The organism is Pseudoalteromonas sp. NZS11 (assembly GCF_015864765.1).
Classification (GTDB): domain Bacteria; phylum Pseudomonadota; class Gammaproteobacteria; order Enterobacterales; family Alteromonadaceae; genus Pseudoalteromonas; species Pseudoalteromonas arctica.
Window position 1 is genome coordinate 346,029 of record NZ_JADYWP010000003.1, and the last position, 115,343, is coordinate 461,371.

97 protein-coding genes, 2 tRNA genes and 5 pseudogenes (2 of these 104 cut by a window edge) are annotated in these 115,343 nt (G+C 39.4%); 62 read left to right on the plus strand and 42 right to left on the minus strand.

Going from position 1 to position 115,343, the window contains the following annotated elements; all coding sequences use genetic code 11:
- A protein-coding gene (locus I6E82_RS08590) for an SMP-30/gluconolactonase/LRE family protein (protein WP_197117563.1) crosses the window boundary here: on the minus strand, positions 1 to 537 show its 5' portion. It extends 438 nt beyond the left edge of the window; 537 of the gene's 975 nt are visible here — the first part of the coding sequence; the start codon lies at positions 535 to 537; the stop codon falls past the left edge of the window.
- 115 nt (positions 538 to 652) lie between these two features.
- On the opposite strand from I6E82_RS08590, the gene I6E82_RS08595 reads away from it, so the two are divergent.
- From I6E82_RS08595 to I6E82_RS08605, 3 genes are all read left to right on the plus strand, one after another.
- Positions 653 to 1,798 carry an endo-1,4-beta-xylanase gene (locus tag I6E82_RS08595; RefSeq protein WP_197117565.1) on the plus strand — a complete coding sequence of 382 codons (1,146 nt, stop codon included), beginning with the start codon at positions 653 to 655 and terminating at the stop codon, positions 1,796 to 1,798.
- Between the two features lie 583 nt (positions 1,799 to 2,381).
- A complete protein-coding gene (locus I6E82_RS08600) occupies positions 2,382 to 4,604 on the plus strand; it encodes an endo-1,4-beta-xylanase (RefSeq protein ID WP_197117566.1) in 2,223 nt (740 codons plus the stop codon).
- A 426-nt stretch (positions 4,605 to 5,030) separates the two neighbouring features.
- Positions 5,031 to 5,345: a hypothetical protein gene (locus tag I6E82_RS08605; RefSeq protein WP_197117567.1), complete on the plus strand. Its 315-nt coding sequence runs from the start codon at positions 5,031 to 5,033 to the stop codon at positions 5,343 to 5,345.
- 387 nt (positions 5,346 to 5,732) lie between these two features.
- Here I6E82_RS08605 and I6E82_RS08610 read toward each other — a convergent pair whose 3' ends face one another.
- The gene (locus I6E82_RS08610; protein ID WP_165721796.1) at positions 5,733 to 6,170 is read right to left on the minus strand and encodes a cupin domain-containing protein; all 438 of its coding nucleotides are present in this window, start codon (positions 6,168 to 6,170) and stop codon (positions 5,733 to 5,735) included.
- 14 nt (positions 6,171 to 6,184) lie between these two features.
- A complete protein-coding gene (locus tag I6E82_RS08615; protein WP_197117569.1) occupies positions 6,185 to 8,032 on the minus strand; it encodes a DUF5060 domain-containing protein in 1,848 nt (615 codons plus the stop codon).
- Between the two features lie 157 nt (positions 8,033 to 8,189).
- Here I6E82_RS08615 and I6E82_RS08620 point away from each other — a divergent pair, with 157 nt between their 5' ends.
- A complete protein-coding gene (locus tag I6E82_RS08620; RefSeq protein WP_197117571.1) occupies positions 8,190 to 9,338 on the plus strand; it encodes an endo-1,4-beta-xylanase in 1,149 nt (382 codons plus the stop codon).
- A gap of 57 nt (positions 9,339 to 9,395) precedes the next feature.
- Here the strand turns inward: I6E82_RS08620 and I6E82_RS08625 are convergent, their stop codons facing one another.
- From I6E82_RS08625 to xylB, 6 genes are all read right to left on the minus strand, one after another.
- Positions 9,396 to 10,364 carry an aldose epimerase family protein gene (locus tag I6E82_RS08625; RefSeq protein WP_197117574.1) on the minus strand — a complete coding sequence of 323 codons (969 nt, stop codon included), beginning with the start codon at positions 10,362 to 10,364 and terminating at the stop codon, positions 9,396 to 9,398.
- A 13-nt stretch (positions 10,365 to 10,377) separates the two neighbouring features.
- Complete coding sequence (locus tag I6E82_RS08630; RefSeq protein ID WP_024593043.1) at positions 10,378 to 10,761, minus strand: hypothetical protein; 384 nt, start codon at positions 10,759 to 10,761, stop codon at positions 10,378 to 10,380.
- Between the two features lie 107 nt (positions 10,762 to 10,868).
- Positions 10,869 to 12,887, minus strand: coding sequence for a transketolase (gene tkt, locus I6E82_RS08635; protein ID WP_197117576.1), 2,019 nt, complete (start codon positions 12,885 to 12,887; stop codon positions 10,869 to 10,871).
- Positions 12,888 to 12,945: 58 nt separating this feature from the next.
- On the minus strand, positions 12,946 to 13,884 hold the full coding sequence (tal, locus tag I6E82_RS08640; RefSeq protein ID WP_029750724.1) for a transaldolase: 939 nt from the start codon (positions 13,882 to 13,884) through the stop codon (positions 12,946 to 12,948).
- A 39-nt stretch (positions 13,885 to 13,923) separates the two neighbouring features.
- Entirely contained in the window at positions 13,924 to 15,243 is a 1,320-nt protein-coding gene (gene xylA / locus I6E82_RS08645) for a xylose isomerase (RefSeq protein ID WP_024599023.1), read from the minus strand.
- 30 nt (positions 15,244 to 15,273) lie between these two features.
- Positions 15,274 to 16,731 carry a xylulokinase gene (xylB, locus tag I6E82_RS08650; RefSeq protein ID WP_197117578.1) on the minus strand — a complete coding sequence of 486 codons (1,458 nt, stop codon included), beginning with the start codon at positions 16,729 to 16,731 and terminating at the stop codon, positions 15,274 to 15,276.
- Between the two features lie 162 nt (positions 16,732 to 16,893).
- Between xylB and I6E82_RS08655 the strand changes: the two genes are divergently transcribed.
- Positions 16,894 to 17,850, plus strand: coding sequence for a Gfo/Idh/MocA family protein (locus I6E82_RS08655; RefSeq protein ID WP_197117580.1), 957 nt, complete (start codon positions 16,894 to 16,896; stop codon positions 17,848 to 17,850).
- 116 nt (positions 17,851 to 17,966) lie between these two features.
- Here I6E82_RS08655 and I6E82_RS08660 read toward each other — a convergent pair whose 3' ends face one another.
- Positions 17,967 to 19,577: a glycoside hydrolase family 43 protein gene (locus I6E82_RS08660; protein ID WP_197117581.1), complete on the minus strand. Its 1,611-nt coding sequence runs from the start codon at positions 19,575 to 19,577 to the stop codon at positions 17,967 to 17,969.
- A gap of 211 nt (positions 19,578 to 19,788) precedes the next feature.
- On the opposite strand from I6E82_RS08660, the gene I6E82_RS08665 reads away from it, so the two are divergent.
- The 10 genes from I6E82_RS08665 to I6E82_RS08710 all read left to right on the plus strand — a co-directional run bounded on the left by I6E82_RS08665 (position 19,789) and on the right by I6E82_RS08710 (position 32,321).
- Positions 19,789 to 20,829, plus strand: a complete 1,041-nt coding sequence (locus tag I6E82_RS08665) for a LacI family DNA-binding transcriptional regulator (RefSeq protein ID WP_007585144.1) — start codon at positions 19,789 to 19,791, stop codon at positions 20,827 to 20,829.
- Positions 20,830 to 20,888: 59 nt separating this feature from the next.
- On the plus strand, positions 20,889 to 22,292 hold the full coding sequence (locus I6E82_RS08670; protein ID WP_331459158.1) for a sugar porter family MFS transporter: 1,404 nt from the start codon (positions 20,889 to 20,891) through the stop codon (positions 22,290 to 22,292).
- A gap of 186 nt (positions 22,293 to 22,478) precedes the next feature.
- A complete protein-coding gene (locus I6E82_RS08675; protein ID WP_007585140.1) occupies positions 22,479 to 22,907 on the plus strand; it encodes a DUF7832 domain-containing protein in 429 nt (142 codons plus the stop codon).
- Positions 22,908 to 22,984: 77 nt separating this feature from the next.
- The gene (locus I6E82_RS08680; RefSeq protein WP_197117584.1) at positions 22,985 to 23,296 is read left to right on the plus strand and encodes a DUF6984 family protein; all 312 of its coding nucleotides are present in this window, start codon (positions 22,985 to 22,987) and stop codon (positions 23,294 to 23,296) included.
- A 384-nt stretch (positions 23,297 to 23,680) separates the two neighbouring features.
- Entirely contained in the window at positions 23,681 to 24,829 is a 1,149-nt protein-coding gene (locus I6E82_RS08685) for a N(5)-(carboxyethyl)ornithine synthase (RefSeq protein WP_197117586.1), read from the plus strand.
- Positions 24,830 to 24,997: 168 nt separating this feature from the next.
- Entirely contained in the window at positions 24,998 to 26,362 is a 1,365-nt protein-coding gene (gene nhaA / locus I6E82_RS08690; protein WP_101162943.1) for a Na+/H+ antiporter NhaA, read from the plus strand.
- A 511-nt stretch (positions 26,363 to 26,873) separates the two neighbouring features.
- On the plus strand, positions 26,874 to 27,815 hold the full coding sequence (hflK, locus tag I6E82_RS08695) for an FtsH protease activity modulator HflK (protein WP_002962612.1): 942 nt from the start codon (positions 26,874 to 26,876) through the stop codon (positions 27,813 to 27,815).
- Positions 27,812 to 28,795: a protease modulator HflC gene (gene hflC, locus I6E82_RS08700; RefSeq protein WP_197117588.1), complete on the plus strand. Its 984-nt coding sequence runs from the start codon at positions 27,812 to 27,814 to the stop codon at positions 28,793 to 28,795. Before hflK ends, hflC begins: the two co-directional genes overlap by 4 nt.
- A gap of 52 nt (positions 28,796 to 28,847) precedes the next feature.
- On the plus strand, positions 28,848 to 29,306 hold the full coding sequence (locus I6E82_RS08705; RefSeq protein WP_197117590.1) for an ATPase: 459 nt from the start codon (positions 28,848 to 28,850) through the stop codon (positions 29,304 to 29,306).
- Positions 29,307 to 29,762: 456 nt separating this feature from the next.
- The gene (locus I6E82_RS08710) at positions 29,763 to 32,321 is read left to right on the plus strand and encodes a putative bifunctional diguanylate cyclase/phosphodiesterase (protein WP_197117592.1); all 2,559 of its coding nucleotides are present in this window, start codon (positions 29,763 to 29,765) and stop codon (positions 32,319 to 32,321) included.
- A 76-nt stretch (positions 32,322 to 32,397) separates the two neighbouring features.
- On the opposite strand, the gene I6E82_RS08715 is transcribed toward I6E82_RS08710, so the two are convergent.
- The 3 genes from I6E82_RS08715 to I6E82_RS08725 form a co-directional block, all read right to left on the minus strand.
- Positions 32,398 to 32,601, minus strand: a complete 204-nt coding sequence (locus tag I6E82_RS08715; RefSeq protein WP_024590352.1) for a hypothetical protein — start codon at positions 32,599 to 32,601, stop codon at positions 32,398 to 32,400.
- Between the two features lie 170 nt (positions 32,602 to 32,771).
- Positions 32,772 to 34,259 carry a bifunctional 2-methylcitrate dehydratase/aconitate hydratase gene (locus I6E82_RS08720; protein ID WP_197117594.1) on the minus strand — a complete coding sequence of 496 codons (1,488 nt, stop codon included), beginning with the start codon at positions 34,257 to 34,259 and terminating at the stop codon, positions 32,772 to 32,774.
- A 22-nt stretch (positions 34,260 to 34,281) separates the two neighbouring features.
- Positions 34,282 to 43,110 carry a GH36-type glycosyl hydrolase domain-containing protein gene (locus I6E82_RS08725; RefSeq protein ID WP_197117596.1) on the minus strand — a complete coding sequence of 2,943 codons (8,829 nt, stop codon included), beginning with the start codon at positions 43,108 to 43,110 and terminating at the stop codon, positions 34,282 to 34,284.
- A gap of 648 nt (positions 43,111 to 43,758) precedes the next feature.
- On the opposite strand from I6E82_RS08725, the gene I6E82_RS08730 reads away from it, so the two are divergent.
- A complete protein-coding gene (locus I6E82_RS08730; RefSeq protein WP_024590349.1) occupies positions 43,759 to 44,496 on the plus strand; it encodes a Crp/Fnr family transcriptional regulator in 738 nt (245 codons plus the stop codon).
- Positions 44,497 to 44,636: 140 nt separating this feature from the next.
- Here I6E82_RS08730 and I6E82_RS08735 read toward each other — a convergent pair whose 3' ends face one another.
- The gene (locus I6E82_RS08735) at positions 44,637 to 44,828 is read right to left on the minus strand and encodes a DUF2934 domain-containing protein (protein WP_010552595.1); all 192 of its coding nucleotides are present in this window, start codon (positions 44,826 to 44,828) and stop codon (positions 44,637 to 44,639) included.
- Positions 44,829 to 45,368: 540 nt separating this feature from the next.
- On the opposite strand from I6E82_RS08735, the gene I6E82_RS08740 reads away from it, so the two are divergent.
- On the plus strand, positions 45,369 to 46,094 hold the full coding sequence (locus I6E82_RS08740; RefSeq protein ID WP_024590347.1) for an HAD family hydrolase: 726 nt from the start codon (positions 45,369 to 45,371) through the stop codon (positions 46,092 to 46,094).
- 184 nt (positions 46,095 to 46,278) lie between these two features.
- On the opposite strand, the gene I6E82_RS08745 is transcribed toward I6E82_RS08740, so the two are convergent.
- Positions 46,279 to 47,103 (minus strand): PRC-barrel domain-containing protein, encoded by an 825-nt coding sequence (locus tag I6E82_RS08745; RefSeq protein ID WP_197117598.1) that lies wholly within the window; start codon positions 47,101 to 47,103, stop codon positions 46,279 to 46,281.
- Between the two features lie 666 nt (positions 47,104 to 47,769).
- On the opposite strand from I6E82_RS08745, the gene corA reads away from it, so the two are divergent.
- From corA to I6E82_RS08805, 12 genes are all read left to right on the plus strand, one after another.
- Positions 47,770 to 48,867: a magnesium/cobalt transporter CorA gene (gene corA / locus I6E82_RS08750; protein ID WP_331459157.1), complete on the plus strand. Its 1,098-nt coding sequence runs from the start codon at positions 47,770 to 47,772 to the stop codon at positions 48,865 to 48,867.
- A gap of 180 nt (positions 48,868 to 49,047) precedes the next feature.
- Positions 49,048 to 49,287, plus strand: a complete 240-nt coding sequence (locus I6E82_RS08755; RefSeq protein ID WP_008168384.1) for an SHOCT domain-containing protein — start codon at positions 49,048 to 49,050, stop codon at positions 49,285 to 49,287.
- A 70-nt stretch (positions 49,288 to 49,357) separates the two neighbouring features.
- The gene (locus I6E82_RS08760) at positions 49,358 to 51,742 is read left to right on the plus strand and encodes a phosphoketolase family protein (RefSeq protein WP_197117600.1); all 2,385 of its coding nucleotides are present in this window, start codon (positions 49,358 to 49,360) and stop codon (positions 51,740 to 51,742) included.
- A complete protein-coding gene (gene atpD / locus I6E82_RS08765) occupies positions 51,739 to 53,196 on the plus strand; it encodes a F0F1 ATP synthase subunit beta (protein WP_101163439.1) in 1,458 nt (485 codons plus the stop codon). The genes I6E82_RS08760 and atpD overlap by 4 nt, the downstream gene beginning before the upstream one ends.
- Entirely contained in the window at positions 53,171 to 53,563 is a 393-nt protein-coding gene (locus I6E82_RS08770) for a F0F1 ATP synthase subunit epsilon (RefSeq protein WP_024590342.1), read from the plus strand. Before atpD ends, I6E82_RS08770 begins: the two co-directional genes overlap by 26 nt.
- A 20-nt stretch (positions 53,564 to 53,583) precedes the next feature.
- Positions 53,584 to 53,937, plus strand: coding sequence for an AtpZ/AtpI family protein (locus I6E82_RS08775; protein ID WP_024607604.1), 354 nt, complete (start codon positions 53,584 to 53,586; stop codon positions 53,935 to 53,937).
- The gene (locus tag I6E82_RS08780) at positions 53,930 to 54,259 is read left to right on the plus strand and encodes an ATP synthase subunit I (RefSeq protein WP_197117602.1); all 330 of its coding nucleotides are present in this window, start codon (positions 53,930 to 53,932) and stop codon (positions 54,257 to 54,259) included. The genes I6E82_RS08775 and I6E82_RS08780 overlap by 8 nt, the downstream gene beginning before the upstream one ends.
- The gene (locus tag I6E82_RS08785) at positions 54,243 to 54,932 is read left to right on the plus strand and encodes a F0F1 ATP synthase subunit A (RefSeq protein ID WP_010552605.1); all 690 of its coding nucleotides are present in this window, start codon (positions 54,243 to 54,245) and stop codon (positions 54,930 to 54,932) included. Before I6E82_RS08780 ends, I6E82_RS08785 begins: the two co-directional genes overlap by 17 nt.
- Before the next feature lie 34 nt (positions 54,933 to 54,966).
- On the plus strand, positions 54,967 to 55,248 hold the full coding sequence (locus I6E82_RS08790) for a F0F1 ATP synthase subunit C (protein ID WP_010552606.1): 282 nt from the start codon (positions 54,967 to 54,969) through the stop codon (positions 55,246 to 55,248).
- 3 nt (positions 55,249 to 55,251) lie between these two features.
- The gene (locus tag I6E82_RS08795) at positions 55,252 to 56,052 is read left to right on the plus strand and encodes a F0F1 ATP synthase subunit delta (protein WP_197102241.1); all 801 of its coding nucleotides are present in this window, start codon (positions 55,252 to 55,254) and stop codon (positions 56,050 to 56,052) included.
- On the plus strand, positions 56,052 to 57,632 hold the full coding sequence (locus I6E82_RS08800) for an alternate F1F0 ATPase, F1 subunit alpha (protein WP_197117604.1): 1,581 nt from the start codon (positions 56,052 to 56,054) through the stop codon (positions 57,630 to 57,632). Before I6E82_RS08795 ends, I6E82_RS08800 begins: the two co-directional genes overlap by 1 nt.
- Positions 57,629 to 58,516: a F0F1 ATP synthase subunit gamma gene (locus I6E82_RS08805; protein ID WP_197117606.1), complete on the plus strand. Its 888-nt coding sequence runs from the start codon at positions 57,629 to 57,631 to the stop codon at positions 58,514 to 58,516. Before I6E82_RS08800 ends, I6E82_RS08805 begins: the two co-directional genes overlap by 4 nt.
- A 645-nt stretch (positions 58,517 to 59,161) precedes the next feature.
- On the opposite strand, the gene I6E82_RS08810 is transcribed toward I6E82_RS08805, so the two are convergent.
- From I6E82_RS08810 to I6E82_RS08825, 4 genes are all read right to left on the minus strand, one after another.
- A tRNA-Val gene (locus I6E82_RS08810) sits at positions 59,162 to 59,238 on the minus strand.
- A gap of 248 nt (positions 59,239 to 59,486) precedes the next feature.
- Positions 59,487 to 59,563 (minus strand) — tRNA-Val (locus I6E82_RS08815).
- A gap of 113 nt (positions 59,564 to 59,676) precedes the next feature.
- Positions 59,677 to 60,723, minus strand: coding sequence for a DUF3080 family protein (locus tag I6E82_RS08820; protein WP_101217814.1), 1,047 nt, complete (start codon positions 60,721 to 60,723; stop codon positions 59,677 to 59,679).
- Positions 60,704 to 62,074: an MATE family efflux transporter gene (locus I6E82_RS08825; RefSeq protein ID WP_007585131.1), complete on the minus strand. Its 1,371-nt coding sequence runs from the start codon at positions 62,072 to 62,074 to the stop codon at positions 60,704 to 60,706. The genes I6E82_RS08820 and I6E82_RS08825 overlap by 20 nt, the downstream gene beginning before the upstream one ends.
- Positions 62,075 to 62,202: 128 nt before the next feature.
- On the opposite strand from I6E82_RS08825, the gene I6E82_RS08830 reads away from it, so the two are divergent.
- Positions 62,203 to 62,829 (plus strand): riboflavin synthase subunit alpha, encoded by a 627-nt coding sequence (locus tag I6E82_RS08830; RefSeq protein ID WP_182197010.1) that lies wholly within the window; start codon positions 62,203 to 62,205, stop codon positions 62,827 to 62,829.
- 1 nt (position 62,830) lies between these two features.
- On the opposite strand, the gene I6E82_RS08835 is transcribed toward I6E82_RS08830, so the two are convergent.
- The gene (locus tag I6E82_RS08835) at positions 62,831 to 63,034 is read right to left on the minus strand and encodes a CPXCG motif-containing cysteine-rich protein (RefSeq protein ID WP_008166246.1); all 204 of its coding nucleotides are present in this window, start codon (positions 63,032 to 63,034) and stop codon (positions 62,831 to 62,833) included.
- Between the two features lie 103 nt (positions 63,035 to 63,137).
- Entirely contained in the window at positions 63,138 to 64,010 is an 873-nt protein-coding gene (locus tag I6E82_RS08840; protein ID WP_197117608.1) for a fructosamine kinase family protein, read from the minus strand.
- Between the two features lie 125 nt (positions 64,011 to 64,135).
- On the opposite strand from I6E82_RS08840, the gene I6E82_RS08845 reads away from it, so the two are divergent.
- From I6E82_RS08845 to I6E82_RS08860, 4 genes are all read left to right on the plus strand, one after another.
- The gene (locus tag I6E82_RS08845; RefSeq protein WP_197117609.1) at positions 64,136 to 64,828 is read left to right on the plus strand and encodes a DUF445 domain-containing protein; all 693 of its coding nucleotides are present in this window, start codon (positions 64,136 to 64,138) and stop codon (positions 64,826 to 64,828) included.
- Positions 64,829 to 65,106: 278 nt separating this feature from the next.
- Entirely contained in the window at positions 65,107 to 65,892 is a 786-nt protein-coding gene (locus I6E82_RS08850; protein ID WP_007585117.1) for a hypothetical protein, read from the plus strand.
- Positions 65,893 to 65,992: 100 nt separating this feature from the next.
- Positions 65,993 to 67,375: an amidohydrolase gene (locus I6E82_RS08855; protein WP_197117611.1), complete on the plus strand. Its 1,383-nt coding sequence runs from the start codon at positions 65,993 to 65,995 to the stop codon at positions 67,373 to 67,375.
- Between the two features lie 12 nt (positions 67,376 to 67,387).
- Positions 67,388 to 68,629, plus strand: coding sequence for an amidohydrolase family protein (locus I6E82_RS08860; protein WP_197117613.1), 1,242 nt, complete (start codon positions 67,388 to 67,390; stop codon positions 68,627 to 68,629).
- Between the two features lie 131 nt (positions 68,630 to 68,760).
- Here I6E82_RS08860 and I6E82_RS08865 read toward each other — a convergent pair whose 3' ends face one another.
- Positions 68,761 to 70,983 carry an NADP-dependent isocitrate dehydrogenase gene (locus tag I6E82_RS08865; protein ID WP_197117615.1) on the minus strand — a complete coding sequence of 741 codons (2,223 nt, stop codon included), beginning with the start codon at positions 70,981 to 70,983 and terminating at the stop codon, positions 68,761 to 68,763.
- Positions 70,984 to 71,508: 525 nt separating this feature from the next.
- A complete protein-coding gene (cspD, locus tag I6E82_RS08870) occupies positions 71,509 to 71,727 on the minus strand; it encodes a cold shock domain-containing protein CspD (protein ID WP_002962500.1) in 219 nt (72 codons plus the stop codon).
- 209 nt (positions 71,728 to 71,936) lie between these two features.
- Here cspD and clpS point away from each other — a divergent pair, with 209 nt between their 5' ends.
- Positions 71,937 to 72,245, plus strand: a complete 309-nt coding sequence (gene clpS, locus I6E82_RS08875; protein WP_007585109.1) for an ATP-dependent Clp protease adapter ClpS — start codon at positions 71,937 to 71,939, stop codon at positions 72,243 to 72,245.
- A gap of 94 nt (positions 72,246 to 72,339) precedes the next feature.
- Positions 72,340 to 74,601 carry an ATP-dependent Clp protease ATP-binding subunit ClpA gene (clpA, locus tag I6E82_RS08880; protein ID WP_007585108.1) on the plus strand — a complete coding sequence of 754 codons (2,262 nt, stop codon included), beginning with the start codon at positions 72,340 to 72,342 and terminating at the stop codon, positions 74,599 to 74,601.
- 213 nt (positions 74,602 to 74,814) lie between these two features.
- On the opposite strand, the gene infA is transcribed toward clpA, so the two are convergent.
- The 4 genes from infA to trxB form a co-directional block, all read right to left on the minus strand.
- A complete protein-coding gene (gene infA / locus I6E82_RS08885) occupies positions 74,815 to 75,033 on the minus strand; it encodes a translation initiation factor IF-1 (protein WP_002962494.1) in 219 nt (72 codons plus the stop codon).
- A 90-nt stretch (positions 75,034 to 75,123) separates the two neighbouring features.
- Positions 75,124 to 75,828, minus strand: a complete 705-nt coding sequence (locus I6E82_RS08890; protein ID WP_010552618.1) for an arginyltransferase — start codon at positions 75,826 to 75,828, stop codon at positions 75,124 to 75,126.
- Positions 75,821 to 76,537 carry a leucyl/phenylalanyl-tRNA--protein transferase gene (aat, locus tag I6E82_RS08895; protein WP_197117616.1) on the minus strand — a complete coding sequence of 239 codons (717 nt, stop codon included), beginning with the start codon at positions 76,535 to 76,537 and terminating at the stop codon, positions 75,821 to 75,823. Before aat ends, I6E82_RS08890 begins: the two co-directional genes overlap by 8 nt.
- A gap of 97 nt (positions 76,538 to 76,634) precedes the next feature.
- Positions 76,635 to 77,585 carry a thioredoxin-disulfide reductase gene (gene trxB, locus I6E82_RS08900; RefSeq protein ID WP_008168643.1) on the minus strand — a complete coding sequence of 317 codons (951 nt, stop codon included), beginning with the start codon at positions 77,583 to 77,585 and terminating at the stop codon, positions 76,635 to 76,637.
- Between the two features lie 287 nt (positions 77,586 to 77,872).
- Between trxB and pssA the strand changes: the two genes are divergently transcribed.
- Complete coding sequence (gene pssA, locus I6E82_RS08905; protein WP_024590327.1) at positions 77,873 to 79,198, plus strand: CDP-diacylglycerol--serine O-phosphatidyltransferase; 1,326 nt, start codon at positions 77,873 to 77,875, stop codon at positions 79,196 to 79,198.
- 119 nt (positions 79,199 to 79,317) lie between these two features.
- On the opposite strand, the gene ald is transcribed toward pssA, so the two are convergent.
- Positions 79,318 to 80,439, minus strand: coding sequence for an alanine dehydrogenase (gene ald / locus I6E82_RS08910; protein ID WP_010552621.1), 1,122 nt, complete (start codon positions 80,437 to 80,439; stop codon positions 79,318 to 79,320).
- A 142-nt stretch (positions 80,440 to 80,581) separates the two neighbouring features.
- Between ald and lrp the strand changes: the two genes are divergently transcribed.
- The 9 genes from lrp (at position 80,582) to I6E82_RS08955 (ending at position 88,993) form a co-directional block, all read left to right on the plus strand.
- Positions 80,582 to 81,061 (plus strand): leucine-responsive transcriptional regulator Lrp, encoded by a 480-nt coding sequence (gene lrp, locus I6E82_RS08915; RefSeq protein WP_007582985.1) that lies wholly within the window; start codon positions 80,582 to 80,584, stop codon positions 81,059 to 81,061.
- Between the two features lie 173 nt (positions 81,062 to 81,234).
- Positions 81,235 to 83,730 carry a DNA translocase FtsK gene (locus I6E82_RS08920; RefSeq protein WP_197117618.1) on the plus strand — a complete coding sequence of 832 codons (2,496 nt, stop codon included), beginning with the start codon at positions 81,235 to 81,237 and terminating at the stop codon, positions 83,728 to 83,730.
- Positions 83,730 to 84,356: an outer membrane lipoprotein chaperone LolA gene (gene lolA, locus I6E82_RS08925; RefSeq protein ID WP_007582981.1), complete on the plus strand. Its 627-nt coding sequence runs from the start codon at positions 83,730 to 83,732 to the stop codon at positions 84,354 to 84,356. The genes I6E82_RS08920 and lolA overlap by 1 nt, the downstream gene beginning before the upstream one ends.
- Positions 84,349 to 85,692: a replication-associated recombination protein A gene (locus I6E82_RS08930; protein ID WP_197117620.1), complete on the plus strand. Its 1,344-nt coding sequence runs from the start codon at positions 84,349 to 84,351 to the stop codon at positions 85,690 to 85,692. Before lolA ends, I6E82_RS08930 begins: the two co-directional genes overlap by 8 nt.
- Positions 85,685 to 86,065, plus strand: a complete 381-nt coding sequence (gene crcB, locus I6E82_RS08935) for a fluoride efflux transporter CrcB (protein WP_021032117.1) — start codon at positions 85,685 to 85,687, stop codon at positions 86,063 to 86,065. Before I6E82_RS08930 ends, crcB begins: the two co-directional genes overlap by 8 nt.
- Before the next feature lie 9 nt (positions 86,066 to 86,074).
- A complete protein-coding gene (gene serS, locus I6E82_RS08940) occupies positions 86,075 to 87,379 on the plus strand; it encodes a serine--tRNA ligase (protein WP_002962971.1) in 1,305 nt (434 codons plus the stop codon).
- A gap of 363 nt (positions 87,380 to 87,742) precedes the next feature.
- Positions 87,743 to 88,282, plus strand: a complete 540-nt coding sequence (locus I6E82_RS08945) for a hypothetical protein (RefSeq protein WP_197117622.1) — start codon at positions 87,743 to 87,745, stop codon at positions 88,280 to 88,282.
- A gap of 117 nt (positions 88,283 to 88,399) precedes the next feature.
- Entirely contained in the window at positions 88,400 to 88,636 is a 237-nt protein-coding gene (locus I6E82_RS08950; protein ID WP_197117623.1) for a hypothetical protein, read from the plus strand.
- Positions 88,637 to 88,741: 105 nt separating this feature from the next.
- Positions 88,742 to 88,993 carry a hypothetical protein gene (locus I6E82_RS08955; RefSeq protein ID WP_197117624.1) on the plus strand — a complete coding sequence of 84 codons (252 nt, stop codon included), beginning with the start codon at positions 88,742 to 88,744 and terminating at the stop codon, positions 88,991 to 88,993.
- Positions 88,994 to 89,037: 44 nt separating this feature from the next.
- On the opposite strand, the pseudogene I6E82_RS19845 reads toward I6E82_RS08955, so the two are convergent.
- A pseudogene (locus I6E82_RS19845) lies at positions 89,038 to 89,232 on the minus strand (IS110 family transposase); the annotation flags it as partial.
- 28 nt (positions 89,233 to 89,260) lie between these two features.
- On the opposite strand from I6E82_RS19845, the pseudogene I6E82_RS19970 reads away from it, so the two are divergent.
- From I6E82_RS19970 to I6E82_RS08965, 3 genes and pseudogenes are all read left to right on the plus strand, one after another.
- Positions 89,261 to 89,391: pseudogene (locus I6E82_RS19970) on the plus strand (transposase); the annotation flags it as partial.
- A 218-nt stretch (positions 89,392 to 89,609) separates the two neighbouring features.
- On the plus strand, positions 89,610 to 89,990 hold the full coding sequence (locus tag I6E82_RS08960) for a hypothetical protein (RefSeq protein WP_007580161.1): 381 nt from the start codon (positions 89,610 to 89,612) through the stop codon (positions 89,988 to 89,990).
- Positions 89,991 to 90,191: 201 nt separating this feature from the next.
- On the plus strand, positions 90,192 to 90,374 hold the full coding sequence (locus I6E82_RS08965; RefSeq protein WP_010552629.1) for a hypothetical protein: 183 nt from the start codon (positions 90,192 to 90,194) through the stop codon (positions 90,372 to 90,374).
- A 39-nt stretch (positions 90,375 to 90,413) separates the two neighbouring features.
- Here the strand turns inward: I6E82_RS08965 and I6E82_RS19975 are convergent.
- Positions 90,414 to 90,758: pseudogene (locus I6E82_RS19975) on the minus strand (transposase); the annotation flags it as partial.
- A 31-nt stretch (positions 90,759 to 90,789) separates the two neighbouring features.
- Here I6E82_RS19975 and I6E82_RS19980 point away from each other — a divergent pair.
- From I6E82_RS19980 to I6E82_RS08975, 3 genes and pseudogenes are all read left to right on the plus strand, one after another.
- Positions 90,790 to 90,920 (plus strand): annotated as a pseudogene (locus I6E82_RS19980) (transposase); the annotation flags it as partial.
- 219 nt (positions 90,921 to 91,139) lie between these two features.
- Positions 91,140 to 91,571, plus strand: a complete 432-nt coding sequence (locus I6E82_RS08970; RefSeq protein ID WP_197112923.1) for a hypothetical protein — start codon at positions 91,140 to 91,142, stop codon at positions 91,569 to 91,571.
- Between the two features lie 108 nt (positions 91,572 to 91,679).
- Positions 91,680 to 92,210 (plus strand): hypothetical protein, encoded by a 531-nt coding sequence (locus I6E82_RS08975; RefSeq protein WP_197117625.1) that lies wholly within the window; start codon positions 91,680 to 91,682, stop codon positions 92,208 to 92,210.
- A gap of 68 nt (positions 92,211 to 92,278) precedes the next feature.
- Here the strand turns inward: I6E82_RS08975 and I6E82_RS19850 are convergent.
- Positions 92,279 to 92,416: pseudogene (locus I6E82_RS19850) on the minus strand (PQQ-dependent sugar dehydrogenase); the annotation flags it as partial.
- 179 nt (positions 92,417 to 92,595) lie between these two features.
- Between I6E82_RS19850 and I6E82_RS08980 the strand changes: the two are divergent.
- Together I6E82_RS08980 and I6E82_RS08985 are read left to right on the plus strand one after the other, a co-directional pair.
- On the plus strand, positions 92,596 to 93,015 hold the full coding sequence (locus I6E82_RS08980) for a hypothetical protein (protein WP_197112921.1): 420 nt from the start codon (positions 92,596 to 92,598) through the stop codon (positions 93,013 to 93,015).
- A 117-nt stretch (positions 93,016 to 93,132) separates the two neighbouring features.
- Positions 93,133 to 93,564, plus strand: a complete 432-nt coding sequence (locus tag I6E82_RS08985) for a hypothetical protein (RefSeq protein ID WP_197112920.1) — start codon at positions 93,133 to 93,135, stop codon at positions 93,562 to 93,564.
- A gap of 196 nt (positions 93,565 to 93,760) precedes the next feature.
- Here I6E82_RS08985 and I6E82_RS08990 read toward each other — a convergent pair whose 3' ends face one another.
- A complete protein-coding gene (locus tag I6E82_RS08990; protein WP_197117626.1) occupies positions 93,761 to 94,951 on the minus strand; it encodes a PQQ-dependent sugar dehydrogenase in 1,191 nt (396 codons plus the stop codon).
- Between I6E82_RS08990 and I6E82_RS08995 the strand changes: the two genes are divergently transcribed.
- Positions 94,936 to 95,388, plus strand: coding sequence for a hypothetical protein (locus tag I6E82_RS08995; protein WP_197117627.1), 453 nt, complete (start codon positions 94,936 to 94,938; stop codon positions 95,386 to 95,388). The genes I6E82_RS08990 and I6E82_RS08995 overlap by 16 nt on opposite strands.
- Positions 95,389 to 95,491: 103 nt before the next feature.
- Here I6E82_RS08995 and I6E82_RS09000 read toward each other — a convergent pair whose 3' ends face one another.
- The 4 genes from I6E82_RS09000 to I6E82_RS09015 form a co-directional block, all read right to left on the minus strand.
- Positions 95,492 to 96,691: an Nramp family divalent metal transporter gene (locus tag I6E82_RS09000; protein ID WP_197117628.1), complete on the minus strand. Its 1,200-nt coding sequence runs from the start codon at positions 96,689 to 96,691 to the stop codon at positions 95,492 to 95,494.
- Between the two features lie 497 nt (positions 96,692 to 97,188).
- Positions 97,189 to 98,451, minus strand: coding sequence for a valine--pyruvate transaminase (locus tag I6E82_RS09005; RefSeq protein ID WP_197117629.1), 1,263 nt, complete (start codon positions 98,449 to 98,451; stop codon positions 97,189 to 97,191).
- Positions 98,452 to 98,586: 135 nt separating this feature from the next.
- Positions 98,587 to 99,246 carry a glutathione S-transferase gene (locus I6E82_RS09010; protein ID WP_197117631.1) on the minus strand — a complete coding sequence of 220 codons (660 nt, stop codon included), beginning with the start codon at positions 99,244 to 99,246 and terminating at the stop codon, positions 98,587 to 98,589.
- A gap of 13 nt (positions 99,247 to 99,259) precedes the next feature.
- The gene (locus I6E82_RS09015; protein ID WP_197117633.1) at positions 99,260 to 101,554 is read right to left on the minus strand and encodes a peptidase U32 family protein; all 2,295 of its coding nucleotides are present in this window, start codon (positions 101,552 to 101,554) and stop codon (positions 99,260 to 99,262) included.
- A gap of 296 nt (positions 101,555 to 101,850) precedes the next feature.
- On the opposite strand from I6E82_RS09015, the gene I6E82_RS09020 reads away from it, so the two are divergent.
- From I6E82_RS09020 to I6E82_RS09030, 3 genes are all read left to right on the plus strand, one after another.
- Positions 101,851 to 102,960, plus strand: a complete 1,110-nt coding sequence (locus I6E82_RS09020) for an endonuclease/exonuclease/phosphatase family protein (protein ID WP_197117730.1) — start codon at positions 101,851 to 101,853, stop codon at positions 102,958 to 102,960.
- 412 nt (positions 102,961 to 103,372) lie between these two features.
- A complete protein-coding gene (locus I6E82_RS09025; RefSeq protein ID WP_231616909.1) occupies positions 103,373 to 105,577 on the plus strand; it encodes a tetratricopeptide repeat-containing diguanylate cyclase in 2,205 nt (734 codons plus the stop codon).
- A 189-nt stretch (positions 105,578 to 105,766) separates the two neighbouring features.
- Positions 105,767 to 106,186, plus strand: coding sequence for an MAPEG family protein (locus tag I6E82_RS09030; protein WP_169060872.1), 420 nt, complete (start codon positions 105,767 to 105,769; stop codon positions 106,184 to 106,186).
- A gap of 130 nt (positions 106,187 to 106,316) precedes the next feature.
- On the opposite strand, the gene I6E82_RS09035 is transcribed toward I6E82_RS09030, so the two are convergent.
- The gene (locus I6E82_RS09035; RefSeq protein WP_197117637.1) at positions 106,317 to 108,164 is read right to left on the minus strand and encodes an ABC transporter ATP-binding protein; all 1,848 of its coding nucleotides are present in this window, start codon (positions 108,162 to 108,164) and stop codon (positions 106,317 to 106,319) included.
- A gap of 140 nt (positions 108,165 to 108,304) precedes the next feature.
- A complete protein-coding gene (locus I6E82_RS09040) occupies positions 108,305 to 109,141 on the minus strand; it encodes a hypothetical protein (protein WP_197117639.1) in 837 nt (278 codons plus the stop codon).
- Positions 109,142 to 109,389: 248 nt separating this feature from the next.
- On the opposite strand from I6E82_RS09040, the gene I6E82_RS09045 reads away from it, so the two are divergent.
- Entirely contained in the window at positions 109,390 to 109,794 is a 405-nt protein-coding gene (locus I6E82_RS09045; protein WP_007580188.1) for a GFA family protein, read from the plus strand.
- Between the two features lie 6 nt (positions 109,795 to 109,800).
- Here I6E82_RS09045 and I6E82_RS09050 read toward each other — a convergent pair whose 3' ends face one another.
- Positions 109,801 to 110,598 carry a hypothetical protein gene (locus I6E82_RS09050; RefSeq protein ID WP_197117641.1) on the minus strand — a complete coding sequence of 266 codons (798 nt, stop codon included), beginning with the start codon at positions 110,596 to 110,598 and terminating at the stop codon, positions 109,801 to 109,803.
- A gap of 149 nt (positions 110,599 to 110,747) precedes the next feature.
- On the opposite strand from I6E82_RS09050, the gene I6E82_RS09055 reads away from it, so the two are divergent.
- The 3 genes from I6E82_RS09055 to I6E82_RS09065 all read left to right on the plus strand — a co-directional run bounded on the left by I6E82_RS09055 (position 110,748) and on the right by I6E82_RS09065 (position 113,302).
- A complete protein-coding gene (locus I6E82_RS09055; protein WP_024600444.1) occupies positions 110,748 to 111,161 on the plus strand; it encodes a hypothetical protein in 414 nt (137 codons plus the stop codon).
- A gap of 173 nt (positions 111,162 to 111,334) precedes the next feature.
- Entirely contained in the window at positions 111,335 to 112,738 is a 1,404-nt protein-coding gene (locus tag I6E82_RS09060; RefSeq protein WP_197117643.1) for a M28 family peptidase, read from the plus strand.
- A 117-nt stretch (positions 112,739 to 112,855) separates the two neighbouring features.
- Positions 112,856 to 113,302: a DUF4826 family protein gene (locus tag I6E82_RS09065; RefSeq protein WP_007580192.1), complete on the plus strand. Its 447-nt coding sequence runs from the start codon at positions 112,856 to 112,858 to the stop codon at positions 113,300 to 113,302.
- Between the two features lie 62 nt (positions 113,303 to 113,364).
- Here I6E82_RS09065 and I6E82_RS09070 read toward each other — a convergent pair whose 3' ends face one another.
- From I6E82_RS09070 to purB, 3 genes are all read right to left on the minus strand, one after another.
- Complete coding sequence (locus I6E82_RS09070; protein ID WP_197117645.1) at positions 113,365 to 113,823, minus strand: GNAT family N-acetyltransferase; 459 nt, start codon at positions 113,821 to 113,823, stop codon at positions 113,365 to 113,367.
- Positions 113,824 to 113,976: 153 nt separating this feature from the next.
- On the minus strand, positions 113,977 to 115,134 hold the full coding sequence (locus tag I6E82_RS09075; protein ID WP_197117647.1) for a ribosomal protein uL16 3-hydroxylase: 1,158 nt from the start codon (positions 115,132 to 115,134) through the stop codon (positions 113,977 to 113,979).
- A gap of 88 nt (positions 115,135 to 115,222) precedes the next feature.
- A protein-coding gene (purB, locus tag I6E82_RS09080; RefSeq protein ID WP_024589170.1) for an adenylosuccinate lyase crosses the window boundary here: on the minus strand, positions 115,223 to 115,343 show its 3' end. The gene runs 1,250 nt beyond the window's last position; only the last 121 of its 1,371 coding nucleotides appear in the window; the start codon falls outside the window, past its right edge — the gene reads right to left on this strand; its stop codon occupies positions 115,223 to 115,225.

Here is a 115,343-nt window from a genome sequence, read left to right on the forward strand (position 1 = left end):
GCGTTCGCCTAGTTGCCAGTTAGGATCAGTAAAAAATATATCGCCATTTTTATGCATAGTCATATCGTTTGGCGAGCTAAAGCTTAGCCCATCAAATTTATTGACTATTACGGTATTGGTCTTACTTTTTATATTAATTTTAGAAAGCGACTGAGTTTTATGGTTAAGCGTATAGAGGCTCTCTCCTTTGGCATACAAGCCGTTTGTACCACTGTGTTTTAAATAAGTGGTAAGGGTATTGGGCAGCACTAATTTATAAATGGTCGAATCAGGGCCAAGTGCTTGCGAGCTAGCAAAGTTCATTTCTGAAAAATAAAACGCATTGTCTTGGTTTGACCACGTTGGGCCTTCTAAAAATAAAAGATCGTCACTAACAAGTGTGGGTTTTACGCCCTTTATTAATGGCGACTGCTCATTGCTTGGGTTGTTTACAGCGTTTAACAAAGGCGGGTTTTGAGGTTGTTGTGCCAGCGCTGCTTTATTAAAACAGAGCATTAATACAACTAAGCTTAGTATTTTTTTGTGTGTTTTTAGCATGGACGTTTACTCAGGTTTGTTTAATTTATAATTAATGGTCATTTTGACTATATCATTTATTTTTTTCGTTGTATGATATTTATCGAAAATAATAACGATTCAACGGAGCACACACATGCATAAAACACACACACTCGGCCTGCTTTTACTTGCAGGGTCATTAAGCGTAAACGCTGCACAAGGGCAAGACCCAGCCCCAGCCCTTAAAAACACCTTTGCAGACTCATTTAAAATAGGGGTTGCTGTAAACCAAGATATAGTGACAGGAAAAAACGCAGCCGCGCAGTCAATTATTGCTAAGCAATTTAATACAGTCACCCTAGAAAACGCCATGAAAGCAGAAGTAATTTACCCACAGCAAGGTAAGGTCGATTTTAGTGGTGCAGATGCGTTTATAGATTTTGCCAAGCAAAATAATATGTTTACCGTAGCCCACACCTTAGTGTGGCATAACCAAACGCCCGACTGGTTTTTTACAAATAGCAAAAATGAGCCAAATACCCCAGCACAGCAGCTTGAGCAAATGCGCAAACACATAGAGCTTGTAGCAGGGCGCTATAAAAACAAAGTAGATGCGTGGGATGTAGTTAACGAAGTGATTGCTGATGACGGCTCTTATCGCCCAACTGTGTGGGTTAACCGCGTAGGTGATGGCGATACCATGGTAAAAGCCGCATTTAAATACGCCCAGCAGTATTCACCTAATACCGAGCTTTACTACAATGACTTTAATGCATGGCGACCAGAAAAAAGAGACGGCATTATACGTATGATCAAAATGCTGCAAAAAGAAGGTATCCGCATTGATGGCATTGGCATACAAGCGCACTGGGGGCTTAACTTTCCTGAAATGCAATATATTGAACAAGCCATTGACACCTACGCCGCGCTGGGTATAAAAGTGATGATCACTGAGCTTGATATAGACGTGCTGCCTTTAACAAAAGAAGGGCAGATTACCGGCACCGATATGATGAAACCGCAGTTTCAGCTAGAAGAGTTTGAAACCTACCTCGACCCATACAAAAATGGCTTGCCAAGCGACGTAGAGGCGCAATTAAACGCCCGTTATAAAGCCTTGTTTGAACTGTTTTACGCAAAGCGCGACAAGATAGACCGCGTAACCTTTTGGGGATTACACGATGGTATGTCGTGGAAAAACGACTACCCAATCCCAAACAGAACAAACTACCCATTACTATGGGATCGTAATTTAAACCCTAAGCCAGTTATTAAAACAATTGCTGATGTAGTTAAGTAAATCGCATTGTGTAGTCAAAGCCGAGTATTTTTAAATACTCGGCTTTTTTTGTTTGCAAATTTTTATATGGAGGCAAATAAAAGTCATTTTACTAAGCGATTAGCTGGTAAACCTTGATCTTACCTAAGTAATACAAGCACAAGTATCACTTACACCTTCTCTTTAATTATTTTTATCAGACTCAAATCAAACTCAAAGCATACTCAATATTAAACGGGTCAAATTTTAGCCTTGATCCTTATTGTTAAATAGACTATAACAATGTTGGTTTTAGGTTAATTTTATGATTGCATATTCACACACACGATATAAAACAATAAATTTTAATTTAAACCTTAACTATAACTTTATGATTTTAAATTTATATTTGTACCTTTGTACAAAGTAAATATTAACGTTTGAAGAGATATTAAAATAATAAATATAAATGACTGTTTGTTTTTCTAATTAGTTGTAGTCATATTGAATAATAGATTTTGATAATGCAGTAGAAATACTCTTATCATATTTTATTCACTCAAATGGCTTTACTGCACCTAGTTTAAAAACGACTCATTTATTGCTTTAGTCTAAGGAATAAAAAATGAATAAATCGATTTTTCGTAACACCGGATTAGTGACCTTAGTATCACTATTAATGGCGTGCGGGGGGGATAATAAAGATACACCGGTGCCTGAATCTATACCGGAAGTAGTAGCCCCTGATACTCCAGCGCCTGAAGCGCCAATAGCAGCTGAAATAGCAAATGGTGGGTTTGAAGAAGACACTACAGGGCAAACAACGCCCGTCGGAAATTGGGTATTTAGACCAGATCAAGAATCAAGCGCTACTTCTACTATAGAGATAATTGAATCGCAAGAAGGCGTTAATACTTACAAAGGCACCAAAGCAGCTGAGGTTATTGTTAATACATTGGGTGACAACCCTTGGGGAATTGAAATAGCTTATGAAGACCTTCCTATCACTGGAGGTAAAAATTACGAGTTTAGTGTTTGGGCCAAAGGTGAAGAGGGAACCAGTGCCGATTTTTGGATTCAAACACCTGCGCCAGATTATGGCCAACTTAGCCTAGTAAAAGAAACACTCACAGGCGAGTGGCAAAAAATAACATTAACAGCCGCAACAGCTGAAGCTGACTCCTTAGTTAGGCTGGCAATTCACTTTTCAAAAGAAGAGAACATTAACAAGTCTATATACTTAGACGAATTTTCAGGCTTTATTTTAGACGATGTACCAGCAGAAGAAATACCCGATGTTCAATACAGCGAAGTGACAGCACAAAGTTTAAAAGCATTAGCACCTAATTTTAATATTGGTGTAGCTGTTCCTGCGGGTGGATTTGGTAACAGCATAATAGACAGACCAGAGATTAAAACGATTATTGAACAACACTTTAATCAGCTCTCTGCTGAAAACATTATGAAGCCTACCTATTTACAACCAACTCAAGGTGAATTTTTTTACGATGATTCTGATGAGCTAGTTAACTACGCCAAAGACAACTCACTTACTATACATGGCCATGTTTTTGTTTGGCACTCGCAAATTGCGCCTTGGATGCAGAGTTTTCAAGGTGATAAAGCCGCATGGATAACCATGATGGAAAATCACATCACTCAAGTTGCCACTCACTTTGAAGAAGAAGGCGATAACGATACCGTCGTTAGCTGGGATGTAGTTAACGAAGCGTTTATGGAAAATGGCAAATACCGTGGTGAAAAAACTACAAACGACAGTGCCGACGAATCTGTATGGTTTGAAAATATAGGTGCTGAATTTTTACCGTTATCATATAAAGCAGCAAGAGCAGCCGATCCTGATGCCGACTTATACTATAACGATTACAACCTGATTTGGAATGCAGATAAATTAGATGCTGTTATCAATATGGTTAACGATTTTCACAACAATGGCGTGCCTATTGATGGTATAGGGTTTCAATCTCATATTTCACTTAACAGCCCTGATATTTCAACCATTCAGGCACACCTTCAAAAAGTGGTCGATATTCGCCCTAAAATCAAAGTAAAAATTACCGAGCTAGATGTTCGTATGAACAACGAAGGCGGCATTCCTCTAACTTACCTAACCAGTGAAAGAGCGGACGAACAAAAGCAGTACTACTACGATATTGTTAAAACATACTTAGAAACGGTACCTGAAGATCAACGCGGTGGCATTACTATTTGGGGCGTAATTGACGAGGATAGTTGGTTACAAAACTGGCCAGAGCCAACAACAGAATGGCCACTGTTATTTTTTAATGACTTTACTGCAAAGCCTGCCTTGCAAGGATTTGCTAATGCATTAAAAGAGCTAATTGAAGTAGCTGAACCAGCACCTTCATCAGAGCTGCTAATTAATGGCGACTTTGAAGCTGGGCTTGATTCATGGCAAGCCCGTGGTAGTGTAAGTATAACTCTTGAAACAACCCAAGCCCACAATGGCAATAATAGCGCTTTAGTACAAGGGCGAACTGAAACGTGGAATGGGTTACAAAAGGATGTAAAAGGCTTATTTACAGCAGATAAAACCTATAACGTATCTGCATGGGTTAAGTTATTTGACGACAGCACAACAGTGTCGCCAGGAATAAAACTCACACTACAAATAGAGCACACTAGCACCGAGTACCTTGAGCTTACACCCGTTACTACCGTTAACGCGGGTGACTGGGTACAGCTTTCGGGCACTTACACACATTCAATTACAACGCAGGAAAGCGCCGCTTTACTTTATGTTGAGTCAAGTGAACTCACCGCTGACTTTTATGTGGATGATGTATCGGTAACCTTGGTTGAATAATAAACCTAACTAAAAGTAATTAACCCCGGATTAAATAGTCTGTATTTTTATACAGACTATTTTTTTGCGCGGACTTTAATTATTTTATGCAAAGCGCAGTAGGGTAGCCAACGTTACTTTTTGGGGTTGTGTGATAGCGCTTAAATAAAACGATTACAGATGAAGTTAAGTAAACCGCATTGTGTAGTCAAAGCCGAATATTTTTTGTTTTTGGGAATTTTCACAAAGAGAAAAGAATGAGAAGAAAATGAGAAGTGCCCCATGACTTTTAAGCATCATGATAAGCAAAAAGAGCTTAAAGTTTATAACTAGCAATAGGTTATAGTATTTGGTACTAATGTAGTTAAAGAGCATGCTGTAATCATAAAGTGAAAAAGAATTTTTGATTGAGCTTTTATTTGAATCTCTAATTGGGAATTTTATTGAATGATTAATATTTTAGGAAATTTTGCTAGATTAGAAGAGCTTTTTTTGATGCTTGATGCAAAATTATCCGAAATAGATTTAGCGATTCAAAGTTCAGCAGACCCTGATTCAGATGGCTTATTTGATCAGTCAGAATATTATGTTGGTCTTGGTTTTGTTGCTGCGCAGCAATGCTTAGTCGAAACAGTTATTTTTTCAGGTTTAGGTAAAAATAAAAAAGCATATAAATTAGGTCCTCGTCACCGTTGTGGAATTGCTTATGTAGCAGCAATAAACTCTGCCGCTGATTGGTGGAAACATGAAGCAGAATGGTAGGTTGATTTGGGTATAATTAAAAATTCAAATGCTACAACTGTAAATAACGTTCTAGTCATTTCAAATAGTAATAGTTATCAACTATCGAACCTTTTATTCGCATTATCAAATAATAAGGAAATAAAGCTAAAGTGTTTGTTGCCAATAATTACAGAATGGGAACATGCGTTAACTAATTGGAAGAACAAATAAGAAGTTGCCAAGACACATTTATTCTTTGAGGGGGCTTATATAACCTTATTTAGGAATGGTTATTTTTTCTCTTACTCAAAATAGCCTGTGTTCTGATCCAACATCAGGCTGTTTTGTTTTCCTCTAAAAGCGAAGTGCCTCTTAACCTCTTTGTGCATAATTCACTTAGTCTATTTCACTAAAAAGCCACTAAACCTACTTAGCCTGATACCTCACGACTACAAACTTAAGTGGCACATCGCCATTGTTATAAATGCCATGTACGTCATTAGGCGCTGCAAATAAAATATCCCCAGTATGAGCAGGCTGGCTTTTGCCATTAAGCGTCCACGTGCCAGAGCCTTCAAGAATCATTAGGTATTCTTCATCAGGATGCTGGTGGGCAGGATGTATTTCGTTATTAGGTTTAATAACCGCAACGCCTGTAATAGCACCTTTAGTGAGTGGTGTATCGCCATAAAAATAAGTATGAAAATCACCGCCTTCGTAGTGAGTAATGTGCGCGTCTTTTTGACTCACAATAGCTGATGTAAGTTGTGTGGGTTTATCTGCTGCGTTTACAGGCAATGCTATGGTGGCTGCGGCTGTAAGTAATACGCCGGTTACACAATGTTTAACTGTTAAATGGTTCATGGTTGTAATCCTTATTATTTAACGCTTAGGTTAATTAAATAAACCCAGTCGTTGTTAGGTGTGTTGGGTGGTGTTGCCAGTTGTGTACTCGTTGCGGTATTTACACAAAAGCGTTTGCCGTTTATGTAGTTGTTAGTTCGTGGGTTAAACCAGTCGAGGGTGTAACACGCATTTGGTAATGTGACCTGAGCTTGGCTTGCGTTACTAAAATAAAATAAGTAAAACACTGAGTTATCACTTAACGTCCAGCCTGTTTTTGTAAGCTCTGGGGTGGGTGTAAGCTTTGTAAATGGCACGTATTTTTGAAAAAACGCAACAGCGTTGGTCATCGCTAAATAGTAATTTTTGTAAGGCGTTAAATCTTGTTCAACAAGGTCGCCGCCACCGCCTAAATAAAACTCAATACCTGCGCCACCTGCCATAAATGAGGCCCACACGTTACTTTTACGCCACGTATCTACATTGTTTGCATACTCATAAATATAGGCTTCGTCCATGGTGATCACCCACGGGTGAGGAATATTTTGAGTAAGCTGGCGGTACTTTAAAACATCGCCGTAAGTGGTGTTTGTTTTAAGTTCACCTTGTAAGCTTGCCCCTGTGTAGGCGGGGTAGCCCAAAATGTTGTCGTTTGGTTTATCGTAAATGTGGTAGTCGAGCGACGGGCCGTTATGGACCACTATATGCTCAGGGTAGTAGGTGAGTGATTGAAAGTAATCGGCAAATTGCTTTCTTTGTTTTGTGGTATTAGCTTTTTGTTGTTTATCGTCGCCGCTTGGATCTTGCCAGCCGTTTTCTTCGCCTATATTCCACGTGGTTGCTAAATGATAGCCAAAGCGGGCAAATAACTCGCGATAGTAAATTTTGCGACTAACAGCAAAGTCGTTTTTAAGCTGGCTTTCGTTCCATTCATACAGTGATTCGTTTTCGGTTTCGCTCATTACAAAGTGAGTCATTATGCCTTTTTGCTGCATGTGGCTAAATACAATATCCCACTGAGCTAATTTAGATACATCGTAGCGTGTGGTTTGGGTTTTGCTAAGCCATGGCCAAACTTGGTCGCCATCGCCGTAGGCGTTCATGGTTAAAAAGTAATACGCGTTAATGTTAAGCGACGCTAAATAATTAATTAGCCCAATAATGCCTTTAGAAGATTGATGAATACTGTTATCAGTCTCTGTATTGATTGTTTGCCATGTAGGGTCGCTATTTTGCCAATGCTTTATGTGCGCTTGGTAGTTACGCTTTGTGGGAGTGGCATCAAACCCTGAAAAGCCAAGCAGCACTTCTGGACTGTTAGCACCTGCTTTTAAAAAGTACTCTTTTGAGCCATTAAACTGCAAATAAGGTTTATTAACGTATTCAAGCTTACCTTTGCTTTTAAAGTCTTTACTGCTGGATGACTTAGTGGCGGCGGTAACATTAAACTCGCCTGTTTGTTTATCAAAAAATCCGGCTGATTGCTCGTTTGTAACAGTATTTAATGGCACGCTTGCGATATTACTGCCTTTAACAAATGAGAGTGTATAGCGCCATTTGCCAAGTTCGTTGGGCGAAAACAAAACTTGCCATTTGTTGCCTGCTGTTGCATGTGTTTGAGCTGTGTTTGCATCGGCTGCATAATATCCAGGTACTGTATATTGCCTGTTAGTGGGGCTGATAAATGTTGCATCTAAGCGGTAGTCGGTAAAGGGGTTAGGCGTGGCAAGCTCGCTGGTGTGCGGGCCTTCAAGGGTTAAGCTTAATTTATGCCAAATGGGCACGTGAGTGCAGGTTTGCTCCGCGCGAATTAGGGCGCTGAATATAAATGAGGCGAAAAATACGCTAATTAACAGAAGCCGTTTTATTGTTATTTTTTTCATGTGTATCCTTGCTAATTTTGTTGCTAGTAAAGTGTGTGATTAAGGAATGTATGCTGTGTTATTTTTGTTCAGTCTATTTTAATAAAACGTTGTTGTCAAAAGGACTATATGGTGTTAAGTTTACGTTGCACACTAAAAAACACACAACAGGTACATCATGCATAAAAATAAATTTACGATTGCTATTTTATTAGGAATGTCGAGCCTTGCACTTGGCTGTAATGGTGCAGCAGAGCAAAGTAAACCGACATTAAAATCGCAAAAAGCGCCGGAGCAATTAACGCTTAAAGCGCAATTTAAAGACCACTTTAAAATAGGTACAGCGATTAGCCGCGACCAAATATTAGGGGCTTTGCCTGAAGATTTAAATGTGGCTAAAGCGCAATTTAATACCTTTACGCCAGAAAACTCAATGAAGTGGGAGCGTATACACCCAGAGCTAGAAACGTATGACTTTGAAGCTGCTGATGCGCTAGTTGAGTACGCACAAGAGAGCAACCAAGAGTTAGTTGGGCACACATTAGTGTGGCATTCGCAAACCCCTGACTGGGTTTTTGAAGACGACCAAGGCGAACCACTTACTCGTGACGCATTACTTAAGCGTATGCAAAACCATATTAATGCTGTTGCAGGGCGCTATAAAAATCGCATTTTTGCATGGGACGTGGTAAACGAAGCACTTAACGAAGACGGCACACTGCGTGAATCTAAATGGGGCACCATTATTGGTGACGACTTTATAGAATACGCGTTTAAATACGCTAAACAGGCAGCACCTAATGCCAAGTTATATTACAACGATTACAACTTGTATAAGCCAGAAAAAAGAGCCGGTGCAATTGCGCTTATTAAAAATTTGCAAAGCAAAAGTATTCAAATTGATGGTATTGGTATGCAAGCGCATTACTCGCTTGATAACCCAGAGCTTTCGTTAATGGAAGACTCTATTGTGGCATACGCAGCCACTGGCATTGATGTGATGATAACCGAGCTTGATATTTCGGTATTACCGTTCCCTGAAGGTGAAGAACAAGGGGCTGATATTTCGTTAGATATTGCGCTACAAGAGCGATTTAATCCATACCCAGATGGTTTACCTAGTGAAGTAAACACCCAGTTAGGTGAGCGCTATAAAGCCGTGTTTAACATACTTAAAAAGCATGACGATAAAGTAAGCCGCGTTACATTTTGGGGCATAAGCGATGCACGCACTTGGCGAAACGATTGGCCAATGCAAGGGCGCACCGATTACCCATTATTAATTGACCGTGAGCTTAAACTTAAAAGCTTTGTAAGCGATTTATAATCGCACTAAGTATTTAACCTCCCGCAAAGGATCGCTTAATAGCGATCCTTTTTTGGTTTACATAGTAGTTAAACAATAACTTATGTGTGTTTGTAAAGGTACTTGTGGTGTTAAATAGCTAAATGGGAAGTGTGGGTTATTAGGGCTGTCGGGGAAAAATTGGGGTTCTAGGCATATACCGTCGTATGCATTAAACGGAGTTTTTAAATGCTGCCCTGTATAAACCTGAATGGCAGGGTAGTTAGAAAATACACTCAACATTACCTTTTCATCGGCGCTTGTAAGCTCTGCGTGTTGCTTATTGGTTTGCAGGTTAAGTGTTTGTTCGGTTACAAAGTTATGATCGAGCTTATCGGTTTTATTAAGCACCCGCGCATTTGTGTAGTCAAAAGTGGTATTTGCTACAGGCGTTATTAAACCTGTGGGAATGGCGTTTGTATCTACGGGGGTATAATACGCGCCGGCCAGTTTTAATGCATGCCCTTGTGCGCTGTTAGTAATGCCATTTAAATTAAAGTACGGGTGTGCTGTTGGCCCTGCAATGGTTTTTTTATTACTGGTAATTGTAAATTTAATATCAAGATTACTGTGGCTTTTACTGTTAGTGGTAAAGGTATACAGCACGTTAAATGTAGTTTTACCTGGGTAGCCGTTGTATCCATCGGGTAGGGTAATACTTAAACTTAATGCATTTTTGTGATGATAATCGATCTGCCAAAACAAGTCGCTTAATGCTTTTTGGCCGCCGTGAAGTTGGTTTACTCCTTCGTTTTTATTAAGTGCATAGGCTTTATCATCAATGTTTATTCGGGCGTTACTTAGCCTGTTTGCATAAGGACCGGCTATAGCGCCTAAGTAAAACGTGTCGTTTAAATAATCATTAATATTAGAATAGCCAAGTACAATATTTCGTTTTTTATTATCAATATGGGTAACCCAGCTGGTAAGCCGGGCACCGTAGTTAATAATAGAAATAGTGTCGTTTACCTCATTACTTAGTGTGTATTGAATAAGTGAAGTTGTCATTGTGGTTACTCTTTTAATTGTTCGTTCTAGCTTTTTTAATTTCTTCTTTTACGATTGGGTACAGATCGTAAGTTGGGTAAAACTCAGTGCTGTAAGCTTTCCAACCATAACGTTCAATCGATAAGTTTACTTTTGGTAACAGCGCTGCCGGAAAGCGCAAAGTGACTACTTGCCCTATGCCCATCATTACTTTCCAAGATTCTACCGTTGCGCCCTCTGGCGGAAAATGTTTGTAAAAGTTAGCGTTGTTGAGTATTTCTTTTATTTCAGAGAGATTTTTTGATTGGTCGTGCTTTAAAAAAATCGTTAGCATTAGTTCATCATTTTGCTCGTCATTTGCCCATGCGTTAAAACTAGTACTTGCACTAAAAAGCATAATTAATAGTAAGTATTTCATAGTTCACCTTTGTTAGTTAATTATAAAAATGCGCCGAGCTTTGTGAGGCTTAGCGCATTAATTGGATAAAGTTTGAATTATTTAGCGCATTACGCGTACTAAATATATTAAGCGTTGGCTTTAATTAACGCCTGCGCGGTGCTAACTACATTTTTGGTGGTAAAGCCAAAATGCTCTAATAACACATTACCTGGCGCCGACTCACCAAAAGTGCTCATACCAATTACTTTGCCTTGTAAGCCTACATATTTTAGCCAGTAATCTTGGTGTGATGTTTCAATTGCAATACGGTTTGCTACCGAGTTTGGCAATACACTTTGCTTGTAATCGTCTGATTGCAGGTCAAACAATGTGGTGCTTGGCATTGATACCACACGCACTGCAACACCTTGTACTGTAAGCTCTTTTGCGGCTTGCATTGCTAAATCAACTTCAGAACCCGTTGCAATTAAAATAAGCTCAGGCGTTTTACTGCTATCGCTAAGAATATAGCCGCCTTTTTCTATATCGCTAATTTGCTGTGCGCTGCGTGGCTGGTGGTTGAGCCCTTGGCGACTAAAAATAAGCGCGGTAGGTTGCTGCTGATTTTGTATCGCGTTTTTCCACGATACTGCAGTTTCTACTGCGTCACATGGGCGCCATGTGACTAGGTTTGGCGTCATACGTAGGTTGGCTAGTTGCTCAATAGGTTGGTGAGTTGGACCGTCTTCACCTTGGCCTATAGAGTCGTGGGTATACACAAATATATTTTGAATACCCATAAGTGCCGACATTCTTACTGCGTTACGGGCATATTCCATAAACATTAAAAACGTTGCGCCGTAATTAATAAAACCACTGTGCAGTGATATGCCATTCATAATGCCGCTCATACCAAACTCGCGCACGCCATAAAACAGGTAATTACCGCTGGCGTCATCTGCGCTTATGCCTTTAGAGCCAGACCACAGCGTTAAGTTAGAACCGGCTAAATCGGCAGAGCCACCCAGTAACTCTGGTAAATGCGGGGCAAAGGCTTCAATGGTATTTTGCGAGGCTTTTCGGCTGGCAATGTTGGCAGCGTCTTTGTTGCACTGTGCAATGTAGTCGTTTGCAATAGCTTCAAAACTTTCAGGAAGGGTGCGTTTAATTACGCGACGTTCAAATTCTTTGGCAAGCCCAGGGTGGCTTTTGGTGTAGTCACTAAACAGTTGTTGCCATTGTTTTTGTTTTTTGTCACCGCTTTGTTTAGCGTCCCAATGGGCGTAAATATTATCACTGATACTAAATGCTTCATTTGGTAGGTTTAAAAATTTGCGCGCCGCAGTTATTTCGTCATCACCTAATGGCGAACCGTGGCAATCGTGCGAGCCTGATTTATTTGGCGAGCCAAAACCAATCACGGTTTTACAACAAAGTAGAGTAGGTTTATCGCTCACTTGTTTTGCTTGTGCAATGGCGCTGGCAATTTGTTCTGGGTCGTGGCCGTCTATATCTTTTATTACATGCCAGCCGTAAGCGTCAAAGCGTTTAGCGGTGTCGTCGGTAAACCAGCCCTCAACGTGTCCGTCGATAGATATACCGTTATCGTCCCAAAAAGCAATAAGTTTACCCAAGCCTAGTGTGCCGGCAAGCGAACATGCTTCGTGCGATATGCCTTCCATTAAACAACCATCACCCATAAAACAGTAAGTGTAATGATCTACAATATCAAAACTCTCTTTGTTAAATTGCGCGGCGAGGGCTTTTTCGGCAATGGCCATACCTACAGCGTTTGATAAACCTGCGCCAAGCGGGCCTGTTGTTGTTTCAACACCTGGGGTATAACCGTATTCAGGGTGTCCTGGGGTTTTTGAATGCATTTGTCTAAATTGTTTAAGCTCGCTAAGTGGTAGTTCGTACCCGCTTAAATGCAATAAAGAATAAATAAGCATAGATCCGTGACCGTTACTGAGTACAAAGCGGTCTCGGTTTGCCCAATTTGGATCGTTTGGATTATGGTTTAAAAAATCGTTCCACAGTACTTCGGCTATATCGGCCATACCCATAGGTGCGCCCGGATGCCCTGAATTTGCTTGCTGTACCGCATCCATACTGAGTGCGCGAATAGCATTAGCAAAAGGCGCACGAGAAGAAAGCTGAGTCATGTATTACCTCAAATAAAATTAAAAAAGCCTGCACGTTATGTGGCAGGCTTGAGGGAAATTAGTTTAGTAAGTCTTCAACCAATTTAGCCAAAATACGCTGATCTTTGGCAAAGTTACGAATACCTTCACCGAGCTTTTCGCTGGCCATTGCATCTTCGTTGTGCTGCCATAAAAATTGCTCGTGGGTGAGTGGGGTTATGTCACTTTGCGGTGCTTTGGCAATATTTGCAGCGTCAAGCTTAGTAACCAGAGTACCTTCTTGACTTTGTAAATCATTGAGTAATGATGGCGAGATAGTCAGTAAATCGCAGCCAGCAAGTTCGATTATTTCTTCAGTGTTTCTAAAGCTTGCGCCCATTACCACGGTTTTATAATCGTACTTTTTGTAGTACTGATAAATACCTGTAACCGACTGCACACCAGGATCTTCGCTTGGAGTGTATTCTTTATTATCGCGGGCTTTGTACCAATCAAGAATACGCCCAACAAACGGAGATATAAGCGTTACATTAGCTTGTGCGCATGCAATGGCTTGAGCCATCGAAAAAAGTAGTGTTAAGTTACACTTAATACCTTCTTTTTCTAACTGCTCAGCGGCTTTAATGCCTTCCCATGTTGAAGCAAGTTTAATAAGTACGCGGTCTTTTGAAATACCCGCTTGCTCGTAAAGCGAAATAAGCTTACGCCCTTTGGCTATACTTGCTTTGGTGTCAAACGATAAACGCGCATCTACTTCGCTTGATATACGCCCAGGTATTACCTTTAGTATTTCACAGCCAAAGTTAACAATAAGTTGGTCGCAAATAGCGTCAACATCGTTGCCAGCTTTGCTTATAGCATCACTAATTAAATGTTTATACTGAGGTAATTTTGCAGCTTGTAAAATTAACGAAGGGTTGGTTGTTGCATCAACCGGTTGTAGAGCTTTGATTGACTCTACATCGCCACTGTCGGCAACGACCGTGGTTACTTTTTTGAGTTGTTCTAACAAGTTCATAATGATGTACGCCTCGGCCTTATAACCGAGGCTATGTCCTTATACGTAGCGGTTAACAATATTCTCAAGCAGTTCTTGGCGACCAGAAACTTGCTTAGGATCGATGTTGTTCTCGTGTACTAAGGCTGAAAGGCTCTCAAGTGATTGCTCACCATTTAGAATGCTTTGACCTAGGTCTTCTTTCCAGCCTGCGTAACGTTTTTCAACAAAGTCAGACAGCTCGCCACCTTCAATCATTGCTGCTGCATTGAGTAATGCTTTAGCCATCGTATCCATACCGCCAATGTGACCAATGAATAAGTCATCGCGTTCACACGATTGACGACGAAGTTTAGTGTCAAAGTTAAAGCCGCCCGTTGTAAAGCCACCCATTTTTAAAATTTCGTAAACAACAAGTGTGCACTCAGCTACATCGTTAGGAAATTGGTCTGTATCCCAACCGTTTTGCATGTCGCCACGGTTAGCATCAATACTACCCATAATGCCTTCTGCGCAAGCAACTGCAATTTCGTGATGGAAACTATGACCCGCAAGTGTTGCGTGGTTTGCTTCAATGTTTACTTTAATTTCGTCTTGTAAGCCGTGCTTGTATAAAAAGCCTGCAACCGTTGCTGTATCGTAATCGTACTGGTGCTTAGTTGGCTCTTGTGGTTTTGGCTCAATTAATAATGTGCCTTTAAAACCAATTTTTTTCTTGTGTTCTACAACCATTTTCAAAAAGCGTGCGTACTGTTCGCTTTCTTGCGCAAGGTCTGTATTTAGTAGTGTGTCGTAACCTTCACGACCACCCCACAGTACGTAGTTTTCGCCGCCTAAACGATGCGTAATTTCCATTGCATGTTTAACTTGTGCTGCTGCATATGCATACGTATTAGGGTTAGGGTTTGTTGCACCACCGGCACAAAAACGCTGATTTGAGAATAAGTTAGCAGTACCCCACAGTAGTTTTACACCTGTGCGCTGCATTTCTTTTTCGATAATGTTAGCGATATGCGTTACGTTATCGTGGCTTTCTTGTAGTGTTTTGCCTTCAGGTGCAATATCAACATCATGAAAACAAAAGTAAGGAACGCCTAATTTTTCATAAAATTCAAAGGCTACTTTTACTTTTTGTTCAGCAAGTTCTAATTGGTTGCCCACAGGTTGGATCCAAGGACGGTCAAACGTACCTTCACCAAAAATATCAAACCCTGTAGAACAAAAGTTATGCCAGTAACAAGCTGCAAAACGAAGGTGCTCTTTCATTGTTTTGCCAAGCACTACTTGGTTTTCGTCGTAGTAACGAAATGCAAATGGGTTTTTAGAGTTTTCACCCTCAAATTTAATTTTTTCAACGTTTGTAAAAAATTGCTCGCTCATATTGTGCTCCATTAATTTTATAATAGTGTATTAAAAGTATGTTTTTACACTTTGATAAAGTGCTTTGTATGTTGTGTATTGCTGTGCGTAAAAGTCTTGCATGATTGGGTCTGGCTCAATGGTTTGCGTTACTTTGCCGTTAACACACACTTGTTGTGCAGAGAGTTGTGTTACTGCTATTCGGGCAAGTCTTGCAGCGCCAAATGCGGGACCAACTTCTGAGCCTTCTCGGTAAATTAGGGGGCGGTTAAGTACACTTGCGATGATTTTTCCCCACAGTGGGCTTTTAGCGCCACCACCAATAACGGTTACATCGTCAATTTGTGCGCCGGCATCAAGCAGTACTTGTTGGCCATCGGCAAAGGCAAAAGCAACGCCCTCGAGTACTGCGCGGCCAAGGGCTGCTGCATCGGTATCACTGTCTAAACCAAAAAACACGCCTTTGGCATCGGGGTTATTATGCGGCGTACGTTCGCCAGTTAAATAAGGCAAAAATATCACTGAGCTTGGTTTGCTAAAGTCGCATTTACTTACTTGTTCAAGCAATGCACTTTCGTTTTCAAAACCAGTTAATTTAGTGACCCAGGTTAAACAGCTTGCTGCGCTTAACACCACTGACATTTGGTGCCAGGTGTTTTCAATGCAATGACAAAAAGTATGTACAGCACCTTCTGGGTTAGGCAGGTATTTTTCGTTGGCAACAAAGTAAACGCCCGAAGTACCTAATGATAAAAACGCTTGTTTTGGCTTTACTACGCCTACACCGGCAGCGCCTGCGGCATTATCGCCACCGCCTGCAACAACAGGTACTTGCTCCATTCCCCATTTAGCAGCAACTTGGGCTGTTAATTTACCTGTAATTTGTGTGCCTTCAAAAAGAGTAGGCATGTGTTGCCCTGTTAAGTCGCAAGCACTAAGCATTTTTTGCGACCATGCTCTTTTTTCTACGTCTAGCCATAATGTGCCTGCAGAGTCAGACATATCTGATGCAAAATCGCCGGTCATTAAAAAGCGTAGGTAGTCTTTTGGTAATAATACTTTGGCTACTTTTGCAAAATTTTCTGGCTCAAACTCTTTTAACCACACCAATTTAGGTGCAGTAAAACCAGGCATTGCTATGTTGCCGGTAATATTACGAGAATTTGGTTCGCGTTTTTCAAGCTCTACACATTGTGCAGCACTACGCCCGTCGTTCCATAAAATGGCTGGGCGAATAATATTATTGTTTTTATCAAGCAGCGTAGCGCCATGCATTTGCCCAGAAAGGCCCACAGCCTTCACCGATTTTAGTAATGCAGGGTGAGTATTTTTAAGATCCTCGATTGCACTACATGTAGCAAGCCACCAGTCTGTAGGGTTTTGCTCAGAAAAAAGTGGTGCTGGGCGTGAAACGCTTAAAGATCCACTTGCTTGAGCAAGCAATTGGTCTTTCTCGTCTAAAATAATTACTTTTACACCTGAAGTGCCTAAATCGATACCAAGGAACATAAATGTGATGCTTAATGTTGTTTTAGTGTTAGCGCTAACATTAATGATTTGATATTGTTAAGTCAAGCTAGTTTTAAACTATGTTTAACAATTAATTTGCAAGTTTATTGCTTGGTTGTTGGAGTTCACTTAAATTTCTTTTTAAGATCATAAGGAAACACTATGAAAAAAATAAACTGGGGTATTGTTGGTTGTGGCCGAATTGCTGCACAATTTTGTGAAGACTTAGCACATACCAATAATGGTGTTGCGTACGCGGTTGCAGCAAGAAGTGGGGAAGATGCAAGCGCTTTTGCGAGCAAGTATGGCGCGGCAAATGCCTACGAAGGGTATCAAGCATTATTTGACGATAAAAACGTTGATGTAGTTTACATTGCGACCCCGCATAACTTTCACTTTAAAAATGCCAGTGATGCTATTAAAGCAGGCAAACATGTATTGTGCGAAAAGCCTATTACGGTCTCGGCTGAAGAGTGTAAGCAGTTGTCTTTACTGGCTGAAAAGCATGACGTATTTTTAATGGAAGCCATGTGGACGTACTTTTTACCTGCAATACAAAAAGCAAAAAAATGGGTAGAGCAAGGGCGAATTGGCACTATTAAACATGTTAAAGCTGACTTTGGCTATCCTGTGCCTTTTAACCCCGACGGGCGCGAATACAACCCAGATTTAGCGGGCGGTTGTTTACTTGATATGGGAATTTATCCGCTTGCCATTGCCAATTACTTTTTAAATAACGACCTTGAAAACTTACACGTAAGAGCAAATATTCGCTACAAAGGCGTGGAAGACGATGTACTCATTACTGCTAATTGTGGCGATGTAATGGTGAGCTTAGCAACGTCATTTCAATGCCGGTTAGGGAATGGTGCGTATATTATTGGTGACAAAGGCTATATAAAAATACCCGATGCATTTAGGGCTTACGAGTGCTCTTTGTATGAGCTTGATGATTTAATTGAGCGTTTTGAAGATGGCAGGCAGTCACAAGGTTACAGTTTTGAAGCGCAAGAAGTAGGGCGCTTACTGAGCGAAAATAAACGAGAGAGTGACATTATGAGCCACTCTCAAAGTTTACTTTTACAATCGCAAATGGAGCGTATTAAAGCCCTGTTTTAAAATGGTTTTAAGAGAACTTTAAAAGAGCTTTAAATGAGTCTTAAGTGAGTCTTTAAAAGCTTTGGAATGGTTTTATATCATCTTTAAATCAACTAATAAACTTAACTAGCGGCGATTTATTCGCCGCTAGGTTCGTCATAATTAAAAAATGAAAAGTGAGCTTCTTTATTTTGCCCTGATAAATCTTGGCACGCCATACCAACAAAAGCACCGGTAAAACACGGTCGATACCCTTGCGGTGATTGCTGCACGTAATCATCAGATAAAATGCTGCCATCGAGCACTGGGCCAAACTCTATCCAGCGGTTTTTTTCGGTGGCGTAGTAAAACTGCAGCTGAGCGCCATTAAAATCAGCTTTTAAGTAAACAGGCTTGTTTGTTTTAAGCAAAAGCGGTGCAACAGGCGTGCTTGTTTGGTATTTATCGCAGCTTATTACATTTAAATAACGTGGTGTGGTTTCATCGCCTACATTGCCGCCGCTTATATGTAAATAGTAGTAATGCGCGGTGTTGTAATAACATACAAGCCCCGCCATTTGCTGAAAACTGCTCGGCGCAAAATCAACGCATGTGCTGCTAACAGTATGATGAGCTTGTACACGCCTGGCAATAAAACTTTGCTGATGCAATGAGCTTAAAGACTCTTTACCTACTAGGGTGAGCGATGATTTTTGGGTGTTCTTATACACCCAATTTTTGCACATAGGTATGCGCAATGACTGAAAATCAACAGTAAGCCCATCGTTACTAAAATCAATATGTGTTGAGGGTTGAGGCTGTGGATTTGGCATTAAGCCCTCAACGGGTACGTGTATTCTCGGGACTTTATTTGCGTGTTTTGCATAAGGCCAGCCATCGTCTTTCCAGATTATTTGCTCAACCCCTGTTTCACGCCCTGTAATGCAGCGGCCACGCTCAGATAGTGGTCTTGATGTTAAAAATACAGTGTACCAATCACCGGTTTGTGTTTGAAAAAAATCTCCATGGCCACATTTTTGTAGCGCATTACTCGGCTCGTGGGCTGCTGTAATAACGGGGTTGTACGGGTGTACTTGGTAAGGGCCAAATACGTTTTTAGAGCGCGCAACACTAATGCAGTGTTCATACCCAGTGCCACCTTCAGCGGTAATTAAATAGTAGTAATCGCCGCGTTTTAAAATATGCGGGCCTTCAGTGCAACCAAGCTCTGTGCCTGCAAATATAGGTTTAACATCGCCTATTAACTTATTGGTTTTTAGGCAAAGCTCTTGCATTACTATGCCACCAAAGAGTGTGTTGTCGCGGTGATCAACCAGCATGTTTAGCAAATAACTTTTACCGTCATCATCGTGAAAAATAGAGGGATCAAAACCGCTAGAATTTAAGTAAGTCGCTTGTGACCAGTTGCCGGTAATATCAGTGGTTGATACAAAATAGTTTGGTGTGTCTTTCCATGGGCCATCAAAGCTTTTTACATTGGTATACACCAAATAAAAACGCCCATTATTGTAACTAAGTTGCGCAGCCCATACGCCGCAAGAATCAGGCACTCCTCGCATATCGAGTTGCTCTACGGTGTTAAGTGCTTGGCCTATAACTCGCCAATTTACTAAATCGGTAGAGTGGTGAATTTGCACACCTCCAAACCATTCAAATGTTGAAGTGGCTATGTAGTAGTCGTTATTAACTCTGACAATGTTTGGGTCTGGGTTAAAGCCTCTTAGAATTGGGTTTTGCAGCATGCTCATAATATAGGCCTTTTTAAGTTTTTTATATTATTGGGTGTGAATATTATAAATTTGTTGTTAGCGCTAACATTTTCAGTGTAGTATAAGACTTTGTCAATAAGTAATCATTTAAAACGCGCTGTAAACAATATCAAGCTTTACAATTATGTATAATGAAAACTAAGAAAGTTAATTATAACAATCCACTGATTGTGAGTAGGTAATAACAGTAATGGCCGATCCTAAAAGAGCAAGAATACAAGATGTAGCCGAGCAGGCTGGTGTATCAATGATGACAGTTTCGCGCGTGCTCAACCAAGACAAAAAAGTAAGCGACAAAACCCGCGAAAAAGTAATGGCTGTTGTTGAGCAATTAAATTACAGGCCAAATGTGTCTGCTAGGCGCCTTGCTAGTACTAAGTCATTCTTTTTAGGGCTTTTATACGATAACCCAAGTGACTCTTACATAAGCCAATTTTTATTGGCAGCGCTTAAAAAATGCCGCGCATTGGGCTACCACCTTGTTGTTGACGAAGCGCATACCGATATTGACAAAACAATTGAATCGGTAAAGCAACTTATTGATGTTACACAGGTTGATGGCATGATTTTACTGCCACCTATGTGCGACAACGAACAGGTTTTAGATGTTCTTACTAAAGCACAAGTGCCATTTGTCAGAATAACGCCAGATACAAAATTAAATCGCTCCCCTTATATATGCATGGACGATTATCAAGCGGCGTTTGATGTTACAGAGCATTTAATAAATCAAGGGCATAGCAAAATTGCACATATTATTGGCGACACTAAACAAGGTGTTAGCCGTTTGCGTTACCAAGGCTATTTAGATGCACTGCGCTCTAATAAAATAATAACGCCACCTGAGTATATAGAGCAGGGCAGTTTTACTTATCAATCGGGCATGGAAGCGGCAATAAAATTACTTTCGCTTGATGATAAACCAACAGCTATTTTTGCAGCTAACGATGATATGGCGGCCGCTGTAATCTCAATAGCTCAAAAACAAGGTATTAATATTCCAAGCGAACTGTCGGTTGTTGGCTTTGATGACACGCAACTTGCAACTATAGTTTGGCCAAATATTTCTACGGTAAAACAGCCCATTAATGAAATGGCTGAGCTTGCGATTACTTTACTTGCATCGGGTCAGTACAACGATTTAAGCAATGTAAAAAGCTTAGACTTAAGACATATTTTAGATTTTGAATTAATAGAAAGAGAATCAAGCTCAACCAATAAAAACAACTAAATAAGCACACCTTTTTGAGCTTCAAAATCTATATAAAATAACAACAACACACAATATGGATACTTATGAACGAGAAAGAAAATGTACTTTTAATAGTACTGGTTTGCTTTGTTGCGACCATTGGCGGTTTTTTATTTGGTTTTGACAGCGGCGTAATTAACGGCACTGTTGATGGATTACAAACGGCGTTTGGCTCCAGTAGTGCGGGTACGGGATTTAACGTATCGAGCATGCTAATTGGTTGTGCCATTGGTGCGTTTTGCGCAGGTCGATTGGCTGATAAATTTGGTCGGCGTCCAATTTTACTTTTTGCCGCTGCTTTATTTATTATAAGTGCTTGGGGCTCGGGTGTGTCAGTCACATCGTTTGAATTTGTGATTTATCGCATTTTAGGCGGCTTAGCTGTAGGGGCTGCATCGGTTATGACCCCAGCTTATATTAGCGAAATTGCCCCCGCACGATACAGAGGCACGCTCTCTACACTGCAACAAGTGGCTATTATATTTGGTTTATTTAGCGCATTTGTGAGTAACTATTTTTTAGCAAATACGGCTGGCGGCTCTACGGCTATATTTTGGCTCGACTTTGAAACATGGCGTTGGATGTTTTGGGTTGAGTTATTACCTGCATGCTTGTTTTTAATCGCTTTATTTTTTATCCCTGAAAGCCCTCGATACTTAATTATGGCTGGTAAAAAAGAGGCCGCCGCGCGTGTTTTATCTAAATTATATGGTGCTGAAACTGCCGCTCTTAAATTAAATGAAATAGCAGAGTCTCTTGCTGGCGATAAACACCAACCTAAATTATCTGATCTCATTGATAAACCTAAAAAACGTTTACGCCCCATTGTTTGGATAGGAATTGGCTTAGCTACATTTCAGCAATTAGTCGGCATTAACGTTGTTTTTTACTACGGCGCGGTACTTTGGCAAGCAGCCGGTTTTACTGAATCTGACGCGTTACTTATTAATATAATAAGCGGCTTTGTAAGTATTTTAGCGGTGTTTATTACCATGTATTTTATAGACAAAATTGGCAGAAAGCCTTTTTTGTTAACCGGATCAATTGGTATGACGGTGACGCTTTCGGTTATTGTTTATGCCTTTTTAAATGCAGACATTGGCTCAACAGGCAACTTAGAATTAGGAGAGCAGGGCATAGTTGCTTTAATAGCCGCTAATGCTTATGTATTCTTTTTTAATTTATCGTGGGGCCCTGTAATGTGGGTTATGTTAGGCGAAATGTTCCCTAACCAAATTCGCGGCTCTGGCCTTGCAGTTACCGGCTTTGCCCAGTGGATAGCTAACTTTTTAATTACCTGGTCGTTCCCTGTCATGCTCACAGGCATTGGTTTAGCTGGGGCTTATGGTTTTTACGCATTTTGTGCGTTTGTTTCAGTCATATTTGTATTTAAGTTTTTACACGAAACCAAAGGTAAAGAGCTTGAACAAATGAAAGGGTAAATATTACCCCTTTAATAAGCGCCAAAACTAAAGCAATAGTTTTGTCTCAAGATAACAAGCTGTGGTTTTTAGCTGTTTACAAAGGTAATTATTAGTGAAATTATTAGGGATGTAATATACGCCGTTTAGGTGTGTTATCCCCCCCAAATGGGGCTGAGTAAGTTGTTATCCTTCAAGGAAACTGTAATGAAATATGATGATGCATCTTGGCACTACGGCGGCGACTTTCCAAAGGGTTTGCCCTGTGAAAAAGGTGCAACGCACATGGCGATGTTTGTTTCGTGGTGTTTATTGAATAATCTTGCAGGCTCAATTCATGCCGAAGAGTTTCCAGAATCTCTTACTCAGCTAAAAACCAGAAAGGTATCTCCAACGACATGGTTCATTGACAATTGCGACGAAAAATTTACTGATGAAGACCTTAACGTTATTGGTAATAGGTTTGCTGAATATTACTATGAATCCAAAGACGGTATGTTTTATGAAGATTACGAGTCGACCTCTGACGAGGATCTAGAAACTTTGTACCATTTCGAGGACAGTTGGAGTGCTTTCGATAAATTATCACCGATTTTGAAAAAAAGATTTGACGAGTGGTCAGCAACTGAAGGATAAAAAAATTAAGGTGGATTTGCCACAAAGTGCTGTCAAACCGCTTATTGTAAATGTTAGGTATATCTTTTATGCGGAATTTGAACTCAACTGAAATTGAAATAATGACTAAGTTGTTGAAAATAGATATCTCTCTATTACTTGTCAATCCAATTAATGATGGTGGAATGGAGAGCTTAGCTATCGGTGATAACTATGAGAATCGTCAACTTGGTCAAGAGGTAGCTGAATATATATTCAAGGACCTTGATGGTACTCCTGTATCTGCATCGTTAAATATAGATAAGCAAGGCAATTTATACGAATTGGATATTTGGAAAGTAGATTTTTCTCGAACGCAAATGTACACATACAAGAGAATAAGGTTCCCACCGTCCATTTATGACACATAGCCGGAGTTGATATAAAAGCCAAACGTTCAGCTAGCCCAATACAAAGCTCATTAAATCTGTTCTACAAAGTAAATCATTAAGTTAAAACCTCAGTAATTAGCGAGTACTCCCTTTATTTCAGTTTGAGATACCCAAGTTAGTAATACTTATTTCTGATATACTCAGCCAGCACTTTTACTCAAAAGGTAATAGTCTTCAGCTTGCAACTCAATGCAAGTTAACTCACTGCTCTTCATTATTTATTGTCAAAATTACACCTTTGTAAAATAGAGTTGGTTCATCCGAGCCAAAAACGTACAGAAAAAACACCGCCTAAGTTTATTGGCGAAGTATGATGATTCGTTGATGAACTCAAGCGTACTTACTTTATAAACAGGACTTAGCATGAGTGAATTAACTATCGGCGTTATCGGAACATCCCGCAAGACAGATGAAAGACGGTATCCTATTCACCCAGAGCACTTATTACGAATTCCCGAAAATCTTAGAAAACAAATGGTGTTTGAACAAGGCTATGGCACCGCTTTTAATGTTAGCGATGAATATATTGCAACATTAACGGGTGGCATTGCATCTCGCAGCGAAATACTTACCCATATTGGCACGGCCATTATCGCAAAGCCTGTACTGGCTGACTTAGAAGAAATGCGCGAAGGAGGCACTATTTGGGGCTATGCCCACTGCGTTCAACAGCATGAAATAACACAAGCGGCGATAGAACGTAAACTTACCTTAATTGCTTTTGAAGATATGTATGTGTGGTCACCACAAGGAAATGCAGGGCGCCATACTTTTTATAAAAACAATGAAATGGCAGGGTATTGCGCTGTAATACATGCTTTGCAACTTAAGGGTATTGATGGTCATTATGGCGATCAACGTAAAACGATTATATTTAGTTTTGGTGCAGTGAGTAGAGGCGCAATTTACGCTCTTAAAGCGCATGGTTTTAGAGATATTACAATTTGTATTCAGCGTCCTGATCACGAAGTGCGTGAAGAAATATTAGATTGTCATTATGTTAAGGTACGAGAAGGTCTTGAAGGAGAGGCTCGCATGATGGTTGTTGAGCATGATGGGACTAATCGACCTCTTGGTGATCTTATTAGAGAAGCCGATATTATCGTGAACGGGACTTATCAAGAAACAGCTCATCCGGTTAACTTTGTCATTGAATCAGAAGCCGACTGCTTAAAACCAAACAGCTTAATTATTGATGTTAGCTGTGATGAGGGGATGGGATTCTTTTTTGCAAAGCCGACAACGTTTAAAAATCCTTTATTTCGATATAACAACACGGATTATTATGGCGTTGATCATACACCGAGTTATTTATGGGAAAGCGCGACGCGTTCAATCTCTGCGGCGCTCATTGTATATTTACAAACGATACTTAAAGGTGCTTTGCAGTGGCAAAAAGATGAAACCATTCGCCGTGCAATAAATATTGAGCAAGGAATAATTAAAAATACGGCTATTTTGGCATTCCAAAACCGCGAAAATATTTACCCTTATAACGTAATAACACAATGATTATATCTATCTCTAATCTAATTTTACATTAGATTAATTAGGGGGGCACTTCGTCTTAATGCTAGTAATTTTAAGGCGAAGTGTTTGTTGACTGATAGTAAAACTGGAGAACTTAAATCTTAAAAGTTTTGATAAAACGAACACCCACAATTTATAAGGCTACCTGATATGCCTAACGATTCTAAAAATATACTAAATCGTGGCTTAGACTATATGCACGACCCATTTTCTAATTTTATGCGTGCTCAAACCACCTCTAGTTTGTTTCTTCTGGTATCTACAATCATTGCACTATGGTGGGCAAATTCAGCTTATTCAGCTACCTATCTGAACTTAGTGCATACGCCTATTGGAATCTCTCTAGGAAACTTTGAGCTACAAACCTCGCTTAAACACATTATTAATGATGGTTTGATGGTGATATTTTTCTTATTGCTTGGGCTTGAAATAAAACGAGAGGTACTTGCTGGAGATCTAGCTGAGCCGAAAAATAGACACATGCTCATTTTTTGCGCCATAGGCGGAATGGTCGTGCCGGCTGGTATTTATTCGTTGTTTAACTGGGGGCAAGATTCACTGATTGGTTGGGGTATACCCATGGCAACCGACACTGCGTTTGCATTAGGTGTGCTTACAATTGTAAGAAAACATATACCAACAAGCTTGTTGGCTTTTATTGTAGGTCTTGCGATTGTTGACGATGTGGGGGCAATACTCGTTATTGCCGTGTTTTATACCCAAGAAATATCGGTGATGTATTTGTCATGCGCCGTTGTTCTATTTGCTTTTTTAGTAGCCGCCAATTATGCCGGAATAAGGCAACCGCTTTTTTACATTATCATTGGTCTTGCCACCTGGTGGATGATGCTACAGTCAGGTGTTCATCCTACTGTAGCAGGTGTTGCTATTGCTTTAACGGCTCCTGCACGCTCAATGTTGGGCTCAGGAAGGTCGCTTGAAAAGGCAAAAACAACCATTACCTCTATGCAAAAAGAAATAGAGAAAGTAGATGTTCTGGCTAGCAGACAGGATCATAAACAGGTACTCGAAATTCGTGATTTAGCCGAAAATGCAGGTACACCTTTGCGTCGGTGGGAAGATGTACTGCACCTGCCTGTCGCACTGTTTATTTTACCGCTATTTGCTTTAGTTAATGCGGGTGTGGTTTTTAACTTTAGTTCATTTGTTGAGAGTCTCAGTGATCCCGTTGGCTTAGGTATTATTAGTGGTCTTGTTGTTGGTAAGTTTATTGGTATTTCGGGTGCGTGTTGGCTTGCTTTACGCTACAAAATAGGTTGCTTGCCAGAAGGTATCAATCTTCAGCATGTTATTGGTGCTTCACTTATCGCCGGGATTGGATTCACCATGTCTACCTTTATTGCTACGTTGGGGTTTGATGGGCAAGCCGAGCATCTTCATAACGCAAAAACATCGGTTTTAGTGGCTTCGGTTCTTTCTGCAATACTTGGGGTTTTATATATTCGAGTGGTTGCCTCAAAAAAGAGCAATAAATCAATTAATTCAACGCCATAATAGGGCGTGAAGGGGCTAATGGGTATTCAATAATGTGTACTCATTAGTTGTACTTAACCCTTTATTTATCAATTAAGCCTATTGTTTAAAACACGCTATGTGTTGTAGCGAACAGACCAATTAAAATAAATACGCTAATGTCTTACTAAGGTTTTTTGGCTTTAAATTAATGCTTAAGTGCATGAATTTAAATCTTAAAACTATTCCTTAAATCATTACCCCTAAATTATTACCCTTAAATTATTACCCTTAAATTATACAGAGGAAGTTATCACCTAGATTGCGAAGCACGTTGGCGCTTATGACAATCTAAAGTAGTAATAAGGCTCCATATTTTTGGTTTCTTAAAAAGGAGAATATTATTTCTACACAAAACGAAAATAATCCAAATTCTAAAAGTAAAAGCGGTCCGCCAGATATCGATAAAGTGATGAGCGGTGCGTTTCAAAAGTATAAGAAGTTGCTGAGTGGAAAATTTAGCACAAGTTTAACCATAGTACTGTTTTTCGGATTGATTGCTACAGGCTATAGCGCAGTCTATACCGTTCCCAGTGATTCAGTTGCTTTGGTATTAAGGTTTGGTAAGTTTCAAGAAATTCTGCCTGCGGGCTTACATGTAAAAATCCCATTAGGTGTTGATCACGTCACAATAGTGCCTACTAAGCGTCAATTAAAGCAGGAGTTTGGTTTTTCTACTCCTGGAGCCTCCGACCCAGATCAAAATATTAATCCTGAAAATAATATTCGCTCATTTGCGCCAAAAATTTCACCTGCAACAAATCAACGCGAAGAAACCCAAATGGTAACTGGCGATTTAAACACTGCGCTGATTGAATGGGTAATTCAATATCGGATAGCCGATCCCCAAAAGTACTTATTTGAGGTGCGCGACCCGGCAGGCACTTTACGATATGTGTCTGAATCAGTTATGCGTGAAGTTGTAGGCGATAGAACTGTAGATGAAGTAATTACCATTGGCAGGCAAGGGATTGAAATTGAGGCATTACAAAAAATGCAGGCATTGGCAACCAAATATGTAATGGGGATTAGTATTGATCAGGTTCAACTAAAAAATATTAACCCACCCGTACCAGTACAAGGGTCGTTCAATGAAGTTAATCAGGCTCAACAAGAAAAAGAAAAGTTGATTAACGAAGCGCGTCGCGAATATAACCGCGTTATTCCGCTTGCTGAGGGGGAGCGCGATCAACGAATAAGAGAGGCTGATGGTTACCGCCTTAAGCGAGTTAATGAAGCTGAAGGCGACGCTCTGCGTTTTAATGCGCTGTTTGCACAGTACCAACTGGCACCTGAGGTAACACGCAGACGAATATATATAGAAACAATGACAGATGTTATGCCAACGATAAAAAATAAAATTATTATCGATAGCGAAGCACGCGGTGTATTACCTTTACTCAATTTAACTTCACTAAAAGGACAGCAGCCATGAAATCTTATTTAATCGTTGGCGGCAGTATTTTAGCTGCACTTGTAGGGGTTACTTTGTATAGCGCTTTATATACGGTTAACGAAGTAGAGCAGGTTGTTATTACTCAGTTTGGTAAACCGGTTGGAGAGCCAATTAGAGAGGCGGGTATTCAACTCAAAATGCCTTTTGTTCAGCAAGTTAATTTTATTGATAAGCGCGTGCTGGAATGGGAAGGAACACCTTCTGATATGCCGACCAAAGATAAGCTTTATATTTCTGTAAGTCTTTACGCGCGATGGCAGGTTACCGATCCGTTGCAGTATTTTTTACGCTTAGGTGATGAGCGAAGCGCACAATCTAGGCTCGATGATATTTTTGGTAGTGAAACGCGTAATGCAGTAGCGACACATGAATTAATCGAAATTATTCGTACAACGAAAGATCGCCAACCTTTGCGTGACTCGTCACTCACCGAGGCTGAAAAAGAGCAGAATATTGGTAGTTTAGTGCCTATAAGCATGGGACGTTTAGTTGTCGAGCAAGATATATTTAATGAGGCGGCAAAAAAAGTGCGCGTATTTGGTATTGAGCTTATGGATATTCGCTTTAAACGTATTAATTATAATGAAAGTGTACGCCCTAAAATCTATGAACGTATGATCAGCGAACGTCGTCAAATAGCAGAACGCTTTTTGTCAGAAGGAAAAGGCGAAGCTGCCCGTATACAAGGTAACAGAGAGCGAGACTTAGATAAAATTCAATCTGAAGCCTACCGAGCAGTAACAGAAATTAGAGGTAAAGCTGATGCTAAAGCAGCCGCTATTTACGCCTCAGCCTATAACAAAAATGATCAAGCAGTCGCATTTTATGCATTTACCCGTTCGTTGCAGGCGCTTGAACTTGCCCTTAGCCAAAACACAACATTGGTATTATCGACCGACAGTGAGCTATTTCAGTATTTACAACACACTCAGGTGAGTGAGCCTAATCCTAAAAATTAGCATGCTTCATATTAAAATATTGTATAGATATCATCAAACTTAGGAGCAATAAATGCAAATTGAAACAATTAGAGATGTACTCAATTGGACCGTTTTATTTCACAAAAACTTAAAAGATAGCCTAAACCAGAGCTCTGAACAAAATAAGGATGAGGGAGCACGAATGATGCTTCGCTACCTATCTGAGCATGAGGAGAGTTTAGAGAATATTGTACAAGGATTTGAAAATACGGCAGACGTAAAAGCGCTAAACACCTGGTGTTTTGATTACATCGTAAAGCACTCAATTATTGAGCGCGTTGATTGCAACTCACTCTTTGAAGAGCTAGATATTTCAGACATTATGGAGAAAATAGTAAACCATCATGAACAAGTTATTGAGTTATACATTCATATATATTCTCGTGTAGATATCGAAAGCGCAAAAACGTTGCTTGATACAATAAAAGATATTGAAGAAAATGAGATAAAAAGAATTGTGCAATCGGCTAACCGGTTTTCAGATATGTAATAGACTGATTGAACTGGCAATATTAGTGTATTACTAAGGTGTCAGTTCAATCAAATGTATGTGATATCCATTTATATCAAGGATCTTTTCTTTTAATCGAGTTAAGTAAAATAGTTTGGTGTGCTCAATATATCCGGACAGTCAATCTTAGTTACTAAGTTATACCAATCTGCTTATATACGGGGTCTATTTAGCAACGTTATAGAGTGATTTAATTTGTTTTAATTGTTCAAATATTTATGTAGGTTGATATTAAAATGAGAAGCAGATGATATTGCATGACTATGAATCTACTTATTTTTCGTTAGATTATTCCCTCAATTTAATATATAGCCATAAAGGCTGTATCTTTTTATTTAATATAATACAAAACAATTAAATTTGACTGTACTAATACGGCAGTTGCTTTACAGTTTAAGATCTTGGCGACTCAAATTAGAAGGTTACAACAGACTCATGCGGTTATCTCTAACTCAATCAGCAGCAAGTATTTTATATTTAGGCTTTATTCAGTTTTTTGTTGTTGTAGTAATTTTGGGTGGGTTGGAGAGTATTTTACTTGAAGCACCTCTGATGCCTATAATTTCTATTAGTACCGCTTTAATATCGCTAGTTTTAGGCTCAATCTTAACTTTATTATTTAATTTTAAATTTACAAAAAAAGTTAAATATGTGACTCCTGTATTAGGCATTCTAGGGTGTGCTTTTTTCTTAAATTTTCAATTGAGCTTATGGGGAGTCGTTGACGAAAAGTTTTTTTTAATTAGTGATAATCCATTTATTACTGCTTTAAATGCCGTTATGGTTTTTTCTTTTTTCTCAGCGCTCATTATTAAAATTTTATGTTCTGCAACGATAACTAAAGGGGCTAAGTTTACCAAAGCAGTCATGTTTTTAGTTATCTTTACGGGTGTGTCTTTATGGTACGCTAGTGCAGTAAAAACAGTGAGTAGTGAAGAAGAAAAAGCACGAGAAAAAATAAGCTTAGTGGGGACAATGCTTAATAAAAACCTTGATGAGCATAAAAAGTCATTATCTCGGATTAAGTCGAGATTAGAAAAAGTGAGTCATGATAATTTTTTAAAGCTTGCCGCTGTTGATATGAAAAATTATGCGAGGGATTATAAAATCATCAAAGGGATGCTTATTCTTGATGAAAATCTTACGTTAGTTGAAGGTGACATATTTTCTAAGCAATTTATTTCCAGTGGATTTCTATCAAGTGATTCTGTAGTGAACTGGTTAAATACAACTACGGATGAAGTTAGATTTGCAGCTAATTCATTAACGTTGAAAACGAGTACGCCGACTATTATGTTTTCGATACCTATAAATTCAGTTACTGGCAGTAAGTATCAAGTTTTAGCTTTACTAGACATGAATTTATTAATTGAGAACAGATACATAGATTATCTAAATACGTTTGATGTATTTATTGAATTGACGCCTCAAGTTTACTTTTCTGTTAATGCTAAAAAGCAAAACGTATACGATTTAAATATACTATTGAGTTTATACAGTGACTATATTGTAGAAAAAGTCGATGTAATGGGCATTTTAAAGCACAATGTATATAGTTTTATTAATAACTACTCTGCATTAAAAGAAAGGGCAAAAGTCGAACAAATTATAATTTGGCTTACTTTCATCTTTATCTATATTTTTATACTTGCTTCAGACTCTTCATACCTACTAAAACAACAATCAAAAAAGCTGTTTAAAATGGCTAAATATGATGAGTTAACAGGGCTAATTCGCCGAGATGCGCTAGATGATGAAATAAACGCTAAACAGTCTAAGCAGGCCAAAGCGTTAAACTCACCGTGTGCAATGGTTTTTATAAACCTAGATGGCTTTAGTTCTATAAATAATAGTTTAGGGCATGCCATAGGCGATAAAGTTCTCAAGCTAGTTGCAAGAAGACTTAAAAATAACGCGCTGACAGCCGACTCAATAGCACGCTTTGGTAATGATGAGTTTATTCTTTATTACAGTAATATAAGTAAAGATAAACTAAGAGAAGAAATATCAGTATTAATAAGCTCTTTAGCAAACGTTTATTATTTAGAGGACGTTGATATTTATCTTACAGCCAGCGCTGGTATATCGATGTCTAAAGAAAGAGTAGGAAATTCAAAAGTACTATTACAGCATGCAGATATTGCTATGGACAGTGCGAAAACCCTTGGAGGGAATCAGCTTTGTTTTTATCATAAGCTAATGGATGATAAGCATAAAGAAATAGTCCACATTAGAGGAGAGCTTCAAAAAGCGCTTAAAAATGGTGACTTAGAAGTGTATTACCAACCAATCCATAGTTTATCTGATAACAAAGTGATTAGTGTTGAGAGTTTGGTGCGATGGAAAAGTAATGGTGCGTATATTTCCCCGGCTATTTTTATACCTATAGCAGAGCAAACGGGGCAAATATTAGAAGTTGGCAAACAAGTACTAGCACAGGTACTTAAAGATATGAGTAATACTGCGCAGTTAAAAAATATTACTGTGGCTGTTAATTTTTCACCCCAGCAATTACAGCTGCAAGGGTTTGTTGCATATATTTGCCAATTAGTCTCTGATAAAGATATAGAGCCACATCGGCTCACCGTTGAAGTGACTGAAACAGTCATGTCAGAAAAAGGGGTTATCGAAGGCGTTCTTAGAGAGCTGATGGCTAAGGGCTTTAACGTTGCGATTGATGACTTTGGCGCTGGGTATTCTAGCCTTTCTTACTTGTCGAGGCAGCCTGCTAATATTATAAAAATAGATCGGGAGTTCACGATTGGTGCTGAGCATGAGGGCCAAGAACGCGCTTTATTAGAAGGTATCATCAAGATTTGTACAGAGCTTAAAAAAATAGTGGTCATTGAAGGTGTTGAAAATGCTGAGCTGATCGCCTATTTATCTCAATTCAGCAGTATAAGGGTTCAAGGCTATTATTTTTCCAAACCAATACCTTTAAATAATCTTATTGATTATATTAATAGCCTAAATAAAACAAGTCATCATAAGTAAAACGAGAATAATCAATTATTACCTTACAACATGGATTAACTCGCTAGCTATGGAGTAATAACATAGCCACGAGCGTCTATTTTTTTACGGGAATATCATTTAATAGCTTTATGATAGCGCTGTTATTACCGAGTTTAGCTAAGTCTAACAGGTAGCTTTTTTCTAGCTCTTGCATTGACTGATCTGCTAATAATTCTTTTACCGATTGTTCTTCCCCATTTGCTATTGAAGTTTCTAAGGCTGCAAAGTTTGCGATTGAGTGTTTAATTTCATTAGTCATAATAAGTCCCGTTCGTTGTGTTTTGTTAAAGCTTCGTTTTAAAAATATTTATATAAAACAATTGTATATTATAAGCTCGCTTTGTTAATGAGCTATTTTATTACCTAAAAATAGATCGCTTAATTAAGCGAATTGGTATTACAGTATCACCGTACATACTGCAATTTAACTTATTGAATAACAAATAAGTCCATAAAGCTGTTTACTGGCGTATTTTCAAGCTTGGCTTGATCTTTACAAAGGGTAAATATGGTTTGGCATTGTTGGGTTGCAAGGCGTGTTGCTAAATTAGATTTGAATTTAAGCTCTAATAATGGAATGCCTTCCTCACGGCGACGGCGATGACCCAAAGGGTACTGCACAACCACTTCTTCTGTTTTACTACCATCGTTAAAGAAAACTTGAATTGCATTGGCAATAGAGCGTTTGTCCGCCTCTAAGTATTCAGCTGTAAAGCGTTTATCTTCTAACACCTCCATTTTGTCGCGTAGTTTATCGATGATAGGGTGCGTGTTGTGAAAGTCGTCCTCATAATGATCGCTAGTTAAGTTCCCAAATGCCAAGGGAACGGCAATCATATATTGTAAGCAATGGTCGCGGTCAGCTGCGTTGGCAAGCGGTCCTGTTTTAGAAATAATGCGTATGGCTGACTCGTGGGTGCGGATCACTATTTTCTCAATATCGTCTAAACGCGACTTTACTTGAGGGTGCAAAATAACGGAGGCTTCTGCTGCTGTTTGCGCATGAAACTCTGCTGGAAAAGAAATTTTAAACAAAATGTTTTCCATTACATATGAACCGTAACCTTGGGAGAACGAAAACGTGCGCTCCGCTTCAGGCTTTAGTGCTTGGTCTTTATTAGTTTTGGAGAAAGAGACATCATAAAACCCCCATTGCGCAGCTGTTAATGCACTGGGTATACCCATTTCACCGCGCATTGCCATATCAGCTAAATAAACTGCTCTGGAAGTTGCATCGCCCGCAGCCCAAGATTTACGAGACCCAGTGTTTGGCGCATGACGATAAGTACGCAGTGCAGAACCATCAACCCATGCTTGAGATATGGCTGCCATTATTTGCTCTCTACTGCCCCCCATCATTTTTGTGACAACAGCCGTTGAGGCTACACGCACCAATAATACATGGCATAAGCCAACACGATTAAAAGAATTTTCTAATGCGATAACGCCTTGAATTTCATGCGCCATAATCATGGCTTCAAGTACGTCTCGCATAGTCAGGGGAGGCTGTGAATTTGCGATTCTGACTTGAGACAAGTGATCGGCTACAGCTAAAATAGCACCTAAGTTATCAGAAGGGTGCCCCCATTCAGCAGCTAACCACGTATCATTGTAATCGAGCCAGCGGATGGTACAACCAATGTCCCACGCTGCTTTAACAGGGTCGAGTATGAGCGAGGTCCCTGGTACTCGTGCGCCATTAGGAACAACGGTCCCTTTGACAATTGGACCAAGAAGTTTGGTACATTGTGAAAACTTTAAAGCGAGCAGTCCACAGCCTAAGGTATCCATTAGACAATTACGTGCAGTGTTTAGTGCTTCTGCGCTTGATACTTCAAACGTTAATACATAATCAGCGATATCCTGGATAACACTGTCGTAATCTGGGCGAGTGTTATTATCTGTATTACTACTCATTTTGTATCCTTAATTCGTTTGTTTATATTTTACTTGGTTTCAATTTATTAGAATTCACTGAGTAAACGCTTAGGTGAACTTCATGCTTTTGCTTATCGTTTTCAAGTGGAATATAAGTTGATTCAAGCGCCATACCGTCAAGTATTAGCTCACTTTTATTATGTTTTTCATCCCCTATAATTTGCTCAATTGTAATATGGTAATAGGTGCTCTCGAAGCGATAGTCGATTGAGTAGGTGCTCCAATCCTCTGGAATACACGGTGAAATGGTTAGCTTATTTCCTGTTCGTGTTACACCTAATAAAGATTCTATTATTAGTCGGTATAACCAACCCGCAGATCCGGTATACCACGTCCAACCGCCTCGTCCAATATGCGGAGCAACGGCATAAACATCGGCGGCTACGACATAAGGTTCGCCTTTATAGGTTTCAACTTGTTCGGCGTTTTTAGCATGATTTAATGGATTGATTATATTCATCAATTCCCACGCTCTTTTTTTGTCGCCTTGTTGAGCAAATGCCATGCTTGCCCAAATAGCGGCATGCGTATACTGCCCGCCATTTTCGCGCACGCCCGGGACGTAACCTTTTATATAACCAGGGTTCATTTTTGATTTATCAAAAGGCGGATTGAGTAATTGGATTAATTTATCATCGCTATTGACCAAATGCTGATACAAAGACGACATTGCTTGCGTAGAGCGCTCATTATTAGCTGCACCAGAGAGCACTGACCAACTTTGCGCTATTGAGTCAATAGTGCACTCTGGGCTTTGTGATGAGCCCAGCGCGGTTCCGTCGTCAAACCATGCGCGACGATACCAAGCTCCGTCCCATGCGTGTTTAGCTAGGTTACCTTGTAGTTTTTGTGCTTCATCGTCACAACGAGTAGCAAACTCTATATCGCCATGTAATGCAGCAATAGGAGAAAATTCTTGTAGTATTTTATATAAAAAGAACCCCAGCCAAACGCTTTCGCCTTTGCCGTGTATTCCAACAAGGCTCATACCGTCATTCCAATCTCCTGAGCCCATTAACGGTAAACCTTTTTCTCCAAAGTGTAAACCATGCTCAATTGCCAACACGCAATGCTTGTAAAGGCTCGACCTTGCTGCACTCACAGAGGGTAAGTCGTAATAGGATTCTTCGTCGTCTTTAAGGGGGCGACCTTCAATAAAGGGCATTAGCTCATCTAAAATAGTTATGTCATCAGTGCCTTTTATGTAACGACACGTAGCTAATGGTAGCCATAAATAATCGTCTGAACAGCGTGTTCTTACACCGCGCCCTGATGGTGGGTGCCACCAATGTTGCACATCACCTTCGCTATACTGACGTGTGGCGCAGTACAGTATGTGATCCCTTAGTAATGCAGGCGAAGCATGTATTAATGCCATGGCATCTTGTAACTGATCGCGAAAGCCAAACGCGCCACCACTTTGATAAAACCCACTGCGAGCCCAAAAACGACATGCTAAAGTTTGGTACACAAGCCAGCCATTTGCTAATACATTCAATGCAGGGTCGGGGGTGTTAACCTGCACACTGCCGAGTGTTTGCTGCCAAAAATCAGTGACTTTTTCGAGTGCAATGCGTGCTGTACCGGGTTTTCTGAGTTTTAAAGCAAGCGTACTTGCTTGCTCTTTATTTTGCGCAGCACCGAGCCTAAAAATAATTGTGCGCTCTTGTTCACTTTGCAGTTCAAAAGGGACTTGAATTGCACCGCACGGATCGAGTGCCGCTCCTAAGTTGCCAGATAAATGAGTACGAGTCATTGCCTGGGGGTCGTGTAATGTTTTATTGCGACCAATAAACTCGCTACGGTCTCCTGTTAGTGTTCGTGACATATCATCAACGTCAAAAAAAGCAACTCTGCCACCAAACTCTGAGTTATAGGCATTAGAGGCAACCAATGCACCGCTCTTAGCATCAATTTCTGTTACAAGGTGTAGCGCTGTTTTAGAACGAAGATCGCCAAGTACCCATTCAACATAACCTGTTGCACTTAGGCGCCTGGTAGTTAATGAGTTGTTTTTAATTTTTAATACCGAGTATTTTACGGCGTCGAGTGTATCTACATACACACAAAGAGAGGATTCGATGCCGGTTTCACTGTGCTCAAAGGTACTATAACCAAAGCCATGGCGGGTTATATAGGGATTAGCCCCACGTTTTGGCATCGCACAAGGTGACCAAAATTTACCTGTATCTTCATCACGTAAATAAAAGGCTTCGCCACCAGATGAGCCTGTAGTGTCTGCACTCCACGGCGTTAAACGAAACTCATGGGCGTTTTCGCTCCACGTATAAGCAAAACCATTTTCGTCAATAACGCTGCCAAAATGTGCGTTTGCTAACACATTAACCCAAGGCAGAGGGGTTTTATTCGCTTCGGTGGTGGTAATAATATATTCGCGACCATCTTCACTAAACCCACCCAGTCCATTATTTAAAAGTAAGTTTTCTTGAGTATTGCCAAGCGCTTGATTGATTTTGGGATGTAATGCTTGAGTTGGGATTAATCCCTTTACGTTTTTCTCTGCAAGCGTTCGACGGTTTACTTGCTCTGCCAATGTGCCACTTTGATCAATAATAATCCGCGAAACGGCTTGTAACAGTATGCGGTCTTCATTCGAAATTTGTTCTGCTGAGCGAACGAATATCCCGCCAGGGCGATCAATATAATGAGACTCAGTGCCCGTTGCGATTAGCCCCATAATTTGGTCTTGCAAACCTTGTCGGTAACCAACTTGCTCTTCATTCCAAATGACTAAATCAGCGACAAGCCCTTTTAAGCGCCAATATGCATGGCATTGAATAAGTTGGCGGGCAATTTCAATATTATTACCGCTGGCTACTTTTAATAATATGATAGGTAAGTCGCCAGAAATTGAGTAGCCCCATAGTCCAGATTGTCCTCGACGATTTTGTATTAATACAGATGCGTTAGCCCGAAGAGTTGCATTGGCATACAAAATATACCCAGCCAGCTGCCGGTAGAGTTGAGCATCTGCTTCATTGGCGTTAATTTGGCGTAAGGTCACATCGCTATGAGTCCATGCTAAATCAAGTGCTCGATCGGTAATGTGATGATCTTGATATTTAGCAATTAACGCAAGGCAAGCCTGTCTACTTTGTGCCATACCCGTTATTACATCGAGTGTTACTACACTGCCAGCAAGTAAAGCCACAGGAGCACGAATAGCAACAATAGGATCAAGCACAGACCCTTGTTTAGCGTCAAGTTCGCCCATTTCTAGCATTGCTTGTGGTGAAACCAAAGAGCGACCTCTACCAATAAATTGCATGCGATCAGTTGTACAAGACAGGGGTCCGACTTTTGTTGTACTGCTATTGACGCGTGTTGAAAGTAAATGAAACATCCAAGGTGTTTTTTCATCAGCAGAGCGTGCACGACGAGTACATAAAATGGCATTGCCACATGGAAGTATTTCAGTTTGTACAAACAAATTACTAAATGACGGTTGCATAAGGTCGGCTGCAGGGTTTGCCATTACAACTTCTGCATAAGTGGTTATATCAATTGTACGGGTATCGGGTGAGTGATTACTTAAGCGTATACGACGAAGTTCAATATCGTCCTCCGGAGAGACAACGATTTCAGTGTAAGTTTCTATATGTTGATCGCTTCGGCGAAACTCAGCGCGACCTTCAGAAAATGATGCGCTATACGACTGGGCTGGTTTTAGCGTTGGCTGGTGGGCTGCCGACCAAAAGTCGCCTGTGGCTGTATCTCTAATATAGACAAATGTTCCCCAATTGTCGCAAGTAGGATCCTCACGCCACCGTGTAACGGCTAATTCGGTCCAGCGGCTGTAGCCACCTCCTGCATTTGTAAGCATTACATGGTAACGACCATTTGAAAGTAGCTGTACTTGGGGTGTTGGGGTAATGGCTGGAATAGGTGGATTAACCTTTATTTTTGCATGTTCAAATAAAGCCCCGCTCTCTGCGTATTGGTCTATATGAGGTTGGAATATAGATGTTTTAGGCACGCGCTCTTGTAGTAATAGCAAAACTGATTGCAGTAAAGGGTCTGATTCAAAGCGTTTTTGCATAGGCTGGTCAAGTAAATGATATGCCAATGCAAGTAAGCTCATACCTTGATGGTGAGCCATAAAGGAGCGAATGACTGCGCTTTTTTGATCTCTGGATAAACGGGCAGGGGTGTAATCTATTGCCTCATACAATCCGTAATGTCCCTCAAGTCCACTATCAGCTAACAGTTGAAGATTTTCGCACGCGGCTTGTGGGTTAACCATTAATGCCAATGCAGACGCGTAGGGAGCGATGACGAGGTCTTCTGATAAGCCTCGTTTTAGCCCTAAACCCGGTACGCCAAAGGCATGATATTGAAAATTAAGAGAAGCATCTACCGTATTGTATGCCGACTCAGATATGCCCCACGGTACGTTTTGTCTTTTTCCATAATCAATTTGTCGGGTAACCGCTGCACGGCAAGTTTGTTCGAGCAATGTACCGTCGTAGCTAGGCATAACTAACATGGGCATAAGATACTCAAACATAGAGCCACTCCACGACACCAGCACCGGCTCGGCGCCAGCGCTGGTTAGTAGACGACTTAGAGCGAACCAGGTTTGCTGTGGCAATTTACCTTGTGCTATAGCAATAAAACTGGCTAAACGTGCTTCAGATGCCAGTAAATCGTAAAAACTGGTGTCACGTCGATGCTCATCTACGTTATAACCAATAGCCAATAAATGGCGAGACTCATCATATAAAAATGCATATTCCATTTGTGCAAATTCAATCGCTCTGTTGGCTAATTTGTCACATTGCGAAATGCAATCTTTGGCAAGCTGTGTACTGGCTAAAGTATGAATACGTAATGAAGAAAGCCACTGAGTTTCGTCGGATGGTAATACCGATGATAAAAGCGCATCAATTGCGTTAATAGTGTCGGGGCAACGTTTAACTAATTGCTGCATTGTCAAAATATTAGAATCAAGAAATTGCAGTTTTAAGCTAACTGGCGGATTAGTTAGTTTGAGCCATGGCGAAAATAAATAGAGTTCGTTTAGGGTACGCTGGCATTGCCTGTGTAAGTCTTGAGTCCATACTTTATGCTCTTGCGACTTTGTATCTAAATCATTAGTAGCGTCTTGCTTTATATTCTCTAACAATATTCGCGCATTATTATTGAGTGTAATTAAGTGCTGTTCAACGTCATATAGATTTGTAGGCGCAGTGATACGAACAGCGTTAAGTATTGAGCTCATGGCATTAATAGCGGTATCGATAATATTGTTTTTATTTTGCTCTGAGTCTAATTGCAATGTTTTAAACAAGTTTGCCACAATAGCCAAAGTGATACTTATGCCTTCAAACATTTGTGGGTGAACAATAGGTTTAGAAGGGAGTTCTTTTAATGCTATTTGTAAAGTTAAAAGGTGACCGGCTAAGTTACCGCTATCTACTGATGAAATATAGCGCGGTGGCAAAGGTTGCAATGTTTGTGTGTCGTACCAGTTATAAAAATGCCCTTCGTGGCGCTCGAGTTTATCGAGGGTATTAAAGCAATCTTGCGTGCGTTGAATTAAATCACTTTGTACAATAAAACCAAAATCATAGGCGCTAACGTTAGCCAGTAAAGACAGACCAATATTAGTAGGCGATGTACGGTGCGCAATAACAGGACCGGCTTCCTCTTGATAGTTATCGGGAATTAACCAATGATCGTCTGCAGTGTTAAAGTGGTCGAAAAAAGCCCATGTTTTACGGGCAATAGTTTGTAAAAATAATTGTTGCTTGTCGCTCAGTGGCGCTAAATTATCGAGTTTAGGCTCACTAAACCACCATGTTATAGCCGGTGATAAAAGCCATAATAAAAGTAGAGGAAATACAGCTAATATATTTGTAAAAGTTAAGTGTAAAGGGGCAAAGTAAAGTAGCGAAGCGATTAAAGTAATCGCAATAAATGGCGCAGTCCACATAGTGTAATAACTATTTATTAAGGCATTTACTACATGATTAGATTTATGATCTGTGACATGCCACTCTAATAAACGACGTTGAGTAAACAGCATTCGACCCGCACTACGTAATATTGCGGTTAAGTTAAACACAGCCTCAAAAGGTAAACATGCTAAACGAAAACCGATTTGAATAAGTTGACGAACAAAGCACTGTAAAACATCATGCAAATGGTGGGATATCAGCATTTCTGCGGGTTTGCGCATCGACGAAATTAGCGCGCTCAGCAATGGGGGTAATAAATAAATAGCACTTATGGCAAGGGTCCATTTCAATGGATTAGCTGCTGTAAACCAACCTACCGTAAGTAATAAAAAGATTGCGAGTGGTTCGACACTTCGACGTAAATTATCAAGAATTTTCCAACGTGATAAAGGTGACAAAGGATTTTGACATTTATCGCTTCGAGTGTTTAAAACACGAGGAAGTAACCAGCGCACAATTTGCCAATCTCCTCTGATCCAGCGCTCACGCCGACACATATCAGTGTTGTAACGTGTAGGGTATTCTTCGTACAAGTGCACATCACTAATCAACCCTGATCGAGCATAGCAACCTTCGAGTAAATCATGGCTGAGTATTTGGTTTTGTGGTAAACGGTTACCAAGTGTTTGTTCAAATGCATCTATATCGTATATACCTTTACCGATAAATGAGCCTTGTGAAAAGAGGTCTTGGTATACATCGGATATTGAACGCGTATATGGGTCGATACCCGGTTCTTCACCAAATAATTGCGAGTAACGAGAAGGGTTATGTCCCGATAGACTTGCTGCCATACGTGGTTGTAAAATGCCGTAGCCGCCTACAATACATTGTCTTTTTTCATCAAATCTTGGTTGATTTAAAGGGTGCGCCATGGTCGCAACTAACTGACGGGCACAATCTCGTGGAAGTTGTGTATCGGTATCTAAAGTAATGACATATTTGACTTTTTGTATAGCGTTAATATCACCGACGATAAGTTCAAATGCATGTTCTATTGGGTTTCGAAGCAGTGCGTTTAGATCTGATAATTTTCCGCGTTTACGTTCAAACCCCATCCAAATTTGCTCTTTTGGATTCCAGGTTCGTGGGCGATGCAGTAAAAAAAAGCGACTTTCTTGCTGTAAAAGAGAAGGCTCTGCATATTTGGCATTAAGGTTTTCTATACCAAGGCGTACTTGCGATAGCAACGCTTCGTCTGTGGGGAGTGTTTGTTGCTCTGCATCAGTAAAGTCGGTCAGTAGAGCAAAGTGTATATGTTGATCGCGATTACCTAAAAATCTAACTTCGAGTACTTCTAATAACTGCTCAATACCTATAGAGCTGGTAAGTATTGTAGGGATTACTACGAATGTTTTATTTTGCGCTGGCAACCCTTTTGAATAGTCCATTCTGGGTAATCGTTGTGGTTCGACTAGCAAGGTAACTATCCAGTTTACGAGTGCTGAGGCTAATTGACTTGCTCCGAATAAAGTTAAAATTATTAAAAGAATAAACTGCCAGTGAGGTATGTTATCAGGAACGACCATAGCCATAAAAGAGGCACTAATTAGGGCTGTTAAGGATATAATTGCTCCTAAATAAAGTATTAATGTTATACGCTTGGCTTGCGAAAATAACGTTTTCAAAATAGACGTTTTTACTGTTATGCGCTGCTTTAATTGCGTAATACCTTTATCAATTAAATAGTAGCCTATATGGTTAGGCGCAAGCGTTGTGTTTGATATTGTTTGGGCTTGATCAGCCTGCTGGGCTAATTTTATTGCTTTTTTAGCTATATCGACTTCTGAAAATGAGCTTTGCTTAGCGAGTTGATCTATGATTTTTCTGTAACTATCTCGTGTGATAAAGTCCATATAACCATACACACCCTCTATATCTTGGCGCAAAATGTGTTCTACAGCGCTATGATCTTCTACAAAATCCGCCCAGTTCATCGCGGTCAACCAGCGTAAGCTACTAATGTTATTGCTAATTGAGACTTGATCAGCGGCTTGTTGCTGATTCTCTTTTTGTACTAGTTGTTCTATGGTTAAACTCGAATCAGCTAGTTGTTGTTCAATCCAAGTAAGGGGAAGTGCTAATGCCGAACCATGCCCTTGTAATAAACGAGTTAGCTCTGCTACAAAAGCGCTTTCCATAGGAGGCTTTGAGCGTGCCATGTCGGCAATAACTAAAATTAAACTATTAGGGTCTTGCTCAGCAATTTCTAACATTTGATTAGCCCACTGTTGGGCTAGATTTAGGTGCTGGCGTGCGATTATGATACGTGTACTTACGCGTTGTAGGTTTTCAATTAAGGCTAACCTTAGCATAATTGGAATGGCCCAGAGTTCACCAAGGTTAAGCGTTGTTACTGTTTGATACGCGGCTAAAAATTGCGCTAGAATTTCGCTATCTACACGCCCGTCGCCATGGGAAATTACATTTAACGCAATATCATAAACTCGCGGCATACCTAAAGAGGCACCTTGCTCTAAACGTGGCAGTTCCTGACTATAGTGCTTAGGTAAATGAAGCCGAGCGGTACGAATTTGCTCTTCAATAAGATAAAAATTATCGAGTAACCACTCACCAGAGGGCACTATAGGCTGCTTTGCTTTAACGGCAATGGTTAATAAACTATTGGCTTTAATCAGTACTTTTTCGTTTTCGTCTAGGCGCTCAAGTAGCTGATCTTGAGTGTTTTTAGCATCTAAAATATGACTTTTTGCTAGTGATTTTGCATGTTTTTCCATTTGTTCAGCACTTAAGAGCTCTGATCGAATGGGGATTTGTTCTTTTGGGGGAGCTGATTTAAGCCAAGGGAAAAATGGCGAAAGGATGTTGATAAGCTTATTTTTATTCATCGTGGTAAATACTTGAGACTAAACGTCGTAGTGAAGATATTGACGGTTAAATTTATCACTGGATTTAAAAAAAGATGTTTTAAATTATTTTGGTTATTAGAGGTGAGCAGGTAATCATTAAAAATATTCATAAAGTTTATCTTATTGTTGAATACATACATCAACATATAACAAGCTTCGTTAAGGGTCGGTTCGTCAACACACATAGTCTAATAGTAGAGCTCTATTTTGTGTTTTATAACAGTGAGTTGTCGCCATGTTATGGTGTGGATTATCTTTAAATTTCATCAACCATTATGCATATATATCAACTAAAGGCAGATAAATTTAGACTATGTGTGTTAGCGTACATATTCGCCTTGTTATATTGAGTATTTTATTATTTCAGTGAAGTACAGCTGGGAGTGTCGGCTTATATTTAAAGTGAATAAACGTATATAAAATAATAAAGGCACCTTAAAATTCTTTAATAAAAATAGAACAATTTTTATTATCAAAAAGCAACGACCTTTCATTTCTAGCGCCTAATAACTGTATAAACAAATCCGAGTTTATTATTAAAATATCCTGACTTACATACTTTCAAAGCCATTACTTTTAGGTTTTATTAGTTATAAGTTGGGCATATAAAAAGGAAATTCACATTAGATGGGTCAATTGAAGAACAAACTGCTTAATGCTTTATCTACTGACGCACAACACCGCATGTTTCCGCTTTTAAAGCGAGTCAATTTATCCCTTGGAGAAGTTATTTATGAAACAAGTGAAAAGCTCGATTACGTTTATTTTCCAATAGATAGTATTGTTTCATTATTGTATGTGATGATTGATGGCTCATCTGCTGAAATATCAGTTATCGGTAATGAAGGGGTGGTAGGTATAGCTGTATTTATGGGGGGAGAAAGCACTCCTAACCGGGCTATTGTGCAAAGTGCTGGTACTGCTTATCGCTTACCCGCTTGTGAATTACGCAGGCAATTTAATAGCGAGCCTGATATGCGTATGCTCATGTTACGTTACACGCAATCATTAATTACCCAAACAGCGCAAACCGCAGTTTGTAATCGTCATCATAGTATAGTGCAACAACTAAGCCGCTGGCTTTTACTATCGATTGACCGTTTACCGAGTAACAATTTAATAATGACTCAAGAGCTAATAGCAAATATGTTAGGCGTAAGACGTGAGGGAGTAACTGAGGCCGCTGGTAAACTACAAAAGCTGGGTATTATCACTTATAAACGTGGTCATATTAGTGTGATAGACCGACCTCAATTAGAATCTCAGTCATGCGAGTGCTATGAGGTTGTAAAAAGAGAAACAGACAGGTTGGAGTCTTATATGGAAAAAAAACCTAACGTTAGAAAACTATCCATTATCAGTTAATATATTTTGGTATCTAATAAGTTTATTTACATAAAAATAAAATCCGGTAATAGCTTCAAAACAGCCCAGCAAGTTGCTCATTGAGCCTGGGCTTTAAAATTTGTGTATGTTCTGCTGTTAGTGGGCTTTTTACATTTAACCTACTTTGGTAGTTGTCCGTCTACTTCCTTTTCAGCCTCAAGCCAATCATTTAAGTGATTGTCACCGGTAAAGTCACGATCACTGGCTAATGAGTAAGCTTTAGCTTCAATCATGTCATGTCGGCTGAGACCTTCTTTATTCAAATTAGATTTAGTTTTTGATACTGAATTACTTGAGATGTTATTACTCATGTGATTATTCCTAAAATATTACTCGATAAAATAAAAAACTTAATACCAAATTAAAACATTGAGTGTAGTTACATTATTCTCAATCTTAAGTGGAATGTAAGCTCGATTTATCATAGTAATACCAATGTGCAATAATACTTGATCAATTTGAGGGCATAAACCTGACGCTAACTGTGTTAAAAATTTCTGATAAAGAACAACTAAATAACGAAATTTTTGCCTTGTTATCGACACGGTTTTCTTACCTAAAAATAGCTCACTTAATTAAGCAAATTGGTATAAAAGCAGTACTACGTATAGCTTAAAAGACTATTCTACAATTTGTATGACCGCTTTATCCTAATGGCTTTGCAATTTTGAGTCTGTGCCACAGCGAACATAAATTACCCATTATCTGTATTTATAGTAATTTTGAGAAGGTAACGAGCGTTGAATATATGAGCTTTAATAATCATTGTTTGGCGCGATACCGTACAGAGTCAATATTAATAAACTCATATAATAAAATATAAAGTACTTAAATTATTTTAAGGACAGCGCGTGCAAACAGTTCCCGATATCGTATTTTTACTAGATGTTGATAATACATTGCTCGATAGCGATACTATTTTAAGCCATTTGAAAGATTTTTTAGAAGGTGAATTTGGTTGTGAAAATAGTGACCATTACTGGTCTATTTTTGAAAAACTTCGTAAAGAACTCGGTTATGCCGACTATTTGGGCGCACTACAGTGTTATCGAATGGAACATTCTGATGATCCGAGACTGCATCTGATTTCTTCTTTTTTAATTAATTATCCATATAAAGAAAGGCTTTACCCTAACGCACTTGCTGTGATTGAACATTTACAACAATTTGGCCCCACCGTTATTTTGTCTGATGGCGATATTGTATTACAACCACTTAAAATTTTACGCTCCGGTTTATGGGATGCAGTGGAGGGAAGGGTGTTGATATATGTTCACAAAGAGCAAATGCTTGCAGCAATAAAAGAGCAGTACCCCGCTAAACATTATGTAATGGTAGATGATAAGTTACGTATTTTAGCTGCTATGAAAGCGCAGTGGAAAAATGATTTAACAACTATATTTCCACGTCAAGGACATTATGCCCACGATATTAAGCAGCTACTTACCTATCGAAAGGCGGATACGAGTATTGATAGTATAAGTGATTTACTCAACTACGGTTTTTCTTATAAAGTGGATTTAATTGAATACAATTTAAATTCAAATAAAAAATTGTTTTATATTGATGTGTATTGATGTGTATTGATGTGTATTGATGTGTATTGCTCTTATCTTATTTGAATTTTACCTGGGTTTTACAAATAGCATTTTGAGGAAACGTTTTTAAGTATAAAAGCAAATATCGTCCTTGAATATTTGCTTGGTAAGAGTGTTATAAAAGGCAGATTAAGACACGCTTGTTTTGGAATTTGCGCCTGTTTTAACTTTGTTTATTTACTGTTTTAGCAATTTTTTCCCAGTATGCAGCAAGTTCATAGTGATGAAAAACAGCTGCTTCAAAGTCCTGAGTTATCTCTTTATTTGGCTCATATACCGGCGCATCTTTTATCGCTTTACGAACTAAATCAGTTGAAATTGAGTTGTCGAGCCATTGCACTTCGTAAATCCATGCTGACGGGATAAGTGCTTGATGTCCTCCCCACCAATTGCTCGTTTCAACAATTAGGTAACGAACCGCCCATGTACTTTCTTCAACTAAAAATCCTGATACATGGCCAATGTCTCCGTCTTTAGCGTGTATGTTATAGCCAATAATAGCTTTGCAACTACGAAGATTAGGATCCCCTTTTTGATCATGCTGACTTTTTATACTTTTATGAATTAGATTTGCGCTGCGGGCACCTTCGACACTATGTTCAAAAATGTCATTGCCAGGATATAAGGAGTAGGGATATATCCCGCTTCCCCAAAAATTAGTACCGATCCAGTAATACGGGTATCCATAGTAGTTTAGGTAATCCATTTCATGTTGTCGTGAAACGGGTTTATTAGTATCAATACCAGGACTATTTTTAACTTGGTCTTTACTGATTAAAACAGGGAAAATCTTTTCATCCCAATTTGGGTTTTGCACCGCAATAGGGGAAATTAAAACTTTGCGACTCGATAGCCACGTGCCTGTTTCTACAACAAAATAACGTATCACCCATGCTAGGTCATCAAACAAAAAATCTTTTTCTTTGCCTACAATACCGTCACTAGCAGCGATTGCACAACCTTCTAAGTCTTTCATACTACGTAACATAATAACGATCCTTTTTAGTGGGTTATTTGCATTTGTAATGCATTATTTTTGCAGTTTTTAACGCGCTTTTGCTTATCAAGTGCTTTCTTCTTATTTAGGGCACGTTTATCTTTTGAGGTTAAACATGCGCAGCCCTTTGGATTCATTCTAGAGCGTGAGCTGGATGCGGAAGCTTTGCTCGGTTTTTACCGAGCCCGCTAGGTTGCAAACCTTGCGCCGCGATTAAATAGCCCCTAGATAGAACAAATTTCTATCTTAAAAGGTCAACAGACCCTAATGCTTATCTATAAAAAACCATGCTTTTATAAGCTGTAAAGTACAAACGATAAGTAGATTAATATTTCCAGTTTCGGCTTTTGAAAAACAAAGGTCTGTGCGCTGACGAACAAGCAATGTTATTTTTCATTGATTTTTAGGTAACGCTATAACAAGAATAATTAGAACGTGCGAAGTGTATTTTTAAAACTGGCATTATATTTGAGTGTTAGCGCACGGACTCTATGCTTATTTTTGAGTAGCGTGGCTTTGTGACTGACTTTTATTCGCGCTGTAAGTGTTGAGAATACTCACTTTATTCAGCTAACTTTAAATAAAGTAATTGAGCATATAATGTTAATACATAATAAAAAGAGAAAGTTGGGTGCTCCAGCATTGGGGCTATATAACGTGCGCAAGTCGAGAAAACATAAATATAACACTATTTCTGGGCCGTCACCCAAAGTTGAATACGTTGCTGGTGTTTTAGCGCCAACAAGATCAAACAATGCTGTTATACGTTATATAGATTATTCAGCTAGCCGTATAGAAGCCAAAGAGGTTAGCGATATTGATGAGTTTTTAAAAACTCCTCAACCCGAGTGGGCAACAGTGAGGTGGATCCACGTGAGTAATACAGACTCTTATATTGTTGGTTTACTTCAACATCATTTCGCATTTCATACGCTCACCGCAGAAGATATTTTACATGTACCTCAGCGACCTCGTATCGAATTTTTTGACGATCATTTATTTGTTGTATTAAGCATGTTGAAGCTAGAGACGCATGATCCCAATAATACAATCCTTGATATTGAGCAAGTTAGCTTACTTTTATATGACAATGTTTTACTGAGTTTTCAAGAAAAACCAGGAGACGTGTGGCAATCCGTTCGCGGTCGTTTGCATACAGAAAATCGTCGTATTCGCAAAAATGGTACTGGTTATTTACTTTATGCATTACTTGATGAACTGGTTGATAAATGTTTTCCGGTACTTGAACAATATGGCGATATCCTTGAGGAACTTGAAGTAACGACACTTGAAAATCCAACCCCCCACGTACTGCATCATATCCATAGTATTAAACGAGAATTGGCATTATTAAGAAGAATTGTTTGGCCTATGCGAGAGGTTATCGACCATTTGTATCGCGAGGAAGGAGGCAGAATAGATGACTCTACGCGCCCTTACCTTAGAGATGTGTATGAGCATAATATTCAAATAGTTGAAATTATTGAGTCATACCGTGAAATGGTAAGCGGTTTAAGTGAACTATACATGTCAGCTATTTCAAACCGTATGAATGAAATTATGAAAGTGCTTACTATTATATCTTCTGTTTTTATACCGTTAACATTTATAGCTGGAATTTATGGAATGAACTTTAAATACATGCCAGAGCTAAACTGGACTTGGGCATATCCCGTTTTGTGGTGTGTTTTTATTTTGATAACGGCAGCAATGATATTTATTTTTTGGCGTAAAGGTTGGCTTAATAGAAATTAACTTTAATAGAAACAAAATTTAATAGAAACAGCAAGTAAATGCTCAATAAAACAACTGCTTATGATTAACAATAATAAATGCGTACGCTAGCGAACAGAACCAATAATATCACTCACTTACACTCATTGTATTAATTGGGGTGTAAGTGTTTTGCGCTCCATATTTTAAGTGGAGATTAAAATGGGTCATGAATTTTGGAGTGAGTGGTACTCAGGTTGGGGTTGGTTTTTATGGTTTGGTATGTGGTTATTGCTCATATCGAGTTTAAGCCATTGGGGTTATAGCTACCGAACCCATAGACGCTATGGGTTAGAGTCTAATAAAACAGCAATTGATATTCTTAATGAAAGATACGCCAGCGGCGATATTGACAAAAAAGAATTCGAGCAAAAAAAACAGGACATAACTACCACTGCGTAGTTAGTGCGCTGGCTAATCCTCGCCATGCTCTTATATAGAGCATGGCTTAAGCATTTTTGGATGCGACAAGATGGAAACCCTGCATATGATTCTTCCTTCATTAACATCAAAAGAATTAGAGTTAATTGACGCATATTGGCGTGCCACGAATTACCTGTCGGTAGGTCAAATTTATTTATGCGATAACCCACTTTTAGAGCGCCCACTGATACTAAGTGATATTAAAAATATGTTGCTTGGGCACTGGGGAACAACACCCGGGCAAAATTTTATTTACGCGCATTTAAATCGCGTTATTAAAATACACGATCTAAATATGATTTATGTATCTGGCCCAGGGCATGGCGGGCAAGCTATGGTTGCTAATACCTATCTTGAGGGCACCTACAGTGAAATTTACCCTGATATAAGCCAAGATAAAGCAGGTATGCAAAAACTGTTTTTGCAGTTTTCGTTTCCCGGTGGCATTCCTAGTCATGTGTCGCCCGAGTGTCCGGGCTCGATTCATGAAGGTGGCGAGCTGGGCTATTCTTTGAGTCATTCGTTTGGAGCTGTATTTGATAATCCAGACTTAATAGTTGCTTGTGTGGTGGGTGATGGTGAGGCAGAAACAGGGCCTATTGCAACTGCATGGCATTCTAATAAGTTTCTTAATCCTATCAGTGACGGTGCTGTCCTCCCTATATTGCATTTGAATGGGTATAAAATTGCGAATCCTACCGTTTTAGCGCGTATTACCCGTGAAGAATTAGAGCAATTAATGTTCGGTTATGGCTGGAGCCCTATTTTTGTTGAAGGACATGAGCCTGAGCTAATGCATCAGGCTATGGCTAAAGCACTTGATGTCGCAATACATCAAATAAAAAAAATAAAAAAAGATGCTTTCGATAATAACGATCCAACTCGTCCACGTTGGCCAATGATTATCCTCATTTCACCTAAAGGGTGGACGGGTCCAAAGCTCGTAGATGGTTTTCAGATAGAGGGAACATCGCGTGCGCATCAGGTTCCTATTTCTAGCCCATCAGCTCATCCAGATCATTTGCAATTATTAGAAAGCTGGCTGCGTAGCTATCATCCAGAAACACTTTTCGATTCACAAGGGCGTTTATTACCAGAGCTTGCTGAATTGGCCCCAACGGGGAATCGCCGTATGGGGGCAAATCCTCATGCGAATGGTGGGTTGCTGCTAGAAGGTTTGCATATGCCTGATTTTCGCGATTATGCATGCGAAGTAATCTCTCCCGGTATACGCGGAATTGGTGATACCAGAGTTTTAGGTCCATTTTTGAGAGATATAGTTGAGCTTAATGACGAGCAACGTAATTTTAGAGTATTTGGACCCGACGAAACAGTATCCAATGGTTTAGGTGCACTGCTAGAGGTAACCGATAGACAGTGGAATGCAGCAACCCATAGCAACGATGAGCAGCTTTCGCCTAGTGGCAGAGTAATGGAAATGCTGAGTGAACATCAATGCGAAGGTTGGCTTGAAGGATATTTATTAACCGGCCGCCATGGTTTGTTTAATAGTTATGAAGCGTTTATTCATATTATTGACTCGATGTTTAATCAACATGCTAAATGGTTAAAAGTGGCGGCAGGTTTACCATGGCGTAAAAAAATCGCTTCACTTAATTATTTACTGGCATCGCATGTATGGCGACAAGATCACAACGGTTTTACCCATCAAGATCCGGGTTTTATCGATCATGTTATTAATAAAAAAGCTGAAATTGTGCGCGTTTATTTACCGCCTGATGCTAACTGCTTGCTGTCGGTGATGGATCATTGTTTGCGAAGTCGTCATTACGTTAATGTCGTTATTGCAGGCAAGCATCCTGCGCCGCAATGGTTAGATATGGTGGCAGCTGTTAAACATTGTGAGGCAGGGATTGGCATTTGGCAATGGGCGGGTAATAGCGTAGATGCAACACCTGATGTGGTGATGGCTTGTTGTGGTGATGTGCCTACATTGGAAACGATGGCAGCCGTTATGATTTTACGCGAGCATTTTAGTAATCTTAGAATCCGGGTTGTTAACGTGGTTGATTTGATGCGTTTACAGCCTAATACCGAACATCCTCACGGGTTAATCGCAGAGGATTTTGACACTCTGTTTACTATTAATAAGCCGGTTATTTTTGCATTTCATGGCTACCCAACGCTTATTCATAGGCTTACGTACAAGCGTAATAATCATCATAATATTCATGTTCGCGGGTATAAAGAAGAAGGCACTATTACAACTGCTTTTGATATGACGGTATTAAACGAGATTGATCGTTTTCATTTAGTGTTAGACACACTGGAACGCCTGCCAAACTTGGGTACAAAAAGAGACGCACTAAAAAAACAGCTTGAAGAAAAGCTTATTGAGCATAAAAAATATATTAATAAGCATGGGCAAGATCTCCCTGAAATTCGTAATTGGCAGTGGCAGGCGCATCAATGAATTTTGTAGCTCAATCCACGATTAGTAAATTTGAAAATCTCGGTACAATTACCGCTATACGCGGCAGCGTAATTGACGTGCGTTTTGACACAAAGCTACCTGCGATTAATTCAATGCTTAGTGCTGGCGAAAATAAACAGTGTATTTTTGAAGTGCTAGAGCAGCGCAATGAGCATCATGTAAGAGCAATTGCGCTCACGCCTACACAAGGACTTGCGCGTGGCATGGAAGTTGTTGACAGTGGTGGACCGTTACTTACCCCTGTTGGTAAAGGAACCTTATCGAGAATGTTTGATGTGTTTGGTAACACGCTTGATGGCGGTGGTGAGCTTAAAGATGTTCAGTGGCGCTCTGTACATAATAAGCCAGTGCCATTAACCGAACGGTCAACTCAATCAGAGATTTTTGAAACCGGTATAAAAGTAATTGATGTGCTGGTGCCGTTAGAACGTGGTGGCAAAGCGGGATTGTTTGGCGGTGCAGGTGTTGGAAAAACAGTGTTATTGACTGAAATGATTCACAATATGGTGGGCAAGCACAAAGGTGTTAGCCTATTTTGTGGCATAGGTGAGCGCTGCCGTGAAGGCGAAGAGCTTTATCGCGAAATGAAAGACGCGGGCGTTTTGCCAAACATGGCGATGATTTTTGGGCAAATGAACGAGCCACCTGGGAGTCGTTTTAGGGTGGGGCATGCAGCTTTAACTATGGCTGAGTATTTTCGTGATGATGAGCAGCGAGATGTGCTGTTGCTAATCGACAATATATTTCGTTTTATTCAGGCAGGCTCTGAGGTATCGGGCTTAATGGGGCAAATGCCTTCAAGGCTTGGTTATCAGCCTACTATGGGCACAGAGCTTGCCGGCTTAGAAGAGCGAATTGCCAATACACAAAATGGTGCTATTACTTCTATTCAAGCGGTGTATGTACCTGCCGATGATTTTACCGATCCGGCCGCAGTTCATACATTTTCTCATTTATCGGCTTCTATTGTGCTCTCTCGTAAACGCGCTAGCGAAGGATTATTTCCGGCTATAGATCCCCTGCAATCTAATTCAAAAATGGCGAGCCCCGGGGTTGTGGGAGAGCGCCACTACTTACTTGCACAAAAGGTACGTAGCACCTTAGCGCAATACAATGAACTCAAAGATATTATTGCTATGTTAGGGCTTGAACAGTTATCAGTTGAGGACCGCAACATTGTTGGACGCGCAAGGCGTTTAGAGCGTTTTCTTACTCAGCCATTTTTTACAACAGAGCAATTTACTAGTTATAAAGGCAAACTTGTTAGCCTTGATGATGCGCTAGATGGGTGTGAACGCATTTTAAATGATGAATTTAAAAACGTGCCAGAGAGTGCACTTTATATGATAGGTGCCATAAGTGAGGTCAAAATAAAATCCACAGTAAATAATAATGAGGATACAAGCGGTGACGCAAACTCAGATACACCTTAAATTATTGCTGCCATATGAGATATTTTTCGACAGGCATGATGTGACTCATGTTGTTGCCGAAACAAGCGAAGGATCGTACGGATTTTTACCCAATCGCCTTGACTGTGTTGCGCCACTAACCCCAGGTATTTTGACATTTAATTGCGAAAAAGACGGTGAGATATTTGTAGCCGTAGATGAGGGCGTATTAATTAAAACAGGAAACACTGTGCTGGTATCGGTGCGAAGTGCCATATTAGGTACTGATCTGGCGACACTTCGCAGCGCTGTAGATAAAGAGTTTTTGGCACTCAATGAACAAGCACAACAAGTAAGAACAGTGATGGCTAAATTAGAAAGTAGCTTTTTAAATCGTTTTCGACTTTAACCACTAAAAGCTATTTATTTATGACAAACAAAAAAGACGACCTAGGTTCAAAAGACTCACAAAGCAGTTCATCAACACTTGCAGAACAAGTAGAAATAAAAGCCCAGCGTAAGCTAAAAGCAAGGCTTAACTCTCATCAAAAAATATGGTTTGGTTTAGGAATGATGGGCCTTATTGGTTGGTCGGTTGCAGTGCCTACCATACTTGGTGCAAGTTTAGGTGTGTATATCGACTCGCATTATGCCACTGAGCGGTCATGGACATTGGCTTTATTGGTGGCAGGTTTGGCGCTTGGGTGCTTTAACGCGTGGCACTGGATGAGCAAAGAAGACAGCGCGATACATCAAGAGCAAAAGGATGACGAAGATGCATGAGCTAGTTGGCGTATTAATTATTGTTAGTGTAGGTCTAATGCTTGGTGCCTTATTTTTTGGAGGCCTGTGGTGGACGGTGCAAAAAAGTATGGTATCGACTCACCCAGCGCTATGGGTTGTGCTGAGTTTATTTATACGCATGGCAATTACTTTAAGTGGCTTTTATAGTGTAATGACGAGTGACTTATTATCAAGATCTTGGTTGCAATTACCACTGTGTTTATTTAGCTTTTTGATAGCCCGTTTTATTACCACTTATGTTACCCGTACTGCATCAACCTCTCATTTAGCAAAGGTGACACATCATGCACCTGAGTCCTGATACGGTTATTTATTGGCAAAATGGTTTTTTAAAACTCAATGCAACCATCGTTTTCACTTGGGTTTTAATGTTGGTTTTGGTGATTAGTTCGATATTGATAACCCGTAAGCTTTCAACCACGTTAAAGCGTTCTCGTTGGCAAAATTTTTTAGAAATTATAGTAACGGGGATCACACAACAAATTGAAGACGTAGGCTTGAATGACGCTAAAAAATACCTTGGCTTTTTAGGCACGCTGTTTTTATTTTTAGTAACCGCGAGCATGTTTACCATTGTTCCGGGTTATGAGCCACCCACGGCATCGTTATCGACTACAGCAGCACTGGCGCTCACCGTATTTATTGCAGTGCCTTTATTTGGTATCAGTGAACAAGGGCTTGGCAATTACTTAAAATCTTATATGGCTCCTACTTTTATTATGTTGCCATTTAATATTATTAGCGAATTATCACGGACACTTGCTCTGGCTGTGCGGTTATTTGGCAACATGATGAGCGGGGCAATGATCATTGGCATTTTGTTAACCATTACACCCTTTATATTCCCAATCGTAATGACGGCACTGGGTTTGCTTACAGGCTTAGTACAGGCTTATATTTTTACTATTTTAGCCGCCGTTTATATTGCTGCGGCTACGCGCTCAGTAAAACCAGCCAAACAACGAGTTAATTAATCACGTATTTCTACACATCATACTTGGAGAGAACATGGATAGCATGACAATGATAGCAATGGCATCAATCGTTATTTCAGGAATTACAATTAGTTTTGGTTGTTTAGGTCCATCGCTTGGCGAAGGTAAAGCAGTAGCAACGGCATTGAGTGCATTAGCACAGCAACCTGATGCATCAGCAACTATTACGCGCACGCTCTTTGTAGGCCTTGCGATGATTGAATCGACCGCAATATACTGTTTTGTCGTGTCGATGATTCTTATTTTTGCCAATCCGTTTTGGAACTACGCTATCGCACAAGCTGCAGGAAGTTAAACCATGCTAATTGATTGGTTTACAGTTGCAGCCCAAGTGGTTAATTTTTTAATTTTGGTGTGGTTACTAAAACGCTATTTATATAAACCAATTTTGCACGCTATTGATAAGCGAGAAGAGCGCATAGCCGCTGAGTTAGACGATGCTGAAACAAACCAAAATGAAGCACTGGCGGAGCGTGAAAAGTTTTTTCTGAAAAATGAAGAGTTTGAACAACAACGTACACAAAAGATGCAACAAGTAAGCGTGAGTGCTAAGCAAGCAGAGCAAACACTTATGTTAGAGGCGCAAAAAAGAGTCCAAAGCTGGGGCACTAAATATCAACAAAATATAGTAAAAGAGACTGATAATTTAAAGGAGTCTTTAAGTCGAAAAGTTAAGCAAGAGGTATTTGCTATTAGTCGCAAAACCTTAACTGAACTGGCATCAACAACTTTAGAACAACAAATATGTGAGGTGTTTACAGCCCGCTTATATAAGCTTGATGACGACAAAAAAACTACTTTAGCGCAGGCGCTAAATACAAATAGTGAATTTGTACCTGCCTTAATTCAAAGTGCGTTTGAGCTAACTGAACCTCAGCGTTTAGCACTTAAGAATGCTATTAATACTGTGTTTTCAAAAGATATTACCATTAAATTCACCACCGATGAGAGCCTTATCAGCGGGATTGAGTTATGTGTCAATGGACAAAAGCTGGTGTGGAGTATTGACGATTACTTACAATCAATCGAGCAGGAAGTTGATATGCTACTAAAACAAAAAACAGCTCAGCCTACAACTTCTCAACCTGTTGATAAGTGATGAGTAACCTTAGCGAAAACACTCAAAATAAAAACACAAAAATACACAGTTTAACAAACGCGTTTGGTGATGTGTTTAAGCACATTCAGCAAGGGCTAAAAATAGTTAACTCACAATTGAACTTACATGAAGTTGGTATTATTACCAGTGTATCAACGGGTATTGCGAAGGTGTCGGGATTACCTGGCGTTGGCTTTGAGGAACTAATTATATTTCCCGGTAATGTGCTTGGAATTGCGTTTAATATTGATGAAAAAGAAGTTGGTGTTGTGCTTTTAGGTGAATACGCCCACTTACAAGCTGGGGATGAAGTGCGCCGCAGTGGTCGTGTAATGGATGTAGCGGTTGGCAATGCGCTATTAGGGCGAGTGATAAACCCACTTGGCGAGGCACTAGACGGTGGAAGCGTTATACAAACTGAGCAGCGTTTACCAATAGAGCGTCCAGCTGCACCAATTATGGACCGCTCTCCTGTTACTACGCCTTTGCAAACCGGACTTATTGTAATCGATGCAATGATTCCAATAGGGCGAGGACAACGAGAGCTTATTTTAGGTGACAGGCAAACAGGTAAAACAGCTATAGCCATAGACACGATTTTAAATCAGCGAGAACAAAATGTAATTTGTATTTATTGCGCTATTGGTCAGCGGGCATCAACGGTTGCTAAATCAATAGCAATATTACGCGCGCAAAATGCAATGGCTTATACGGTTGTTGTTGCAACAGAGGGTAATGAGCCACCGGGCTTACAGTATATAGCGCCTTACGCTGCAACCAGTATTGCAGAATATTTTATGGAGCAAGGACGTGATGTACTTATTGTATATGACGATTTAACTAAGCACGCAAGAGCTTACCGCGAGTTGTCTTTGTTGTTACGACGACCACCCGGACGAGAAGCATTTCCTGGGGATATTTTTTATATTCATTCACGATTACTAGAGCGTGCGACCCATTTAAATAAAGAACGTGGCGGTGGTTCCTTAACTGCACTCCCCATTATAGAAACCGAAGCTCAAAATATTTCAGCCTATATTCCAACTAATTTAATTTCGATTACCGACGGACAAATTTATTTATCACCCTCATTATTTGCTCTAGGTGTATTACCAGCCGTTGACGTTGGTAAGTCGGTTTCTCGTGTGGGCGGTAAAGCACAGCGTGCTGCATTTCGTGCAGTTGCAGGCGATTTAAAGCTTGCATATGCTCAATTTGAAGAGCTAGAAACCTTTGCTCGTTTTGGCGCCCGACTCGATGATGATACACGGCGTATAATTGAACATGGACGGCGTATTCGAGCGAGCTTACATCAATCTGAATCATCACCTATGCCAGTGCCTGAGCAAATTATGCTATTACTCGCACTCAGTAATGGCTTTTTAGATTCGATTGAGCTGCTAAAAATAAACGACGCAAAAAATATTCTTAAAAAAGCAGTTGCGCAGTTAGACCCTGCTTTGTGTGATAGATTTGATACTGCTAAAAGCTTAAGTGATGACGATCGACAAACAATTGTTGAATTGGCTAAGCGCGTACTTGTTGATTTTGAGCCTGAAAAGAAGGCAATAACAACATGAGCAATAGTGCCGCTAATTTACGCCATAAAATAGCCAGTGCAAGTGATTTACAAGGCGTGGTAAAAACGATGAAGGCACTTGCTGCCTCGAGTATTGGGCAATATGAAAAATCGATTAGCTCATTGACAGATTACTACCGGGCAGTTGAGTTAGGATTAAGTGCTAGTTTGCATGATGACATGTCATTTCAATTTTCACCACAACCCGAAAATATAAATGAAAGCAGAGTGGGTGTGATCATATTCGGCTCAGATCAAGGATTGGTAGGGCAATTTAATGAAAGTATTACCGACTTTGCAATTAAAGCGCTAAGTAACGAGACCCAGCCACCTCTAATTTGGGTAGTAGGCGCACGTGCTGCATCTCGACTTACCGATGCCGGCTTTAATTTAGTAAAAGTATACACAGTGCCAGTGAGTGTTCACGATATAGATACCTTAGTTAGGCAAATTCAAATAGACAGTGAATCAAGCTTAGTTCTTAATCCTGGTTGCCGTGTATTGGTGTTTTATAATCAACCTAAACAAGGCGCGCTTTATGAATGTGTGTCTCAGCGATTACTCCCACTTGACGAGCAATGGCGAGATAATTTTAAAAATATTTTATGGCCAACTAAAGCTTTGCCAGAAGTACTCTGCAAGCACTCTACAACAATAAGAGCATTGATCCGCGAGTATATTTTTATTTCTCTTTATCGTGCATGTGCCGAGTCGTTGGTCAGCGAAAATAGCAGTCGTCTTGGCGCAATGCAACGCGCTGAAAAAAATATTGAAGAGCTACTTGATAAGCTTTCGAGTGAGTTTAATACTCTGCGTCAAAGTACCATTGACGAGGAGTTGAGTGATGTACTTGCAGGTTATGAATTACTAAATAAAATAGACTAGAGGCTGTTGATCTTAGAGGTTGAATTTGCAGCTGTATGTGTTGCTTTTTAATCAAAACATCGCCTATACAGTGCGGTTATTGACTCTTTGTTACTCGATTTTTACTTATTCTTACAAGAATGTAAGCCATCAGAGTAACGCAGAAGCCGCTACCGAGCCCGCTAGGTTACAAATCGCGCACGATTACCCCCCCCTGTAAATTGAATGAATTTTAATCATGAAATGTCAACAAAACTCACAAGGATAATTTACAAGAAATAAAGCTATAACCTGGTTGTAAGCGATCGTTAATTAATGATTAACTGTTGAAGTTGAGTGTTCAAGAGTAGAGAGTGCTTTTTCTTTGGTTTTTTTATTACTTTGAATTGGTACGACTGAGTGGATTCGAACCACTGACCCTTGGACCGGGTTATTAAGAGTAGGTAGTGCTTTTTCTTTTAGTTTTTTTATTACTTTGAATTGGTACGACTGAGTGGATTCGAACCACTGACCCTTGGACCGGGTGATCAAGAGTAGGTAGTGCTTTTTCTTTGGATTTTTATTGCTTTGAATTGGTACGACTGAGTGGATTCGAACTGCTGACCCTTGGACCGGGTGATCAAGAGTGGGTAGTGCTTTTTCTTTTGGTTTTTTATTACTTTGAATTGGTACGACTGAGTGGATTCGAACCACCGACCCCTACCATGTCAAGGTAGTGCTCTAACCAACTGAGCTACAGTCGTACAATTTTTGAATTCTTAAATAAACTTATTCTGTGATATTAGAATAAATTTGGTACGACTGAGTGGATTCGAACTACTGACCTTTGGACCGGGTGATCAAGAGTAGGTAGTGCTTTTTCCTTCAGATGTACTTTTATTTATTTTACTTAAATTTTGGTACGACTGAGTGGATTCGAACTACTGACCTTTGGACCGGGTGGTCAAGAGTAGGTAGCGCTCTTTCCTTCAATTATACGTTTCATTAATGTTGGTACGACTGAGTGGATTCGAACCACCGACCCCTACCATGTCAAGGTAGTGCTCTAACCAACTGAGCTACAGTCGTATTACTTTATTTAAGTAGGTGTTAATTGCTTAACAACGGCGGCTAATATATAGCGTGGCGGTTGGTGAATCAAGCAAGTTTGTTGTTTTTGAGTTTATTTGCCGTTTTTTTATTCATATTGGGCTTATTTCACACGTTTTATAAAATACTTGCCACCAAACCACATGTTTTTTAGCTGAGCTTTTTAGTAAGTTCAGTAAGTTACTTGCTGAGCCCGTTTTTACTAAGTTATTAATTTGAGGGCTTGAGATACTTTCGTTAAACCAAAGCTCATTATAAAGCGGTTGTAGTGCCTCTAGATAACCAGTTAACTGCGCTTGATAGGGCTGAATTTCTTTTAGGTAAAACTTTTGAAATACGTTGCTTATGATTTTTGCGTTTTTATTATTTTTATCCTGTGGGCACAGCGTATTAAAGTTTAATGTTTTTACAAACTGCGTGGCGTTGTTATTTAACACTACCTGCTTGCGGACCGATTGAATGAGTGCCTGGTTAAATTGAAATTTATTAAGCTGCTCGAGTGCACTAAAAATAGAATTGCTATTAATTTCACTAAATTCTTTAGCCTTAATTTGTTGCTTAATGAGTACAAGTTGCTTTAGCGCAAGTACGGTATCACTAAAACCAGCAGGTTCAGTAGTAAGCTCGTTTGAAGTGAGTTGCCAAGTACGATTTAGCTCAGGCTCTTTAAATAACATGGTGTTAAAAAAGTGCATTAGGTGTGTTTCTTTATAGTTTTTGGCTGCGAGTATTTTTGTGTAACTAGGACTATTTTTATCAAGCGTGTTTAAGCAAACCTGTGCACTTTTAATAAAGTTTATTTGATATTTTAATTGCCCAGCAGCGCTGGCGGTTTTTCCTAATTGGTTATTGTGCTCACTTATAAGCACGTTAAGCTTACATTGGCTAATGCCTGCAAGCTCAACAATGCTCAGTGTTAAGTCACTTTGTGCTATTGGGGTAGGCTGCAGTAAGGGGAGTTGCTTGAGTGGCGCAGGCTGTGTTGGGCTTGTATCAACTGTGCTACTTAAGCGTTCAATATAAGTAACGTTTATACTACTTTGTGGTTTGTTGCAGCCAGTAAGCGTTAAAAAACACATTACCAGCAAAGTAGCTGGTAATGTTTTAAGGCTGAGTTTATTAGTTTTGATTGAGTGCATCAATTTTAAGAAATTCATATTTTAGACGTTTTTTTACCGTTAGCATTAATAAAATAGCAGCGACACTAAGTCCCACTATTATCCCAGTCCAGAAACCGTGTGGCCCCATAGCTGGCACAATTATGTCTGTTCTTGCCAATACGTAACCTAAACAAAAGCCGATTAACCAATACGATATAAACGTAATATACGATATAGGCGTGGTGTATTTTAACCCACGGAGTATGCCATTTGCTGCAACTTGCAGTGCATCAGGTAATTGGTAAATACACGCTAAAATCATAATTGATGAAGCCAATGCCATAACAGCAGGGCTGTCGGTATACAGTTGGCTAATTAAATCACGACCGGCAAACGTAATAAGCGCTAAAAATAACGCCACAGCAATGGCTAAAATATAGCTGGTAGAAACCGCAACTTTTAATTGAGTCATGTTCTTTTGGCCGTATAAGTTACCTATACGAATGCTGATAGCGATTGATAGGCTCAGCGGCATCATAAATAGCAATGTAGTTACACTGGCTGCTATTTGATGCCCCGATATAGCTACTGCACCTAAATGCGCTATAAATAGCGGTATACACGCAAATAAAGTGACTTCAAAAAAGGTGGCGAGTGAAATTGGTATACCTAACTTAGTAATAATACCAATGGTAGTGAAATTAGGTTTTTCGAATGATGAAAGCAGGCCTTTAGCATCTACTTTTTTACTCATTTGGCAGTAAGTGACTTGTGCTATTGCCATAACAGTTAAAACAATTGCAGTGGCAATGCCACAGCCCGCGCCGCCATAAGCAGGAAAACCAAATAAGCCATTTATGAAAATATAATTTACCGGAATATTAACAGCTAAACCTAATAGGCTTATGTAAAACGCGGGCTTGGTCATTCCCATACCTTCGGTAACGTTTCTGTATACCGTAAAAATTAAAAATCCAAATACACCCCATTTCACAAAGTGAATGTAGTCAATGGCAAGGTTTGCAATTGCAGGCGTTGTATCGAGCTTAAAAATAATAGCATCTGCTAAATGGGCAATTCCAAAGCCTGTAAAGCTCAAAATAGCGGTTAAATAAAGCGCTTGTTGAAAATAGTGGCTAATGCCTTTGCGGTCATCACTGCCCGAAAACTGCGCAATAATACCAGTAAGCGCTAATAAAATACCTTGAAGGCCAAGTAATAAAGGGTTCCATATTCCTGTTGCAATAGACAGTGCAGCTAAGTCAGTAGGGCTAACTTGACCTGCCATAATTGTGTCGACGACCGACATTAAAATAAGTGTAACTTGCGCTAAAAAAACAGGTAAAGCGAGGGAAAGTAAACGCTTGGCTTCCCAATTGCAAAAGGTCATAAAAACAGCTAGTTGATAAAATAGGGCGTAATTGTAATCTATTGGGGTTTAAATAAAAATCACAGTAGTGAATGATTTTATGAGTTGATACGTTAAACTAGCACTTTGTAATAATTTAAAGTGATTTTATGTTTACAGGAATAGTGCAAACGCAAGCTACGGTGGTCTCTAAGACTCAAACAGACGGTGTTTTACGCTTAGTTGTATCGGTGAGCGATGAGTACGTTAAGCATTTAGATTTAGGCGCAAGTATTGCTATTAATGGCTGTTGTTTAACAGTTGTGCAAGTTGAGCTAAGTAATCACGATGTGGTAGCGCAAGTGCATTTTGATGTGATTGACGAAACCCTAAAGTTAACTAATTTAGGACTGCTTGAGTTAGGTAGTTTAGTTAATTACGAACGCTCTGTTACGTTTGGTACTGAGCTAGGTGGGCATATAGTGTCTGGGCATATTCATTGTACGTCACAAATTTCTCAAATAGTGAAGCTTGAGAACAACTGCAAAATACAACTCAGCTTGCCAAAAGAGTGGCAAAAGTATGTGCTATATAAAGGGTTTGTTGCGATAAATGGCGCAAGCTTAACCGTGGGCGAAGTTGATGAACATGGTTTTTGGTTACACCTAATTCCGGAAACGCTCGCCATTACAAACATTGGTGCAGCGCAAGTGGGTGACAAGTTTAATATTGAAGTTGATCAGCAAACTTACACTATTGTAAATACGGTAGAAAACTACTTACGCCATCAGGCTTAAGTTAAAATATTTGTTCGTCGTCACTGTCTACGTGTAGCTCTAATTTATTGTTAGCATGATCTATATGCATATTTAAATGAATTGGGTTACAGCAGGCAGTGCAATCTTCTATGTAGTCTTGATCGCCCATGCTTGCGTCTAAGTCTAAATGTATGTGGTGTCCGCAGTGTGGGCACGTTATTCGTTGTGATAAAAAATCTTTCATAATCACTCCAGTTATAAATAATTAAGTTAGATTTAACTTAATCGCTTACAGATGAACGCCTACTTACTCATTAAATATAGTGCTGAAATGCAGCTTATGACACTTATTTTATACCTTCAAATACCAGCTTTTCTATATGTTGTTTAGCTTCAGTAAGATAGTGACCGGCAAAGATGTTAGCGTGATTTAAAATAGGGTATAGCTGGTATATTAACTTACGTTTTTCGTAATTTTGAGAAAGCGGATAGTGCTGGTTATAGGCGCTATAAAAGTCTTTTGGCAGTGGCGCAAATAGTTCGCTCATTACAATATCCACTTCCCGATCACCATAATAACAAGCCGGGTTAAATACCGTTGGCTCTGCTTTTAAAAAGCCCATATTTCCTCGCCAAAAATCGCCATGCAGTAATGAGGGCTCAACTTGATGACTATGCAGCTGTTCTTTAACGGCATTAATTAAGCGCTCGGGTTCAATAAAGTTAATGCCTTTTTCAGCGAGTAACTGTAATTGCCACCCTATACGCTCTTCGGCGTAAAATACATCCCATTTTTTATGCCAGCGATTAGGTTGTATAGTAGTGGCTATGTAGTTGTCTACATCAAAACCAAACATGGCTTGGTCGTGTTTTTGATGCATTTTAGCCAGGCTGCTTCCCATAGTTTCCCATGTGTTGTGGGGTTGTTTATCTAAAACAAGCCACTGTAAAACAATAAACGAAAACTCTATATTTGCACCGGTTGTAATACATTCAGGGACTTTAAAATTACTATTTTGCGCTAAAAGCTTTAAGCCAATAAATTCACTTTCTAAACGCTCGAGTTCGCTTTTTAATGCTATTTTAACGAAGAAGTTATGCGTACCATTGGTAATATGAAATAGTTTATCGGTATTTGTACTTTGTAATTGGCGTTTATAGGTGTGTTTAAAGTCAAAATTAATGGCTTGGCTGATGTGCTCATTTACTGTTTTCCACATAACAATTGCTCGCCTTTTAAACAGATACTTAAACTATGGCAAAAAGGTATTAATTTAACAATCTAAACGTTGTAAAATTAATGACTATATTGCATAAAAATTACACTTACTGTAATGGAGTAAAAATGAACAAAAGTTTAATAACCAATTTGCTAGCGGGTTTATGTGTTGTTGTAGGTTTTATGTTTAACCAAGCAATTGTGTTATCTGTTGGTTTATTTGCACTTTCTGGCGCGGTAACTAATTTATTAGCGATTCATATGTTGTTCGAAAAAGTCCCGTTTTTATATGGCTCAGGCGTTATAGCGCTTAAGTTTGAAAGCTTTAAAATCGCAATTAGAAACTTAATATTAACGGAATTTTTTTCAGAGCAAAAAATTAATAATTTACTCAATAAAGTGCAGCCCAATATCGATTTTGAGCCAATAATTAGTAATGTTGATTTAAACCCGGCATTCGACAATTTGTTAGAGGTAATAGAGCAATCTCAGTTTGGTAGCATGTTAGGTATGTTTGGCGGCACTGCAGCAATAGAGCCAATGCGTGAAAAGTTTATTGAAAAAATGCAATTGTCGCTTAGTGAGATTTCTCAAACTGACGACTTTAAAGCATTAGTAACCCAAACGCTTTCACAAGGTAATAGTGCAGAGAGCCTACATAAAACAGTACTTAAATTAGTTGATGAGCGCCTAGATGAGCTTACCCCTAAAATGGTTAAAGAGATTATTCAAACCATGATCCGTGAGCACTTAGGCTGGCTTGTAGTGTGGGGTGGTGTGTTTGGTGGCTTGTTTGGTTTAATTGCGGCCGTGATTTAAATATAGCTACTGATACCAATTTTAAAAAAATCATTCTATCGCATTAAATAGCGCACTTACTGCGTTAAAAATTGTTCGTGTACGAGTGCATGGATGCAGGAGGTAGAGCAATGCAGGGAGCAATTAGTGATAGCAACTACACGTTATAATTTCGCCTTATTATTGCGCTACTTTATTAGCGCAATAATAGATAACTAATTTAATGCAATTGGTATGACTTATTTTTTCAGGCTGTTATTATCGCCCCCATAATTTAGTCGTGTTTTTTAGGAGCAACGGTGAGCAAAACGTTAGCCAGTTATTATCAGCAAGCATACGCTTGCGATCAGCAGCATTTTAACCAGTGTTTTTATTGTGGCTGTGAAGCGACAGAGCGCGACCATTGTCCGCCGCTGCATATGCTACAAAGCATTGTTGATTTAGGTGAAGAAGCTGATTTTATATCTATTCCTGCGTGTTATGAGTGTCATGCACTTTTACATAACGAAAGGCTGATGACGATTGATGAGCGTTTCACTAAAATGAAGAAAAAGCTTGCCACTAAATACGCAAAACCACTGCGTGTTTATAACATGTGGGAAGAAAACGAACTTGGCGATATGAGCGATGAGTTTGCGCATAGTATTCAAGCGGGTATGAAATTAGGAAAAGAAGCCGCTGAGCGTTTAGCGTTTACTGGTTTTAGCTATGCCACAGAAGATGCCAAAGTAGCAGTACGTGAAAAAACAAAAGAGTTTGATGTAGAAGGCATGATATTTACCGACTTTAAAGAGGCGCTAAATTACTGCATTAATGATTTAAACGTACAAAAAAGTGACTTTTATAAAATTTTGGTTGAAGACTACCAAGGGGATTTTAATAAAGCGCTAAGCCAGTATCGTCATCGTCATGACAAAGTGACAGCGGCTAAAGACGGTAATACAATTATTAAAGATTTTTCTAAGTTACATAAGCAAAACTCTGATTTTGTAACGCGTACGGTTAAGCACTTTATTAGTAAAGATCCATCGCTTACAACCGAAGGTGCGCTTGAAAAGTTGTATAACAATTATATAAAGAAATAATTACAGATATTCATCTTAATTAACTGCGTTTTCACCTGTTTTTTTGGCTTTATTCCTTAGCTTTCGCTAAAGTAGCAAAAAAACAGGAGATCCAAACAACATGCAAAAATTTGCACCTTCTTTATTAGCGGTTGGCTTAGCTGCTGCACTTGTAGGTTGCCAAGAAAACGGCCCGCAAGACGATAAAATAACAATCAACAAAAATCCTTATCCAAGCACTTATCAGCCCGTTTCTACATCAAGCACAATTATTACAAATGCAACAGTACTTACAGGTACTGGTGAGCGTTTAGATGATGCTGATGTATTACTTGTTGACGGCAAAGTACAACAAGTTGGTAAAGACTTAACTGCTACTGCTGATATTACAATTGATGCACAAGGCAAATGGGTAACACCGGGTATTATTGACGTACATTCACATTTAGGTGCATACCCAAGCCCTTCGGTTGAGTCGCATCAAGATGGTAACGAAATGACCAGCCCTAACACTGCAGAAGTGTGGGTTGAGCATTCTGTTTGGCCACAAGATCCAGGCTTTAATCGTGCACGCGAAGGCGGCATTACTTCTCTACAAATTTTACCAGGCTCAGCTAACTTATTTGGTGGACGCGGCGTTACGCTTAAAAACGTCCCTGCACACACTATGCAAGGTATGAAATTTCCAGAGGCGCCGTATGGTCTAAAAATGGCGTGTGGTGAAAACCCTAAACGTGTTTATGGTCGACAAGGTGTATTGCCTTCAACTCGTATGGGTAATATGGCTGGTTATCGTATGGCATGGGCTGAAGCCGCTGAATACAAACGTGCATGGGATAAGTACGATGCCGATTATGAAGCAGGTTTAAACCCAGAAGCACCAGTACGTGATATTAAACACGATACGCTTCGTGGTGTGCTTGAAGGCGAAGTACGTATTCATAATCATTGTTATAAGGCTGAAGAAATGGCAATGATGATTGACCTGTCAAAAGAGTTTAATTACGACGCCGGTACTTTTCACCACGGTGTAGAAGCGTATAAAATTGCTGACTTACTTGCCCAAAATGGTTCGTGTGCTGCACTTTGGCCAGACTGGTGGGGCTTTAAAATGGAAGCCTACGACATGGTTCAAGAAAACGTAGCCATTGTTGATGCAGTTAAAAATTCATGTGCGGTTGTTCACTCAGATTCAGATACTACTATTCAGCGCTTAAACCAAGAAGCTGGCAAGGTTATGTACCGTGCTAACGAAAATGGTTTTGATATTTCTGAGCAACACGCTATTAAATGGATCACGGCTAACGCTGCTAAATCGCTAGGTATTGATGACAAAACAGGTTCACTAGAAGCGGGTAAGCAGGGCGATGTTGTTATTTGGAATCAAAGCCCATTTAGTGTTTATGCTAAAGCTGAACAGGTGTTTGTTGATGGTGCAAAAGTTTACGATAGAAACGACAGCGCGTATCAAGCAACAAGTGATTTTATGTTAGGCCAACAATAAGGAGCACCCAGAATGAAAAATTTATCACGTTCGTTTTCGCTTTCTCTGGTTGCTGCAGGATTATTAGCATCTGGTGCTGTAAGCGCACAATCGCTAGCAATTATTAATGCAACATTGCATACGTCATCTGATCAAGGTGTATTAGAAGCGGCAAGCATTGTAATGACAGATGGAAAAATTACAGCGATTAACCCAACTGAAATTAAAGTAGATCAGATTATTGATGCAAAGGGCCAAATTGTAACCCCTGGCTTTATTGCAAGTGTAAATCAACTTGGTTTAGTTGAAGTAAGTGCAGTTGCAGGCTCTCGCGATGCAGGCGAGGAAAAAGCCGGTATTGATTTTGACGTAAGTCTTGCTTACAACGCGCATTCGAGCTTAATTCCTTACGCTCGTAAAGGCGGTGTAACACGCGATGTAATTACCCCTCATGGTGGTGATAGCATTTTTTCAGGCCTTGCGAGTGTTGTTGATTTAAGTGGTAGTTTTGATAGCGACATGCAAAAACAAGCGGCTTTAATTGTTTACTTAGGTGAGCGCAGTAAAGGTTCTCGTGCTTTTACTTTGCAAACACTTATTAATAAACTTGATGAGCACAAAACTAAAGCTGGTAAAAAAGCTAAAAAAGATGATGACAAGCCAAGTACTGAAGACAAAGTAATGGCAAAAGTACTCAGTGGCGAAATGCCATTAGTGGTTGGCGTATCACGTGCGGCGGATATTATTGAGCTTATTAAAGTAAAAGAGCAATTTGGTATTAACTTAGTACTTAACGGCGCACAAGACGCTGTTGTAGTTAAAGAGCGCGTTGCTAAAGCAAATATCCCAGTGATTATTAGTGCAATGGACAGCTTACCAGCAAGTTTTGATTCGCTTCATGCGAGTTTAGATAATGCAGGTGTGCTAGAAAAAGCAGGCGTTAAAGTATTATTAACGGTAGGTGGTGATGCAAGTCACAACATTTATCAGCTGCGTTTTGATGCTGGTAATGCAGTATCGTATGGTATGAGCCAAGAAGGTGCGTTAAAAGCGGTTACATCAAACGTTGCTGATGTATTTGGCATTAATGCAGGTAGTCTTGAAGTAGGTAAAGCTGCTGATGTAGTAATGTGGAGTAATGACCCGTTTGAACTAAGCAGCCACGTGAACAAAATGTTTATTAATGGGGTTGAGGTTTCTACACAATCTCGTCAAGATAAACTGCGTGACCGTTATACAACTGATTCAAAAATGCCACGTGCATATACTAAGTAATTAGAATTTAAATCACTTAAATAGTTTTGGTTAATCAAAAAGGTCGCTATCTAATGATAACGACCTTTTTTATTGGCGTAAAAAAGCCGCTTACTTTTACAAGTAAGCGGCTTTTAAATTTAAACCAATATTTATACTAATTTAGCAAGAATATCGTTAAATGTAGTGCTTGGACGCATCGCTTTAAAGGCTGCATCATCGTTAGGCTGGAAGTAACCGCCTAAATCAACAGCAGGGCCTTGCGCATCGTTAAGTTCACTTACGATTTGTTCTTTATTAGACTCAAGGTCGCTAGCAATTTGAGTAAACTGTGCTTTAAGTTCACTGTCATCATTTTGCTTAGCAAGTTCTTGTGCCCAGAATAAAGATAGGAAGAAATGAGAACCACGGTTATCAATTTCTTTCACTTTACGTGAAGGAGACTTGTTTTCTGCTAAGAAAGTACCAGTCGCTTTATCTAGTGTATCAGCAAGAACTTGTGCCTTGTTGTTACCCGTAGTTACGCTAAGGTGCTCAAGCGATGCAGCAAGTGCTAAAAATTCACCTAAAGAATCCCAACGTAAGTGGTTTTCTTTTTCGAATTGTTGAACATGCTTAGGTGCAGAACCACCCGCGCCAGTTTCAAATAATCCACCACCGTTCATAAGTGGAACAATTGAAAGCATTTTAGCACTCGTACCTAGCTCTAAAATTGGGAATAAATCTGTAAGGTAATCACGTAAAACGTTACCTGTTACAGAAATAGTGTCTTTACCTTCTTTAATACGCGCTAGTGAGAACAATGTTGCTTCAAGCGGTGCTAAAATTTGAATATCTAGGCCAGCTGTATCGTGATCTGGTAGGTATTTATTTACTTTTTTGATTAGCTCTGCATCATGTGCACGGTTTTCGTCTAACCAGAAAATAGCTGGAACGCCTGTTGCGCGTGCACGATTTACTGCAAGCTTAACCCAATCTTGGATTGGTGCGTCTTTAACCTGACACATGCGCCAAATATCGCCTTGCTCAACACTGTGCTCAAGTAATGTATTACCATTTGCATCAACAACACGGATAGAACCATCTGCTTTAGCTTCAAACGTTTTATCGTGTGAACCGTATTCTTCAGCTTTTTGAGCCATAAGGCCAACGTTAGGTACGCTACCCATAGTTGTTGGATCAAACGCGCCATTCACTTTACAAAAATCAATAGTTGCTTGGTAAATACCTGAGTAACAACGATCTGGAATTACAAAGCTAGTGTCTTGTAATTTACCATCGTTATTCCACATTTGACCGCTTGAACGGATTGCAGCAGGCATAGAAGCATCGATGATCACGTCACTTGGTACGTGTAGGTTTGTAATGCCGCAGTCAGAATCAACCATAGCAATAGCAGGGCGGCTAGCGTAAACAGCTTGAATGTCTGCTTCAATTTCTTCGCGCTTAGCATCGTCTAATGTTTGAATTTTAGAATATACATCGCCTAAACCATTATTTACATCAACACCTAGCTCTTCAAAAAGCTCACCGTGTTTAGCAAATACATCTTTGTAGAATACTTTTACAGCGTGACCAAAGATAATTGGATCAGATACTTTCATCATTGTCGCTTTCATGTGAAGCGAGAATAAAACACCTTTTTCTTTAGCAGCGTCAATTTCAGCAGCTAAGAAAGCTTGAAGCTTAGAAGCGCTGATGCTTGATGCATCAATAACTTCGCCAGCTAAAAGAGGCGTGCTTTGTTTAAGTACAGAAACGTCGCCGTTAGTTGCAACATGTTCAATACGTACATCAGTGGCTGTATCAACAGTTACTGACTTTTCTGAACCAAAGAAGTCGCCTTCGCTCATGCTTGCAACATAAGACTCTGAATCTTTGCTCCACGCACCCATTGAATGCGGGTTGTTACGTGCATATTCTTTTACAGAACCTGGTGCGCGACGATCAGAGTTACCTTCACGTAGTACTGGGTTTACTGCACTGCCTTTGATTTTGTCGTAAGCAGCTTGAATTGCTTTTTCTTCATCATTTTTAGGTTCAACAGGGTATTCTGGAAGAGCGTAACCTTTTGCTTGAAGCTCTTTAATTACAGCGCGAAGCTGTGGTACAGATGCACTGATGTTTGGTAATTTGATGATGTTTGCTTCTGGTGTTTTAGCAAGCTCGCCAAGTTCAGCAAGTGCATCACCAATGCGTTGTTCTTGTGTTAAATAATCAGGGAAGCTAGCAATTACACGACCTGCTAATGAGATATCGCGAGTTTCAACTTCAACACCGGCCGCATTTGTATATGCTTGGATGATCGGTAGCAACGAGTAAGTTGCTAGTGCCGGAGCTTCGTCCGTTTTTGTATAGATAATTTTTGATGTCATCATCATTCCTAGATAGTAGACCGAAAAGGTCTTATTCAACAATGCAAAGAAAATCATTACTAATGAGTGAGTACATATTATTAAACAAGTTAATGAATACATACGCTCGTAATGAATAGTTTGTTAGGTGTTGGTACTCAGCGTTGCTCTTTTATAAAAGCAGAATAGTCACACCTGACGAACTGGAATTGTATTTATAGCTAAAAAATTAACAAAAATAAATCAGCCTTTAGCCTAGTACATATAAAAGAGGCGACAAGTTGGATTAGTTGCTGCGTTAATACGCAATTTTTAGCACCAAGAGTGTAACAAGCTTAAATAAAAAGGGCTAGAGGTTGAGCATGCCCAATAAGCAGTTAAACAATCAACTCTTAGAACATTGGGGTATATAAAATAAATTCAAGGAAAAGGGTTGAATTTGAATGAAAAGAGGCAATAAATAGAGGAGAAGAGATAAGTTAGTATGCTTAAGGAATTAAGCGAGGATCTTAAAAGGTCACTCGCTTTAGTCGAACAAAACAATAGTCACTCAATAATGTCACCATCTGGGGCAATATTTTTAGCGTGTAGACCTTTAGGTCCTTGTTCTAATTCGAATGTTACATCTTGACCAGCTTTAAGCGTTTTATAACCGTCCATTACAATTGTTGAGTAATGAGCGAAAATATCATTCTCGCAGCCGTCTTCTACGATGAAACCAAAACCTTTAGCGTTGTTGAACCATTTAACTTTACCGCAAGCCATACTTCTACATCCTTCAATAAGTTGACTAATTTAGTTATTCTAAATTGTATTATTTGCTAGACTGACTAAGGTTTAATCAATCTACGTTTGACTGTAGTTTATTTAGCCAACCAGTCAAGTGTTTTGAGTTATTTTTTTAACATTTTATTTATTTTTTATTCAAGTTTGCTTGAGTTACAAAGACAAGACTATATTTAATTATGAGTGGTATGAAAGATTCAGGTGTTATCGATACAGTTCGCGACAGCGAAAAGCAAAAGCTACAGCCGCCGCGAAAATATAAAGTTGTTTTAAATAACGACGACTACACGCCGATGGACTTTGTAATAGAAGTTTTAACGACGTTTTTTAATATGGATAGCGATAGAGCAACCGACGTGATGCTTCAGGTTCATGAAAAAGGTAAGGGTATATGTGGTGTTTACAGCGCTGACGTAGCCCACACCAAAGCTGAACAAGTTAACCGCTACGCGCGTGATAACGAGCATCCACTGCTTTGTAGTTGTGAGCAGGAATAAATACCAATTTAATACAATTGGTATAAATACCAATTAGGGTGATCAAACATCCGATTGTTGTGGTATAAATTATTATCTCAGTAAGGGGTTGCCAATGCTAAACAAAGACTTAGAACTCACATTAAATGCCGCGTTTCGTGAAGCGCGCACTCGCCGTCATGAGTTTATGACCGTAGAGCACCTTTTACTTGCGCTGTTAGATAATCCTTCTGCAGGAGAAGCCCTAAACGCGTGTGGTGTTAATATTTCTGGTTTAAAAACCGAATTATTAGAATTTATTGACGAAACAACACCCGTCATTCCAGATTTAGAAGAAGAGCGTGAAACTCAGCCAACACTTGGCTTTCAACGTGTATTACAACGCGCTGTGTTCCATGTGCAATCGTCAGGTAAAAATGAAGTCACTGGCGTGAATGTGCTAGTTGCTATTTTTTCTGAGCAAGAAAGCCAAGCTGTATATTTACTTAAAAAGCATGATGTATCGCGTTTAGACATCGTTAACTTTATTTCGCATGGTATTTCTAAAGCAGATGATGAATTAGGCAACGACAGCGACGATATTCATGATGAAGTGCAAGAAGTTCAAAATGAAGAAGCAAGCAAGCTAGACAGCTTTACAACTAATTTAAACGTTCAAGCTCGTGAAGGTAACATTGATCCACTGATCGGACGCGACAGCGAAGTAGAGCGCACGGTACAAGTATTGTGTCGTCGTAAAAAGAATAACCCATTACTTGTTGGTGAAGCGGGCGTTGGTAAAACAGCAATTGCTGAAGGCTTAGCGTATCGCATTGTTAATAAGCAAGTACCAGAAGTAATTGCAGATGCTGTTGTGTACTCGCTAGATATGGGTGCATTGCTTGCGGGTACTAAATACCGTGGCGACTTTGAAAAGCGCTTTAAAAGCTTACTAAAAGAGCTGCAAGCTGAGCCAGGCTCTATTTTATTTATTGATGAAATACATACCATAATCGGTGCCGGCGCGGCGTCTGGTGGTGTTATGGACGCATCAAACTTGCTTAAACCACTCCTTTCAAGTGGTAAGCTACGTTGTATGGGTTCAACAACTTACAACGAGTATAAAAATATTTTTGAGAAAGACCGTGCATTAGTACGTCGCTTTCAAAAGATTGATGTACTTGAGCCAAGTGTTGCCGATACCACTAAAATATTAAATGGATTAAAAGAGCGTTACGAAGAGCACCATGGTATTCGTTACACTCAAAAAGCATTAAAAGCAGCTGCAGAACTCAGTGCTAAATACATTAATGAGCGTCACTTGCCAGATAAAGCAATTGATGTAATTGATGAAGCCGGTGCAAGTCAGCGCCTGCAACCTAGCTCTAAACGTAAAAAAACCATTGGCGTGGCAGATATAGAACTAATTATATCTAAAATGGCACGTATTCCTGCGCAAAGCGTCTCGTCGACAGATAAAGAAACGCTTAAAAACCTAGACCGTAATCTTAAAATGCTCGTGTTTGGGCAAGATCAATCTATTGACGCACTTACATCAGCTATTCGTTTATCTCGCTCTGGTTTATCGAGCGAAGAAAAGCCAGTAGGTTCGTTTTTGTTTGCAGGGCCTACCGGTGTGGGTAAAACCGAAGTAACTAAGCAACTTGCTAAATGTATGGGTGTTGAGTTTATTCGTTTTGATATGTCGGAATATGTAGAGCGCCATGCAATAAGTCGACTAATTGGTGCTCCACCAGGGTATGTTGGTTTTGAGCAAGGTGGTTTATTAACAGAAGCGGTTATTAAAAACCCACATGCTGTTGTACTTTTAGATGAGATTGAAAAAGCGCATCCAGACATTTACAACATTTTGCTACAGGTTATGGATCACGGTACGTTAACCGATAATAACGGCCGTAAAGCTGACTTTAGAAATGTAGTGGTTGTAATGACTACCAATGCGGGCGTTCAAGAAACTACGCGTAAGTCGATTGGTTTTACAGAGCAAGATCATACGCACGATGCAATGGGTGCAATTAACAAAGTATTTTCACCAGAATTTAGAAACCGTTTAGATAACATCATTTGGTTTAATCACCTTGAACGTGAAGTTATTTTACTGGTGGTTGATAAGTTTATTGTGGAACTGCAAGCGCAGCTTGATAAAAAATCAGTTAACCTTGAGCTTACGTCTAAAGCGCGTGAGTGGTTGGCAGATAAAGGCTACGATAAAGCAATGGGTGCACGTCCAATGGCACGTGTTATTCAAGAAGAGCTTAAAAAGCAATTAGCTAACGAAATACTGTTTGGTGAACTTGTTGATGGCGGTACGGTTAAAGTATCAGTTAAAGACAAGAAGATTCGCTTTGATTACGAGAGTAATTTAACACCAGCGTAAAACGTTAATTAAATAATTTAATTAAATAAAATGGCCCGCTACATAATAGCGGGCCATTTTTTTGCTTTTTTTATAGGCAACAAAAAACCCAGCAAAAACTGGGCTTTTTGTTTATTAAATGTAATTGCTAGTCAATGTCTATCAATTACATTTAATAAACGCTTAAAGCTAGTAAAACACTAGCCAAAAACTAAATCTCGTTTACGCACTTACTTAGCGAGCACGGAATACGATACGACCCTTTGATAAATCGTAAGGAGTCATTTCTACCGTTACTTTATCGCCGGTTAAAATACGGATATAGTTTTTGCGCATTTTGCCTGAAATATGAGCCACAACTACGTGACCATTTTCTAGCTCAACTCGGAACATTGTATTTGGTAAAGTATCAAGGACTGTCCCTTGCATTTCGATTACGTCTTCTTTCGCCATGTTTAGCGTAACACCTCTTTAATAGTTAAACGCTGCAGATTTTGCCCAAAATACTCCAATAAGTAAAGGCGCAGGGGCTATATTTGCAAATTAAATAGCCACCCACTCATCATTGAGCTGTTTTTGAGCAGGTAAAAACTGAGTTTTGTACTTCATTTTGTCGCATTCATCAATTTGATAGCCCAAGTACACGTATTGCTTATTTTGCTCTTTAGCAAACTTTAGCTGCTCTAATATCATCACAGAGCCTAAACTATAGTGTTCAAAGTCGGGATCAAAAAAGGTATAAATTGCAGAAATAGCGCTATTCATACAATCAGTTACGGCAACTGCGACTAAAGTATCTTGGTGCCACAGTTCAATAAATGTGATCTTGAGCCAACTACAAAGCAAAAAACTTTGAAACTGTTCTTTTTCAGGAGGATACATACTTCCATCCTGATGACGCATCGTTATGTACTTGCTATAAAGTGGATAGTATTCAGGTCGCTCTTGCGTTGAATATTTTACCTCAAACTGTGTTTTTGCTTTGTTTAGTTTACGTTTTTGCGATTTTGAGGGCATAAAGTCTTGTGCTAATACACGTACAGAACTACATGCGCTGCATATTGGGCAGTGCGGACGGTATATTTGGTTACCACTGCGACGAAATCCCAAGCCTAATAAAGACTCAAATTTGTCGGTGCTGTAGCAACTGGGATCAAGAATAACTAAAAGTTGCTCTTGTCTGTTGGGTAAATAACTACAGTCAAACTCTTGGGTTAAACCAACACGTGCAGGAAGTTGCTCATTCATAGATTGCGTCAAGTTCTTGTGGCTCCCACATAATAGGGTTAACAGTATAGTTATGTGCAGTTTTTAGTTTAGCCAAAAATGTGGAACGGGGGATTACTTGTGCACCTAGGGTCATTAAATAAGGGTTTTCTAACTGGCAATCAATAAAATGTGCATTATGCCGTTTAAGCCAATTTACCAGTGCCCACATAGCAAGCTTGGAGCAATTGGTTTGATGATGAAACATAGACTCGCCACAAAAAACACCATTTTGCATAATACCGTATAAGCCACCTGCAAGCTCTCCGTTGCTCCACACTTCTAAGCTATGGGCAATGCCAGCATTGTGTGCATTAACGTAAGCGTCGAGCATGTCAGAGGTGATCCAAGTGCCATCGGTATCAAGGCGTTGATCGCGACAGGCTTCTATCACCTCTTCAAAGGCATTATTAATGGTTACTCTTACAGGGTGCTTTTTTAAATGTTTACGCAGGCTCTTACTTATATGAAAATCATTAAGCTCAAAAATGCCTCGCTCGCTGGGCGACCACCACATAATAGGCTCATCTTCACTAAACCAAGGGAATACTCCGCTTTTGTAGGCATTACTTAGGCGAGGTAAACTCAAATCTCCGCCAATTGCTAACAAGCCATCAGGGGATTCTAATGCGTATTCCGGATTGGGGAATGCTATATCGTTTTCGCTTAATTGGTATAGCTGATTTCTCATACAGTACTTATTTTATAATTGATCGTAAAAGTGTAACTATATTTTAGGCATAAAAAAAGGGCTGAATAATCAGCCCTATAATAATTTATTTAATTGCTTATAAATTATCTAAAAAACGTTCAGCATCAAGGGCAGCCATACAGCCTGTACCCGCAGATGTGATTGCTTGACGATAAATGTGGTCAGACACATCACCTGCAGCAAAAACGCCTTCTACGCTTGTTTGAGTCGCGTTACCGTGAAGACCAGACTCTACAACTAAGTAGCCATCTTTCATTTCTAGTTGACCAACAAACATATCAGTATTTGGCTTGTGGCCAATAGCAATAAATACGCCTGCTAAATCTAGCTCTTCAGTTGCATCAGAGTGTGCATCTTTAATACGAACGCCGGTTACGCCCATTTGGTCGCCTAATACTTCGTCAAGCGTGCGGTTGTAATGCATTACAACGTTACCGTTTGCTGCTTTTTCAGCAAGGCGGTCAGCAAGTATTTTCTCACTGCGGAAACTGTCACGACGATGAATAACATGTACTTCGTCAGCAATGTTAGATAAGTAAAGCGCTTCTTCAACCGCTGTATTACCACCACCAACAACCGCTACTTTTTGACCTTTATAGAAAAAGCCGTCACACGTAGCACATGCCGAAACACCACGGCCTTGGAAGTTAGTTTCAGACTCTAGGCCTAAGTATTTAGCAGAAGCACCCGTTGCAATGATTAATGCATCACATGTGTAAGTACCTTGGTCGCCAGTTAGTGTGAAAGGGCGCTTAGATACATCTACTTTATTGATGTGATCGAATATGATTTCAGTTTCAAAGCGCTCAGCGTGCTCTTTCATACGATCCATTAACGCAGGACCTGTTAAACCGTGTGCATCACCAGGCCAGTTTTCAACTTCAGTTGTGGTTGTTAATTGGCCACCTTGTTGAATGCCTGTAATTAAAACAGGGTTTAAATTTGCACGTGCTGCATATACTGCGGCAGTATAACCAGCTGGGCCAGAGCCTAAAATTAGTAGCTTACAATGTTTTGCTTCAGTCATTATTTTTTCCTAAACGTTTAATACGGTCTTTAATGCGCTCGATTCTAAGAAAAACAAGGCAGATGTAAACAAAATCCGCGATTATTTTTTTTATCAAATCGAAAAGCTGTGCAGTATTGTGTACTAGAGCTCTGTGCTTTTACAGTTAAAATGCCTAAGTAGCTCAATAAATAGACTAACAGGCAACAAAACAGCGTTATTTCATGACCCCTTTGATTTTTTTTGTTATGTTTTACCTAATTTTATTTGTCACTGATAGATTATGTGACCTAAGCAAATAGGCAACTATGTTATTTTGGCAGGAAAAACCCGCATTCGGGTTGACTTCAAAAGACGTTAACGTCTTAACCAATGCGCAAGATTACCGAACGCAATTGCTACGCTTGATAGCGAACGCAAAAAAACGAATTTATATTACTGCGTTGTATTTACAAGATGACGAAGCAGGTCGCGAAATTTTAGAAGCGCTGCATCGTGTGTCATTGGCAAACCCGGCACTTGAGGTAAAAGTGCTGGTGGATTTTCATCGTGCGCAACGTGGATTAATTGGCGCTGATAAATCAGACGGCAACGCAAGTTTATACTGTGACGATTTAGAAAAGTTTAAATCGAACGTACAAGTTTATGGCGTACCTGTAAAAGCTAAAGAATTGTTTGGCGTATTGCATTTAAAAGGTTTCGTAATTGATGACACCTTACTTTACAGCGGCGCAAGCTTAAATAACGTGTACTTGCAATACAACGAGCGCTACAGGCTCGATCGTTACTTTTTAATAACGCAGAGCGAACTGTGTGACTCAGTAGTTGATTTTATTGAAACAAAGCTACTTTCATCAGTGGCCGTGCCACGCATTGACACACGACCGCTTAAGCGTTTGCACGACTTTAAGCTTGATCAAAAGCAATTAATGCGTGATTTAAAAGTCGCAAGCTATAACGCAGCAGAGCAGCTAAATACACAAGCATTAGGTATTCGTTTGTTTTTAGGACTCGGGCGTCGTAATAACGAGTTAAATCGTTTAATAAAAGCGTTATTTGATACAACAGAGCAAGAGCTTGTGTTGTATACGCCATACTTCAATTTTCCGGCACCGCTTATGCGATCACTGCGCCGATTATTAAAGCAAGGCAAGCAAGTGACTATTGTTGTAGGCGATAAAACAGCAAATGACTTTTATTTACCGCCAAGCGAGCCGTTTAGTAAAATAGGGGCATTACCTTATTTATACGAAACTATTTTGCATAAATTTGTAAAAACGCAAAAGCGTCATATCGATAACGGTAATTTAAATGTGTACCTGTGGAAAGATGAAAGCAATTCGTTTCATTTAAAAGGTATTTGTTCAGATAGAACAAAGCATTTACTGAGCGGGCATAACTTAAATCCGCGTGCATGGGGTCTTGATATCGAAAACGGTATTTTAATAGAAGATCCAGAGCAAACAATTATGGATGCTATTGATAACGAAAAGCAGGAAATTTTACAACACTGCCGACGTTTAACAGGCCCAGATGATTTAGAAACGATGGATGATTACCCGCAGCCAGTTAAAAAACTACTTGGCCAAGCTAAGCGCGTAAAAGTAGATTTTATAATTAAGCGTTTTATCTAAATAAGTTTATATAAATCTGAAATTTAAATACAAAAAAAGCAGCTAATTAGCTGCTTTTTTTATGGGTTGTAGTTAGGTAGTTACATTACTTAATACCAACCTAACTACAAAACGCTAAATTATGCGTTTTCTACCGCTGTGCGTGGGTCAACATATTCCATGTTGAACGCTTCTGCTACTTCTTTGTAAGTTACTTGGCCTTTAATTACGTTTAAGCCTTTTAAGAAGTGAGCGTCATCTAGTAACGCCTTTTTATAACCTTTGTTTGCAAGGTTAATGATGAAAGGCAATGTTGCATTGTTAAGTGCGAACGTAGATGTGCGTGGAACAGCACCAGGCATGTTAGCAACACAGTAGTGAACAACTTCATCAACGATGAAAGTAGGATCAGCATGCGTTGTTGCTTTAGAAGTAGCAATACAGCCACCTTGGTCGATTGCAACGTCAACAATTGCAGAACCAGGTTTCATTGCTTTAATGTGCTCAGCAGTTACTAGTTTAGGTGCAGCTGCACCTGGGATTAGTACGCCACCAATTACTAAATCAGCTTCTAGTACGTGTTTTTCTAGTGCATCAGCAGTTGAGTAAATAGCTTTTACTTTATTACCAAATTGCGCGTCTAGTGCACGTAATACGTCGATGTTACGGTCAAGAACGACAACTTCAGCACCAAGGCCAACAGCCATTTGCGCTGCACTACGACCAACCATGCCGCCGCCAATGATAACAACTTTAGCCGCTTCAACGCCTGGTACGCCACCTAGTAGCATGCCACGACCGTGGTTAGATTTTTCTAGCGCTTGTGCACCAGCTTGAATAGACATACGACCAGCAACTTCGCTCATAGGAGCAAGAAGCGGTAAACCACCGCGAGAGTCAGTTACAGTTTCGTATGCAATACAAATAGCTTTGCTTTTTACAAGGTCTTCAGTTTGTGGAAGATCAGGTGCAAGGTGTAAGTAAGTGAAAAGAATTTGGTCTTCACGTAACATTGCACGTTCAACAGCTTGTGGCTCTTTTACTTTTACAATCATGTCAGCTTTAGCGAAAACGTCAGCAGCAGTTGCTAAAATTTCAGCACCCGCTAGCGTGTAATCTTCGTTAGTAAAACCAATACCCATGCCTGCATCAGTTTCTACAATCACTTGATGACCGTGGTTTACTAATTCACGAACACTCGCAGGAACCATACCTACACGGTATTCATGGTTTTTAATTTCTTTAGGAACACCAATAATCATATCATTTGCCTTATTAAGAACGGATTAACATTTTTCACTATTATATTCATCATAAGCCCGTGTGTCTCACCTTTTTTAAATTCAAATCTAGTGTTATCATCTATATAACAAAAATAAACAGCATAAAAAACTAGTTGGCACTATGCATCAGTTATTAGATAGAATTGACCGTAAAATTTTAATGGAATTACAGCACGATGGACGCCTTTCAAATGTTGAACTGGCCAGACGAGTTGGCCTAAGCGCCACGCCCTGTCTGGAGCGAGTGAAAAAGCTAGAACGAGAAGGCTACATACTTGGCTATAAAGCAGTGGTCGATCCAGCTAAGCTTGGGCAAGGTTTATCGGTGTATGTAGAAGTAACAATTACTAAAACATCTCCCGACGTATTTGATGAGTTTAGTGCGGCCGTTAAAAAGCACGAAGAAATTATCGAATGTCATTTAGTATCGGGTAATTTTGATTTTTTACTTAAAACGCGCGTAAATGATATGTCAGAATACCGTGGTGTATTAGGTGACATATTATTAAAATTGCCTAACGTTAGTGAAAGCCGAACTTATGTAGTAATGGAAGAAGTAAAAGGTGAAGAAGGCGTAATTATTCGTCCTTATATTACTTAAGGTTATTTATATTAGCTGCGTCATTTGCTTGTATAAGCTCAAATTATAAAAACTTGTTCATAATCAGGCCATCAAGGTTAAGATAAAGTGCAACAAATTGCATTTCCTGCTAAGGTATTTCACTGCTAAGTAAGTGTGAATAAAAATAGAATAATAAAGAGGAATAGGGAACTATGCGCCTAAACGGTGTGCAAAGACTATTAGAAACTGGGCTGATTATCAGCACCTTTACGGCAATATTTATTTTATGTGCCTTGATCAGCTTTGATCCAGCAGATGCTGCATGGTCGCAAACTAGTTTTAGCGAAGTAAGCAATATCACAGGAGCAGCCGGTGCATGGATAGCCGACATTTTATTACTCACCTTTGGTTGGTTGGCTTACTTAGTGCCAGCGGCCATTCAGCTATTTGGCTACTTGCTATTTAAACAACCTCACCGCATTTTACAGCTTGATTACACCACCTTAGCGCTGCGTGTTATTGGTTTTGCTTTGTTTATCACCTCAGCTACCGCTATTAGTAGTATCAATTTTGACGATATTTATAACTTTTCCTCTGGTGGGGTAGTGGGCGATGTTATTGCATCAGCCATGATGCCTGCGTTTAACTTTACCGGCACCTCTATATTATTGCTGTGTTTCTTTTTTGCCGGGCTTACCTTATTAACGGGTGTATCGTGGGTTGATTTTGTAGATTACCTTGGCGATTTAATGGTTAGGTTTTATCGCTTTATAGTATCGTACGCAAAAGGTTGGATGCACCGAGAACACGCTGCGGGCAAAGCAAATAATCACGATGAAGTAGACGCCCATTTTGAAGAGGATATAAAAGAGCAAATAGAGCTGCCTACATCAGCTAAAAAAGCAGATAAACAAAAAGCAATTAATAAACCGCAAACGCCATTTAGCGAGCCACAAATTAGTGACGATTTTATGCCGTTTGACGAGCTTGACGACATACTCGATCAAGAAATTGGCTTTAGCGCCATAGACGACGAACCAATGGACACGGCCGCTGCATTAAACGCGCTTGATCAAAGCCCAGTTGTAGAACCTGAAAAGCCAGTTACAACAGTGGTATCACCAGCAAGACCAATGCCTAAATCAAAAGCGCAATATCAACCACCGCCGACGGCAAAAGAGAAGTTTGAGCAATTATTGACGCAAGAACCACCACCGGGGCCATTACCGTCGCTCGATTTACTCGACAGACCGGATAAAGCTAAAAACCCTATTTCGCAAGAAGAGCTCGATACAGTATCGCGCCTAGTAGAGACAAAACTACTCGACTTTAACGTACAAGCTAAAGTTGTAGCGGTATACCCAGGCCCTGTTGTTACACGCTTTGAGCTAGATTTAGCGCCAGGTATTAAAGTGTCAAAAATTACAGGTTTGGCTAAAGATTTAGCCCGTTCGCTTTCGGCAATTAGTGTGCGTGTTGTAGAAGTTATACCGGGTAAAACATATGTTGGTATTGAGCTTCCTAATAAACATCGCGAAATAGTACGTTTGTCAGAAGTAATAAACGCACCTAAATTCGAGCAAAATCCATCGCCACTTACCATGGTGCTTGGTAAAGACATTGCCGGTCAGCCGGTATGTGCTGATTTAGGTAAAATGCCACATTTATTGGTAGCCGGTACAACTGGTTCAGGTAAATCAGTGGGCGTTAATGTCATGATAGTAAGCTTGCTTTACAAATCGGGCCCTGACGATGTACGTATGATTATGATTGACCCTAAAATGCTTGAGCTATCAGTATACGAAGGCATTCCGCATTTATTGTGTGAAGTAGTCACCGACATGAAAGAAGCCGCTAACGCACTGCGTTGGTGTGTGGGCGAAATGGAACGTCGTTATAAATTAATGTCAGCATTGGGTGTGCGTAACTTAAAAGGTTACAACCAAAAAGTGCTTGATGCCAATGAAGCGGGTTACCCAATTCTTGATCCATTATTTAAAGACACCGATGGCATGAAAGAAGGCCCAGACGAACTAGGTAAGTTACCAAGTATTGTTGTAGTAATAGACGAATTTGCCGACATGATGATGATTGTTGGTAAAAAAGTAGAAGAGCTGATTGCCCGCATAGCCCAAAAAGCACGTGCGGCAGGTATTCATTTAATACTGGCAACGCAGCGCCCTTCGGTAGATGTAATAACAGGTTTAATTAAAGCAAATATACCAACGCGTATGGCGTTTCAGGTGTCTAGCAAAATAGACTCGCGTACCATACTTGACCAGCAAGGCGCAGAAAACTTACTGGGTATGGGCGATATGCTTTATTTACCACCAGGCACTAGCGTACCAGAGCGTGTACATGGCGCGTTTGTAGACGACCATGAAGTACACGCCGTAGTAAACGATTGGAAAGCGCGTGCTAAGCCAAATTACGTTGATGAAATACTCAATGGTGATGCCAGTGAAGATATTTTATTGCCAGGTGAAGCAAGCGAAAATGCAGACGAAGAGAACGATCCGTTATACGACGAAGCCGTGTCGTTTGTAATTGAAACCGGCAAGGTATCGGTATCGTCAGTGCAACGTAAACTACGTGTTGGCTATAATCGCGCAGCACGTTTAGTCGAACAAATGGAAACATCGGGTATCGTGAGTTCACCAGGTCATAATGGCGCTCGCGATGTATTAGTACCTAATGGAGCAAATTAATGAAAAAATTTAACGCCTTATTATTAGTGTTAGGCAGCGTACTTGCCGCACCAAGCTTTGCTGACGACAGCCAAGCATTACAAGACAGACTTGCTACTTTAAAAAGCTTTAAAGCGCAGTTTGCACAAAAAGTAACAGACAAAGAAGGCCAAGCGGTTATGCAAGGCGAGGGCACAATAGCGCTTCAACAGCCTATGATGATTCGCTGGCAGCAAACAAACCCAGACGATACATTGTTTGTATCAAACGGCGATAAAACCTATTACTTCGACAGTTTTGCTGAGCAAGTAACAATTATGAAAACCAGCAGCCTAATCGACTCAACACCATTTGTGCTACTTACATCAAAAGACCCAGCACAATGGGAAAAATACAGCGTACTTGCAACAAATACAGGCTTTAGTGTAACGCCAAATAAAGGCGTAGAAAGCCAAGTAGAACAACTTGATATAGCGTTTGCGGGTAACGAGCAAGGCCTTGCTAAACTAGTGGTTACCGACAACTCAGGGCAGCTATCGTCATTTACGTTTAACAATGCCCAAGTTAATACGCCGCTTGATAAAAGCACTTTTGAATTTACGCCTCCTGAAGGTGTTGAAATAGACGATCAGAGTAACGGTGAGTAATTTAGGATTTAATTTTGGGCCCGATGTACGGCCACTTGCTGCGCGTATGCGCCCCACAACGCTTGACGAGTACATTGGTCAGCAACACTTATTAAGTGCTGATAAACCACTGCATCAAGCCATTGTTGCAGGGCGATGCCATAGTTTAATTTTATGGGGCCCACCGGGTGTAGGTAAAACAACACTTGCGCAAATAATTGCCAACCATGCTGATGCCTCACTTATACAAATGTCGGCGGTAACCGCAGGCGTAAAAGATATACGCGACAGCGTAACGCAAGCGCGGGACAACTTAGAAAGCCGTGGCCAACGCACCCTTATGTTTGTTGACGAGGTTCACCGCTTTAATAAGTCTCAGCAAGATGCGTTTTTACCGCACATAGAAGACGGCACCTTTATATTTGTAGGTGCAACCACCGAAAACCCATCGTTTGCCCTTAACAACGCTATATTGTCGCGTGCACGCGTGTATGTTTTAAAATCGCTTGCCGATGCCGACTTATATACCGTAATAGAACGTGCACTTAAACAAGACGAGCAGCTAAGCCAAAAACACATCACTATTGCCGACAACGCTAAAAAGGCACTATGCCAAGCAAGTGGCGGCGATGCGCGTAAAGTACTTAATTTACTTGAACAAGCGGTTGATTTAACAACCGAGCAAAACGGTCAATACAACGTAGACGAGCACGTACTTAGCCAAGTTTTACCTACTCATTTAGCTAAATACGATAAAGGCGGCGATGAATTTTACGATTTAATATCAGCCTTTCATAAATCAGTACGTGGTAGCTCTCCCGATGGTGCGCTGTATTGGTATTGCCGAATTTTAGCCGGTGGTGGCGACCCTTTGTATGTAGCAAGGCGTTTACTTGCCATTGCAACAGAAGACATAGGTAACGCCGATCCGCGTGCGATGGAAGTGGCCTTAAATGCGTGGGATATATTTCAGCGAGTAGGGCCCGGCGAAGGCGAACGTGCAATTGCACAAGCCACATTGTATTTAGCCAGCGCACCCAAAAGTAATGCGGTGTATATGGCGTTTAATCAAGCCAAAACAGACGCTCAAAACGAGCCAAGTTACCCAGTGCCAGAGCATTTACGTAATGCCCCAACTAATTTAATGAAAGACTTAGGGTATGGCGCTGAGTACCGTTATGCGCATAATGAAGAGGGTGCATTTGCCGCAGGTGAAAAATATTTACCACCAGAAATGGACGGTAAAGAATATTACTTACCGAGCGAGCGCGGACTTGAACAAAAAATCAAACAAAAACTCGATTACCTAAAAGAGCGCGATGCGCAAAGCCAACTTAAACGATACGAAAATGATTAAACTTTATATGATGATCGCCCTTGGCGGAGCCTCAGGTGCGTGTTTACGGTTTTTTATTAGCGAAAGCATGCTAAAACTCCTCGGTAGGGGATTCCCTTTTGGCACGTTGACGGTTAATATTCTGGGTTCATTGTTAATGGGCATTTTGTACGGTTTGATAGATAAAGAAATTATCACCGCAAGCCCCGCTAAAACCCTTATCGGTATTGGCTTTTTAGGTGCATTAACCACCTTTTCAACATTCTCAATGGACTCGTTGTTGTTATTACAACAAGGTCACTTTATTAAAATGGCCCTCAATATCATCTTAAACGTGATGGTGTGTATTTTTATGGCTTGGCTGGGCCTTCAGCTAGTAATGCAAAAAGGTTAAAAAACTAACATGTTAGATTCTAAATTTTTACGTCAAGACATCGAACAAACTGCAGCACGTTTAGCAGCGCGCGGTTACGAACTCGATGTAGCGACGGTAACGGCACTTGAAGAAAAACGCAAAACATTACAAGTAAAAACGCAAGAACTTCAAAGTCAACGTAATGCAAGCGCAAAAGCAATTGGTCAAGCCAAAGCTAAAGGCGAAGACGCACAGCCACTACTTGATGCAGTGGCTAACTTAGGCAGTGAGCTAGACGCCGCTAAAACAGAGCAAGATGAAGTATTAGCCGCAATTAACGACATTGCTTTAGCAATTCCAAACTTGCCAGACGAGTCGGTACCCGCAGGTAAAGACGAAGACGACAACGTTGAAATTTTAACGTGGGGCACACCTAAAAAATTCGATTTTGAAGTTAAAGACCACGTAGATGTAGGCCAAGACCTAAACGGCTTAGACTTTGAAATGGGCGTTAAAATTAGTGGCGCACGCTTTACTGTAATGCGCGGCCAAGTAGCGCGTATGCACCGTGCACTAACGCAATTTATGCTAGATACACATGCTGATAAAAACGGCTATACAGAAATGTATGTACCGTACTTAGTAAATAGTGCAAGCCTTTACGGCACGAGCCAACTACCTAAATTTGCGGGCGATTTATTCCACACATTAGGCCTTGTAAATGACGACGGCGAACAACAAGCCGGCTTTAGCTTAATTCCTACAGCTGAAGTACCGCTTACAAACAGCGCACGCGACGAAATTTACGATGAAAGCGATTTACCAATTCGCTTAGTTGCCCACACGCCGTGTTTTAGAAGTGAAGCAGGCAGCTATGGTCGCGATACTCGTGGTCTAATTCGTCAGCACCAGTTTGATAAAGTTGAACTTGTACAGCTTGTAAAACCAGAAGACTCAATGGCAACGCTTGAAGAGTTAACAGGTCACGCAGAGCAAATACTACAAGCGCTTGAACTTCCGTACCGTAAAGTAATTTTATGTATGGGCGACATGGGCTTTGGCTCAGCTAAAACATACGATTTAGAAGTATGGTTACCTGCTCAAGACACATACCGCGAAATTTCGTCTTGTTCAAACATGGCTGATTTTCAGGCGCGTCGTATGCAAGCACGTTTTCGCCGTGAAGGTGTTAAAAAGCCAGAGTTACTACATACACTAAATGGTTCAGGCTTAGCCGTTGGCCGTACACTAGTAGCCATACTAGAAAACTACCAACAAGCCGATGGTACAGTAGTAGTACCTGAAGTATTACGCCCATACATGGGTGGACTTGAAGTAATTGGTAAACAATAAAAATCAAGTTTAAGTTAAGCAAGCTTTAAGCTTGTAAATCTTAAGACGAAAGCCGCTGTTTGCAATGAACAGCGGCTTTTTTATTTTAGGTTAAAGGCAAAAGCTTAGAGAAAAATTTAAGTTATCTTATTAATAATATCGCTTACACCTATTTTTATAGCTCATTACTTTTTTGTCCGATATTACTGATCTCTACCATTTTGGGGCATTTCTACATCAAGGAAACTTAAATATCGGCTAACTAGTTGTTTACAAGTCCTTATTAGCTGGTTAAATTAGAACCTTTGTAAGACTTGGACATTTGTCGGTTTATAAAGCGACAAATGTCGGATATAAAGTTTTTATGTTTTATGGAGAGTTCTGGTGCGAGTTCTAGCAATTTTATCATTCATTATTATTTTCTCTTTTCCTGTAAATGCAAAGATAGCTGATATTTCTTGGAGTGAATTCATAGAACAAACTGAATTAGTCGCTGTTGTATCAATTCAAGAAATGAAACGAATTGATGAAGTATATGGCGTAACAAAAGTAAAAGTTCTGAAAGTTATAAATGGAACCGACAATCACAAAGAAATTTATATTGATTGGAGCATTGGAAGAATCAGTCAGCCATTATTTGATATTTACCATAATTATGTTGTCTTCTTGAAGAAAAATGATAATGGAAAATATGAAGCTTCAATTATTGGACGATCCTTTTGGAAAGTAGAGAAAGACTATTCTACTCAAGAGTTTTTTATTGATTTAGATATGGATATCTATATGAGAAATTTGATAAATATACCTGAATACATTTATGGCTTAAGAGAAGTTTCTCCTAATAATCAACATGGAAAACCGTATAATGTCAGAAGGGTTTATTTAAAAAATCTAACTGAATATTTTGAGTCAAATAAAACATAACAAGCTGTTGAACAAGGACAAAAAACAGTTGGTTTTTGCTCCTTCGTCGCCTATTTTAACCAACTATTTTATTGCCTGTTAATAGGGCGTTAGGTGTTTCTCAGGTTTGGAGTTCAAATGGGATTTAAGTTTTGGTTCGTTAGAGCATTAAAAGTATTTCTTGGAGTAGCTGCCTTACTTTTTATAGTTGAGTTGCTTAAACAGCATTCAGTTCAAGAAGCATTAATTTTTGCTTGTACTTGGTCTTCAATCACAACAACAGTGTTTATATGTTCAAGATTATATCAATCACGTAAAGGTGTAGAGTGTGCTTTGTGCAATGATATTCCAGACAAAAGTGATAAAAACACCTAACAAAGAATTTAAAGCGGGACTGCTAACAGTTTGCTCGGTTTCGCTTCGCTACACATTTTAGCAAACAATTATCAGCCCCTTAAATGGGCGTTATAAGGTTTTGATATGGAAGTCACATTCGAGTTGGTTATTGGCATCGCATTTTTCTTAGTCGGTGCTAGATTTGTTTATATCGGTAAAATGGATGTCGAGTTTGGTATCACTAATGGTCAATCAGGCTCTCGTACAAAATTCACTTCTTCTCAAACTAAATCTTTAGAGGGAACAAGTGCTAGACTAGCTGGTGCATTAATATCTATCTTTGGTATTTTACTGTACGTGTTTATGGAAAAAGGTGACGTCTTGTTTGTGTTGTAAACAACCTTATAACAACACGCCCTGAGGTGGACGACTAGTAAAATTTAGCTATTAACTGCAAATTTTAAAAGTGGTGAGCCTCTGCGTTTTAAGGCCGCTAAATACGTCGATTCATTGTAGGGTGTATTCGTTTTCCAACACCTAAATACAATCCTTATCCATTTAAATGCCAGTGATCTAATAATGCTGTTATGCGGCTTACCCTTGGCTTTTTGTTGCTCATAATACGCTTTAGCCCAAGGAAATTAATTAGACACCCATCCTAAAATTACTGTCAATAAAGACATGAATAAACTGACCTTATGGGGTCAAACGTAAATGAATAGCTTTGGTTTACGGTGGGGCAACTGTATTACCTTGTTCATAATATAGAAAAGCTGCAAAACACGATGCATTAAGAAGGGTAAGCCCTCTTACTCTAAATAAAAGCCACTCAAACACCCGTAATCCCTTCCAAAACGCCAATTAAAACAATATCAAACACTTCTATATTCTGCGTAAAAATACAGTAATCAATTGAACCAAAATAGGAACTCAGCTATGGTTTGTTTATCAATAAAAACAAATTTAAAAACGAGTTAATCTACAGGCTTTTTAGTTGCCTTAGGAGTCACAGTTGAATTTTGATGATTTGAAATCGATTATCGATACTGAAAATGACCAAGAATTAAAACTTACTTCTAATTTTTGGGAAATCACTAAAAACTCCAATTCAGAATTGAAGCCTTGGTTATCTGAAGATCAATTTAATCAGATTTTCTCAAACCTATTAGAGTATCAAAATAACGAGACTGTGTTTGTCTTTGAGTCTTTCGAACGCATATACAAAGATTCAGGTTTAACTAAAAGGTTAACTGAACAGCTAGATTTAAACTGGGCTAGCTTTAATGCTTTTCAAAGCGATACCGAAATTCTTTATTTCTATATGGTGCCAAAAAGTTTAAATTGGGTTTTATATGCAAACAGAGACTTTTGGCAGTTTGCAAAAGGCAACTAACAAGCCCATCAAGCTGATTCGCAACGCTGTTGCAAAGAACAAAGGCGCAACAAATTGTGCCAGCACAGCTCACGGCTTATGGGAGCGTTAGCTGTATTGTCGTACTGTTGTGATTATATAATGTTACAGATTTGCCCTTGCTCAAAAAATATTCTGCACATATATTTAATTGGTACTTAATTGTTTTAATAAGAGGGATTTATGAAAATATTACACAAATGGATAATTTTGGCGGGTTTATTATTAGCCGCTCTTATTTCGTATGGCTACGGATTTTCTCAAGGCATAGTTATCTTTGTTGTTTTAGGTGTGGCTTTGGAACTTACATTTTGGTTTGGTGTTTTTGGTAAAAAGCAGCAATGTAACGAACACCCCCGCAACTAATCTACAGCTAACAACACGCCCTGAGGTGGACAGCAAGCGCTAAAGCTCACTTTCCACCGCAAATTTTAACAGCGGTGATCCTTTACTTTTCAATGCAGTTAAGTAAGTTGATTCATCGTATGGCGTATGTGTTTTCCAGCACCTAAATAGTATTCGTGTCCACTTAAACGTCAATGATTTGATGATGGTATTATGGGGCTTTCCTTTGGCTTCTTGCTGCCGATAATATGCTTTTGCCCAAAATGAATAGCGCACAGATAATCCTGCCCATTCCACAAACGTTTACCTTAACAACTTAGTGCATGATTACCGCCAGTGTATCCATTCCTTTTTGCCACTGCGTTCGGTTACTGGAGCAATGCCTGCGTATTGTTGTATGTCAGCGACGGAAAATTAATTAGACACCCATCCTAAAATTACTGTCAATAAAGACATGAATAAACTGGCCTTATGAGGTCAAACGAAAGTGAATACCTTTAGTTTACGCTGGGGCAACTGTATTGTATTGTTCATAATATAGAAAAACTGCAAAACACGATGCATTAAGAAGGGGAAGCCCTTTTAACCTAAATAAAAGCCACTCAACCACTCGTAATCACTTCCAAAACGCCAATTTAAACAACACCAAACACTTCTTTATATTCTGCGTAAAAATACAGTAATCAATTGAACCAAAATAGGAACTCAGCTATGGTTAATGCATCAATAAAAATAAATTTAAAACGAGTTAATCTACAGGCTCGTTAGGGCTTTCTGGAGTCACGGATGAAATTTAAACTACTTTTTATTTTCCTCGTATTTATTTCAACATTCGCGTATTCGAATGAAATTGATGAATTCTGGAATACAGAAGCTGCATATAAAAACAAAGCTGAAAGTTATATTTCTCTGCTGTACAGTAACAAGCCTGAACTTCTTGTTATTGAATTTTCTATTAAACGCAACCCAACGAAAATTGAATCTGAATTAGAGCACTATGTATTTTTTAAGGCGCTCGACAAAGCGAGTATCGTTGATACTAAAGATCCTGCTATTCTAGAATGGGCTAAATCTAATGGTACAAGTGCTAAAGATATAACCGTCTATGACGTAGTTTTCGAGTTGCCTAAAACTAATAATATCAGTCCAGTAATAATGTCAGTTGGGCAAGAGACTGGCATTTTAAACAACAAATGGGCAGAATTAATAAAACCCTAACAAGCATTTCAAACGGAACAAATACAGTTGGTTAGGTTCCGCTTCGATTCACATTTTAACCAACTATTTTTGTCCGCTTAAGTGGGCGTTTATATTGCAAGGATAAGTATGAAGCTAGCATCTAGATTTATGCCTGAATACAAACCGCAAAAGGGAGGGAAAATAGCTCTCTTTCTAACGGCTTGTTTATTTCTTGCTACATTTTATTATTCGCCAATTGTTTTGGTAGTTTTTGCAGGTATCGCGATTTTAGCGTTTGTCTGGAGTTACTTCGAACAATCAAAGATTGATGCTTACTTTGCAAAACTGTGCACAGACCGAAACGGTATTACTATTTGCAACTTCGCAAGAGAGTTCGATGCTCGCGGAGTAGATACTTGGATAATTCGCGCTACATATGAGGAAGTTCAACGAGCTATATGTTCTGATCAATTAGTACCGCTAAAAGCGACAGATCATTTATTCGATACGCTCAAGTTCGATGGAGATGATTTAGATTTGGATCTAATAGAAATTATAGCTCAGCGAACTGGTCGCAGTTTAGACGGATATGAAGAAAATCCATTTTATGGCAAAGTAACTACGGTTCGTAATTTAGTTCTTTTTTTTAATTACCAACCTGTGGTAAATGCAACATAACAACAAAATACCATGGGGTCAGGTCTTTCTTTTTGCCATTAGCTTTATTATTGGTTATTTCATGTAAATTAATTCGGTATCACCAATATAAGCTTTGAATCTTCCCCATCGGTTAATATAGCTATATTTTCCTCAGTTGTTACAAACACATCTCTTAATCGTCCTGCGGTCTCTGGGAATATGTGAGACTGCGTAAACTCACCATTAGGGCCAGATTAATTTACAATTGGAGTGGCTGTCTAGTTTAATGCGAGCTTTGATATCACGCGTAAACATTCAACAATCGATTGTACCCAGGTAGAAACCCGGCTATGGTTTGTTTATCAAGATAAATAAACCAGCTAATTTACATGTTCGTTATGTCTCACGGAGGTTTTATCGCTCTATGAATGTTTTTCTAATAATTGCAGGTACATTAAGTGCTGTTGTAGCAACTTTGCATTTGGGTTGTATCTATTTTGGAGGTTCTTGGTATCGGTTCTTCGGTGCAGGAGAGCAAATGGCATTACTTTCTGAGCAAGGAAGTATTAAACCAACTCTTATTACTAGTGTAATTGTTCTGATTCTATCAACTTGGTCATTGTATGCATTTTCAGCCGCAGGTGTTATTTTTAAACTTCCATTCATCCGCCTAGCTCTTGTATTAATAACTTTTATTTATTTAGCCCGAGGTGTTGCAGGGTTCTTTCTAATAAATAACCCTATGGGGCGTTCGCCTGAGTTTTGGATTTGGAGTTCTATTATTTGTTTATCTTTTGGTATTATTCACCTTGTTGGTTTAAAACAGCAATGGGCAAGCTTGTGAGTGAAGTGTAATCTAATAAAGAATCAAACAAGGGCTATTACAATTGGCTTTTGGTAAAGCATTATATTTATAGTTAACCACTGGTCGCTAATAATTGACGGAACAAGGAATATTAAAATGGATAAAATGTCAGTTCACATAACCTCTAAACCTTTAGATACTTACCCGCAAAAACAAATTTTAAAGGTGGTAGCTGATGAAGTAACCGAAAAAGCGACTGTGCACAAAGCAGCGGTTCAAAGTGACCAAGTGGATATATCCGAAGAAGGAAAAGAAAAAAGTCTGGAAGATCAAAATCGTGAAGCGTTACGTAAATTATCAGGCAATGAAGATGCAAGTCAGGCATCACAATCAGAAGGTGACCCTATTGATGAACAGATTGCTGAAATACAAGAAAAGATAGAAAAACTATTACAGGAAACTGCATTATTACGCAGTAAAGATGATGAAGAGTCGCAGGCTAAAGTGAGGGTACTAGAAGCAGAAATTACCGGGCTTAACACTCAACTTATTGAATTATTGAGACAGCAATTAGAATCGGGTAAATAACAAGCACAGTAAGTATATGCAAAGGCAATTGGAGACAAGAACGTTATTAATAACATAATGAAGACGCTCACCTTAATCTTAAAACTAAAGGGGTTAACCCCTGATCTTACTGATCAAATTACTTAATTAACCAAAGTGGCTTATTGAAAGCCGCTACTTACTTTAAAAGCGCAGCGGCTTTTATTTGCTTTATGAATTAGTTTGCTGTCATCAACATTAGCTTTGCCTCTTTACCGTCTGTTAATACTGCGACGTTACCTTTATCAGTTATAAACACATCTCTTAACCTGCCTGCGGCCTTGGGAAATACGTGAGACTGCGTAAATTCACCACTTACCAGATTAACGCTGTAGAGCTTTTTATCAACAAGAGTAGTGATAAGCACATGTTGTTGTAATGAAGGAAAAGCTGCATGTTTAGAGCCGTAATACGCCATGCCTGATGGCGCTATTGATGGCGTCCAATTAACACTTGGTTTTTGCATGCCTTTATATTCGGTAAAGGGTGAAATACGCGCTTGCGAGTAATCTTTGCCATAGGTGATTACCGGCCAGCCATAATTAGTGCCAGCGGTTAAATAGTTTAGTTCGTCACCGCCTGCAGGGCCGTGTTCGTTGCTAATAATTTGCTGCGTATCGTAATCATAAACTAAGCCTTGAGGGTTACGATGACCGAGTGAGTAAACAGCATGCGCATTTGGGTTTTTGTGATTAATAAATGGGTTGTCTATTGGAATGGTGCCATCTAGGTTTATACGTAATATTTTACCAAGTTGGCTGGTGATAACTTGTGCTTGCTCTCTAAAGTCAAACCCATCGCCCGTTGAAACTAATAACGTATTGTCGGGTAGGACAAGGGCGCGTCCTGCGTAATGTTGCGGTGTGTTTTTATCAGTCGCTACTTTATAAATAATGTTAGGTTTTGAAAAGTCAGTGCCATTAAACGTGGCTTTGGCAACAACAAGCCTGTTTGCGCTTGCACCACCTTGGGCATAAGTAAAAATAATTTCTTTTGAGTCGTTATAATCTGGTGATAACACAATGTCGAGTAAACCACCTTGGCCTGCTACGTATAAACCTGTTAGGTTTAATTTTACTCTTGATTGCACATTGTTTTTAACTATAACTACGTGGCCATCACGCTCTGTAATTAACCATGTGCCGTTTGGTAGTTCAACCATGCTCCACGGAGACTGTAATTGCGTAGCCAGTGTTTGTGTACTGTATTGCTCCTTTGGTAGCGCAGCATCTGCATTAACAGAAAACGAAAAAAGCGAAAGCAAAGTAAAAAAAGAGATACATTGTTTACGGGGCAAGCCTTTGCTAGCATGGCTTGCATAAGAAAAAAGCTTTATTTTAAGTTGAGATAACCATGTCGTTTTTAACACGTATATTGCCTTCATTTTTAGTTTCTTGGTTACTTACATTCACACTTGCTAGCTTGTTTCATAGCCAATATGTTGTCAATCAATTAGTTAATGTAGGTGTAGTGGTGGGCTTTAGTGATCGTGCTAGTTTAACGCTTGATGATTGGTTAGGCCTATTACCTACCTACGGCGCTATTATTGCCGTAGCACTTGCCATCGCTTTTTTTGTTACCGCAAAGCTTAATAAAAAGGTTCAAAAATACAGTACTCAGCTATTTGTTATTGCTGGCATTGTGGCATTTGCTATTGTGTTAATTGCCATTGAATCAATTATGAATATTCATATTATAGCGGGCGCAAGAGGCTGGGGTTTTTATGCTCAACTGCTTGCAGGCGCGGTAGGTGGTTTGGCGTTCTCGCAATTAGTTAAGGCAACTAAAACCCAAAAATCGTGTTAGATGTGTGAATATAAATACGGCTTATACGTTATTTAGTGATTAATAAATAAAGGCCGCTGTTTATTGTAAACAGCGGCCTTTAAATATGGTTTTTAGAGTTGAATTAAAAAATTAAACTAATTAGTTTGTAGCTACTTAGCCCAAAAATTAGGATTAAAACGGGTAGGGTAACCAGGTTTAATACCAAAGAGTTAGTGTAGTTTCCCATAACCCCTTTTTGATTAACCAGCCATACAAGGTAGGTGCTAACAATAGGAAGTAATAAACCGTTAGCCGCTTGTGCGAATATAATTACCGCGACAGGGTCTAAACCGAGTGACGCCACCGCAGCACCAAACAATAAAATAACAATAGCGACGCCTTTAAAGCGCGTGTTACCCATATCGTTTGACCAACCTAACATGCCACACACAGCATAAGCACCCGCAAGTGGCGCTGTAATAGCACTTGTTAAACCTGCAGCAAATAAACCAATAGCAAAAAAGTAATGAGCGGCGTCACCAAGCAATGGCTCTAGCTGCACGGCCATGTTAGCCGCACTAATTTGCCCCGCATCGGTGCCATAAAATGCAACTGAAGCTGTAGATAAAATAGCTAAAGTGATCACACCGCCTAAAGTGATTGATAGACCTGTATCAACATTTGTTTGTTTAATCACTTTTTGCATGTCGCTGTTACTGTCGTGTCTAGCAGCGAGTACGCCGGAGTGCAAAAATAAGTTATATGGCACAATGGTAGTACCAACTAAAGCTAGTATGGTTGTAATAGAGCCTTCAGGCATACTAGGAATAAAACCAGCAAATACATCACCCAGTGAGGGCGCTGCCATTACAAGTGTTGAGATAAACACTAAGCTCATTAAAATAACGAGTAAAATTAGCGCGTTTTCAACCACTTTATGTTTGCCGCTATACAGTAAAGCTGCACTAAAAAAAGCAATAAGTGGTGTCCATAGTTGAGGACTAACTTGAGGGAATATTTCAATTAATCCCATGCTAGCGCCACTTAAATTACCCGCTTCATAAGCTGCACTGCCCACACCAATGGCGCTAATGACTAAAAATATAGCTAAAGATTTAAATAAAGGCGTTTGAATATGTGCTCTGAGCGCTTGAGCTAAATCTTGCCCGGTAGCAACGCCAAGGCGCGCCGCCATAGATTGTAATAATATAGTGGCAACTACTGAAAACAGTAATGTCCATATAAGTGCAAAACCAAAGTTTGCACCTGCCACGCTGGCGGTAGTAATAGTCCCTGGTCCAATGAAGGCAGCGGTGACGAGCAGTCCTGGTCCTAATCGCATAATTGACCTTAATAGTGCTATTGCATGTTGCTATTTAAAGTTACATCTAACGTTTAAAATCAATAAATTATACGCGATGCCTGTTGTGTTATTGCTGCCACTTACAGTAAGTGCCTTGCAGCGATAGTCGCTCCTTGACGAGCTCTTTTTTATAAGCATATGTTATACCAATCCGCAATAATACTTAATCAATTTGAGGGATTAAATATGACGCTAACTGCGTTAAAAATTTCTGATATACGACTGCATGGATGCAGAGCAATGCAGGAGCAATTAGTGATAACAACTAAATAACGAAATTTTTGCCTGGTTATCGACACGATTTTCTCACCTCAGAATAGATCACTTAATTAAGCGAATTGCTATTAAAAAAGGTCGAGTAGGATACCAACTTGTATATAAATTTAAAGGGGATACAGTGCGTTTGCATGAATTTTAAACGTATATATAAGCGAGTTAAATGACTGATGCCGATATTAATATCGGCATCAGTATATTTACTTTATTAGGTTTTTAATCGCTTCTAAGCCTTTTTTTAGGGTATCTGCATCGGTAGCATAGTTAATACGAATACACTCGTGCTTGTGCGCCCAACTGTCGTCAATGCCGATAAAAAAGTTGTGACCTGGGATCACATACACGTCTTGCTCTTTAAGCTTTTGATACAACACCTCGCTTGTCATTTTTGCATCTTTAAACCACAGCCACATAAAAAATGCGCCTTCAACTTTGTGCAAATAAACAGGCAGTTCGGCAAATACTTCGTCAAACAACTCAACCGCTATGTGTGCTTTATTACGATAAAAAGGCAGTACAACATTACGACACAGTGGGAGTAGTTCGTTGTCGTTAATTAAGCGTGTCACTAAGCTTGGACCAATACTATTTGGCGATAACACCATGCTGCCATTTACGCGGCCAATTGCTTTAATAATCTCATTGTTTGCAACCACAATACCGCTGCGTAAACCCGGTAGGCCAAGTTTTGAAAGTGACATACATAAAATAATGTTTGAGTTCCACGTTAGGTTTGCGTCGGTGTAAATACAACCTGGGAACGGATCGCCGTACGCGTTATCAATAATGAGTGGAATGCCATATTGCTTAGCGAGCAAATCAAGGTGTTTTACTTCATCGTCAGTAATTACATTACCTGTTGGGTTAGTAGGGCGTGATACGCACAGCGCGCTTATGCTGCTGTCGTTTGCTAGTACTTTTTCAACTGCTTTAAAATCAATTACGTATTTAAACTGTTTTGATGCACTACCTGTATTTAAAATTTCGATATCAGGCTTTATGGCAACAAACATATCAGCCGATAAGCCTTGATCGGCATAACCTATGTACTCTGGCGCAAGGGGAAATAAAATCTTTTTATGGCTGCCATCCGGCATTTCGCCTGCCAACATATTAAACAGCACAAAAAAGTTAGCTTGACTGCCATTACCAAGTGCTACGTTATCGGCGCTAATATCCCATGCGAACTCTTTACTTAGCTGGCCAGCTAATGCTGCTCTAAACTCGTCGTTACCGGTTGGGCCATCGTAAAGCCCAAATACTTGCGATACCTTGTTACTGGCAACAAGATTTTGTAATTCACTTAAAAAAACCTCATTTACTTGTGGTACTAGTGCGGGGTTACCGCCACCCAGCATAACAATATTAGGATTGTTGCTGTTTTTAGCACCACCTAAATCTTCCATTAACTGAGTAATGCCGTTGGGTTGTGTGAATTTAGTGCCAAAGTTTGAGTAGTTCATAATGCATAGCGTTTGTTAGTAATGGGGAGGGCAGTATAGCGTAAATAAAGGGCTTAAATTCGATGATGAGAATAATTCAATGCTGAGATTTACAGGTAGCTATAGTAATGTAATTTCTTATAAAAAAAGGCTAAATTAAGGTTTTTTAACGCCGTATAAAAACTCTTCGCCGCAGTCCATATACAAATCAAATTTGGTCATAACTTTGGTAAACATGGGGGCGTGCAAAAATTCGTTTAACCATGCGCGTAAATGCGTGTATTCACTTTGTAAGTACCAGTGTTTATCTACGCGGGCAAACTGTCTAATAAATGGCAGCAGGGCATAATCGGCTAGACTTTTTTCATCGCCCATTAAGTATTTATGCGTGGTTAGCTTTACTTCAAATTGCTTAATAAATTCTTCGCAGGCTTTTTGGTAATAAATTTGTGCCATGTCTTTTGTGCGAGCATAAAATTTGTACTTTTCGAGCACCGGTTTAAATTGCGTGTCGTTTAGCTTAATTAATTCAAGCATGCGCTCAAGTGCTAATGGGTCTTGAGTATGCAGTAAATTATGCGGATCGTTTTGCTTTAAAGCCCAGAGCATAATGTCTAGGCTTTCATCTATGACTTGATTATTCGGCAGTAATAAAACAGGCACCGTGCCTTTAGGTGATATTTGCAAAAGATGCGGTGGCTTATTTTTAGTTTTTATAGCGCGTAGAAGCACGTGTTGCTCTGCCATTAAAATACCCATTCGTGCACGCATTGCGTATGGGCAGTGTTGTAATGAATATAATAATGGCAGTGTCATTTTAATACTTACCTTAACTGTTTAAGCCTTCAACATATTGCTGACGTGTTTTTACTTTTACCATATGATTTAACTGATCAGCTGCTTGTGTTTGCCCGCTAATTAAATCCTGAAAATGCGCAAGTAACACGGCTTTATCGAGTTTTTCTTTATCGCCTGAGCCAATGTCGGTTAAATCAATCATAAACTCGTCAAACTTGTCGGCATAATCGGTCACAATATCCATATTTAAAAATTGCTCGTGGTTATAAATGCTCGGGTAGCCGCCTTTTTGTTTATCAATAGCAAAGCTAATGCCTTTAACATTGGTAACGGTTGTTTCTTTTTTACAACTCAACATACAGCTTGCGTCAATACGTGGTTTTTTACAGCCAACGGTTTGCTGGAAAAAACATTGTCGGCTGGTCATCATTAGTATTGGATGATAAATGCTGTACATCATTTTAAAGTTGTTAGGGCGTTTAATACTACGCATTTGTGGTTTGTTTATTTCGTTTGAAATAAACGCGCCTTTTGCGTTTAAATCTTCTTGTAGTGTTAGTAACGCATAAGAGTTTGTAGTGTTTAATAATGGACCTGCAATCCAGTCAATACCCATTTGCACTGCTTTAAATGCTACGCCTGTGTTGTTACTAATAATAAGCTTAGGTTTTACAACCTCGAGCAAACGCACTGCTTCTTCAAAATCTTTACCAATTAACACCGCCGGAAACCACGGAATTAACTGCGGGTGCTCTAAAAATACGTTGATGTATTTATCGTTATCGGTTCTAAAGCTCTCAGGTAATTTAAAGTAAACATCGCCATTTGTTAAATCACAAAGGTGAACGTCTTTTATGTCCGATATTAAAATAGAGAGTGTTGTTTTGTTTTTATCTGCTTTTTCGTGATTCACCAATTTAGGCAGTTCAACAGGGGCGAGTACGTCTTTACCTTCGTTTAATAAAAACGCGACTTGCTTCTTAATACGGGCAAGCTCTTTAAACGGAATGCTTAAGTTGTTGCCTAAGTTTGAGTAATCCATATTTTTAATTTCAAAATTGGCATTACTAAAGGTTTTAAAGCGTTTATCAATAGCAGCAATATCAACAACTGATTTATCGGCAGTTTGCATCACCATTTGCGATTGAACTTCAAAGCGTAGAGGCTCTTTTTCGTTTTTATTCGAAAGCGTAATATCGCTTTTATCTTCAATAATTATGTTTACAGTGAATGGCTGATTTAATTGCCCTGAAAATTCTAATGTAAGCTCGCGCTTTGAAATATCTAAAAATTCAATTTTCTTTTTAACTAACGAATCAATTTCACTTTTTTGAGTGGAAAGCTCTTGCTGAGCATCGTAAATTTGCACGACCGAAATTGCATTGTTTTTTTCATTTGCGTGATCAAAACTATGGTCGCGCGGGTTATCGGTAAACATGTTTTTGGTCATGTCGCCGGTTAAAAACTTATTAGTAAAGTTACGGTTAAATACTTTGTATAAGCTTGAATCGTCTTCAATTAGGTTACCGGTTTGCACAAACGTGTCTATTTGTTTGCGCCAGCTATCAATAACCGTATGTACGTAGTTAGCGCCTTTAATACGGCCTTCTACTTTTAACGAGTCAACACCTGCAGCTACAAGCTCTGGTAAATCAAAATAAGCTGAATTGTCTTTTAAGTTTAACGGATGTTTGTTACCCATCGCCGTTGGCTCGTATTCATCACGACACGCTTGCGAGCAGCGACCACGATTACCCGAGTTACCCACACTTACTGAGCTTGAATAACATTGCCCTGAAAACGCAATACATAATGCGCCGTGCACAAATACTTCGGTTAATACGTCGCATTTATGCGCTACGTCGGTCAGTATTTTAATTTCAGTTAAGTTAAGCTCGCGCGATAAATTTACACGTGTAGCGCCAATGCGCGCTAAAAACTCAACTTGTGATTCGTTATGCGTAGTTAACTGAGTTGATGCGTGAATATGCAAAGTAGGAAAGTGCTTTTTAACTATATTGAATAACCCTAAATCTTGCACAATAATACCGTCGAGCGTGGTATTTACTAGCTGATTTAATAGCTTAAATAGCGCACCCATTTCGTGCTCTAATATAACTACATTTAGCGTTAAAAATATTTCACAGCCGTATTCATGGGCTAGGCGAAGTGCGCCGTTAAGCTCATCAAACGAAAGATTAGACGCTCGGTTACGTGCATTAAAGGTATCTAACCCACAATAAACCGCATTAGCACCGGCTACAATGGCGGCTTTTACCGCGTTTACATCACCGCCTGGGGCTAATAGTTCAATCTTTCTACTCATTACAATTTCACTTCGCTCATATTTAATTGCCGCGAATTTTATCTGGTTAAGCACGTTAATGCTATTTATTGAGGGATATAATAAAGACTAAAATAAAAGAGTGTATAAAATTACAATTAAGCAGGCTGATTTATTACGTAAACATGTAATAAAATGATAGTTTATAAGCAAGCAACACTTTCAACTTTACTTAGGCGATACCCATCAGTAATCAAGATCTTAAACAGTTAGATACAGATTTAAACCGTGATGAATCTGTAATTATTAACACCCAACTAAAAATAGCCACATTTAACCTGTTTAACTATCTTGAGCCACCCAATGCATACTATGAGTTTGAGAAAATTTATACCGCGCAGCAGTGGGCTAAAAAGCAGCGTTGGATTGTTGATTACTTAACAGATCATGCCCCTGATGTGATTGGTTTTCAGGAAGTGTTTAGTATTGATTCGTTAAAAGAGCTAGTTGCTGAGCAAGGCTATAATTACTTTGCGGTGGTAGATACACCAGAGGTGATTGATGATTTTATTTATAAACGCCCCGTAGTGGCGATTGCCTCTAAATATCCCATAGTTGAAGTAGCAGCGGTTGAACACGATAGTGAGCTTGCAAGTACGCTTGGCCTTAATAGTGAGTTTACTTTTAGTCGTAAAGTACTAAGAGCAACCATAACGCTTCCGCATATAGGCAATACTGATTGTTATGTGGTGCATTTTAAATCTAAGCGCCCGATGATTAATGTTGATGAACACAACAAAGAGCTAGCGCCCGAGCAAAACATAATTGAGATTTTAAAAGCGAATGTAGCGGGTGGTTGGGGCTCAACTATTCAGCGTGGCAGTGAAGCTACATTGCTAATGATACAAATGATTACTCGCCGCGAAGCCACGCAACAACCCATGCTATTAATGGGGGACTTCAATAATGAACTTGCGGATGGCGTATTGAGCCATTTACTGACGAATACGCTACGCTTTGCGCCTGCGTTTGACGCTAAAACCTACTTAGCAAAATATTGTTTAAATGATTCATGGGATTTGTTTGTTAAGTCGCAGCTAAGTAATGATGAGGTTTTTAGCGATGAAGCAATAACAAACGATGAACAAAGTGATTGTGATAGCAATAACAGCGAGATTGTTGATTCAGCGGATAAAAGCCAAGTAAAAAATATAAATATAACAAAGCCAGCACCGTTAAGGCCGCCAACACATTATTATGGCGCGAGCAGCTCTGTGCTTGATTACATTTTATTGTCGTGTGAGTTTGACGCTAGTTACGATGACAGCTTTTTTGAAGTAAGCGCTTATAACACTTACGACAGGCACTTAATAAACCCCGAGTATGAGCGTGATGATTTAACTACCGACCACGGTGTTGTATTGGTTACCCTTAAACTAAGAAGCTAGGTTTTCTCATTTAATAACTTACAGCGTACGATTAAGCTAAAAAAGAATTAAGCTGCAATATGCATAATTATGCTAAAATCATAAATTAACAATTACCCATATTGCAGCGAAACTTGACCTGCAGTCTTTATGTGTATATTTTATCGCCAGAATTTTTGCATTAAATTAATAACAAATCACTAAAATGGTAAATATGGAATTTTACACTTACTCGTATCACACGCGAAAGATGGACTTAACTTCGCAAGTACACACTTTCTTCGTAAATCGAATTTATAATTCTAAATTGTTAGTGAAAGCTTTGCTTTTTGCTTTGTTTATTAGTTTAAGTAGCGCTTACGCGCAAGAAACTACCTCATACAGTTTAATCAATGAATCTAATACAGGGCTGCTAAAAAGAGCCGAATTACTTATGGATACTGACGTTATAACAAGTATCGAACTAAGTAAGGCGTTGTTGTTACAAGCGCAAAGTGCTGATGACACGTTACTCAGCGCAAAATTACATAACTTATTAGGTAAAGCGAATAAAAAAAATAACAATATTAATGAATCGCTTCATCACTTTTCACAATCCTCGGCTTATTACAGTAAATTAAATGATCCACGCAACCAAATAAAGGCGTCTATTAATTATATAAAAATATTATCAGATGAAAAACGTTATGACGAACTTGCTAACCGCATTGAAACTTTATTACCAACAACGCTTGTGTATGGCGATGAGTTTTTTATAGCACAAGTACTCCTAACAAAAGGGGATTCGTTTTATGAACAAAAAAAATACAATGACGCGATCACGCAATATTCATCTGCTTTAAAATACCTTGTAAATAAAGACGAACAAATACAAAAACAGTTAGGTGAAACGTATAAAAAATTAGCTCAGTCGTATAAGCGCCTTGAAAATAGAGAGCAAACAGCTCATTTTTATACCAAAGCTTTAGAGATATATACTAATTTAGATGATTTAAAGTTGATGGCGCGTACATTAAATACACTAGCAGAAGCGCAGCGCTATTTAGACAACTTAGTTTTAGCCCTTGATTACTCCACTCGTGCATTAGAAATACATAAAGACATTGACGATCCTGTGGGCTTAGCTAAAGCATTATTAGGTGCTGGTATTATTTATCGACATATCAACCTTTATGAAAAATCACTTAAGCATATAAATGAGGCATATTTATATTATAAAAAAGTAAATAACGTGCTTGGGATTGCTAAAACATCCAATCAAATGGGGCTGCTATACACACGATTAAAGCAGTATGATCAGGCCGAGATTTTCTATCAAATAACTATCGATTTACCAAAAGGTGTGGTCGAGGACAAAACGCTCGCGTCGGCCTTAAGAGAAATGGCTGTTATTAACTATGAGTCTGACGACTTAGAATCAGCGATGAAATTTGCTCAGAAAGCTTACGTAACTTATAAAACCAAAAATCTTACATCCTACATTTCTATAACAGCGCGTATTATTGCTAATATTTATCGTGCCCAAGGGAATAAAAACAAGGCTATAGAGTATTACAAAGAGTCGTTGTCGTTCGCCAGAGAAACGGGCAGTAAGCTTTATGAGATAAAGTCGCTAACAGCGCTTGCGGCGATTTTAATTGGTATTGATACAAATGAGGCGATTTCTTTACTAAAAAGGTCACTCGCTTTATCAACCGAAATAGATGATAAGTTACATATGCTATACGCTTATCGTGAAATTCGAATAGCAGAAAAACAGCGTGGACGAATAAATGAATCACTACGTTACGCGGAAGAAGAAATAGCCCTGACCGGAATCATTCAATACGAAAGAGACGAAAGTAAGCTTGCTCTTGAAAAAGCACATTTGCATTCTCACAAAATGGAAATAGAGCTGGAGACGTTAAGAGAAAAAGAAAAACTCCATCAACTTGAGCTTGAAAAGAAAAACAATGAAATTGAAATATCAGGCCAAGCTAGGGTTATATCAGAGCTAGAGCTTGCAAAAAACAAATACGCGAGTATTGCGCTCGCATTTTTATTAGCCGCTTGTTTAGCTATTGTTTTATTGGTTTATCGAAGCTTTATTGCCTCTAAAAAACGTAATGAAGAGTTAGACTATTTGGCCGCGAGAGACCCTTTAACCAATTGTTATAACCGCCGCATTTTATTTGAGATTATGAATCGCGACTTTTTGGATTTACCTCAGATTGAAGAATATTGTATTTTAATGGTCGATATTGACCATTTTAAAAGTGTTAACGATACTTATGGGCACAGCATTGGCGACACCGTACTTTGTGGTGTTGCCAGTCTTTTACAAGCCAATATACGTACGAGCGATAGCGTTGCCCGTTTTGGTGGCGAAGAATTTTGTATTATTTTACCCAATACGACTCAAGAGCAAGCAATACGTATTGCTGAGGCTATTCGTATTAAAGTAGAAAAAGCGATATTTGATGATATTCCTGTTACGTGTAGTTTTGGGGTTACGTCTATTAAATTTAAAGCCAGAACACCTTCTGAGTTAATTGAACAGGCCGATTTAGCACTTTATGAGGCTAAGTCTTTGGGTCGTAATCAAGTTGTGTTGTGGGATTGTGCGTTTGAAGAGTTTAAGCTTTTTAGATCGGAGTAAACCCAGCAGTATACAGCTCAGTTTTGATGTTATTTTTAAAATCATAACAAGTAAACTTTATACAACGCTGTGAGTTACTTACACATGTAATCAGGCTTATTAAATTAACCCTTTAAATATCAGTGTATTAACTTAGGCTTTAAAATTGCATTCTAAACTAAGTTAAAAAACAAAATAAAGGATTTAGTAATGACTGAAGTTGCACTTTCGGCCTATTTGGCATTTTACCTCTATTTAATTATGTTGCTTGTACAGTGGGCTGTGGCTACGTTTAGCAAAGCTAAAGAGCCAAATGCTGTACCAGGTAAAATTGACGAGGATTTATCGCACGATAGCTTTATATTTAGAGCGCATCGTACGTTTCATAATACGCTTGAAAACAGCGCATTATTTATAGGTACGGTGTTATTTGCGTTTGTAATTAATTATCAAAGCCCGATTTTTGCTATGTGTATTTGGGTGTACTTAATTGCGCGTTTGATTCACATGGTGCTGTACTACGCTATAGCAACAGAGAGAAACCCAAGCCCACGTAGTTACTTCTTTTTAATCGGTGTGCTTGCTAATGTGGTTATGCTGATAATGATAGGGTTAAGACTAATCTCTTAGTTTATAAAAAAGTTATAAACTCTATTTATAACTTTAAACAAAAAAGCGAAGAGCCTTTAAGGCATCTTCGCTTTTTTGTTTAGGTAGCAGCAGAATATAAACCACGTCTACAGTAAGGTAATATTAATGGCTAATCGACGCCTATAAACCCGCCTGTTTGGTGTGTCCATAGAGCGGCGTAAATCCCGCCTTTAGCGATTAGTTCTTCATGAGTGCCTTGCTCAACTACGCCGCCATCATCAAGTACAATTAATCTGTCCATTTGTGCAATGGTTGAGAGCCTATGCGCTATCGCGATTACTGTTTTGCCTGTCATTAAGTCATCAAGGCTTGCCTGAATTGCCGCTTCTACTTCTGAGTCGAGTGCGCTGGTGGCTTCGTCGAGTATAAGTATGGGTGCATTTTTAAGTAGCACACGTGCAATAGCAATACGTTGGCGCTGACCGCCCGAAAGAGTAACACCGCGTTCGCCCACTTGAGCATCAAAGCCTTTGTTGCCTTTGCTATCTACCAAGTCGTTTATAAACTCAAGTGCTTTGGCTTGTTTGGTGGCGTTGATCATCTCAGCTTGCGTTGCATCGGGGCGACCGTACAAAATATTGTCTTTTACTGAGCGATGAAGCAGGGAAGTGTCTTGCGTAACCATCGCTATGTAGCGGCGTAGGCTTTCTTGGCTTACACCTGTGATGTTTTGCCCATCAATTTTTATTGTTCCTGAGTCGGTATCGTAAAAACGCAGTAATAAGTTAACAAGCGTTGATTTACCTGCACCAGAGCGACCGACTAAGCCAATTTTTTCGCCAGGTTTAATGTTTAAGTTTAAACCGTCCATTACTGGGCTGCGATTAGTCTCGTTTGCAGCTTTGCCGTAGTTAAAATGTACATTGTTAAACTCAATGGCACCTTGGCTCACGTTAAGTGTATCGGCATTTGGTTTATCGGCAACTTCAATAGGGTTAGACAGTGTTTTCATGCCATCGGCTACGGTGCCAATGTTTTCGAACAAGCTGCTTATTTCCCACATGATCCATTGCGCCATACCGTTTAATCTAAGCGCTAAACTAACAGCAACTGCAATGGCACCTGCGCTAATTGCACTAAGCGACCATAAATAAAGTGATACTGCGGTAACCGAAAATACTAATAAATAATTTAAGCTTTGAATAACAAAGTTTAGGCTGGTTACCAAGCGCATTTGTTTGTACACAGGCTGTAAAAATACATCCATGCTTTGTTTTGCGTATTGCTCTTCACGCTGGGTATACGAAAACAATTTAATAGTAGAAATATTTGTGTAGCTATCAACAATTCGGCCGGTCATTTCTGAGCGCGCATCGGCTTGTGAGCTGGCAATTTTTTTAAGGCGCGGAACAAAATAAAGCTGTACGCAAATGTATAAAACTAACCAAACCAGTAAAGGGATCATTAAGCGCCAATCAGCTTCGGCAACTAAAAATACCATTGAGCCAAAATAAACCACGATATACATTAATACATCGAGTAGTTTGGTCACTGTTTCGCGAACGGCTAAAGAGGTTTGCAATACTTTGGTGGCTATTCTTCCTGCAAACTCATTTTGATAAAAACTCACACTTTGGCGCAGTAAATAACGATGCGCTAACCAGCGAATCGACATAGGGTAATTGCCCAGCAATGCTTGGTGCAAAATAGCAGAATGAAAAAATACGACTACGGGCAATACCAGTAATAGCACTACAGCCATTTTGATAAGCTCTGACTTTTGCTCTACAAATAGGGTTTCGGGTGTGTAGGCCGTTAACCAATCAACAAGCTGCCCCATATAGCTAAATAAAGAGACTTCTAAAATAGCGAGCATGGCGGCACTGATTGACATTAGCACCAACGACAATTCCATTCCTTTGGTGTAGTGACGGCAAAAAGCGAATAAAGTCGAAGGCGGCTGAGTGGGTTGGTCCTCAGGGAATGCTTTTGTCATTTTTTCAAATAATCGATACATTTTAAAAACTTAAATGGCAAATAATGGTGGCTATCATACCATTTAAGTATTTTTAAATGCAGGTTTGTAAGGGATTAATTGTGAATATGGTAGAGCGTTATTAATATAATTTAATACTTTTAAAAGTGCTTTATTTGTTTTTATAGCATTGGATTATTTAGGTTTGTACCTTTGCTCATATATAAATCGTCATATCTGAGACCACCATTACCATAAGGTTTTTTAATTGGGCCTGTATTACAGTTTGCTAAAAAATATATAAGAGGTTGTTCGCGCTTCATTCTAAATTGTGCATTTTTATACACCAGTGTTTGCTTGCTAAATTCCCCACCTTTTACGTAAACATCATATTGCTGACCTTGCTCTGAGGCTGCTGCGTTATTAACAACATACCATACGTCGTACCAGGTATTTGTTTGCAGTGGCTTGGCCGATTGTTTGGTAGTGTAGTTTTGAATGTTGTTATACCCGCTGTCGGTTTTAACCATTAATGCGCCATCGTTTACAAGCCCGTTTGATTCTGTTTTATCGGTTACGCGAAGTGTAGGCTCAAACGCATCGTACGCATGTTTATTAATTAGCTCTGGCGTAAGGTTGCTTAACCCAAAAGCATGGTTATTAGGAAAAGCAGCCACGTTTATACGCATATAAAATGTGTAGGTGTCACCAACTTCAACCGCTTGTGGAAGCTTTGTATAAGAAAGTGCTTTACGATTTCCTACAATGCCCTCAGCCGCAGGCTTTTTTAGTAAATAATGATTTGTTGATGAGTTTGCTTGTTCTGATTGTATAACTGTTATTTGTGGGTTTTTAACCTGTGGCTTAGTTTCATTTTGGGTATCGACACTTTGCCACTTGCTAAGTGAATTTTCAAAGTCATCAATAAGTAGCCAATCGCTCGATGTGTTTTTAGAAATGGTTGAACACGACGCTAACGCGCTTAACAAACATAAAAGTGACATGTGTTTAAAATGCATAATTGGCTCTCAGTAAGTTTAGGTGTTTTTGGTTAACCAATTATTTTTTTGGCTATAACTTTAAAGTAAAGGTTATGTAACCAATTTAATATTTTTATGTCAATCATTAAAAAATAGGTAATGGCGTGGGAACTGCGAAGATACAAAAATTATTATTCCATTCAAAAAATTAACCAGTAAACTTATCCATTAAATCAACTCAGCAAATTTCAGCTGAGTTTAAAATAATTTAATAGTTAGGATGTTATATGTATACGGGTTCGTGTTTGTGCGGTGAGGTAAGCGTTGAAGTGTCGGGCAGTATAACCAGCATTATTCATTGTCATTGTTCATTGTGTAGAAAAAACAGCGGGACTGCATTTGCAACTAATGGCTTTGTAAATACAGATGACTTTACAATAACTAAAGGGCAGGCACTACTTAGCGAGTATAGTTTTAAAGTAGGGCGTACTCGTTACTTTTGTAAATGTTGTGGCTCGCCTGTTTACAGTAGCAACAATGATGACAAAAGCAGAATACGAATTCGTTTAGGAATATTCGATAGCGATATTACTGAGCAGGTTTTATCGCATAATTTTGTTACGTCTAAAGCTAACTGGGAGAAGTTAGAAACAAGCTTACCGTGCTATGAAAAACATGAACCTGGACGGTAAAGCATTTTATTCAATGTGGTAAATGCTGTTAATACTTTTATAAAGGTTTGGCGCAAAATTTATAAACACAGGTGAGTTTTGTATTTCATCAACGTTTATGTGCATTAATGTTTGCTGGCTTAGTATGATCACTATATTTTTGTATTCGTTAAACTCTATTATCGCTAAGCACTTAAAATGTTGCCTTAAAAGTACTAAAAGCATTTGCAGCTCTTGGCCAGTTTGTGGGTTTAAATTAATGATTACTTGCGTATTTTGCTCACTGCAGCTATTTATATTTTGCCAAAAGCTATCGCTGGTTAAAAAAGGCTGGTGATATTCACCACTAAAAATATCGATAGTGATTACGTTAAAGTGATCAGTGCATTGGGTAATATATTGCTCGGCGCATTGTAAATAGGTGCTGTGCTTAATTGGTAACTTAAAGTGCTGGGCAGCAATTAAGGCAATGCTTGGGTTTATTTCTACCGTGTTAAATGTATTGATGGTGTTTATGTAAGGCGTACTACTTTGCAAGTGATACATAATTCGCTCAAACCCTGCAGTGCCTAAACCTAGATTTAATATATTTAGTGTATCTACCGATTTAAGTAAAAATAACATCATACACTGGTTTACAGGTACTATTACTTGCTCTGGGTGCGTAAGGTTCATAACGCCTTGAATTGTTATGTCTTCATTGGCTTTTTGTGCAAGCGTTAACCAACGGCATTCTTTATTTTGATACACGCATACGGGGCCGTATGCACTTTGCTGCGACTCAATAAGGTTACTTTTAATTGTATCTTCTTTTAGCTGACGCATAACTTAAACTATTAATGTATACACAATTACAGTGTGCCACGAAAAACATAATTTTTAATAGATTATTGTGTAACAAGGTTTGTAATTTAACCTCAAAATATAATATTGTATTAGCAATTAATTAGTTAGACGTTATTCAAGGATTGAAAATGGGATTAATTTTAGGGCCTGCTGTTTTGGCATGGTTTGCAGTATTTATCTATTCTTTACGATTAGGGTATGTGCTTATTTATAAAAACATGAGCGCACTGACCACAGTGACTACTTTTGCAATTGGTATTATTGGTCTGTTGGCTTTTATGACGTATGGATATAGGCAGTTTGTAAACAACACCTCTGTTTGGGCATTTGAGATCCCAAGTTATTTTTTATTTAGCAAAATTGCTTTTATAGGTGTCTTGAGTGGTTTTTTACTTAACTACTATATTAATCCTGAAAATAGTTCGGAGTTTTTGATCTGTTTAGCATTTGTATTAATATTTATGTTTTCTGCTGGTGTGCTTGCAAGCTTAGGGGGACATGAGGCCTTTTTAAAAGAATTTGATATTAAAACCACTTATTAAAAATATGCATAATAAATTTTGGCCAGTACCCATTCAAGGTAGTGGGCTTTTTACTATCCTAGTAACCTCTTGTAAATGCGCTTTAGCGTGCTCCTTTCTGCATCTACCTCAAATGTATTGCCATAAAATCTTACTTAGGTAATGGTTACACTATAATAATTAGGAGCTAATAGATGCTTAAAACACCTTTGAAAATCACAACAACGTTACTTAAATTTACTGCAATTGCAGGCGCTTGCTCACTTGCATTATCAGCACATGGTGAAACGCAATTACAATATACCGACCAACAAAAGTTACACGATATAGCAAGTGAAGTGTCGGCTACCCGTATCGGTAGTGACATTCAAACGCTGGTGGATTTTGGTACTCGCCATACGCTTTCAGAGACTAAATCGGATACTCGGGGCATTGGTGCGGCTAGGCGTTGGATAAAAAAAGAATTTGAAAAAATATCAGCGCAGTGTGGTGGGTGCTTGGAAATAATTGAAGTAAAAGACACTATATCGGGCGAAAAACGCATTCCTAATCCTGTTGAAGTGGTTAACATAGTGGCTATTCAACGTGGGTCGAGCGAGCCGAATCGGATGGTGATGATGTCGGGTGATATAGATTCACGTGTAAGTGATGTTATGGACTTTACGAGTGATTCACCGGGTGCTAACGATAATGCATCGGGCGTGGCAGGAGTAATAGAAGCAGCTCGTGTTTTAAGTAAATACAAATTTAATGGTTCGGTAGTTTACGCGGCGCTTTCGGGCGAAGAGCAAGGTTTGTTTGGCGGTAAAATATTAACGGCTTATGCACAAAAGCATAACTGGCAAGTTCATGGCGTTTTAAACAACGATATGATTGGCAATATTACCGGTATTAATGGGGTAACTAATAACACGACTGCACGTATATTTTCAGAAGGTACCCGTGTTGTAGAAACAAAAGAGCAAGCTAATACTCGGCGCTTTACAGGTGGTGAAGTCGATTCTGCGAGTCGTAATTTAGCTCGCTACATAGATACTATTGCTGACAGATACATTCCTAATTTAGATACAATGCTTGTATATCGATTAGATAGATTTGGTCGTGGTGGGCATCATCGCCCATTTAATGATGCAGGTTTTGCAGCAGTGCGTATTATGGAAACTAACGAGCACTACGATCGTCAGCATCAAGATTTACGCACTGAAAATGGTGTTGAGTATGGCGATACCATTGAAGGTGTTGATTTTGATTATACGGCTAAGTTAACTTCACTTAATGCGGTAACGATGGCGTCTATGGCGTGGGCACCCGCACCGCCAAAAGAAGTTAAAATAAAGGGCGCTGTTACAGCTGATACGTCGTTTTCATGGCAACAAAGCAGTGATGAAAATATTGCTGGCTATAAAATTTATTGGCGTTACACGAGCGAGCCGCAATGGCAGTTTAGTAAATACGTTGGTAAGGTTTCACAGTACACACTTAAAAACGTAGTGATTGATAATTATTACTTTGGTGTAGCCTCTGTTAGTAAAGACGGTATTGAGTCTCCAGTAGTTTTTCCGGGTGATGTAGGTTCTTTTGATCACAATATAAAATAATAGTTTGGCTAAAAACACAGCAAACAGAGCGCTTTAAGGTGCAAACGACCTTTTTATACTTGCACCTTATTTACTAAGCCCTTAGAGTGTTAAAAAAGAAGTAAAAGGTTATTAAAAATGCAACAACAAGAAAAAAAGCCGTTAACAGCAAAAGAGCAAGTTATAACTGATGAGCAAAGAATGCAGTGGCAACGCGAATGTTTTCAAGCAGCGCAAAAACATTTAGCCGAAAAGGGCATTATGCCAAAATCAGTAGTTGATAAAGACAGCCGATTTTTAGCACCACTTTGTGCAATGTGGAAATTTAAAGCCCAAAACGGTAAAACATATTGGGTAGTAACAGGGCGCTTACCTACAGATCATGCTGAAGTAAGTGCAGCTACAGATGCTCGCGATGCAATGCGTTATTTTTCTTTGCAGTGGCAATTAAAAGCGGATCAAATTATGAGTACAGGCGCGCGTGATAAAACGCAGGTAGATTTTGCTAACTTACTTATAAATAGAGCACATGGCTTGTACGAAATGTATGATAATGAACCACTATGGGCAAATGAACCAAAGTAACTACAGTTTGGGTTAAGTAAAAAAGTAGAGGGTGATAGCTTATTTATTGCCCTTTTCTTTATCTAATGAACAAGTGTGAAGGGGGTTGTTTTAAACGCTGAAACAGAGCATTGCATACGTTGCCTAGGAATTCCCGCCTCCATAAAAACATTTCCTTGCTGAATAAAGCCATTTCGCTTAAAACGCTCTACCTCATTTAAAATACAATTAATGCTAACTTCTTCTATACCTTGGTTGGAAGCTAATTCAACAATAAAGTTGAGAAGCGATTTATATACTTTGCGATTACGGTGCTCGGGTAATACAGCTATTCTGCCGATTAAGCCATCTGTACACAGCCGACCTGTTGCAATAGGGCAGTTTGCATCGTCTGTAACAAGTACATGTGATGCAATTTTATCTAGGCTATCAAATTCGATGTGCTTGGGGATATGTAACTCGTAAACAAAAACTCGCTCTCGAATTTTTTGTAGCATATCTTTTTTTATATCCCACTCAACCTTATCAACCAGATAGCCCATTGCAAACTCCTATTGATAGCCAATTAAAATGAGTAAGCAATCACAGCAAAATTATTTAAGCCAATATCAGGTGAAAATTAAAAATTTAACTGACCTGTATACATAATATTTTACGCTGCAAAATGCTCACCATTATTAATAAAATTGGTATTATTACTCTTGGTCTATATTAAACCAAAGCCCCTCATTAACAAGTGTAGTAAAAGTTTGAGTAAAAACTAAACTTGGGTTTGTTAAATTTAATGCTGAACTTTCAAATTCAGTATTATCGGTAAGTAGTTTTACCGCCGCTAAGTCAGTTAATGGCATAGCGTAATTTTCACCGTTTACACTTAATAACACTTCGGTATCGAGCTGCTGATAAATAGCACGCGTGCCACCTAAACGCTCAAACACAGTTTCTTCATCACTTAAATCATCGCTTATTTGCTCAGGTGTAAATGGAGGTTCTACTGGTGCTAAATCCATTTCATGTTTGGGCTGACTAAGCGTTGAGCCTAACCATTGTTTAAATAAATCGTCATTTTCTAAAAGTGCCGCCATCAGTGTTTTAACTTTATCAACTTCAAGGTTTGTAAGTTCACCTTTTGATTTTCTTAGTGTGATGTTGTGATCGGTATAACGTTTTTGTCCGCTTTCGGTATCAATAATATGATCGGCAAAGCTCGACAATAAATCTTGTTGATTTGGCGCCCTAAAACCAACTGAATAATTTAGTGCGTTTTCTACAGCGTAACCTTCGTGAGGGCACCCTGGTGGAATATACAAAATATCGCCTGGTTCTAATATGCAATCAATTACGGCTTCAAAAGGTTCAACTTGCAGTAACTTTTTGTTTTGAGCAAACTGTTTAAGTGTTGGATCAGGGAGGCCTACACGCCAATGACGTTTACCTTCGCCTTGAATAATAAATACGTCGTATTGGTCTAAGTGTGGACCAACACCACCATTAGGCGTTGAATAGCTGATCATTAAATCATCTATACGCCAGTTGGGAATAAACCTAAATGGTTCTAGCAGTTGTGCAGCATCGCTATGCCAGTGATCAACTGCTTGCACGAGTAAAGTAGAGTGATCGTCGGTTAACTGCTCAAAGTCTTCAAATGGACCTTGGTGCGTTTGCCAGTCATTTTTATGATTGGTGATAATACGTGACTCTATGCTTTCTTCCATTGCTAGGCCGGCCAATTCATTAGCATCAAGCGGGTCTTGAAAATCAGCAAAACCTTGTTTGATTAAAAGCGGCTTTTTTTGCCAAAAATGGCTTAAAAACTCTTGCTCAGACAAATTATTTATTTTTAATTGATACATACATTATGCCTACTAGTTAGTGCAATGGGGTTAAAACAAAAAAAGCGAAAGGATGATCCTTTCGCTTTTTAAAAGAGCAATTTAGTTTTTAAACTAAATCATCAATAAACTCAACAGCACGACCAATGTAATTAGCAGGTGTTAGTTTTTTCATTTCTACTTTAGCGTGCTCTGGAAGGTCTAAACCATCGATGAAGTCAGCCATTATT

Excerpts from the sequence above, each read along its gene's own strand:
- I6E82_RS08595 (WP_197117565.1), top strand. The coding sequence starts at position 653 with ATGCATAAAACACACACACTCGGCCTGCTTTTACTTGCAGGGTCATTA.
- I6E82_RS08600 (WP_197117566.1), top strand. The coding sequence starts at position 2,382 with ATGAATAAATCGATTTTTCGTAACACCGGATTAGTGACCTTAGTATCA.
- I6E82_RS08605 (WP_197117567.1), top strand. The coding sequence starts at position 5,031 with ATGATTAATATTTTAGGAAATTTTGCTAGATTAGAAGAGCTTTTTTTG.
- I6E82_RS08610 (WP_165721796.1), bottom strand. The coding sequence starts at position 6,170 with ATGAACCATTTAACAGTTAAACATTGTGTAACCGGCGTATTACTTACA.
- I6E82_RS08615 (WP_197117569.1), bottom strand. The coding sequence starts at position 8,032 with ATGAAAAAAATAACAATAAAACGGCTTCTGTTAATTAGCGTATTTTTC.
- I6E82_RS08620 (WP_197117571.1), top strand. The coding sequence starts at position 8,190 with ATGCATAAAAATAAATTTACGATTGCTATTTTATTAGGAATGTCGAGC.
- I6E82_RS08625 (WP_197117574.1), bottom strand. The coding sequence starts at position 10,364 with ATGACAACTTCACTTATTCAATACACACTAAGTAATGAGGTAAACGAC.
- I6E82_RS08630 (WP_024593043.1), bottom strand. The coding sequence starts at position 10,761 with ATGAAATACTTACTATTAATTATGCTTTTTAGTGCAAGTACTAGTTTT.
- tkt (WP_197117576.1), bottom strand. The coding sequence starts at position 12,887 with ATGACTCAGCTTTCTTCTCGTGCGCCTTTTGCTAATGCTATTCGCGCA.
- tal (WP_029750724.1), bottom strand. The coding sequence starts at position 13,884 with ATGAACTTGTTAGAACAACTCAAAAAAGTAACCACGGTCGTTGCCGAC.
- xylA (WP_024599023.1), bottom strand. The coding sequence starts at position 15,243 with ATGAGCGAGCAATTTTTTACAAACGTTGAAAAAATTAAATTTGAGGGT.
- xylB (WP_197117578.1), bottom strand. The coding sequence starts at position 16,731 with ATGTTCCTTGGTATCGATTTAGGCACTTCAGGTGTAAAAGTAATTATT.
- I6E82_RS08655 (WP_197117580.1), top strand. The coding sequence starts at position 16,894 with ATGAAAAAAATAAACTGGGGTATTGTTGGTTGTGGCCGAATTGCTGCA.
- I6E82_RS08660 (WP_197117581.1), bottom strand. The coding sequence starts at position 19,577 with ATGAGCATGCTGCAAAACCCAATTCTAAGAGGCTTTAACCCAGACCCA.
- I6E82_RS08665 (WP_007585144.1), top strand. The coding sequence starts at position 19,789 with ATGGCCGATCCTAAAAGAGCAAGAATACAAGATGTAGCCGAGCAGGCT.
- I6E82_RS08675 (WP_007585140.1), top strand. The coding sequence starts at position 22,479 with ATGAAATATGATGATGCATCTTGGCACTACGGCGGCGACTTTCCAAAG.
- I6E82_RS08685 (WP_197117586.1), top strand. The coding sequence starts at position 23,681 with ATGAGTGAATTAACTATCGGCGTTATCGGAACATCCCGCAAGACAGAT.
- nhaA (WP_101162943.1), top strand. The coding sequence starts at position 24,998 with ATGCCTAACGATTCTAAAAATATACTAAATCGTGGCTTAGACTATATG.
- hflC (WP_197117588.1), top strand. The coding sequence starts at position 27,812 with ATGAAATCTTATTTAATCGTTGGCGGCAGTATTTTAGCTGCACTTGTA.
- I6E82_RS08705 (WP_197117590.1), top strand. The coding sequence starts at position 28,848 with ATGCAAATTGAAACAATTAGAGATGTACTCAATTGGACCGTTTTATTT.
- I6E82_RS08710 (WP_197117592.1), top strand. The coding sequence starts at position 29,763 with ATGCGGTTATCTCTAACTCAATCAGCAGCAAGTATTTTATATTTAGGC.
- I6E82_RS08715 (WP_024590352.1), bottom strand. The coding sequence starts at position 32,601 with ATGACTAATGAAATTAAACACTCAATCGCAAACTTTGCAGCCTTAGAA.
- I6E82_RS08720 (WP_197117594.1), bottom strand. The coding sequence starts at position 34,259 with ATGAGTAGTAATACAGATAATAACACTCGCCCAGATTACGACAGTGTT.
- I6E82_RS08725 (WP_197117596.1), bottom strand. The coding sequence starts at position 43,110 with ATGAATAAAAATAAGCTTATCAACATCCTTTCGCCATTTTTCCCTTGG.
- I6E82_RS08730 (WP_024590349.1), top strand. The coding sequence starts at position 43,759 with ATGGGTCAATTGAAGAACAAACTGCTTAATGCTTTATCTACTGACGCA.
- I6E82_RS08735 (WP_010552595.1), bottom strand. The coding sequence starts at position 44,828 with ATGAGTAATAACATCTCAAGTAATTCAGTATCAAAAACTAAATCTAAT.
- I6E82_RS08745 (WP_197117598.1), bottom strand. The coding sequence starts at position 47,103 with ATGTTACGTAGTATGAAAGACTTAGAAGGTTGTGCAATCGCTGCTAGT.
- I6E82_RS08755 (WP_008168384.1), top strand. The coding sequence starts at position 49,048 with ATGGGTCATGAATTTTGGAGTGAGTGGTACTCAGGTTGGGGTTGGTTT.
- I6E82_RS08760 (WP_197117600.1), top strand. The coding sequence starts at position 49,358 with ATGGAAACCCTGCATATGATTCTTCCTTCATTAACATCAAAAGAATTA.
- atpD (WP_101163439.1), top strand. The coding sequence starts at position 51,739 with ATGAATTTTGTAGCTCAATCCACGATTAGTAAATTTGAAAATCTCGGT.
- I6E82_RS08775 (WP_024607604.1), top strand. The coding sequence starts at position 53,584 with ATGACAAACAAAAAAGACGACCTAGGTTCAAAAGACTCACAAAGCAGT.
- I6E82_RS08780 (WP_197117602.1), top strand. The coding sequence starts at position 53,930 with ATGCATGAGCTAGTTGGCGTATTAATTATTGTTAGTGTAGGTCTAATG.
- I6E82_RS08785 (WP_010552605.1), top strand. The coding sequence starts at position 54,243 with ATGCACCTGAGTCCTGATACGGTTATTTATTGGCAAAATGGTTTTTTA.
- I6E82_RS08790 (WP_010552606.1), top strand. The coding sequence starts at position 54,967 with ATGGATAGCATGACAATGATAGCAATGGCATCAATCGTTATTTCAGGA.
- I6E82_RS08795 (WP_197102241.1), top strand. The coding sequence starts at position 55,252 with ATGCTAATTGATTGGTTTACAGTTGCAGCCCAAGTGGTTAATTTTTTA.
- I6E82_RS08800 (WP_197117604.1), top strand. The coding sequence starts at position 56,052 with ATGAGTAACCTTAGCGAAAACACTCAAAATAAAAACACAAAAATACAC.
- I6E82_RS08805 (WP_197117606.1), top strand. The coding sequence starts at position 57,629 with ATGAGCAATAGTGCCGCTAATTTACGCCATAAAATAGCCAGTGCAAGT.
- I6E82_RS08820 (WP_101217814.1), bottom strand. The coding sequence starts at position 60,723 with ATGCACTCAATCAAAACTAATAAACTCAGCCTTAAAACATTACCAGCT.
- I6E82_RS08825 (WP_007585131.1), bottom strand. The coding sequence starts at position 62,074 with ATGACCTTTTGCAATTGGGAAGCCAAGCGTTTACTTTCCCTCGCTTTA.
- I6E82_RS08830 (WP_182197010.1), top strand. The coding sequence starts at position 62,203 with ATGTTTACAGGAATAGTGCAAACGCAAGCTACGGTGGTCTCTAAGACT.
- I6E82_RS08835 (WP_008166246.1), bottom strand. The coding sequence starts at position 63,034 with ATGAAAGATTTTTTATCACAACGAATAACGTGCCCACACTGCGGACAC.
- I6E82_RS08840 (WP_197117608.1), bottom strand. The coding sequence starts at position 64,010 with ATGTGGAAAACAGTAAATGAGCACATCAGCCAAGCCATTAATTTTGAC.
- I6E82_RS08845 (WP_197117609.1), top strand. The coding sequence starts at position 64,136 with ATGAACAAAAGTTTAATAACCAATTTGCTAGCGGGTTTATGTGTTGTT.
- I6E82_RS08855 (WP_197117611.1), top strand. The coding sequence starts at position 65,993 with ATGCAAAAATTTGCACCTTCTTTATTAGCGGTTGGCTTAGCTGCTGCA.
- I6E82_RS08860 (WP_197117613.1), top strand. The coding sequence starts at position 67,388 with ATGAAAAATTTATCACGTTCGTTTTCGCTTTCTCTGGTTGCTGCAGGA.
- I6E82_RS08865 (WP_197117615.1), bottom strand. The coding sequence starts at position 70,983 with ATGACATCAAAAATTATCTATACAAAAACGGACGAAGCTCCGGCACTA.
- cspD (WP_002962500.1), bottom strand. The coding sequence starts at position 71,727 with ATGGCTTGCGGTAAAGTTAAATGGTTCAACAACGCTAAAGGTTTTGGT.
- clpS (WP_007585109.1), top strand. The coding sequence starts at position 71,937 with ATGAAAGATTCAGGTGTTATCGATACAGTTCGCGACAGCGAAAAGCAA.
- clpA (WP_007585108.1), top strand. The coding sequence starts at position 72,340 with ATGCTAAACAAAGACTTAGAACTCACATTAAATGCCGCGTTTCGTGAA.
- infA (WP_002962494.1), bottom strand. The coding sequence starts at position 75,033 with ATGGCGAAAGAAGACGTAATCGAAATGCAAGGGACAGTCCTTGATACT.
- I6E82_RS08890 (WP_010552618.1), bottom strand. The coding sequence starts at position 75,828 with ATGAATGAGCAACTTCCTGCACGTGTTGGTTTAACCCAAGAGTTTGAC.
- aat (WP_197117616.1), bottom strand. The coding sequence starts at position 76,537 with ATGAGAAATCAGCTATACCAATTAAGCGAAAACGATATAGCATTCCCC.
- trxB (WP_008168643.1), bottom strand. The coding sequence starts at position 77,585 with ATGACTGAAGCAAAACATTGTAAGCTACTAATTTTAGGCTCTGGCCCA.
- pssA (WP_024590327.1), top strand. The coding sequence starts at position 77,873 with ATGTTATTTTGGCAGGAAAAACCCGCATTCGGGTTGACTTCAAAAGAC.
- ald (WP_010552621.1), bottom strand. The coding sequence starts at position 80,439 with ATGATTATTGGTGTTCCTAAAGAAATTAAAAACCATGAATACCGTGTA.
- lrp (WP_007582985.1), top strand. The coding sequence starts at position 80,582 with ATGCATCAGTTATTAGATAGAATTGACCGTAAAATTTTAATGGAATTA.
- I6E82_RS08920 (WP_197117618.1), top strand. The coding sequence starts at position 81,235 with ATGCGCCTAAACGGTGTGCAAAGACTATTAGAAACTGGGCTGATTATC.
- lolA (WP_007582981.1), top strand. The coding sequence starts at position 83,730 with ATGAAAAAATTTAACGCCTTATTATTAGTGTTAGGCAGCGTACTTGCC.
- crcB (WP_021032117.1), top strand. The coding sequence starts at position 85,685 with ATGATTAAACTTTATATGATGATCGCCCTTGGCGGAGCCTCAGGTGCG.
- serS (WP_002962971.1), top strand. The coding sequence starts at position 86,075 with ATGTTAGATTCTAAATTTTTACGTCAAGACATCGAACAAACTGCAGCA.
- I6E82_RS08950 (WP_197117623.1), top strand. The coding sequence starts at position 88,400 with ATGGGATTTAAGTTTTGGTTCGTTAGAGCATTAAAAGTATTTCTTGGA.
- I6E82_RS08955 (WP_197117624.1), top strand. The coding sequence starts at position 88,742 with ATGGAAGTCACATTCGAGTTGGTTATTGGCATCGCATTTTTCTTAGTC.
- I6E82_RS08965 (WP_010552629.1), top strand. The coding sequence starts at position 90,192 with ATGAAAATATTACACAAATGGATAATTTTGGCGGGTTTATTATTAGCC.
- I6E82_RS08970 (WP_197112923.1), top strand. The coding sequence starts at position 91,140 with ATGAAATTTAAACTACTTTTTATTTTCCTCGTATTTATTTCAACATTC.
- I6E82_RS08975 (WP_197117625.1), top strand. The coding sequence starts at position 91,680 with ATGAAGCTAGCATCTAGATTTATGCCTGAATACAAACCGCAAAAGGGA.
- I6E82_RS08980 (WP_197112921.1), top strand. The coding sequence starts at position 92,596 with ATGAATGTTTTTCTAATAATTGCAGGTACATTAAGTGCTGTTGTAGCA.
- I6E82_RS08985 (WP_197112920.1), top strand. The coding sequence starts at position 93,133 with ATGGATAAAATGTCAGTTCACATAACCTCTAAACCTTTAGATACTTAC.
- I6E82_RS08995 (WP_197117627.1), top strand. The coding sequence starts at position 94,936 with ATGTCGTTTTTAACACGTATATTGCCTTCATTTTTAGTTTCTTGGTTA.
- I6E82_RS09000 (WP_197117628.1), bottom strand. The coding sequence starts at position 96,691 with ATGCGATTAGGACCAGGACTGCTCGTCACCGCTGCCTTCATTGGACCA.
- I6E82_RS09005 (WP_197117629.1), bottom strand. The coding sequence starts at position 98,451 with ATGAACTACTCAAACTTTGGCACTAAATTCACACAACCCAACGGCATT.
- I6E82_RS09010 (WP_197117631.1), bottom strand. The coding sequence starts at position 99,246 with ATGACACTGCCATTATTATATTCATTACAACACTGCCCATACGCAATG.
- I6E82_RS09015 (WP_197117633.1), bottom strand. The coding sequence starts at position 101,554 with ATGAGTAGAAAGATTGAACTATTAGCCCCAGGCGGTGATGTAAACGCG.
- I6E82_RS09025 (WP_231616909.1), top strand. The coding sequence starts at position 103,373 with ATGGATACTGACGTTATAACAAGTATCGAACTAAGTAAGGCGTTGTTG.
- I6E82_RS09030 (WP_169060872.1), top strand. The coding sequence starts at position 105,767 with ATGACTGAAGTTGCACTTTCGGCCTATTTGGCATTTTACCTCTATTTA.
- I6E82_RS09035 (WP_197117637.1), bottom strand. The coding sequence starts at position 108,164 with ATGTATCGATTATTTGAAAAAATGACAAAAGCATTCCCTGAGGACCAA.
- I6E82_RS09040 (WP_197117639.1), bottom strand. The coding sequence starts at position 109,141 with ATGCATTTTAAACACATGTCACTTTTATGTTTGTTAAGCGCGTTAGCG.
- I6E82_RS09045 (WP_007580188.1), top strand. The coding sequence starts at position 109,390 with ATGTATACGGGTTCGTGTTTGTGCGGTGAGGTAAGCGTTGAAGTGTCG.
- I6E82_RS09050 (WP_197117641.1), bottom strand. The coding sequence starts at position 110,598 with ATGCGTCAGCTAAAAGAAGATACAATTAAAAGTAACCTTATTGAGTCG.
- I6E82_RS09055 (WP_024600444.1), top strand. The coding sequence starts at position 110,748 with ATGGGATTAATTTTAGGGCCTGCTGTTTTGGCATGGTTTGCAGTATTT.
- I6E82_RS09060 (WP_197117643.1), top strand. The coding sequence starts at position 111,335 with ATGCTTAAAACACCTTTGAAAATCACAACAACGTTACTTAAATTTACT.
- I6E82_RS09065 (WP_007580192.1), top strand. The coding sequence starts at position 112,856 with ATGCAACAACAAGAAAAAAAGCCGTTAACAGCAAAAGAGCAAGTTATA.
- I6E82_RS09070 (WP_197117645.1), bottom strand. The coding sequence starts at position 113,823 with ATGGGCTATCTGGTTGATAAGGTTGAGTGGGATATAAAAAAAGATATG.
- I6E82_RS09075 (WP_197117647.1), bottom strand. The coding sequence starts at position 115,134 with ATGTATCAATTAAAAATAAATAATTTGTCTGAGCAAGAGTTTTTAAGC.